Annotated in this window: 106 protein-coding genes and 2 riboswitches (1 of these 108 running past the window's edge); of the genes, 72 read left to right on the top strand and 34 right to left on the bottom strand. The window is 68.9% G+C overall.

Features of this window, described 5'->3' with window-relative positions:
• The 7 genes from M9979_RS10025 to M9979_RS09995 form a co-directional block, all read right to left on the bottom strand.
• A protein-coding gene (locus M9979_RS10025) for a type II secretion system F family protein (RefSeq protein ID WP_254289219.1) crosses the window boundary here: on the bottom strand, window positions 1-784 show its 5' portion. It extends 197 nt beyond the left edge of the window; only the first 784 of its 981 coding nucleotides appear in the window; the start codon lies at window positions 782-784; its stop codon lies off the left edge, out of view.
• A 20-nt stretch (window positions 785-804) separates the two neighbouring features.
• A complete protein-coding gene (locus M9979_RS10020) occupies window positions 805-1,779 on the bottom strand; it encodes a type II secretion system F family protein (protein WP_254289218.1) in 975 nt (324 codons plus the stop codon).
• A 28-nt stretch (window positions 1,780-1,807) separates the two neighbouring features.
• The gene (locus tag M9979_RS10015) at window positions 1,808-3,085 is read right to left on the bottom strand and encodes a CpaE/TadZ family protein (RefSeq protein ID WP_254289217.1); all 1,278 of its coding nucleotides are present in this window, start codon (window positions 3,083-3,085) and stop codon (window positions 1,808-1,810) included.
• Window position 3,086: 1 nt separating this feature from the next.
• On the bottom strand, window positions 3,087-3,725 hold the full coding sequence (locus M9979_RS10010; protein WP_254289216.1) for a CpaD family pilus assembly protein: 639 nt from the start codon (window positions 3,723-3,725) through the stop codon (window positions 3,087-3,089).
• Window positions 3,726-3,751: 26 nt separating this feature from the next.
• Window positions 3,752-5,347, bottom strand: coding sequence for a type II and III secretion system protein family protein (locus M9979_RS10005; RefSeq protein WP_254289215.1), 1,596 nt, complete (start codon window positions 5,345-5,347; stop codon window positions 3,752-3,754).
• Between the two features lies 1 nt (window position 5,348).
• Complete coding sequence (gene cpaB / locus M9979_RS10000; RefSeq protein WP_254289214.1) at window positions 5,349-6,389, bottom strand: Flp pilus assembly protein CpaB; 1,041 nt, start codon at window positions 6,387-6,389, stop codon at window positions 5,349-5,351.
• Window positions 6,390-6,452: 63 nt separating this feature from the next.
• Complete coding sequence (locus M9979_RS09995; RefSeq protein WP_254289213.1) at window positions 6,453-6,926, bottom strand: A24 family peptidase; 474 nt, start codon at window positions 6,924-6,926, stop codon at window positions 6,453-6,455.
• Window positions 6,927-6,979: 53 nt separating this feature from the next.
• On the opposite strand from M9979_RS09995, the gene M9979_RS09990 reads away from it, so the two are divergent.
• The 3 genes from M9979_RS09990 to M9979_RS09980 all read left to right on the top strand — a co-directional run bounded on the left by M9979_RS09990 (window position 6,980) and on the right by M9979_RS09980 (window position 9,426).
• The gene (locus M9979_RS09990) at window positions 6,980-7,912 is read left to right on the top strand and encodes an alpha/beta fold hydrolase (RefSeq protein WP_254289212.1); all 933 of its coding nucleotides are present in this window, start codon (window positions 6,980-6,982) and stop codon (window positions 7,910-7,912) included.
• Entirely contained in the window at window positions 7,909-8,988 is a 1,080-nt protein-coding gene (locus M9979_RS09985) for an NAD(P)/FAD-dependent oxidoreductase (protein WP_254289211.1), read from the top strand. The genes M9979_RS09990 and M9979_RS09985 overlap by 4 nt, the downstream gene beginning before the upstream one ends.
• A 264-nt stretch (window positions 8,989-9,252) precedes the next feature.
• Window positions 9,253-9,426 carry a YegP family protein gene (locus tag M9979_RS09980; RefSeq protein WP_254289210.1) on the top strand — a complete coding sequence of 58 codons (174 nt, stop codon included), beginning with the start codon at window positions 9,253-9,255 and terminating at the stop codon, window positions 9,424-9,426.
• Between the two features lie 206 nt (window positions 9,427-9,632).
• Here M9979_RS09980 and rnhA read toward each other — a convergent pair whose 3' ends face one another.
• The 3 genes from rnhA to ispH all read right to left on the bottom strand — a co-directional run bounded on the left by rnhA (window position 9,633) and on the right by ispH (window position 12,187).
• Window positions 9,633-10,091, bottom strand: coding sequence for a ribonuclease HI (gene rnhA, locus M9979_RS09975; RefSeq protein WP_254289209.1), 459 nt, complete (start codon window positions 10,089-10,091; stop codon window positions 9,633-9,635).
• Window positions 10,088-11,041, bottom strand: coding sequence for a homoserine kinase (gene thrB / locus M9979_RS09970; RefSeq protein WP_254289208.1), 954 nt, complete (start codon window positions 11,039-11,041; stop codon window positions 10,088-10,090). The genes rnhA and thrB overlap by 4 nt, the downstream gene beginning before the upstream one ends.
• A 162-nt stretch (window positions 11,042-11,203) precedes the next feature.
• Window positions 11,204-12,187 (bottom strand): 4-hydroxy-3-methylbut-2-enyl diphosphate reductase, encoded by a 984-nt coding sequence (gene ispH / locus M9979_RS09965; RefSeq protein WP_254289207.1) that lies wholly within the window; start codon window positions 12,185-12,187, stop codon window positions 11,204-11,206.
• Between the two features lie 196 nt (window positions 12,188-12,383).
• Between ispH and M9979_RS09960 the strand changes: the two genes are divergently transcribed.
• The 8 genes from M9979_RS09960 to M9979_RS09925 all read left to right on the top strand — a co-directional run bounded on the left by M9979_RS09960 (window position 12,384) and on the right by M9979_RS09925 (window position 19,369).
• Window positions 12,384-13,019, top strand: coding sequence for a hypothetical protein (locus M9979_RS09960; protein ID WP_254289206.1), 636 nt, complete (start codon window positions 12,384-12,386; stop codon window positions 13,017-13,019).
• Window positions 13,019-13,339 (top strand): hypothetical protein, encoded by a 321-nt coding sequence (locus M9979_RS09955; protein ID WP_254289205.1) that lies wholly within the window; start codon window positions 13,019-13,021, stop codon window positions 13,337-13,339. Before M9979_RS09960 ends, M9979_RS09955 begins: the two co-directional genes overlap by 1 nt.
• A gap of 24 nt (window positions 13,340-13,363) precedes the next feature.
• Window positions 13,364-13,696, top strand: a complete 333-nt coding sequence (locus M9979_RS09950) for a hypothetical protein (protein WP_254289204.1) — start codon at window positions 13,364-13,366, stop codon at window positions 13,694-13,696.
• An 84-nt stretch (window positions 13,697-13,780) separates the two neighbouring features.
• A riboswitch (glycine riboswitch) is annotated at window positions 13,781-13,872 on the top strand.
• Window positions 13,873-13,974: riboswitch (glycine riboswitch) on the top strand.
• A gap of 57 nt (window positions 13,975-14,031) precedes the next feature.
• Complete coding sequence (gene gcvT / locus M9979_RS09945) at window positions 14,032-15,240, top strand: glycine cleavage system aminomethyltransferase GcvT (protein ID WP_254289203.1); 1,209 nt, start codon at window positions 14,032-14,034, stop codon at window positions 15,238-15,240.
• The gene (gene gcvH, locus M9979_RS09940) at window positions 15,240-15,611 is read left to right on the top strand and encodes a glycine cleavage system protein GcvH (protein ID WP_254289202.1); all 372 of its coding nucleotides are present in this window, start codon (window positions 15,240-15,242) and stop codon (window positions 15,609-15,611) included. The genes gcvT and gcvH overlap by 1 nt, the downstream gene beginning before the upstream one ends.
• A 147-nt stretch (window positions 15,612-15,758) precedes the next feature.
• A complete protein-coding gene (gene gcvPA, locus M9979_RS09935; protein WP_254289201.1) occupies window positions 15,759-17,117 on the top strand; it encodes an aminomethyl-transferring glycine dehydrogenase subunit GcvPA in 1,359 nt (452 codons plus the stop codon).
• Window positions 17,114-18,688, top strand: a complete 1,575-nt coding sequence (gcvPB, locus tag M9979_RS09930) for an aminomethyl-transferring glycine dehydrogenase subunit GcvPB (protein WP_254289200.1) — start codon at window positions 17,114-17,116, stop codon at window positions 18,686-18,688. The genes gcvPA and gcvPB overlap by 4 nt, the downstream gene beginning before the upstream one ends.
• 171 nt (window positions 18,689-18,859) lie before the next feature.
• Entirely contained in the window at window positions 18,860-19,369 is a 510-nt protein-coding gene (locus M9979_RS09925; RefSeq protein ID WP_254289199.1) for a CcdC protein domain-containing protein, read from the top strand.
• On the opposite strand, the gene M9979_RS09920 is transcribed toward M9979_RS09925, so the two are convergent.
• The gene (locus M9979_RS09920; RefSeq protein ID WP_254289198.1) at window positions 19,366-20,268 is read right to left on the bottom strand and encodes a DMT family transporter; all 903 of its coding nucleotides are present in this window, start codon (window positions 20,266-20,268) and stop codon (window positions 19,366-19,368) included. The genes M9979_RS09925 and M9979_RS09920 overlap by 4 nt on opposite strands.
• Window positions 20,269-20,549: 281 nt before the next feature.
• Here M9979_RS09920 and M9979_RS09915 point away from each other — a divergent pair, with 281 nt between their 5' ends.
• From M9979_RS09915 to M9979_RS09905, 3 genes are all read left to right on the top strand, one after another.
• Complete coding sequence (locus tag M9979_RS09915) at window positions 20,550-22,079, top strand: aminoacyl--tRNA ligase-related protein (protein WP_254289197.1); 1,530 nt, start codon at window positions 20,550-20,552, stop codon at window positions 22,077-22,079.
• Between the two features lie 31 nt (window positions 22,080-22,110).
• Window positions 22,111-22,641: an adenine phosphoribosyltransferase gene (locus tag M9979_RS09910; protein WP_254289196.1), complete on the top strand. Its 531-nt coding sequence runs from the start codon at window positions 22,111-22,113 to the stop codon at window positions 22,639-22,641.
• Between the two features lie 457 nt (window positions 22,642-23,098).
• Window positions 23,099-23,749 (top strand): hypothetical protein, encoded by a 651-nt coding sequence (locus M9979_RS09905; RefSeq protein ID WP_254289195.1) that lies wholly within the window; start codon window positions 23,099-23,101, stop codon window positions 23,747-23,749.
• A 153-nt stretch (window positions 23,750-23,902) separates the two neighbouring features.
• Here the strand turns inward: M9979_RS09905 and M9979_RS09900 are convergent, their stop codons facing one another.
• From M9979_RS09900 to ychF, 3 genes are all read right to left on the bottom strand, one after another.
• Complete coding sequence (locus M9979_RS09900) at window positions 23,903-24,349, bottom strand: MaoC family dehydratase (RefSeq protein ID WP_254289194.1); 447 nt, start codon at window positions 24,347-24,349, stop codon at window positions 23,903-23,905.
• Between the two features lie 11 nt (window positions 24,350-24,360).
• Window positions 24,361-25,677 carry an alkaline phosphatase family protein gene (locus M9979_RS09895; protein WP_254289193.1) on the bottom strand — a complete coding sequence of 439 codons (1,317 nt, stop codon included), beginning with the start codon at window positions 25,675-25,677 and terminating at the stop codon, window positions 24,361-24,363.
• 348 nt (window positions 25,678-26,025) lie between these two features.
• On the bottom strand, window positions 26,026-27,126 hold the full coding sequence (gene ychF, locus M9979_RS09890; RefSeq protein WP_254289192.1) for a redox-regulated ATPase YchF: 1,101 nt from the start codon (window positions 27,124-27,126) through the stop codon (window positions 26,026-26,028).
• Between the two features lie 234 nt (window positions 27,127-27,360).
• Between ychF and M9979_RS09885 the strand changes: the two genes are divergently transcribed.
• Together M9979_RS09885 and M9979_RS09880 are read left to right on the top strand one after the other, a co-directional pair.
• The gene (locus M9979_RS09885; RefSeq protein WP_254289191.1) at window positions 27,361-27,990 is read left to right on the top strand and encodes a hypothetical protein; all 630 of its coding nucleotides are present in this window, start codon (window positions 27,361-27,363) and stop codon (window positions 27,988-27,990) included.
• A gap of 58 nt (window positions 27,991-28,048) precedes the next feature.
• Window positions 28,049-28,678, top strand: coding sequence for a trimeric intracellular cation channel family protein (locus tag M9979_RS09880; RefSeq protein WP_254289190.1), 630 nt, complete (start codon window positions 28,049-28,051; stop codon window positions 28,676-28,678).
• 16 nt (window positions 28,679-28,694) lie between these two features.
• Here the strand turns inward: M9979_RS09880 and M9979_RS09875 are convergent, their stop codons facing one another.
• The 4 genes from M9979_RS09875 to sppA form a co-directional block, all read right to left on the bottom strand.
• Window positions 28,695-28,967 carry a hypothetical protein gene (locus tag M9979_RS09875; RefSeq protein WP_254289189.1) on the bottom strand — a complete coding sequence of 91 codons (273 nt, stop codon included), beginning with the start codon at window positions 28,965-28,967 and terminating at the stop codon, window positions 28,695-28,697.
• Window positions 28,968-29,034: 67 nt separating this feature from the next.
• Entirely contained in the window at window positions 29,035-29,400 is a 366-nt protein-coding gene (locus tag M9979_RS09870; RefSeq protein ID WP_254289188.1) for an energy transducer TonB, read from the bottom strand.
• 150 nt (window positions 29,401-29,550) lie between these two features.
• On the bottom strand, window positions 29,551-30,111 hold the full coding sequence (locus M9979_RS09865; RefSeq protein WP_254289187.1) for a GNAT family N-acetyltransferase: 561 nt from the start codon (window positions 30,109-30,111) through the stop codon (window positions 29,551-29,553).
• Window positions 30,108-31,994: a signal peptide peptidase SppA gene (sppA, locus tag M9979_RS09860; RefSeq protein ID WP_254289186.1), complete on the bottom strand. Its 1,887-nt coding sequence runs from the start codon at window positions 31,992-31,994 to the stop codon at window positions 30,108-30,110. Before sppA ends, M9979_RS09865 begins: the two co-directional genes overlap by 4 nt.
• A 196-nt stretch (window positions 31,995-32,190) precedes the next feature.
• Between sppA and M9979_RS09855 the strand changes: the two genes are divergently transcribed.
• The 9 genes from M9979_RS09855 (at window position 32,191) to M9979_RS09815 (ending at window position 40,253) form a co-directional block, all read left to right on the top strand.
• Window positions 32,191-34,185 (top strand): alpha/beta hydrolase family protein, encoded by a 1,995-nt coding sequence (locus M9979_RS09855; RefSeq protein ID WP_254289185.1) that lies wholly within the window; start codon window positions 32,191-32,193, stop codon window positions 34,183-34,185.
• A 175-nt stretch (window positions 34,186-34,360) separates the two neighbouring features.
• Entirely contained in the window at window positions 34,361-34,648 is a 288-nt protein-coding gene (groES, locus tag M9979_RS09850) for a co-chaperone GroES (RefSeq protein WP_038661992.1), read from the top strand.
• 50 nt (window positions 34,649-34,698) lie between these two features.
• Entirely contained in the window at window positions 34,699-36,342 is a 1,644-nt protein-coding gene (groL, locus tag M9979_RS09845; protein ID WP_254289184.1) for a chaperonin GroEL, read from the top strand.
• A 295-nt stretch (window positions 36,343-36,637) separates the two neighbouring features.
• Entirely contained in the window at window positions 36,638-37,237 is a 600-nt protein-coding gene (locus tag M9979_RS09840; RefSeq protein ID WP_254289183.1) for a DUF2589 domain-containing protein, read from the top strand.
• A 3-nt stretch (window positions 37,238-37,240) separates the two neighbouring features.
• Window positions 37,241-38,038: a DUF2589 domain-containing protein gene (locus tag M9979_RS09835; RefSeq protein WP_254289182.1), complete on the top strand. Its 798-nt coding sequence runs from the start codon at window positions 37,241-37,243 to the stop codon at window positions 38,036-38,038.
• A gap of 10 nt (window positions 38,039-38,048) precedes the next feature.
• Window positions 38,049-38,303 (top strand): hypothetical protein, encoded by a 255-nt coding sequence (locus tag M9979_RS09830; protein WP_254289181.1) that lies wholly within the window; start codon window positions 38,049-38,051, stop codon window positions 38,301-38,303.
• Window positions 38,288-38,617 (top strand): hypothetical protein, encoded by a 330-nt coding sequence (locus M9979_RS09825; RefSeq protein WP_254289180.1) that lies wholly within the window; start codon window positions 38,288-38,290, stop codon window positions 38,615-38,617. The genes M9979_RS09830 and M9979_RS09825 overlap by 16 nt, the downstream gene beginning before the upstream one ends.
• On the top strand, window positions 38,614-39,594 hold the full coding sequence (locus tag M9979_RS09820) for a zinc metalloprotease (RefSeq protein ID WP_254289179.1): 981 nt from the start codon (window positions 38,614-38,616) through the stop codon (window positions 39,592-39,594). The genes M9979_RS09825 and M9979_RS09820 overlap by 4 nt, the downstream gene beginning before the upstream one ends.
• Before the next feature lie 158 nt (window positions 39,595-39,752).
• Complete coding sequence (locus M9979_RS09815; protein WP_254289178.1) at window positions 39,753-40,253, top strand: DUF3429 domain-containing protein; 501 nt, start codon at window positions 39,753-39,755, stop codon at window positions 40,251-40,253.
• Between the two features lie 7 nt (window positions 40,254-40,260).
• Here M9979_RS09815 and M9979_RS09810 read toward each other — a convergent pair whose 3' ends face one another.
• Complete coding sequence (locus tag M9979_RS09810; RefSeq protein WP_277998493.1) at window positions 40,261-41,304, bottom strand: mannose-1-phosphate guanylyltransferase/mannose-6-phosphate isomerase; 1,044 nt, start codon at window positions 41,302-41,304, stop codon at window positions 40,261-40,263.
• Between the two features lie 173 nt (window positions 41,305-41,477).
• Between M9979_RS09810 and M9979_RS09805 the strand changes: the two genes are divergently transcribed.
• The 5 genes from M9979_RS09805 to M9979_RS09785 are packed head-to-tail and all read left to right on the top strand — an operon-like array spanning window position 41,478 to window position 49,087.
• A complete protein-coding gene (locus tag M9979_RS09805; RefSeq protein ID WP_254289177.1) occupies window positions 41,478-42,866 on the top strand; it encodes a TIGR03013 family XrtA/PEP-CTERM system glycosyltransferase in 1,389 nt (462 codons plus the stop codon).
• Between the two features lie 4 nt (window positions 42,867-42,870).
• A complete protein-coding gene (gene prsK, locus M9979_RS09800; protein WP_254289176.1) occupies window positions 42,871-44,904 on the top strand; it encodes an XrtA/PEP-CTERM system histidine kinase PrsK in 2,034 nt (677 codons plus the stop codon).
• Window positions 44,901-46,256 (top strand): PEP-CTERM-box response regulator transcription factor, encoded by a 1,356-nt coding sequence (gene prsR / locus M9979_RS09795; RefSeq protein WP_254289175.1) that lies wholly within the window; start codon window positions 44,901-44,903, stop codon window positions 46,254-46,256. The genes prsK and prsR overlap by 4 nt, the downstream gene beginning before the upstream one ends.
• Window positions 46,249-48,240, top strand: coding sequence for a tetratricopeptide repeat protein (locus tag M9979_RS09790; protein WP_254289174.1), 1,992 nt, complete (start codon window positions 46,249-46,251; stop codon window positions 48,238-48,240). The genes prsR and M9979_RS09790 overlap by 8 nt, the downstream gene beginning before the upstream one ends.
• A 40-nt stretch (window positions 48,241-48,280) precedes the next feature.
• The gene (locus tag M9979_RS09785) at window positions 48,281-49,087 is read left to right on the top strand and encodes an ATP-binding protein (protein WP_254289173.1); all 807 of its coding nucleotides are present in this window, start codon (window positions 48,281-48,283) and stop codon (window positions 49,085-49,087) included.
• A gap of 177 nt (window positions 49,088-49,264) precedes the next feature.
• Here M9979_RS09785 and M9979_RS09780 read toward each other — a convergent pair whose 3' ends face one another.
• Entirely contained in the window at window positions 49,265-51,040 is a 1,776-nt protein-coding gene (locus M9979_RS09780) for an ABC-F family ATP-binding cassette domain-containing protein (protein ID WP_254289172.1), read from the bottom strand.
• Between the two features lie 123 nt (window positions 51,041-51,163).
• On the opposite strand from M9979_RS09780, the gene M9979_RS09775 reads away from it, so the two are divergent.
• The 3 genes from M9979_RS09775 to M9979_RS09765 are packed head-to-tail and all read left to right on the top strand — an operon-like array spanning window position 51,164 to window position 53,540.
• Window positions 51,164-51,466: a hypothetical protein gene (locus M9979_RS09775; RefSeq protein ID WP_254289171.1), complete on the top strand. Its 303-nt coding sequence runs from the start codon at window positions 51,164-51,166 to the stop codon at window positions 51,464-51,466.
• Window positions 51,467-51,475: 9 nt separating this feature from the next.
• Window positions 51,476-52,141, top strand: coding sequence for a response regulator transcription factor (locus M9979_RS09770; protein ID WP_254289170.1), 666 nt, complete (start codon window positions 51,476-51,478; stop codon window positions 52,139-52,141).
• A 10-nt stretch (window positions 52,142-52,151) separates the two neighbouring features.
• A complete protein-coding gene (locus M9979_RS09765) occupies window positions 52,152-53,540 on the top strand; it encodes a sensor histidine kinase (RefSeq protein WP_254289169.1) in 1,389 nt (462 codons plus the stop codon).
• A gap of 176 nt (window positions 53,541-53,716) precedes the next feature.
• Here M9979_RS09765 and M9979_RS09760 read toward each other — a convergent pair whose 3' ends face one another.
• A complete protein-coding gene (locus tag M9979_RS09760; RefSeq protein ID WP_254289168.1) occupies window positions 53,717-54,715 on the bottom strand; it encodes an LLM class flavin-dependent oxidoreductase in 999 nt (332 codons plus the stop codon).
• A gap of 119 nt (window positions 54,716-54,834) precedes the next feature.
• On the opposite strand from M9979_RS09760, the gene M9979_RS09755 reads away from it, so the two are divergent.
• The 5 genes from M9979_RS09755 (at window position 54,835) to M9979_RS09735 (ending at window position 59,846) form a co-directional block, all read left to right on the top strand.
• Window positions 54,835-55,500: a pyrimidine 5'-nucleotidase gene (locus M9979_RS09755; protein ID WP_254289167.1), complete on the top strand. Its 666-nt coding sequence runs from the start codon at window positions 54,835-54,837 to the stop codon at window positions 55,498-55,500.
• Complete coding sequence (dapD, locus tag M9979_RS09750) at window positions 55,497-56,324, top strand: 2,3,4,5-tetrahydropyridine-2,6-dicarboxylate N-succinyltransferase (RefSeq protein ID WP_254289166.1); 828 nt, start codon at window positions 55,497-55,499, stop codon at window positions 56,322-56,324. The genes M9979_RS09755 and dapD overlap by 4 nt, the downstream gene beginning before the upstream one ends.
• A gap of 143 nt (window positions 56,325-56,467) precedes the next feature.
• Window positions 56,468-57,898 carry a carbohydrate porin gene (locus tag M9979_RS09745; protein WP_254289165.1) on the top strand — a complete coding sequence of 477 codons (1,431 nt, stop codon included), beginning with the start codon at window positions 56,468-56,470 and terminating at the stop codon, window positions 57,896-57,898.
• A gap of 89 nt (window positions 57,899-57,987) precedes the next feature.
• The gene (glpX, locus tag M9979_RS09740; protein ID WP_254289164.1) at window positions 57,988-58,950 is read left to right on the top strand and encodes a class II fructose-bisphosphatase; all 963 of its coding nucleotides are present in this window, start codon (window positions 57,988-57,990) and stop codon (window positions 58,948-58,950) included.
• 191 nt (window positions 58,951-59,141) lie between these two features.
• Entirely contained in the window at window positions 59,142-59,846 is a 705-nt protein-coding gene (locus tag M9979_RS09735) for a CPBP family intramembrane glutamic endopeptidase (protein ID WP_254289270.1), read from the top strand.
• A gap of 98 nt (window positions 59,847-59,944) precedes the next feature.
• Here the strand turns inward: M9979_RS09735 and M9979_RS09730 are convergent, their stop codons facing one another.
• Both M9979_RS09730 and M9979_RS09725 read right to left on the bottom strand, forming a co-directional pair.
• Window positions 59,945-60,706, bottom strand: coding sequence for an ABC transporter permease (locus M9979_RS09730; RefSeq protein ID WP_254289163.1), 762 nt, complete (start codon window positions 60,704-60,706; stop codon window positions 59,945-59,947).
• Complete coding sequence (locus tag M9979_RS09725) at window positions 60,703-61,632, bottom strand: ABC transporter ATP-binding protein (RefSeq protein ID WP_254289162.1); 930 nt, start codon at window positions 61,630-61,632, stop codon at window positions 60,703-60,705. Before M9979_RS09725 ends, M9979_RS09730 begins: the two co-directional genes overlap by 4 nt.
• Window positions 61,633-61,767: 135 nt before the next feature.
• Between M9979_RS09725 and M9979_RS09720 the strand changes: the two genes are divergently transcribed.
• From M9979_RS09720 to M9979_RS09710, 3 genes are read left to right on the top strand one after another with little or no spacing between them, the layout of a single operon-like run.
• Window positions 61,768-62,340: a TadE/TadG family type IV pilus assembly protein gene (locus M9979_RS09720; RefSeq protein WP_254289161.1), complete on the top strand. Its 573-nt coding sequence runs from the start codon at window positions 61,768-61,770 to the stop codon at window positions 62,338-62,340.
• Window positions 62,340-62,873 (top strand): TadE/TadG family type IV pilus assembly protein, encoded by a 534-nt coding sequence (locus tag M9979_RS09715; protein ID WP_254289269.1) that lies wholly within the window; start codon window positions 62,340-62,342, stop codon window positions 62,871-62,873. The genes M9979_RS09720 and M9979_RS09715 overlap by 1 nt, the downstream gene beginning before the upstream one ends.
• On the top strand, window positions 62,873-64,198 hold the full coding sequence (locus M9979_RS09710; RefSeq protein ID WP_254289160.1) for a TadE/TadG family type IV pilus assembly protein: 1,326 nt from the start codon (window positions 62,873-62,875) through the stop codon (window positions 64,196-64,198). Before M9979_RS09715 ends, M9979_RS09710 begins: the two co-directional genes overlap by 1 nt.
• Before the next feature lie 187 nt (window positions 64,199-64,385).
• On the opposite strand, the gene M9979_RS09705 is transcribed toward M9979_RS09710, so the two are convergent.
• On the bottom strand, window positions 64,386-65,099 hold the full coding sequence (locus M9979_RS09705) for a DsbA family protein (protein WP_254289159.1): 714 nt from the start codon (window positions 65,097-65,099) through the stop codon (window positions 64,386-64,388).
• Entirely contained in the window at window positions 65,096-66,448 is a 1,353-nt protein-coding gene (locus M9979_RS09700) for a M48 family metalloprotease (protein WP_254289158.1), read from the bottom strand. The genes M9979_RS09705 and M9979_RS09700 overlap by 4 nt, the downstream gene beginning before the upstream one ends.
• A 339-nt stretch (window positions 66,449-66,787) precedes the next feature.
• On the opposite strand from M9979_RS09700, the gene M9979_RS09695 reads away from it, so the two are divergent.
• The 3 genes from M9979_RS09695 to M9979_RS09685 all read left to right on the top strand — a co-directional run bounded on the left by M9979_RS09695 (window position 66,788) and on the right by M9979_RS09685 (window position 71,275).
• Window positions 66,788-69,307: a penicillin-binding protein 1A gene (locus M9979_RS09695; RefSeq protein WP_254289157.1), complete on the top strand. Its 2,520-nt coding sequence runs from the start codon at window positions 66,788-66,790 to the stop codon at window positions 69,305-69,307.
• A gap of 115 nt (window positions 69,308-69,422) precedes the next feature.
• A complete protein-coding gene (prfB, locus tag M9979_RS09690; protein WP_254289156.1) occupies window positions 69,423-70,550 on the top strand; it encodes a peptide chain release factor 2 in 1,128 nt (375 codons plus the stop codon).
• On the top strand, window positions 70,547-71,275 hold the full coding sequence (locus M9979_RS09685; protein WP_422921874.1) for a class I SAM-dependent methyltransferase: 729 nt from the start codon (window positions 70,547-70,549) through the stop codon (window positions 71,273-71,275). Before prfB ends, M9979_RS09685 begins: the two co-directional genes overlap by 4 nt.
• A 288-nt stretch (window positions 71,276-71,563) precedes the next feature.
• Here M9979_RS09685 and M9979_RS09680 read toward each other — a convergent pair whose 3' ends face one another.
• A complete protein-coding gene (locus M9979_RS09680) occupies window positions 71,564-72,052 on the bottom strand; it encodes a JAB domain-containing protein (protein ID WP_254289155.1) in 489 nt (162 codons plus the stop codon).
• On the opposite strand from M9979_RS09680, the gene M9979_RS09675 reads away from it, so the two are divergent.
• The 7 genes from M9979_RS09675 (at window position 72,051) to M9979_RS09645 (ending at window position 78,286) form a co-directional block, all read left to right on the top strand.
• Window positions 72,051-72,845, top strand: coding sequence for a thymidylate synthase (locus tag M9979_RS09675; protein ID WP_254289154.1), 795 nt, complete (start codon window positions 72,051-72,053; stop codon window positions 72,843-72,845). The two genes, M9979_RS09680 and M9979_RS09675, sit on opposite strands and share 2 nt — an antisense overlap.
• On the top strand, window positions 72,842-73,309 hold the full coding sequence (locus M9979_RS09670; protein WP_254289153.1) for a dihydrofolate reductase: 468 nt from the start codon (window positions 72,842-72,844) through the stop codon (window positions 73,307-73,309). The genes M9979_RS09675 and M9979_RS09670 overlap by 4 nt, the downstream gene beginning before the upstream one ends.
• A 150-nt stretch (window positions 73,310-73,459) precedes the next feature.
• Window positions 73,460-73,597, top strand: coding sequence for a hypothetical protein (locus M9979_RS09665; protein WP_340689061.1), 138 nt, complete (start codon window positions 73,460-73,462; stop codon window positions 73,595-73,597).
• Between the two features lie 10 nt (window positions 73,598-73,607).
• On the top strand, window positions 73,608-74,534 hold the full coding sequence (locus M9979_RS09660) for a bifunctional riboflavin kinase/FAD synthetase (RefSeq protein WP_254289152.1): 927 nt from the start codon (window positions 73,608-73,610) through the stop codon (window positions 74,532-74,534).
• A gap of 57 nt (window positions 74,535-74,591) precedes the next feature.
• The gene (gene ileS, locus M9979_RS09655; RefSeq protein ID WP_254289151.1) at window positions 74,592-77,378 is read left to right on the top strand and encodes an isoleucine--tRNA ligase; all 2,787 of its coding nucleotides are present in this window, start codon (window positions 74,592-74,594) and stop codon (window positions 77,376-77,378) included.
• Window positions 77,371-77,880 (top strand): signal peptidase II, encoded by a 510-nt coding sequence (gene lspA, locus M9979_RS09650; protein ID WP_254289150.1) that lies wholly within the window; start codon window positions 77,371-77,373, stop codon window positions 77,878-77,880. Before ileS ends, lspA begins: the two co-directional genes overlap by 8 nt.
• Window positions 77,873-78,286 (top strand): DUF3035 domain-containing protein, encoded by a 414-nt coding sequence (locus M9979_RS09645; RefSeq protein WP_254289149.1) that lies wholly within the window; start codon window positions 77,873-77,875, stop codon window positions 78,284-78,286. Before lspA ends, M9979_RS09645 begins: the two co-directional genes overlap by 8 nt.
• Window positions 78,287-78,435: 149 nt before the next feature.
• On the opposite strand, the gene metC is transcribed toward M9979_RS09645, so the two are convergent.
• From metC to M9979_RS09630, 3 genes are all read right to left on the bottom strand, one after another.
• Complete coding sequence (metC, locus tag M9979_RS09640; protein ID WP_254289148.1) at window positions 78,436-79,638, bottom strand: cystathionine beta-lyase; 1,203 nt, start codon at window positions 79,636-79,638, stop codon at window positions 78,436-78,438.
• Window positions 79,628-80,491, bottom strand: coding sequence for a 3-mercaptopyruvate sulfurtransferase (sseA, locus tag M9979_RS09635; protein WP_254289147.1), 864 nt, complete (start codon window positions 80,489-80,491; stop codon window positions 79,628-79,630). Before sseA ends, metC begins: the two co-directional genes overlap by 11 nt.
• 65 nt (window positions 80,492-80,556) lie before the next feature.
• Window positions 80,557-82,101, bottom strand: coding sequence for a cryptochrome/photolyase family protein (locus tag M9979_RS09630; RefSeq protein ID WP_254289146.1), 1,545 nt, complete (start codon window positions 82,099-82,101; stop codon window positions 80,557-80,559).
• Window positions 82,102-82,130: 29 nt separating this feature from the next.
• Here M9979_RS09630 and queF point away from each other — a divergent pair, with 29 nt between their 5' ends.
• The 3 genes from queF (at window position 82,131) to M9979_RS09615 (ending at window position 86,309) form a co-directional block, all read left to right on the top strand.
• Window positions 82,131-82,577 (top strand): preQ(1) synthase, encoded by a 447-nt coding sequence (queF, locus tag M9979_RS09625; protein ID WP_254289145.1) that lies wholly within the window; start codon window positions 82,131-82,133, stop codon window positions 82,575-82,577.
• Window positions 82,578-82,699: 122 nt separating this feature from the next.
• Window positions 82,700-84,973 (top strand): glycosyltransferase family 4 protein, encoded by a 2,274-nt coding sequence (locus tag M9979_RS09620; RefSeq protein WP_254289144.1) that lies wholly within the window; start codon window positions 82,700-82,702, stop codon window positions 84,971-84,973.
• A 55-nt stretch (window positions 84,974-85,028) separates the two neighbouring features.
• The gene (locus M9979_RS09615) at window positions 85,029-86,309 is read left to right on the top strand and encodes a glycoside hydrolase family 130 protein (protein WP_254289143.1); all 1,281 of its coding nucleotides are present in this window, start codon (window positions 85,029-85,031) and stop codon (window positions 86,307-86,309) included.
• A gap of 279 nt (window positions 86,310-86,588) precedes the next feature.
• Here the strand turns inward: M9979_RS09615 and trhO are convergent, their stop codons facing one another.
• Window positions 86,589-87,515, bottom strand: a complete 927-nt coding sequence (gene trhO / locus M9979_RS09610; RefSeq protein WP_254289142.1) for an oxygen-dependent tRNA uridine(34) hydroxylase TrhO — start codon at window positions 87,513-87,515, stop codon at window positions 86,589-86,591.
• A 79-nt stretch (window positions 87,516-87,594) separates the two neighbouring features.
• On the opposite strand from trhO, the gene M9979_RS09605 reads away from it, so the two are divergent.
• From M9979_RS09605 to M9979_RS09575, 7 genes are all read left to right on the top strand, one after another.
• Complete coding sequence (locus tag M9979_RS09605) at window positions 87,595-89,919, top strand: ribonuclease R family protein (RefSeq protein WP_254289141.1); 2,325 nt, start codon at window positions 87,595-87,597, stop codon at window positions 89,917-89,919.
• Complete coding sequence (locus M9979_RS09600) at window positions 89,916-90,242, top strand: hypothetical protein (protein WP_254289140.1); 327 nt, start codon at window positions 89,916-89,918, stop codon at window positions 90,240-90,242. Before M9979_RS09605 ends, M9979_RS09600 begins: the two co-directional genes overlap by 4 nt.
• Window positions 90,243-90,516: 274 nt before the next feature.
• On the top strand, window positions 90,517-90,669 hold the full coding sequence (locus M9979_RS09595) for a hypothetical protein (protein ID WP_254289139.1): 153 nt from the start codon (window positions 90,517-90,519) through the stop codon (window positions 90,667-90,669).
• Entirely contained in the window at window positions 90,662-92,029 is a 1,368-nt protein-coding gene (locus M9979_RS09590) for a DUF5935 domain-containing protein (protein ID WP_254289138.1), read from the top strand. The genes M9979_RS09595 and M9979_RS09590 overlap by 8 nt, the downstream gene beginning before the upstream one ends.
• Before the next feature lie 396 nt (window positions 92,030-92,425).
• The gene (locus M9979_RS09585) at window positions 92,426-93,502 is read left to right on the top strand and encodes an acyltransferase family protein (protein WP_254289137.1); all 1,077 of its coding nucleotides are present in this window, start codon (window positions 92,426-92,428) and stop codon (window positions 93,500-93,502) included.
• Between the two features lie 62 nt (window positions 93,503-93,564).
• The gene (locus tag M9979_RS09580) at window positions 93,565-94,581 is read left to right on the top strand and encodes a DNA topoisomerase IB (RefSeq protein ID WP_254289136.1); all 1,017 of its coding nucleotides are present in this window, start codon (window positions 93,565-93,567) and stop codon (window positions 94,579-94,581) included.
• An 11-nt stretch (window positions 94,582-94,592) separates the two neighbouring features.
• Window positions 94,593-95,771: a mechanosensitive ion channel family protein gene (locus tag M9979_RS09575; protein WP_254289135.1), complete on the top strand. Its 1,179-nt coding sequence runs from the start codon at window positions 94,593-94,595 to the stop codon at window positions 95,769-95,771.
• A gap of 6 nt (window positions 95,772-95,777) precedes the next feature.
• Here M9979_RS09575 and M9979_RS09570 read toward each other — a convergent pair whose 3' ends face one another.
• Window positions 95,778-96,596, bottom strand: a complete 819-nt coding sequence (locus M9979_RS09570) for a DUF4329 domain-containing protein (RefSeq protein WP_254289134.1) — start codon at window positions 96,594-96,596, stop codon at window positions 95,778-95,780.
• A 259-nt stretch (window positions 96,597-96,855) separates the two neighbouring features.
• Between M9979_RS09570 and M9979_RS09565 the strand changes: the two genes are divergently transcribed.
• The 3 genes from M9979_RS09565 to M9979_RS09555 all read left to right on the top strand — a co-directional run bounded on the left by M9979_RS09565 (window position 96,856) and on the right by M9979_RS09555 (window position 99,422).
• On the top strand, window positions 96,856-97,314 hold the full coding sequence (locus M9979_RS09565) for a MaoC family dehydratase (RefSeq protein WP_254289133.1): 459 nt from the start codon (window positions 96,856-96,858) through the stop codon (window positions 97,312-97,314).
• A gap of 58 nt (window positions 97,315-97,372) precedes the next feature.
• Window positions 97,373-98,554, top strand: a complete 1,182-nt coding sequence (locus M9979_RS09560; RefSeq protein ID WP_254289132.1) for an acetyl-CoA C-acyltransferase — start codon at window positions 97,373-97,375, stop codon at window positions 98,552-98,554.
• 385 nt (window positions 98,555-98,939) lie between these two features.
• Window positions 98,940-99,422, top strand: coding sequence for a pyridoxamine 5'-phosphate oxidase family protein (locus M9979_RS09555; RefSeq protein WP_254289131.1), 483 nt, complete (start codon window positions 98,940-98,942; stop codon window positions 99,420-99,422).
• A 77-nt stretch (window positions 99,423-99,499) separates the two neighbouring features.
• On the opposite strand, the gene M9979_RS09550 is transcribed toward M9979_RS09555, so the two are convergent.
• Entirely contained in the window at window positions 99,500-100,717 is a 1,218-nt protein-coding gene (locus tag M9979_RS09550; protein ID WP_254289130.1) for a polyhydroxyalkanoate depolymerase, read from the bottom strand.
• 153 nt (window positions 100,718-100,870) lie between these two features.
• Here M9979_RS09550 and M9979_RS09545 point away from each other — a divergent pair, with 153 nt between their 5' ends.
• The 5 genes from M9979_RS09545 to M9979_RS09525 all read left to right on the top strand — a co-directional run bounded on the left by M9979_RS09545 (window position 100,871) and on the right by M9979_RS09525 (window position 108,073).
• A complete protein-coding gene (locus tag M9979_RS09545) occupies window positions 100,871-102,640 on the top strand; it encodes an ABC transporter transmembrane domain-containing protein (RefSeq protein WP_254289129.1) in 1,770 nt (589 codons plus the stop codon).
• Between the two features lie 330 nt (window positions 102,641-102,970).
• Window positions 102,971-104,119, top strand: coding sequence for a saccharopine dehydrogenase family protein (locus M9979_RS09540; protein ID WP_254289128.1), 1,149 nt, complete (start codon window positions 102,971-102,973; stop codon window positions 104,117-104,119).
• A gap of 381 nt (window positions 104,120-104,500) precedes the next feature.
• Entirely contained in the window at window positions 104,501-105,736 is a 1,236-nt protein-coding gene (locus M9979_RS09535) for a TIGR04063 family PEP-CTERM/XrtA system glycosyltransferase (protein WP_254289127.1), read from the top strand.
• On the top strand, window positions 105,709-106,413 hold the full coding sequence (locus M9979_RS09530; RefSeq protein ID WP_254289126.1) for a hypothetical protein: 705 nt from the start codon (window positions 105,709-105,711) through the stop codon (window positions 106,411-106,413). Before M9979_RS09535 ends, M9979_RS09530 begins: the two co-directional genes overlap by 28 nt.
• Window positions 106,414-106,516: 103 nt before the next feature.
• On the top strand, window positions 106,517-108,073 hold the full coding sequence (locus M9979_RS09525) for a spinster family MFS transporter (RefSeq protein ID WP_254289125.1): 1,557 nt from the start codon (window positions 106,517-106,519) through the stop codon (window positions 108,071-108,073).
• A 254-nt stretch (window positions 108,074-108,327) separates the two neighbouring features.
• Here the strand turns inward: M9979_RS09525 and M9979_RS09520 are convergent, their stop codons facing one another.
• Window positions 108,328-108,864: a superoxide dismutase family protein gene (locus M9979_RS09520; protein ID WP_254289124.1), complete on the bottom strand. Its 537-nt coding sequence runs from the start codon at window positions 108,862-108,864 to the stop codon at window positions 108,328-108,330.
• 22 nt (window positions 108,865-108,886) lie between these two features.
• A complete protein-coding gene (thpR, locus tag M9979_RS09515; RefSeq protein WP_254289123.1) occupies window positions 108,887-109,453 on the bottom strand; it encodes an RNA 2',3'-cyclic phosphodiesterase in 567 nt (188 codons plus the stop codon).
• A 129-nt stretch (window positions 109,454-109,582) separates the two neighbouring features.
• On the opposite strand from thpR, the gene M9979_RS09510 reads away from it, so the two are divergent.
• The 3 genes from M9979_RS09510 (at window position 109,583) to M9979_RS09500 (ending at window position 111,542) form a co-directional block, all read left to right on the top strand.
• Window positions 109,583-110,335: a Bax inhibitor-1/YccA family protein gene (locus M9979_RS09510; RefSeq protein WP_254289122.1), complete on the top strand. Its 753-nt coding sequence runs from the start codon at window positions 109,583-109,585 to the stop codon at window positions 110,333-110,335.
• An 83-nt stretch (window positions 110,336-110,418) separates the two neighbouring features.
• Window positions 110,419-111,198, top strand: a complete 780-nt coding sequence (locus M9979_RS09505) for a transglutaminase-like domain-containing protein (protein WP_254289121.1) — start codon at window positions 110,419-110,421, stop codon at window positions 111,196-111,198.
• Window positions 111,199-111,266: 68 nt separating this feature from the next.
• The gene (locus tag M9979_RS09500) at window positions 111,267-111,542 is read left to right on the top strand and encodes a hypothetical protein (protein WP_254289120.1); all 276 of its coding nucleotides are present in this window, start codon (window positions 111,267-111,269) and stop codon (window positions 111,540-111,542) included.
• The last annotated feature ends 288 nt before the right edge of the window (window positions 111,543-111,830 follow it).

Below are 111,830 nucleotides of genomic sequence, written 5' to 3'. Positions count from 1 at the left end.
CGGTCTGGATCATCGTCGTGACGACGCCCTTCACCGCGTCGAGATCGACGCGGGTCGAGAGGTTCTCGAACGCCTGGCGCCGTTCGGTGAGGAAGCCCAGCTCGATCGCGGTCAGCGTGAATTCGTCGCCGAGTTCGGGATAGGCGCGGCCCAGTTCCTTCGCCACGCGGTGGAAGGCGGCATCGACGGTGAGGCCGGCTTCGGCGCAGATCACCAGCAGGTCGAGCGCATCGGGCAGGCCCTTGCGGATCGCGTCCGAGCGCTTGGTGATCTTGTTCTTGAGGAAGATGTCGGGCGTCTTGTAGGCGAGGATGAAGGTGATCGCGACGAGGCCGTAGCGTTTCAGCGGCGACCAGGTCGGGAAATAATCCATCCCGTAGACGACGAGCACCATCAGCCCGCCGAACACGATCGGCAGCGCCAGCCGGCCGAAGATCACCGCGACCGCCCAGTCCTTCGACCGGATGCCGGCGCGCATCAGCTTGACCTGCGCCTCCTTGACCTGGCTGTCCTGCAGCACCTTCAGCGACGACAGCAGGCTGCGCATGCGGTCGGTGGTGTCGTTGCGCTGGATCAGCTTGGCACGGCGCTTGGTCGAGGCGGTGATGCCCGCCTTCAGCTGTTCGCGGCGGTCGTTGAGCGCTTTCACGCGCTTGCTCATCGGATCGCTGACCGTGGTGGCCGCGTAGATCGCGAGCATCACCGCGAAGGCGGCGACGCCCGACAGGATCGTCGCGACCCACAGGACGTCGATCCCCATCAGTGTCGGTCCGGAAGGCTGCATGTCGTCTATCCGTTCCCGCGTCAGATTTCGAAGCTGACCATCTTGGCCATGATGAACACGCCGATCCCCATCCACAGCAATCCGCCAAGGCCGGTGATGATGAGGCGTGGATCGACGAAGAAGTTCTGCATGTATTTGTTGTTGATGACCCAGATCATGCCGAAGACGATGAAGGGCAGCGAGCCGACGATATAGGCCGATGCCTTCGATTCGGACGACATCGCCTTGATCTTCAGCTTCATCTGGCCGCGCTGGCGCAGCACCGTCGCGAGGTTGGCGAGCGTTTCGGCGAGGTTGCCGCCGGTTTCGCGCTGGATCGCGATGGTGATGACGAAGAACTGGAATTCGGGCGTGCCCAACCGGTCGGCGGTGTCCTGCAGCGCCGAATCCATCGACTTGCCGATCTTCATCTTGTCGGACACCATGCGGAATTCCTCGCCGACCGGGCCCTCCACCTCGCTGCCGACGATGCCGATCGTCTCGGTGACCGGAAGACCCGAGCGCAGGCCGCGGACGAGCAGCTCGATCGCGTCGGGGAATTTGGTGGTGAACTTGGTGACGCGGCGCTTGATGAAGAAGCCGACGAGCCAGTGCGGCAGGCCGGCGCCGACGGTCAGGCCGAACAGCAGCGCGAGCAGGATCGGCGCGCCCTTCAGCCACAGCAGCGCGGCGACGACGACGACCAGCCCGGCGCTGACCATGCCGTATTTGCCGACGGTCCAGTCCTTGCCGGTCATCGCGAGGCGCTTGGCGAGCTGCGCCGGATTGGGCAGCAGCCGGCCGAAGGCGACGTCGGTCCTGGTCTGCGCGCGGCCCGCGGTGATGCGGCGCATCTGCGCCTCGGCGACGATGCCGCCGTCGCCATGGCGTTCGCGCATCGCGGCGATGCGGCGGGTCTGCGCGCGCTGCGGCGACGGCCCGGCGAGCGCGAACAGCACCAGCCCGAGCACGGCGGCGCCGCCGATGCCGATCATCAAAAGGGGGAACAGATCCATCGCGCCGCGTCGCCTTTACGCTCTGGGGTTATTTCTTGGCGCGCTTGGACAGCAGCGACGAGAAGCCGCCGATCAGCGACTTGCCCTTCGCCTTGCCGGCATCGTCGCCGTCCTTGCCCGCGATCAGTTCCTCGCCGGCGCCCAGCACGTGGCGGGTGAGCGCGAGGATCGGCGCGACCGTCTTGGAATTCTTGCCCGCCTCGGCGAGCGGCTTGCCGAGCTTCGCCGCCTGCGCGACCAGTTTCTGGTCGAAGGGGATGACGAACTCGACCTTGCGTTCGATCGAGCTTTCGAAATCCTTGCGGCTGATCTCGAGTTGGCCGGCGGCATGGACGCGGTTGGCGACGAGCGTGACGTGCGTCTGCGGCGCGTTGGTCTTGAGCCAGGACAGGATGCGGATCGTGTCGCGGGCCGCCGCCAGCGTCAGTTCGGTGACGATCACCGCCGCCTGGATGTCGCTGATGAGGTGCGGGTGCTGGACCAGCATGCCGCGCGGCAGGTCGACGACGGTCGCCTCGAACGCGGCGCGCATCTCTTCCTGCAGCTGGTAGAAGGCGGCGCCGTCGGTCATCAGCGGCGCGTTGATCGGCGCCTCGGCGGACAAGACGGCGAGGTTCTCGGTCGCCTTCACCATCGCGCGTTCGATGAACAGCCCGTCGATGCGGCTGGGATTCTCGATCGCGTCGGTGAGGCCGCGGCCGGGCTCGAGGTCGAGCGTCAGCGCGCCGGTGCCGAAATGCACGTCGAGGTCGAGCAGCGCGGTCGAGCGCTTCTCACGCTCGCTGGTCAGCCAGGCGAGCGAGGTCGCGATCGTCGACGCGCCGACGCCGCCGCGCGTGCCGATCACCGCGATCGCGCAATGCGGCCGATCGACGCTCGCCTCGACATGCTTGGGCGCGTTGAGCATCGTCTGCGCGTGGCCGAACGCCTCACGCAGCGCATCGGGGTTCAGCGGTTTGAGCAGATAATCCTGGATGCCGCTGGCGACGAGGTCGCGGTACAGGCGCACGTCGTTGACCTGACCCGCGGCGATGACCACCGTGCCGGGTTCGCACACTTCGGCGAGCGCGTTGATGTCGTTCAGCGGATCGCCCGATTCGGCGAGGTCGACGAACAGGATCTGCGGGCTGGCCGACACCGACAGCGACTGGACGGCGTTGCGCAGGCCGCCCTTGTAGACCTTGTCGACCGACCAGCCGAGATCGCCGGCGACCGGGCGCAGCGTTTCCGCCGTCGCCTCGTCGCAGACATAGGCGGCGAAGGGGTCGCGATGACCGACGCCGGCGGGTTTCCACGGAGCGTTCATATCAATTGGCTCCCTTGGCGCTGACCTGTTCCAGCGCCGCCGCGCCGGTCGCCGGCTTCTTGCGATAGGCCTCGATCGCCTTGGTGGTCAGCGCAGGATCGGTGATCGGATCGTGATCGACACCGCGCACCAGATCGGCGGGGCGTGCGATCATCGCGGCGAGGTTGGTGTTGACCGCGCAGCCGTAGTTGGACGAGGTGCTGCCTTCGAATTCGTGGCTGCTGTCGCGGCTCCAGTCGGGGCAGCCGGGGACGCTGGCGTGCATCCGGCTGACGACGATGCGCAGCGTGCCGGGGGTGACCGGCGCCGGCGTGACCGGCCGGTCGTCGGACAGCAGCAGGCCGTAGCTCGCGACCACCGCGGCGATCTGGTCGCGCGCCGCCGGCGGCGCATCGCCCGCCTCGTCGATCGCGACGCGATCGCCGTAGCCGAGGTGCATCGCGGTCATCCAGCCCCCCAGACGCCGGCTTTCGCCCGGCGCGAGCCGGCCGCCGGCGGTGGCGAGGTCGAGCGCGAAGTCACGCTGCGCGACCACCGGCTGGTGCACCGATTCGAGGCCGCGGTTGTCCGTGCCCATGCACCCGCCGAGCAGCAGGGCGGGCGCGGCGAGCGCGGCGAGGAGGATCGAACGCTGGGTCATCGCAACCATGTCCTTGACGCAAGCCATCAGTTGGAGAAGCCGGGGGCGGGCAGCGCCCCCTTCTTCTTCGCGGTGGAACGGGTGTCCGCGGCGACCGGCGGGTCGCGGCGCGGCAGGGCGGGCACCGGTGCGGCGGCGCCGATCGTCGGCATCGGGGCAGGGCCGCCGGGGATCATCGTCGGCACCGGGCGCGGGCCGTTGCCGCCGCTGCCCAGCTCGCCGAGCAGGATGCGGCTGGCGTCGTCGGGCGCGCGATAGCCGTCGTGCGGCAGCGCGATCTGCGACGGGCTGTTCACCGGCTTCACCAGATACGGCGTGATGATGATGACCAGCTCGGTCTCGTTGCGCTGGAAGCCGTTCGAACGGAACAGCGACCCGATGATCGGCAGGTCGCCGAGGAACGGCGTCTTCTGGATGTTGTTGTTGTGGCTGTTCTGCAGCAGGCCGCCGATCATCATCGACTGGCCCGAGCCGAGCTCCAGCGTCGTCTCCGCGCGGCGGCTGGTGATGCCGGGGACGCGCGTGCCGTTGAGCTGGACGGCGTTCGAATAGTCGAGCTGCGACACTTCGGGGCGGACGCGCAGCGAGATGCGGCCGTCCGACAGCACCGTCGGCGTATAGGCGAGGCTGACGCCATACTGCTTGTACTCGACCGACACGGCGCCGAGGCCCTGCGCGATCGGGATCGGGATCTCGCCGCCGGCGAGGAAGGTCGCGGTCTCGCCCGACAGCGCGGTGAGATTGGGGTTGGCGAGCGTCGTCACCTGACCCGTCGTCTCGCCGAGGTCGATCGCGCTGAGCAGGTTGACGCCGAGCAGCTTGCCGGCGAGCGCGATCGTGCTGCCCGCGGCGCCGGTGGCGAGGCTGGTCGTTCCGGCGGATGCGGTCGTCGTGTTGACGAACAGCCCGCCGCCCGGCGCGTATTGCGCCGCGCCGCGACCCTGGCCGATGCCGAACTGGAACCCGCCCGAATTGTCGAACGACTGGAGGTTGACGCCGACGTTCTTGATGAAGCTGCGGCTGACCTCCGCGACGCGGACCTGCAGGTTGACCTGCAGCGGCGTCGCGGTGCGCAGGCGCGAGAGGACCTTGATGCCGTCGCCGACATAGGCCTGGACCAGCCGTTCGGCCTCGGCGGCGTCGCCCGGGCCGGCGACGGTGCCGGTCAGCAGGACGAGGCCGTTCATCGGCGTCGCGGTCAGCTGCGCATCGGGCATCGCGAGGCTGAGCATCGCACCGATCGAATCGATGTTCTGGCCGACGCGGACGGTGGTCGCATAGACGACCGCGCCGCTCTTGCCGGTGGCGGAGATCGTCGTCTCGCCGGTCTTCTTGCCGTAGATGTACAGCTGCGTCGGCGAGCGGACCTGCACGTCGGCGATCGTCTCGTCGGCGACGAAGATGTCGGTCATCGGCCGCGCCAGCGTCACCAGCCGGCCGCGGCCGGTGTTGACCTGCACCATCGACGACGTCGCCACGCTGGTGCCGCCGCGTGCGGCGACGGTGGTGCGGGCGTCGGCCATGCCGCCGGTCACCGTCGCGGCGAGCGCGATGGCGAGCGGCACGCCGAGCGGCTTGCGCCCCGGCGCGTGGCGCGCCGCGAGAGACACGAGGTCACGCATCTTAATTCTTCCCCCCGACCGGAACGATCGTCACGTTGTTGCCGCGCGCGATGCGCACGACGGGTCCCTGGATGGCGGGGGCTGCCCCGCCGATGCCGCCCGCGGCGGCTGCGCCGGCGACCGGCACGCCCTGTACGCTCTGGGTGCCGCCCTTGGGCGGCACCGTGCTGCGCTGGAAGCGCGACACGTCGGCGCCGGTGGCGAAGCTGGAGCTGCCGGTCTGCGGCTGCGTCGCGACGCGCACCATCATCGCCTTTTCGGCCTTCGGATCGCCGTCGGGCATCTTCACCGCGCCGCTGGCGATCGCCTCTTCCAGTTCGCTCGAATTGTCGGCGAGCGCGCGCAGCGACAGCGACAGTTCGCCGATCGTGCGGGCGACCGCGACCTGCTCGGCCATCTTGGGCGTCGCTTCCAGCGTGACGGTCGAGAAGCTGCTGACCTTGGTCTTGCCATCCTCGCCGACGACGTTGTCGGTGCGCTGGTCGGTGGCGAGCACGCGGACGTTGCGCATGATCGTTTCGGACACCTTGAGCGGCTGGCCGTCGCCGCCGCCCGCGACCGTCTGCGTCAGGACGAGGTCGATGCGGTCGCCCGGAAAGACGAACCCTGCGACCGCAGCCTGGTTGGAGACGCTGACGGTGACCGCGCGCATGCCCGGCCCCAGCGCGGCGGCGAGGAAGCCGCGGTCGCCGGGCGAGACGAGCGCGCCCCTGGTGACCGGCTGGCCCGCGGTGATCGCGTTGCGCACCACGGTGCCCTGCAGTTTGGTGAGGTCGGTGCCCGTCTTCAGATAATAGGCGCCGTCGACCAGCTCCTTGGGCCACGGCTGGAACTTCAGCGCGGTCGCATCCAGGATGGTGCCGATCGGCAGCGCACGGGTGGCGACCAGCACTTCGGGGCCGGTGGCCGCGGGTGCGGTCGGCTGGCCCATCGCCGCGGCCTGCGGCGCGGCCGAGCCCATGATGAGCGTGCGGGCGAAGAATGCCGTGATGCCGGCCACGAACAACGCGCCCACCAGCAAAACGATCTTGCGACTATCCATGTCTCATCGGGCCTTTCAGCGCACCGGTGGTTGATCCGGTGGTAATCGTTGGGGGCGAACTGGTTAAAATCCGGTTCGTGGCAGCGTGGCGGGGAGCGCGAGCAGCGCGGCGGCGGCGATGGCGACGCCATAGGGGACCTCGACCTGACCGATTCGCCGTTGCCAGCGCCGCTCGATCATCATCGCGATCGTGATCGCACCGCCCAGCACCGACATGACCATCAGCATGTCGAGCAGGCTGCCGAGCGGCAGCCACAGCGCGAGCGCGGCGATCATCTTGACGTCGCCGCCGCCCATCCAGCCGGCGGCGAATGCGCCGAGGAAGACCGCGAAGACGATCGCCGCGATGCCCAGCTGGATACCGACGTCGCCCCAGCCCAAACCCAGCGCCCACCACCACAGCGGCGCGAGCAGCGCGATCGCGGCGTTCTTGGCATTGGCGATCTCGCGCGTGCGCGCATCCTCGATGCCCGCCATCACCAGCAGCGCACCCAGCATGACGACCAGCGCCGGAATCGGAAGATTGTGCCACCCCATCGGGCAGAACAGGTAGACGCGATGGCTTGCGAAACCGTAACCACGCGCCGACGATGATCGATCCGCTCACTTTGCGCCGCGAGCCGGCGGCCGATTCCCGCCTGTCGGAATGGCGTGCGCCCGATGGCTGGCGGCACCGCCGCTTCGACTGGCCGCACCCCGATCCGCGTGGCCGCATCCTCGTCCAGGGCGGGCGCGCCGACATCATCGAAAAGTTCTACGAGACCATCGCGCATCTGCACGACGCCGGCTGGTCGGTGACCGCGTTCGACTGGCGCGGACAGGGTGGATCGGGGCGGCTGGCGGCGGACCCGCATGTCGGCCATGCGGCGAGTTTCGATCCCTGGGTCGCCGACCTTGGCGATTTCTGGCGCGGATGGCGGGACGAGGGGCCGGGGCCCGCGATGCTGCTCGCGCATTCGATGGGCGCGCATCTGGCGCTGCGCGCGCTGCTCGACGGCGGGATCGATCCGGCCGCGATGGTGCTGGTCGCGCCGATGATCGGCATCCGCTCGCCGGTCGGGACGGGGGCGGGCACCCGCGTCGCGCGGCTGATGACCCGGCTCGGCGATCCGGCGCGGCCGGCGTGGAAAGTGCGCAGCGACGCGAAGTCCGCCGGGCATCGCCAGCAGTTGCTGACCCATTCGGTCGAACGCTACGCCGACGAAGCCTATTGGTACGACCGCGATCCGTCGCTGCGGCTGGGGCCGCCGAGCTGGGCGTGGGTGCTGGAAGCGTTCGTGTCGGGCGCGCGGCTGGAGCGCGACTCGCGGCTCGGCGGCGTTACGACGCCTATCCTGATGCTGGTCGCTGAGGCCGACGGGCTGGTCGATCCCGCCGCGGCGCTGCGGCTGGCGGGCAAGTTGCCGAACGTCGAACTGGTGCGATTCGGCGCCGAGGCGGCGCACGAGCTGCTGCGCGAGGACGATGCGGTGCGCACCCGCGCCTATGCGGCGATCGACGCTTTTCTGGAGGCGCGGACATGATCCACGATATCGCCATCGTCGGCGGGGGAATCGCCGGCGCCAGCCTCGCCGCGGCGATCGGCACGCGGGCGCGGGTACTGCTGCTCGAGGCGGAGGAGCAGCCGGGGTATCACGCGACCGGGCGCTCGGCGGCCTTCTGGTCGGAAACCTATGGCGGGCCGGGCATCCAGCCGCTGACCAGCGCGTCGGAAGCGGCGTTGCGCGAGGGCGGTGTCCTCGCGCCGCTGGGGTCGCTGCATATCGGGCGGGCGGAGGATGCGGGGCGGATCGACGCCTTCCTCGCCGCGTTCGCGGGCACCGCGGTGCCGCTGGCGCGCGTCGATCCGGCGGAGCATATCCCCGGGCTGCGTCCCGAATGGACGCTCGGCGTGCAGGAGCCGAGCTGCGCCTATATCGACGTCGCCGCGCTGCATGCGTCGTATCTGGCGACGGTGCGGCGCAGCGGCGGTACGATCGCGACGCGCGCCGGGCTCACCGCGGCGAGCCGGTCTGACGGCGTGTGGACGATCGAGACCGAATCGGGCGTCCACCATGCGCGCGTGCTGGTCGATGCCGCGGGCGCGTGGGCCGATATGGTGGCGGTGCGCGCCGGCGCGGCGCCGCTCGGCATCCAGCCCTATCGCCGCACCATCGCGCAGCTGCGCACCGATCCGCCCGCACCTGCCGCGATGCCGCACGTCGCCGACATCGCCGGACGCTTCTACTTCAAGCCCGAACCCGGCGGGCGGCTGTGGCTCAGCCCGCACGACGAGACGCCGGTCGATCCGTACGATGCGGCGCCGGAAGAGATCGACGTCGCGATCGCGATCGACCGGTTCGAGGGCGTGGTCGACTGGCGCGTCGCCGCGGTCGAGCGCAGCTGGGCGGGCCTGCGCAGCTTCGCGCCGGATCGCTTGCCGGTATATGGTTTCGACCGATACGTGCCGGGGTTCTTCTGGTGCGCGGGCCAGGGCGGCTTCGGTATCCAGACCGCGCCTGCGGGGGCGGCGGTGGCGGCGAGCGTGTTGCTGGGGGAATCGCTGCCGCCGGGGTTCGAGCGGATCGACGTGGAGCGGTACAGCCCGGCGCGCTTCTAACTCCTCCCCATGCCGGGCATCGAATGCCAAGGTTCCTTCGTCACCCCGGACGTGTTCCGGGGTCCACTCCGCGGCGAGGCGAACGATCTGAGGCGCGAACATACGCCCGCGGCCCGGTGGACCCCGGAACACGTCCGGGGTGACGACGGGCTTGGGAAACCGCCGCGCGACCCGATCGTCGGATGCGATGCCCCCGTTCCGCGGAGGATTGCACGGCGCGCGGCACATGTTACCCTCCCGCGACCATCCGAAGGGGAGGCTGTCATGGCGCACAAATTCGTGATCGAGAAGAACAAGGCCGGCGACTTCGTCGCCAAGTTCAAGCACAACAGCGAGCTGATCTGGTGGACCGAGGGCTATGAAAGCCGCGCCTCCGCACGCAACGCGATCGCCTCGATCCTGAAGAACGGACCCGGCGCGGAGGTCGAGGAGGAATAGGGCTTGGGTCGATTACCCCGACTCGTTCGCCGGTCGAAGGGCCTGTCAGCTCAGGAACCGTCGCTTGTGGCGCGCAGGGCTTCGACAGGCTCAGCCCGAACGGATTTCGGTTTGTCCTGCTGATTGAATACCACAGTTCGTGCTGAGCCTGTCGAAGCACAGGTGAGTCTCAAAGCCCTTCGATAGTGAGCAGGTTATGTCCTGCCTCACGCCGCCTTGCGCGCCGCCGCCAGCGCGGCGTCGCTCGCCAGTCTGTCGACGCGTTCGTTGTCGGCGTTGCCGGCGTGGCCCTTGACCCAGATCCATTCGATCTCGTGGCGCTGCGTCTCGGCGAACAGCGCCTGCCACAATTCGGCGTTCTTGACCGGCTTCTTGTCGGCGGTGCGCCAGCCGTTCTTGCGCCAGCCGTGGATCCAGCGGGTCAGGCCGTCCATCACGTATTTGCTGTCGGTCGACAGCTTGATCCGGCACGGCCGCGTCAGCACGCGCAGCGCCTCGATCGCCGCGGTCAGCTCCATGCGGTTGTTGGTGGTCAGCGCCTCGCCGCCCGACAGTTCCTTTTCATGGCTGCCGAAGCGGAGCAGCGCCCCCCAGCCACCGGGGCCGGGGTTGCCTTTGCACGCGCCGTCGGTGGCGATCTCCACCAATTGCGGGGTATCGGTCATGCGAAAGCCTCCGGATGCGCATCGTACCAGTCGAGCCGGCGAAGATAGGCGAGCGGGTCCTTGCGTGTCACCAGCGCATCGGCGGGGGTGTTGAGCCAGTCCCACGCGCGGGTCAGCAGGAAGCGGATGCAGGCGCCCTTCGCCAGCACCGGCAGCGCGGCGCGCTCGGCGGCGGACAGGCCGAATGCCGCGTCGTAACCGGCAAGCAGCGCCGATCCGACGCCCTCCAGCGGCACGCCGAGCGGATCGAACGCCCAGGACGTGTGCATCACCGCGACGTCATAGGCGCGGATATCGCGGCAGGCGAAGTAGAAGTCGATGAGGCCGGTGACGGCATCGCCGAGCATCAGCACGTTGTCGGGGAACAGGTCGGCGTGGATGACGCTGACCGGCAGATCGTGCGGCCACGCCGCCTCGACCGCCGCCAGCGCGCCATCGACCCGCGCGAACAGCCCCGGCGCAATGCCGTCGAGGTCGCGGCCGCAGCGGTCCAGCAACGGCCGCCAGTCGGCGACGCCGAGGCTGTTGGCACGGCTGCCTGCGAAATCGGCGACCGCGCCGTGCAGCCGGCCGAGCGCCGCGCCCGCGGTTGCGGCATGCTGCGGTGTCGGGCGCGTCACCGAGATGCCGGTAAGGAAGCGGATCAGGCAGGCGGGGCGCCCCTCCAGCGTCTGGATCGCCTGCCCATCGCGGTCGCGGATCGCCGGCGGCACCGGCAGGCCGCGGGCCGCGCAATGGTCGAGCAGGTCGAGGAAGAAGGGCAGGTCGCCCGCATCGACGCGGCGCTCGTACAGCGTCAGGATGAAGCGCGCGGTGTCGGTATCGACGAGATAATTGCTGTTCTCGACCCCCTCCGCGATGCCCTTGGCGGAGACGAGCTCGCCGACGCCGTCGTAGCGGCGCAGGAACGCGGACAGCGCCTCGGCGGACACCTGCGTATAGACGGCCATGGTTTCCCCCCTCCTTACTCTACGTCTTCGTCACCCCGGACGTGTTCCGGGGTCCACTCCGCGGCTTGGCGGTCGGCAGGAGCCTCTATCCGTCCGCCTGCGGATGGGTGGACCCCGGAACACGTCCGGGGTGACGGGTCGTTCTGTGGAAACGTGGTCGACCTATGCCGCCGCGTCCAGCCCGCGCGGCAGCTTGAACGCGATCGTTTCGCGCGTCGTTTCTTCCTCTCGCTCGCTGACGTCGAAGCGCGTCGACAGCAGATCGACCAGCTCGCGCACCAGCAGTTCGGGCGCCGACGCGCCCGCGGTGATGCCGAGCGTGCCGACACCGTCGAGGAACCCCCAGTCGAGATCGTCTGCGCGCTGGATCAGCCGCGCCGGAATCCCCTCGCGCTCCGCGACCTCGACGAGGCGTACCGAGTTGGACGAATTGGGCGCGCCGATCACCAGCATCGCGTCGCACGCCGCGGCGATCGCCTTGACCGCCGCCTGCCGGTTCGACGTCGCGTAGCAGATGTCCTCGCCGCGCGGCGGCAGCATGTTGGGGAAACGGCGCTGCAGCACCGCGACCACCGCGGCGGTATCGTCGACCGACAGCGTCGTCTGCGTCAGGAAGGCGAGGTTGTCGGGATCGGCGGGCGCGAACACCTCCGCATCCGCGGCGGTCTCGATCAGCGACATCGCACCGGCGGGGACCTGTCCGAAGGTGCCGACGACCTCCGGGTGGCCGGCATGACCGATGAAGACGATGTGGCGGCCGGCGGCGACCAGCCGTTCGGCCTGGCGATGGACCTTCGACACCAGGGGACAGGTCGCGTCGAGATAGTCGAGCCCGCGGTTCTGCGCCGCCGCCGGCACCGACTTGGGTACGCCATGCGCGGAGAAGACCACCGGCGCGCCGTCGGGCACCTGGTCCAATTCCTCGACGAACACCGCGCCCTTCGCCTTCAGCGTATCGACGACGAACTTGTTGTGGACGATCTCGTGCCGGACATAGACGGGGGCGCCGTGCTTTTCGATCGCGAGCTCGACGATGCGGATCGCGCGGTCGACGCCGGCGCAAAAGCCGCGCGGCGCGGCGATCAGCAGGTCGAGCGGCAGCCTGGCGGCGCTGGCGGGAAGGGCTGCGTTCGGAAGAGAAGCCATGGGGACGCGCTTTACGCGATTGCCCCGCCGTGCGGAAGCACGCGATTGCCCCGCCGTGCGGAAGCACGCGATTGCCCCATCGTGCGGAAGCACGCGATTGCTTGCACGCGCGAAAGGCGGTTCCTATGGTGCCGCCCGCACCGCCGGCTCGTCCCGGCGTGGCATCGTTGCCCGTTCGACAAAGGTACGCGTCCCCGTGAAAACCCCGCTTCTCGGCCTGTCCGCCCTCGCGCTGCTCCTCTCCGGATGCGCCGGCAAGGGCGAGATCGTGGAGGGCGGCATCACCGCCGTGCGCTCCGCCTGTCCGACCGTCGGCGTCGCCGCCGGCACCGGCGACCTGACGGTGTTCGATCCCGTGACCAGCCAGGACGCGAGTGCGATCGACGTCGTCGCGACGATGACCAACGTGCGCGGCGCGTGCAACGACGCGGGCGACCAGATCGCCACCAGCGTCACCTTCGACGTGCTCGCCCGCCGCACCCGCACCGACGCGGCCCGCGACGTGAGCCTGCCCTATTACATCGCGATCGTCCGCGGCGGCACCGCGGTGACCGCCAAGCGCAAGGGCGAGATCGTCGTCCACTTCGACGCCGGTCAGGCACGCGGCCAGGCGAGCGGCACCGCCTCCACCCAGATCGCGCGCTCCGCCGCGACGCTGCCCGACGAGGTGCGCGAACAGCTGACCCGCAAGCGCAAGGCCGGCGACGAGGATGCCGCGACCGATCCCCTGACCCGGCCCGAGGTACGCTCCGCGGTGTTGCGCGCGAGCTTCGAGGCGCTGGTCGGGTTCCAGCTGACCGATGCGCAGTTGAAGTATAACGCGCAGCGCTAGTGAGCGGTGATGCGGAGGCGAGGCGGGCGGATTATGTCGCTGCGGTGCACGCCTTGCGCGACGAGATTGCGCCGCTCCATGATGCGGGATGGTCCGAGGAAGCGATCGCGCGTCATCTCGTCGCGCGGCGCAACGCCTTGAAACAGGATGCCCGTGCCGGCGATCCGGAGGAGATCGTGGCACTCATGGCAGCGCGCAACCTGCGCAAATACGGCGATCCTGTTGGCCCCGGCGCAGACTGGTTCTTCGCCAAATACGGCAATTGGGCGGCTGTCATCCAGGCAGCCTTTCGCACGGCGGACTTGAGTAAAGGTTTGTGAAGGAGCATATGGGACATTGGGACCATGGAACTGCTGTCGCTTCCTGACGCTCGCTTGAGCCTCGAATTCACCGAAGACGAGATGCCGATGGTCGTCTCCGGCTTGCGGTTGGTGGCGCGCCGGTTCCGCAAGCCGATGCAGGTGACGTCGAAACAGGCGACCACCCATCGCGTGTTGCATGTCGGTGGCGCGCGGTTCATCCTGATGACGGAAGACGGCGATCCTGCGCTTCTGTCGACATCCGCCCATGGCGACGCCATGTTGCGTGCGGTGGTGGACACGGTGCGTTCGGTGCGCACGCGCGAGAAGGTCCGGGGCGCTTCGCACGCCGCTCCACTGCGGGAACATGCCTGTTAGAGGTCGCTGACTGCGCCGCTTTCCCGATTGACTAACCCCCATCACGCCGCCACAGCTTGACCCGTCGATGCCGGGCGACCGGCATGGGCGCGCGCGGGAGAGAGCCCCTCCGCAAGGGGGCCGCCGAAGGAGCAACCACCCCGGAATCTCTCAGGCAAACGGACCGCGCGCCGCCTCATCGACACTCTGGAAAGCGTTCCTTTGAGGAGCCACCGAAGGGGTAAGCCGGGCGACCCGCCCGGTCAAAGCTCTCAGGTCACCGTGACAGAGGGGGTATGACGGATCGGATGCGGCGCTGCGCCGTCTTCGGTCACGTACCTTTTTGGAGACGGTCGATGAGCGAGACGCTGCCAGATACTTTGCCCGACCCGCTCGACGGCGTCGATGAGGGCGACGAACCCGCGATCCAGCACCTGCCGCTCGACGCCTGGCACCGCGCCCGCGGCGGCCGGATGGTGCCGTTCGCGGGATACGAGATGCCCGTCCAGTACGAAGGCATCATGGCCGAGCATCTGTGGGTGCGCGAATCGGCGGGGCTGTTCGACGTCAGCCACATGGGTCAGGTCGGCCTGACCGGCGACGGACTCGATGCCGCCGGCATCGCGCGCGCGCTCGAGGCGGTGCTGCCGGGCGACATCGCCGGGCTGGCGCCGACGAAGATCCGCTATTCGCTGCTGCTCAACGACGAGGGCGGCATCCTCGACGATTTGATGGTGACGACGCTGCCTGCGGAGGGCGCGCATCCGTTCGGCGAGGCGAGCCATTACGTCGTCGTCAACGGCGCGACCAAGTACGACGATCTCGCCTATCTGCTCGACGTGCTGCCCGATGCGGTCACGCTCAACCTGATGGAGGATCAGGCGCTGCTGGCGGTGCAGGGGCCGAAGGCGGTCGAGGCGGTCGCGCGGCTGGTGCCGGGTGTCGAGCGACTCGTGTTCATGACCGCAGGCGCGTTCGCGTGGAACGGCCATGCGCTGTGGATCAGCCGTTCGGGTTATACCGGCGAGGACGGCGTCGAGATGTCGGTGCCTTCCGAAGTCGCCGCGGCCTTCGCCGACGCGCTGTGCGACCAGCCCGAGATCAAGCCGATCGGCCTCGGCGCGCGCGATTCGCTGCGGCTCGAGGCGGGCTTGCCGCTCTACGGCCACGACCTCGATCCCGAGACGACGCCGGTGATGGCCGACCTCGGCTTCGCGCTGTCCAAGCGCCGCCACGAGGCCGGCGACTTCGCCGGCGCCGCGCGCATCCTCGCCGAGCGCGCCGATGGTCCTGCGGTCAAGCGCGTCGGCCTGTCGGTCGAGGGGCGCCAGCCGGTGCGCGAGGGCGCCAGCGTCGTCGATGCGGACGGCGCGGTGATCGGCCGCGTCACCAGCGGCGGCTTCGCGCCCAGCGTCGGCGCGCCGATCGCGATGGCCTATATCCCCGCCGATCTGGCGAGCGTCGGCACCACGGTGCGCCTCGTCCAGCGCGGCAAGATCCACACCGGCACCGTCACCGCGATGCCGTTCGTTCCCCACCGCTACGTCCGCGCAGGAGGCAAGTGATGAGCCGTTACTTTACCGAAGATCACGAATGGGTCGACGTCGATGGCGATATCGGCACCGTCGGTATTTCCGAATATGCGCAAGGCCAGCTGGGCGACATCGTGTTCGTCGACGTGCCCGAGGACGGCAAGGCCCTGTCGAAGGGCGACGAGGCCGCGGTGGTCGAATCGGTCAAGGCGGCCTCGGACGTCTATTCGCCGGTGTCGGGCAATGTCCTCGAGGGCAATACCGCGCTCGCCGACGATCCGAGCCTCGTCAATTCGGACGCGGAAGGCGAGGGCTGGTTCTTCAAGATCACGCTCAGCGATCCGTCCGAGCTCGAGACGCTGATGGACGAGACCGCCTACGAAGCGTTCGTCGCGAAGCTGTGACCCGCAAAGCCCCCTCCCCACCGGGGAGGGGGTTGGGGGAGGGGAGCGTGCTCGCCTGACGGCAAACGCCGCGCGAGCGACTCTCCGTAATCCCCGGACGCGCCCCTCCCCCAACCCCTCCCCGTCGGGGAGGGGAGAAAGACCGCCATGCGCTACCTGCCGCTTACCCAGCCCGATCGCGACGCCATGCTCGAGGTCATCGGTGCCGCCAGTATCGACGATCTGTTCGTCGACGTGCCCGAGGCCGCGCGCCTGTCGGGGGCGATCCACGGCCTGCCCAACCACGCCTCCGAGCTCGCCGTCGAGCGGCACATGACCGCGCTCGCTCGCCAGAATACGGTCGCGGGCGAGGTGCCGTTCTTCCTCGGCGCGGGCGCGTACCGCCATCACGTGCCGGCCAGCGTCGATCACCTGATCCAGCGCGGCGAGTTCCTGACCGCCTATACGCCGTATCAGCCCGAGATCGCGCAGGGCACGCTGCAGATGCTGTTCGAGTTCCAGACGCAGGTCGCGCGCCTGCTCGGCACCGACGTCGCCAATGCCTCGATGTACGACGGCTCGACCGCCTGCTGGGAAGCGATCGGCATGGCGCGGCGGATCACGCGCAAGAGCAAGGCGATCCTGTCGGGCGGGCTCCACCCGCATTACGTCAGCGTCGCGAAGACGATGGCGAAGTACACCGGCGACACGCTGGAAACCGCGACGCCGCAGCTGACCGCCGACACCGATATCGACACGCTGATCGCGAGCATCGATGCCGAGACGTCCTGCGTCGTCGTCCAGTATCCCGACATCCTCGGTCGCATCGCCGACCTGACGCCGCTCGCCGACGCCTGCCACGCGCACAAGGCGCTGCTGATCGCGGTCGTCACCGAGCCGGTGGCGCTGGGCGCGATCCGCTCGCCCGGTGAGATGGACGCGGATATCGTCGTCGGCGAGGGCCAGTCGATTGGCGTCGGGCTGCAGTTCGGCGGGCCGTACGTCGGGTTGATGGGCTGCAAGGAGAAGTACATCCGCCAGATGCCCGGCCGCTTCTGCGGCGAGACGGTGGACGCCAACGGCAAGCGCGGCTTCGTGCTGACGCTGTCGACGCGCGAACAGCATATCCGCCGCGAAAAGGCGACGTCGAACATCTGCACCAACTCGGGGCTGTGTGCGCTCGCCTTCTCGATCCACATGACGCTGCTGGGTGAGGCTGGCCTGCGCCGGCTGGCGGGGATCAACCATGCCGGCGCCTGCCGTGCGGCCGACCGGCTGGCGCAGGTGCCGGGCGTCGAGCTGGTGACGCAGAGCTTCTTCAACGAATTCACGCTGAAGCTGCCGACCGAAGCGCGCCCCGTCGTCCGCACGCTCGCCGATCGCGGCATCCTGGCGGGCGTATCGCTCGGCCGGCTCTACCCGGATGAGGCGGGCCTCGCCAACGGCCTGATCGTCGCGGTGACCGAGACGACGACCGCGGAGGACGTCGAAACCCTTGCCGCCGCACTCGAGGAGGTTTTGGCATGAGCATCAACCAGAGCGGCTGGCGCCCCAAGATGACCGCCGCCAACGGCAACGACGCCGCCCCCACCTTCACCGGCAACAGGGCGCTGATGCTGGAGGAAGCGCTGATCTTCGAGATCGGCGATACCAGCACGACCGGCGTCGATTTCGCCGAGGGCGACGTTGCGGGATCGCGGCTGGGCGACCTGTCGCGCAAGGCGCCGATCGGGCTCGCTGGCCTGTCGGAGCCGGAGACGATCCGCCACTACACCCGCCTCAGCCGGCAGAATTACGCGATCGACCTCGGCCTGTTCCCGCTGGGTTCGTGCACGATGAAGCACAATCCGCGGCTCAACGAGAAGGTCGCGCGGCTGCCCGGCTTCGCCGACGTCCATCCGCTCCAGCCGGTCGATACCGTGCAGGGCGCGCTCGGCGTCATCAACGAACTCGCGGTCTGGCTCATCGAGCTGACCGGCATGCACGGCGTCGCGATGAGCCCCAAGGCGGGTGCGCATGGCGAGCTGTGCGGCATCCTGTGCATCAAGGCGGCGCTGGAGAAGCGCGGCGAGGGGCATCGCAAGGTCGTGCTCGTCCCGGAAAGCGCGCACGGCACCAACCCCGCCACCGCTGCCTTCGCGGGCTTCATGGTGGAGGACATCCCCGCGACCGCCGACGGCCGCGTCGATACCGATGCGCTGAAAGCGCGGCTGGGGCCGGACGTCGCCGCGGTGATGATTACCAACCCCAACACCTGCGGCCTGTTCGAGCGCGACCTGAAGGCGATCAGCGACGCGGTGCATGACGCGGGCGGCTACGTCTATTGCGACGGCGCCAATTTCAACGCGATCGTCGGGCGGGTCCGTCCCGGCGACCTCGGCGTCGATGCGATGCACATTAACCTGCACAAGACCTTCTCGACCCCGCACGGCGGCGGCGGGCCGGGGTCGGGGCCGGTGGTGCTGTCGGAGGCATTGAGCCCGTTCGGCCCGCTCCCCTTCACCGCGCGGATGGCCGACGGCCATATCCAGCTGATCGAGGAAGAGACCGCGGGCGACGACCATCCCGACACGTTCGGGCGGATGACCGCCTTCCACGGTCAGATGGGCATGTTCACGCGGGCGCTGACCTATATCCTCAGCCACGGTGCCGACGGCCTGCGCCAGGTCGCCGAGGATGCGGTGCTCAACGCCAATTACGTGCTGCGCAGCCTGGAGGGCACGCTCGACGCGCCGTTCGCCGCCTCGGGTCCGTGCATGCACGAGGCGATCTTCAGCGACGCCAACCTCGCCGAGGGCTTCTCGACACTGGACGTCGCCAAGGGGCTGATCGACGAGGGCTTCCACCCGATGACGGTCTATTTCCCGCTCGTCGTCCATGGCGCGATGCTGGTCGAACCGACCGAGACCGAATCGAAGGCGGCGCTCGACCAGTTCATCGGCGCGCTGCGCAGCGTCGCGGAGCGCGCGAAGGCGGGCGACACGGCGCTCAAATCCGCCCCGCACTTCGCGCCCCGTGCGCGGCTCGACGAGACGCTGGCGGCGCGCAAGCCGGTGCTGGTATGGAAGGAACCGCCGCTGGCGCAGGCGGCGGAATAAAGGGCACCGTCACCCCGGACGTGTTCCGGGCGTGAGCCTCTCGCCCTCCGCCCCGCCGCGGAGTGGACCCCGGAACACGTCCGGGGTGACGGAGGAAGTGGCGCGAGGGCGTACCTCTTCCGTAACGCATCCGCCGCCGCTACCCTCGCCAAAAGGGCAGGGGGTACAAACATGCACACACAGCAGCCGGGCGGGTGGATCAGCTATGCGATCCCGCTCGTCGTCGTGGCGGTGGTGATGGCGATCCGCTGGCGGCGGATGAGCCGGGTGCGGCCGCTCAAGCTCGAACGGCTGTGGATCCTGCCCGCGGTGTATGCGGTGGTGATCGGCTTCACTTTCTCGCGCTTTCCGCCGCACGGGGCGGGCTGGGCGTTCTGCCTCGTGGCGCTGGCGCTCGGCGGCGCGCTCGGGTGGCAGCGCGGCAAGATGATGCGGATCACGCTCGATCCCGAAACGCATGACCTGGGGCAGACCTCGTCGCCCGCGGCGCTGCTGTTCATCGTGCTGCTGGTCGTCGTGCGCAGCGGCGCGCGCGGCGCGATGAGCTATGGCGGCGGCGGGTTCGACCCGATGGCTGTCACCGACGTGCTGATGGCGCTGGCGCTCGGCCTGTTCACCGCGCAGCGGCTGGAAATGTACCTGCGGGGCAAGCGCATGCTGGCGGCGGCGCGGGCGGCCTAGGCCACGTCGTCCGCGCTCGCGACCAGCGTGTCCGTCCGCCGCCGCACCGCCTCGCGCCAGACGATGACGAGGCCGCTGGCGACGATGACCGGCGCGCCGATCCACGTCGCCGCGGCGGGCAGCGTCCCGAACACCAGCCAGCCGAGCGCGGTCGCCCACAACAGGCTGGAATAGTCCATCGGCACCACCACCGACACCGGCCCGAGCCGCAGCGAATTGGTCATCGCGATCTGCGCGCAGCCGCCGAGCAGGCCCACCGCGGCGAGACACGCCCAGCCGAAGACGCCATGCCCGCGCGCGATCGGCACGTAGAACAGCGACAACGGCACCAGCGACAGGACGGAGAACCAGAAGACCGTCGTCAGCGCGCCTTCCGTCCGCCCGATCTGGCGCAGCAGGATCGTGACGCACGCCGTCCCCAACGCGCCGGCGAGCGCGAATCCGGTGCCGGTCAGCGAGCCGTGGGCGCCGCCCGGCTGGGCGACGATCAGCACCCCGACGAACCCCGTGATCACCGCCCCCCAGCGCCACGCGCCCGTCGGTTCGCGCAGGATCGCCGCGCCGAGGATCGTGGTGATCAGCGGCACGGTGAAGCCGATCGTCGTCGCCTCGGCGAGCGGCAGCGCGACGATGCCGTTGAACGTCATCGTCATCGCGCTGAGCCCCACCGCCATCCGCAGGACATGCGCGGGCAAGCGCTGCGTCGCGACCGAACGCAGGCCGGGACCGCTCAGGATCACCCCCGATACCAATACCGCCGCGCCGAACTGGCGAAAGAACAGGATCTCGACGACGCTCGCCCCCGCCTGTTCGGCGAGCTTGATGCACGCGTTCATCAGGGCGAAGAACACGACCGACAGCAGGCGCAGGCCGATCGCGGGCAGGATACGGTCGTTCATCCGCGGGGGCTTAGCGGCAACGGGTGGGGGCGGGTAGGGTTGGCTCGAACGATTGCACAACCGACCGCGCGCCCAACATCCTCCGTCACCCCGGACTTGTTCCGGGGTCCACCGGTGGGCGGGCGTATCGCTTCGAGCAGATGCCGTTCGCCTCGCCGCGGAGTGGACCCCGGAACAAGTCCGGGGTGACGGTGGGATGGGAGGATCGCCTTGCGAGCCAATCAGGCGATAGGCGCCCTTGCGGGGGTGACGAGTATTCGTCTGACGGATAAAGGCCCCCCATGAAGCACGCTCTCCCCGTCACCCGCGACGCCGATTTCGCCGCCTGGTATCAATCCGTCATCGCCGAAGCCGACCTCGCCGAGGAATCGGGCGTGCGCGGGTGCATGGTCATCCGGCCGTGGGGCTATGGCATCTGGGAGCGGATCCAGCGGCTGCTCGACGACCGGATCAAGGCGACCGGCCATGAAAACTGCTATTTCCCGCTGTTCATCCCCTTGTCCTATTTCGAGAAGGAGGCCGAGCACGTCGAGGGCTTCGCCAAGGAGATGGCGGTGGTCACGCACCACCGGCTGATCCCCGACGGCAAGGGCGGGCTGATGCCCGATCCGGCCGCCAGGCTGGAGGAGCCGCTGGTCGTCCGCCCGACGTCGGAGACGGTGATCGGCACCGCGTTCGCGCGCTGGGTCCAGTCGTGGCGCGACCTGCCCGTGCTCATCAACCAATGGGCCAACGTGGTGCGGTGGGAGATGCGCACGCGCATGTTCCTGCGCACCAGCGAGTTCCTGTGGCAGGAGGGGCATACCGCGCACGCCACCGCCAACGAGGCGCGCGAGGAAACGCGCAAGATGCTCGAGGTCTATCGCAGCTTCGCCGAGGACTGCCTCGCGCTCCCCGTCGTGGCGGGCGAGAAGCCGGAGAACGAGCGCTTCCCCGGCGCGGTCGCGACCTACAGCATCGAGGCGATGATGCAGGACGGCAAGGCGCTGCAGGCGGGCACCAGCCACTTCCTCGGCACCAATTTCGCCTACGCGCAGGACATCAAGTTCCAGAACAAGGAGGGCGTGTTCGAGCTCGCCAACACCACCAGCTGGGGGGTGAGCACGCGGATGATCGGCGGCGTCATCATGGTGCACGGCGACGACGACGGGCTGCGCGTGCCGCCGCGGATCGCGCCGTGGCAGATCGTCATCGTGCCGATGCTGCGCGACACGCCCGAGGACGAGGCGCTGATCGCCTATGCCAAGGACATCCAGTCGAACCTCGCCGGCCTGTCGGCGCTCGGCGAACCGGTGCGGGCGCTGCTCGACCTCAAGCCCGCCAAGGCGGCGACCAAGCGCTGGGGCTGGGTCAAGAAGGGCGCGCCGATCGTCGTCGAGATCGGCGGTCGCGATATGGCCGGCGGCGCCGTCTCGGTGATCCGCCGCGACCGATTGTATCGCGAGGACGGCAAGCTCGACAGCCAGGTGATGCCGCGCGGCGATTTCGAGGCGGATGCGCCAGCGCTGCTCGCCGCGATCCAGCAGGCGCTGCACGCGGAGGCGAGCGCACGGCTGAAGGCGGGAATCGTGCCGGCTGCCGACTTCGCCGCGGTCGAGGTGCATTTCGCGGAGGGGGTGAAGAACCCCGGCTGGGTCGAGGTGCAATGGGCGCGGCCGACGGGCGCGGCGCTCGACGCGGTGGTCGAGCGGCTGAAGGCGCTCAAGCTGACGATCCGCAACGCGCCGGGGGATCAGGCGGCGGCGGACGGGGCCTGCGTGTTCACCGGCGAACCCGCGGTCGAACGCGTGCTGCTCGCGCGCGCCTATTGACCGCAGGCGAGGGGCACGCGACGGCAGCGGCATGAACGACGACCTCAAGGCGCTGATCCGCACCATCCCGGACTTCCCCAGGCCCGGCATCCAGTTCCGCGACATCACGACGCTGCTGCTCGACCCCGCCGGCCTCGCCGCGACGGTCGAGCGGATGGTCGCGGCGACGCAAGGTCCCGTCGACCTCGTCGCGGGGATCGAGGCGCGCGGTTTCCTGTTCGCCGCGGCGCTGGCGGTGCCGCTCAAGGCAGGCGTGCTGCTGATCCGCAAGGACGGCAAATTGCCCGGCGCGACGATCGCCGAGGATTATGCGCTGGAATACGGCCAGGACCGGATCGCGATGCATGAGGATGCGCTGGTGCCGGGGCAGCGCGTGCTGCTGGTCGACGACCTGATCGCCACCGGCGGCACCGCCCGCGCCGCGATCCGCCTGTTGCGCAAGGCGGGCGCCGACGTGAGCCAGGCGCAGTTCGTCATCGACCTGCCCGATCTGGGCGGTGCGGATGCGCTGCGCGGGGATGGCGTGCGCGTCGATGCGCTGTTCGATTTCGCGGGGCATTGAGGGATTGGCTTGTTATTTGCCAACCGCGTAGCCGTGGTCATCCTCACCCTTCGCCGCCTTCGGCGTCTTTTCCCTCTCCCGCCGGGAGAGGGAGGGAGCGGCGCAGCCGCGGAAGGGTGAGGGTGAGGGTGAACGGGCGGCAGCGAAACATCCGCCGCTCCCCTCCCGTTCGCCCCGAGCCTGTCGAAGGGCAGGTGAGGCTCATCGTACTTCGACAGGCTCAGCACGAACGGATTGCGTAGCGCAACGCTTGTCGGGTTCGCAGAGGATTGGGGAAACACCCGCCCACGCACCCGCCCTCCGACAGTCTCAGGGCGAACGGGTGGCTGGGGGCATCCTCGTCCCCCCAACCCGCTCATCCGTCATTCAGCGGGAACCTGCGACGATCCGCCCTCGTTGAACGACGATCGGCGCGTCCTTGCCTCATGCTCGCGCCCCTCGATGACGGGAGAGCATCATGTTTTTCAAGCGGTTGGCCCTGGCGGGCCTGATCTTCGGTGCCGGCATCGGCACGGCGGCGTGTACCGACGGCTATGGCTATAGCGGCGTCGCGGTCGGTTATGGCGGCGGCGGCTATTACGACGGCGGCTATGGCTATGCCGATCCGTACGGCGGCTATGGCTATGGCGCCAATCCGGGCTATTTCGGCTGGTACGGCGACTATTATTATCCGGGCACCGGCATCTACGTCTACGACCAGTATCGCCGCCCCTATCGCTGGAACGACGGCCAGCGCCGCTATTGGGAAGGGCGCCGCAACACATGGCGCGGCGACCGCAATTTCCGCAACGACTGGAACGGCTTCGACCGCGGCCGCGGCGACGGCATCCGCGGCAACGGCGTTCCCGGCCAGCGCTGGGACGGCAATCGTGGCAACGGCGTCCCGGGGCAGCGGTGGGACGGCAATCGCGGCGACCGCACGCCGGGCTATCGCAACGACGGCCCGCGCGGGGATCGCGGCAACTGGCGCGGCAATCGTCAGAACTTTTCCGGCCAGCCCCGCGGCGATACGCCGCGCGCGGTGACGCCGGGCGGGGGCCAGCCGCGCGGCTGGGGCGGCAATCGCGGCGGCGGGCGTCGCGACGGTGGCGGACGCGATCGCCGCTGATTGGGGCCGCCGCGCCCTTAGGGGTAGAAGCGGTCCCCCCAAACCATCCGTCACCCCGGACCACTTGCCCGCGAGCGCAGGACAAGAGGCTCTAGCCGTTCGCCTCGCCGCGGAGTGGACCCCGGAACAAGTCCGGGGTGACGGGGGCATTGCTTAGCGTTCGCGCGTCGCGATCAGCCCGTTCGACACGAAGGTCATCACCATCACGTCGTCCTGGTTGAACACCGCCATCCGGCTCTTGATGATCCCCATCTCGGGCCGGCTGGCGGAGCGGCGCGTCTCCAGCACTTCGGTCTCGCAGCGCAGGCGATCGCCGGGATAGACCGGCTTCAGCCAACGCAGTTCGTCGATTCCCGGCGAGCCCAGGCTGGCCTGCGCGTGCACCTTCATATGCGCGACCAGCATCGCCATCGTCATCGCACAGGTATGCCAGCCGCTCGCCGACAGCCGCCCAAAATAGGTCCCCGCCGCGGCCTCGTCGGACAGATGGAAGGGCTGCGGATCGTATTGCCCGGCAAAGGCGACCACCTCGTCGCGCGTCACCGCATAATCGCCGAAGCTGGCCTTCGACCCGACCTCGATATCCTCGAAATACTGCACCCGCCGCTCTCCTATCGGTTCAGCACCTGTCTAAACGGCGCATCGTCGCCGTCCAGCCCGACACCCGCGGGCAGGCCGATCAGGTCGCGCAGCAGCGGGTTGATCGCGACATTGTCGAAGCTCGCCAGCCGCTTGCCGGCCGCGAACGCCGGCCCGTTGGCGACGAACAGCGCCGCCATGTCGGGCGACCGGTTGTCGTAGCCGTGCGCACCGCCGTGGAACGGCCCGGTCGCCGCCGATTTGAGGATCAGCCAGCCCGTCTCGGCGAGGCAGAAATAGGGCGGGATGCGGGGGTTGGTGCCGTAGCGAAAGCGCGCCGGCACCTCGCCCTTCCGCCAGCACGTCATATGCCGATGCGGCTTGAGCAGTTGCGCCTCCAGCGCCGCTTCATGGCCTGCGACCGGGAAAAGCATCGCATAGGGTCCTCTTTCGGACAGCAGCCGAAAGTCCCCGGGATCCGCAATGCGGTCAAGCGCGATGGTCCGCGTGCTGTCGGTCGCCGCCATGCCATGGTCGGCGACGATCACCAGATTAGCGGGCTGGTGCAGCGCACGCAGCCCCTCGACCAGCCGGCCGATCTGAACGTCGACCGCGGCAACCGCCTGCGTCGTCTCGGCCGCCTGCGGGCCGTTGGCATGGCCTGCGCTGTCGACCGTGTCGAAATAGAGCGTGACGAAACGCGGCCGCGTCGCCGCCGGGCGGCGCATCCAGTCGATCACCGCATCGACGCGTTGTGCGCCGGTCACCGCCTGGTTGAACTGCTGCCAGTCCTCGGGCCGCGTCGCATTGGCGACCGCGCCATGGCTGTCGGGCAGCAATGTCCCGCCCCAGCCGACGTTGGCGCCCGGCCAGAACATCGTCGCGGTGTGCACGCCCGCCTTTTCGGCGGTCACCCAGATCGGCTCGGCGGCGTTCCACCAGAAGGGATCGTCGCTGCTCATCGTGAAGGTCTCGCCGGGGCGGGCAGGGTCCTCCATCTTGTTGCCGACGATGCCGTGATGATCGGGCACCTTGCCGGTCACCAGCGTCCAGTGGTTGGGGAAAGTGATCGATGGAAACGCCGGCCGCATCGCCGCCGACACGCCGCCGGCGGCAAGCGCGTTGAGGTTGGGCGTCACGCCGCGGTCGAGATAATCGGGGCGGAAGCCGTCGATCGAGACGAGGATGGTGATCGGCGCGGCGGCGGTCGTCGCGGAGGGCGGCGGGGGAAACGCGACGTTGCCGCTCGCCGGCGCCGGCTGCGTCGCCGGCGACAGCGCCGGCGGCGTGTAGGGCAGCGCGCAGCCGGCGAGCGACAGCGCGAGCAGGCCGAGGGGGATCAGTCTCACGAAGCGTTCGTCCCGAACCGTGGAGGGCGACTTCGCCTTACGCGGGACAGGGGTGCTGCGACAAGGCGGCGCGTGCCGCGACGCCGCCAGCCAATCGTTCGTGCTGAGCCTGTCGAAGCACAGGTGAGACTCAGGGCCCTTCGACAGGCTCAGGGCGAACGGGGAAGAAGCGGATGAGCTTTCCAAAACTCCTCCGTCACCCCGGACTTGTTCCGGGGTCCACTCCGCGGCGAGGCGCGGGCCAAGCGGTTCCAGGCCTGCGCGTGCGGCACGGTGGACCCCGGAACAAGTCCGGGGTGACGGTGTATGTGGGGTGGGCGATGGCCATCCACCACCGCCGCCGCCAGGTCACACGTTGAAGCGGAACAGCATCACGTCGCCGTCGTGGACGACATACTCCTTGCCTTCGGCGCGCAGCTTGCCGGTGTCGCGGGCGCCGGCTTCGCCCTTGCAGGCGACGTAATCGTCGTAGGCGATCGTCTCGGCGCGGATGAAGCCGCGTTCGAAATCGGTGTGGATCTCGCCCGCCGCCTGCGGGGCCTTCGCGCCGGCATGGACGGTCCAGGCGCGCGCCTCCTTCGGCCCGACGGTGAAGAAGGTCAGCAGGTGTAGCAACTTGTACCCGGCGGTGATGACACGGGCGAGGCCGGTTTCCTCCAGCCCCAGCTCGGACAGGAATTCGCCGCGGTCCTCGGCGGGCATCGTCGCGATCTCCGCCTCGATCGCGGCGGAGACGACGACCGCCTCGGCGCCCTCGGCCTTGGCTTTCTCGAACACCTTCGCCGACAGCGCATTGCCGTTCGCTGCGTCGCCTTCGTCGACGTTGCAAACGTACAGCACCGGCTTGGCGGTGATGAGCTGCGCGCCGGCGAACACGCGCGCCTCCTCGGCATCCTTGGGGACCGTCAGCCGCGCCGGCTTGCCCTCGCGCAGCAGCTCCAGCGCCTGCCCCAGCACGGAGGCGCCGATCTTCGCCTCCTTGTCGCCCTGCTGCCCCTTCTTGACGAGATTGGGGACGCGCTTCTCGAGGCTTTCGAGGTCGGACAGCATCAGCTCGGTCTCGACCGTCTCGGCATCGGCGATCGGATCGACCTTGCCCTCGACATGCGTCACGTCGCCGTCGGTGAAACAGCGCAGCACGTGGACGATCGCATCCACTTCCCGGATGTTGCCGAGGAACTGGTTGCCAAGTCCCTCGCCCTTCGACGCGCCGCGCACCAGCCCGGCGATGTCGACGAAGGCGAGCTGCGTCTCGATGATCTTCGCCGACCCGGCGATCGCGGCGAGCTGGTTCAGCCGTGGATCTGGGACCGCGACGTTGCCGACGTTGGGCTCGATCGTGCAGAACGGATAATTGGCCGCCTGCGCCGCCGCCGTCTCGGTCAGCGCGTTGAAAAGGGTGGACTTGCCGACGTTCGGCAGGCCCACGATGCCGCAGCGGAAACCCATGGCCTGTGCTCTGTTCTGCAAAAGGGGATGAAGGCCGCGGCCTTAGCGGCGCATGGGGGAATTGACCAGCGGTTCCCGCGGCCACTCGGTTCGGCGACGGAATCCACCGCGTCGCCGCAAGCAGCCGCGCGGCCGCTGTGTCGCGTCGGTGCGCGCGACGTCTAGTCCCATGCAGCGGTCAGCGCCATGGGGATGGCGCATGCAGGGGCGGCCGCTGCCACGGGGGAAAGACGCATGCGTCGGTTGGGGCAGGTCGTGGCGGTTCTGGCAACGGGAATGGCGGGGGCGGCCCATGCGCAGGTCGCGGTGCCGACGCCGGAACTGCCCGCCTTCACCACGCCGTCGCGGGCGCCGCTGGCGATGACGCTCGCGCCGGTGGCGATGGGTGGATCGGTCGAACGCTCGACGCGGCTGACCAACCGGCTGCGGCTGCGGGTGACGCTGGAATCGGCGGCGTCGGGCGCGGGCGCGGGCGCGCGCGACCGGGTCCATTCGCGGCTGATCGGGCAGATGGTCGATTTCTTCCCGGCGGGCGACCACGGCTTCCACCTGTCGGCAGGCACGCGGCTGTTCAATCCGGGCGCGCCCGGTGCGGCGGAGGTGGCGGCGCGCGGCCTGCTGCCCAGCCAGCGGCGGCTCAACATCCCCGGTCTCAAGACGACGATGCGCCGCGCGCCCGCGCTGACCCTCGGCTACACCGACCGGATCGACGCCGACACCAGCCTGGGGTTCGAGGTCGGCGCGATGCAGGGCCGCGCGTACAACGACGCCGCCGACGTCGCCCGCCAGACCCGCCTCGCACGCAACGCGATCGGCCGCCCGATCAACCCGGTGGTCAATCTGGTGATCGGCCACCGATTCTAAATCTCCGCCGCCGCGGCGCGGCTTGTGTGCGGCGCCGGCTCGGCTAGGCGGGGCGGCGATGCTCACCCCGACCACCCTGCTGCCCGCCTTCGCCCCGTGGTTCGACGTCGCCGGCCTCGCCGTGTTCGCCGCCTCGGGCGCGCTCGCCGCCGCGAAGCGGGGGCAGACCGCGGTGACGCTCGCCTTTTTCGCGCTGGTCACCGGCGTCGGTGGCGGCACGGTGCGCGACCTCTTGATCGACGCGCCGGTGTTCTGGGTGCACGATCCGCGCGCCGCGGCGGTGTGCCTGACGATGGCGGCGGTGATCTGGACGACGCCGGTGCGCTGGTGGCGCGACAGCGCGCTCGCCTGGTTCGACGCGGTCGGCCTCGCCGCCTATGCGGTGTACGGCGCGGCCAAGGCGATCGGCTACGGCGTACCGCCGCTGCCCGCCGCGCTGATGGGCGTGGTGACCGCCTGCGTCGGCGGCATCATCCGCGACGTGCTGGCCGGCGAACCGTCGATCCTGATGCGCCCCGAACTGTACGTCACCGCCGCGGCGCTGGCCTCGGCGCTGTACGTGGCGCTGGGGCTGGTCGGGCTGACCGGCGCCCCCGCCGCGATCATCGCTGCGCTGGCGGGTTTCTCGCTACGGGCGGCGGCGATCCGCTGGCATCTGGCGCTGCCCGCGTATCGCGGCGAGACTTGACGGGCGGCGGGCGGCCTTAGCGTTCGCGTTGCAATCGCTGAACACGTGGGTGAAGAAGCGATGCGGCGAAAACTGCGATTCCCAGAAGGTACCCGGTACCGCGCAATGCGAGGAATGTTTCCGGCTCTGATCCGGCATGCCCCCCAAAACTGCCGATGGCAAAGCCAATGGCCAGAAACAGACCGGCGTACCGCGCCTGGCTTGCCGATCCGATACGTCCGGCGAGGAATCGACCCAGCAATCCATACAATATGACATTACCGGCGGCGACCGCGATCGCTAAAGCCATGACAGCCCCTCACATCTGATCGCACATTCCGTAACTGGCCGTAAGGCTACGTGCAATCGCGGGTGTCTTAGTGGTTTGCCTGATCTACCGATGGCGTCGGCGCAATCGTCTGACGAGGAATTTGCCAGCGCAACGAGCCAGCAAAGGTCGATACAATTGGCTTGCCGTTCGTGCCGACAGCAGGCTTGAAGCGGGCCGTTTGTCTCAATTGTGCGCAAGTCTGTTGGTCGAGGTCAACAAAGCTGCTCGTACGCGTCACATGGCATCCCATGACTTTGCCATCCTTCGCAACTTTGACTTCATAGCCCACCGCCCCTTCACGACCGGCGAGCAGCGCAGCCGGAGGATATCTCAGCTGCGCCGAGATCAGTTGAGCCGAGGCCGGCGCACCCAGAACACCCAGCGCTATGACTGCCTTACGCAACCAGTGCATTGCAACTCTCCCCAAGCCTGTCCGCGTTTCGATCATCGAATGAGCGGTGGGCAACGGACATGCGCTCACCGTAGCGAGAGGTGAAAGTCCGCATCGAACGAGCGTACTGAGATGACGTCCATCCTGATGCAGGCGAACTTATCCCAACCCTCACCCCCGCACCACCCCAATCTCCGCGAACCGCTTCGGCTCCGCCGGCGGGCTCGCGGCATCCGCCAGCTCGCACTGCCAGTACCCCACGTCGATCCACTGGCCCTGCTTGTAGCCGATCTCGCGGAACACGCCGGCGCGGCGGAAGCCTACGGATTCATGCAGCGCGATCGACTGGTTGTTGGGCAGCGCGATCCGCCCGATCCCCTGCGTGAAGCCCTGCGCGCGCAGCGTGTCGATCAGCGCCTCGTACAGCAGCCGGCCGACGCCTTGCCGCTGCGCGACGTCGGCGACGTAGATCGTCGTTTCCACGGCCCAGCGATACGCCTCGCGCTCCGAAAAGCGCGTCGCATAGGCATAGCCGAGCACGCCGCCCGTCTCCGCACCATTGGTCGCGACGATCCACGGATAGAGACCCGCCGACGCCGCCATCCGCGTGCGCATCGCGCGCGCGTCGGGCGCCTCGGTCTCGAACGACACCGTCCCGGCGAGGACGTGCGGCGCATAGATCGCCGCGATCGCGCCCGCGTCCTCGGGCGTCGCCGCGCGCAGCCCGATCATCGCGCGAACCCCACGCGCGCGAGGATCAGGTCGAGCAGCCGCGCGTCCGACCCCGCGCTTTCGCTCGGCCCCAGCCCGCCGCATTCCAGGCAGCGCGCCTGCACCGATCCCGCCATCGCCAGCCGCTTCACGTCGCCCAGCGCCTGCGCGAGCAGCCCGCGCCGCTCCGCCGCGATCCGCGCGAACACGTCGCCGCCGCCGCTGGCGTCATCGTCGTCCCTGCGCTCCGCGAAGGCGGCGGCGAACTGCGCGGCGACGCCGGGCTCCTTCTCCAGATATTCGGCATGGACCTTGGCGGGGTCGAGCTTCGCGCGCTTCGCCGCCTCGTGTATCGCGTCCTGCAGCCCGCCGAACCGGTCGACCAGCTTCAGCTGGCGCGCGGTGCCGCCGTCCCACACGCGCCCCTGCGCGATTGCGTCGACCCGCTCCGGCGTCATCCGCCGCGACGCCGCGACACGCGCGAGGAACTGGCGATAGCCGTTCTCGATCCCCGCCTGCAGGATCGTGTCGAGCTGCGGCGTGGTGCCGGCGAACACGTCGGGCTGGCCCGACAGCGGCGTCGCCTTCACCCCGTCGGTGGTCACGCCGATCTTGGCGAGCGTCTTCTCGAAGGTCGGGATGATGCCGAAGATGCCGATCGACCCGGTGATCGTCGAGGGTTCGGCGAAGATCACGTCGCCCGGCGTCGACACCCAGTATCCGCCCGACGCGGCGAGTCCGCCCATCGACACGACGATCGGCAGCCCCTTCTTCTTCGCCTCCAGGATGGCGAGGCGGATGCGCTCCGACGCCAGCACCGATCCCCCCGGCGAATCGACGCGCACGACCAGCGCTTTCAGGTCCTTCTTGGCGAGGCCGTTCAGGATAAGCTTGGCGATCGTGTCGCCGTGCGCGGTGCCCGGCCCGCCCTCGCCATCGACGATGTCGCCGGCGATGGTCACGACGCCGATGCCGTCGCCCGTCCGCGGCAGCGGGTTCGCCGCGACCCAGGCGTCATAGCCGATGCGCGCGAAATTGCCGACCGGCTTCTTCGCGTCGCTGCCGACGATTGTCGCGACGCGCTGGCCGAAGGCGGTGCGGTCGCCGAGCGTATCGACGATCCCCGCCGCCTTGTTGGCCTCCGCGATATTGCCGTTGGCGGCGACGATCAGCCGGTCGGGGCTGGCGAGGAATTGTGCGAGCTGCGCGCGTGGCCGAGCCTTGGCGATCGCCTCGCGCCACTGGCCGAAGATCGCGCCGAGCAGCTGCTGCGACGCCTCGCGCGCCTCCGGGCTCTGGTCGGCGCGCGTGTAGGGCTCGACGAAGCTCTTGAACTTGCCGACGCGATAGACGTGCGTGGTGACGCCGAGCTTGTCGATCAGTCCCTTGTAATACAGCTGGCTGCCGCCCGGCCCCATGAAGATCGTGCCGCCCAGCGGATGCACCCACACTTCGCTGGCATTGGCGGCGAGGCGATAGCCCGCATCGGTATAGGCGGTGGCATAGGCGAGCACCGGCTTCTTGGTATCGCGGAAGCGGCGGATCGCCTCGGCGACCTCGTTCAGCGTCGCGGGATAGCCACCGGCGAAGCTGTCGAGGTCGAGCACCAGCGCCTTCACCCGGTCGTCGGTACGCGCGGTATCGATCGCGCGCAGCACGTCGCGCGCGCGATACTGGCGCGGCCCCGCATCCCCCGACAGCGCGGCGAACGGCGCCTGCTCCTCGGGTTGTTCGACGATCGTGCCGTTGAGGTCGAGCACCAGCGCCCCCGGCGTCACCGGCTTGCTCCCCGGTCGCGCGTTGAGCGCGGCGAACAGCAGCCCGAAGAACAACAGCATCGCGATCAGGACCAACCCGTCCTTGATCGCCACCAGCAGCTTCCATGCGCCCCGAACCAGCTTCACGCGATGCTCCTTCAATTCCGCCCCAGCGGTAGAGGAGGGAAGGGCGGGGTGCAACGGTCCGTGTTAGGGGGGTAAGACGCGATGGCGTTTGTCGGACGGGATGACCGACATCCGATGGCAATCGGGTACGAAGCAGGTTTGAAAAATGCAGCGGAGGCATCGTAAGACTTCGGGCAGTTTCGAAGGGGGGTAAACCATGCGTAAAGTCATCATGCTGGCCGCGATCGCGGCGGCGACCGGAACGGCGACCGCGGCGGCGGGGCAGAAGGCCGACGATGCCGCCCGTGCCTTCGGCGCGCGCGAGGACGTGCGGCAGATCAGCATCTCGCCCGATGGCAATCGCATCGCGATGGTGCGCGCTGCGCCCGGCGCGGGCAGCGCCCTGGTCGTCGTCGATCTGACCGCGGATAGGACGCCCAGGACGATCCTGACGTCCACCGGGCGTCCCGACCAGCTCGTCTCGTGCAACTGGTCCACCTCGACGCGGCTCGTCTGCAACATCGCCACGCTGCTGACCCAGAATGCCATGCGCCTCGGTTTCAGCCGCGTGCTGACGCTCAATGCCGACGGCAGCGACATGAGGCAGCTGACCGGCGAGACGCAGAACCGGATCGGCGGCGCGGCGCAATTCGGCGGCAGCGTCATCGACCTGCTCGGCGACGAAGGGGCCGGCGGCGCCGTCTTGATGACGCGCTCCTTCGGCCAGCAGATGACCACCGGCACGATGCTGGCGTCGACCGCGACCGGCCTCGGCGTCGAACGCGTCGATACGACCAACCTGCGTCGCCAGCAGGTCGAGCGCCCCAGCGCGCATGCCAGCGAATATATCACCGACGGCCACGGCACGGTGCGCGTCATGGGCGTGATGCGGGCATCGGACAGCGGCATGCTGGAAGGCCGCACGACCTATCTCTATCGCAAGCCCGGCGACCGCGCGTGGCTGCCCTTGTCCGTCGTCACGTCGACGAGCGGCGTCGATAGCGGCTTCGATCCCTGGGCGGTCGATCGCGATCTCAACGCGGCCTATGGCTTCGACACGCTCAACGGCCGCAACGCCCTGTTCCGCGTGGCGCTCGACGGCAGTCTGAAGCGCGAACTGGTGCTCGACAACCCCAACGTCGATGTCGATTCGCTCGTCACCATCGGCCGGCAGCATCGGGTCGTGGGGGCGAGCTTCGCCACCGACAAGCGCCAGACGGTCATCTTCGATCCGCCGCTGAAGGCACTGGCCGCCTCGCTCAGCAAGGCGCTGCCGCACCAGCCGATCGTCAGCATCGTCGATGCCAGCGCCGACGAACAGAAACTCGTGCTCTTCGCCGGCAGCGACGTCGATCCCGGGCGGTTCTATCTGTTCGACCGGCCCAACAAGAAACTGGCCGAACTGCTGCCCGTCCGGCCGCAGCTCGCCCGGCAGACGCTGGCACCCGTCAAGCCGATCACGTTCAAGGCGGCCGACGGGACGACGATCCCCGCCTATCTGACGCTGCCCGCCGGCAGCAGCGGAAAAGGGCTGCCCGCGATCGTGCTGCCCCACGGCGGCCCCGGCGCCCGCGACGAATGGGGCTTCGACTGGCTACCGCAATTCTTCGCCAGCCGTGGTTATGCGGTGCTGCAGCCGAACTTCCGCGGCTCGACCGGTTACGGATCGGCGTGGTTCCAGAAGAACGGCTTCCAGTCGTGGCGGGTCGCGATCGGCGACGTCAACGATGCGGGCCGCTATCTGCTGTCATCCGGAATCGCCGCGCCGGACACGCTCGGCATCGTCGGCTGGTCCTATGGCGGCTATGCCGCGCTGCAATCCGCCGTGCTCGATCCGGACCTGTTTCGCGCCATCGTCGCGGTGGCGCCGGTCACCGATCTCGAAACCCTGCGCGGCGAACATCGCGATTTCACCGACGCCGGCCTGGTCGATGCGTTCATCGGCCACGGCGCGCATGTCCGGGAAGGATCGCCTGCCCAGAACCCCGGCCGCATCAAGGCGCCGGTGCTGATGTTCCACGGCGACCTCGACCAGAATGTCGGCATCGGTGAATCGCGACTGATGGCGAGCCGGCTGCGCGGTGCGGGCAAGAAAGTGGAACTGGTCGAATACAAGGGGCTGACGCACCAGCTCGACGATTCCGACGTCCGCGCCGACATGCTGGGCAAGAGCGATGCGTTCCTGCGTGCGGCGTTCGGCCTGGGCAACTGACGGCGGCGGGAAGCGCGCGCGCGGCGCAGGGCGATCGGGCGGACGACTTTCTCGAACAGCTCGTCCGCCGCGGCCCTTGACGATCCTCGGAACGCGGCACATATCGCCGCCGTTGGCACTCGCAGATCGTGAGTGCCAGAATTCTGTAACACTGACTGTAAAGAGGGACTTCGCAATGACTTTTCGTCCGTTGCATGACCGCGTCCTCGTGAAGCGCGTCGAGGCCGAGGAAAAGACGGCTGGCGGGATCATCATCCCCGACACCGCCAAGGAAAAGCCTCAGGAGGGCGAGGTCGTCGCCGTCGGCACCGGCACCCGCGCCGAGAACGGCACGATCACTCCGCTCGACGTCAAGGCCGGCGACAAGATCCTGTTCGGCAAATGGTCGGGCACCGAGGTCAAGGTCGACGGCGAAGACCTGCTCATCATGAAGGAATCGGACATCCTCGGCATCGTCGGCTGAGCGATCCGTCTTCCTGATTCTCCCACATATTTTCTGAAAGGGTAGCCACCATGGCAGCCAAGGACGTAAAATTCGGCCGCGACGCGCGTGAGCGCATCCTCCGCGGCGTCGACATCCTCGCCGATGCGGTGAAGGTGACGCTTGGGCCGAAGGGCCGCAACGTCGTGATCGACAAGAGCTTCGGCGCACCGCGCATCACCAAGGACGGCGTCACCGTCGCCAAGGAGATCGAGCTCAAGGACAAGTTCGAGAACATGGGCGCGCAGATGGTGCGCGAAGTGGCCTCGAAGACCAACGACATCGCCGGCGACGGCACGACCACCGCGACCGTGCTGGCGCAGGCGATCGTCCGCGAGGGCATGAAGTCGGTCGCGGCCGGCATGAACCCGATGGACCTCAAGCGCGGCATCGACATCGCCGTCCTGAAGGTCGTCGAGGACATCAAGGCGCGTTCGAAGCCCGTCTCGGGTTCGGCGGAAGTCGCGCAGGTCGGCATCATCTCGGCCAACGGCGACCGTGAAGTCGGCGAGAAGATCGCGGAAGCGATGGAAAAGGTCGGCAAGGAAGGCGTCATCACCGTCGAGGAAGCGAAGGGTCTCGATTTCGAGCTCGACGTCGTCGAGGGCATGCAGTTCGACCGTGGCTACCTGAGCCCGTACTTCATCACCAATCCGGAGAAGATGACGGTCGAGCTGAACGATCCGTACATCCTGATCCACGAGAAGAAGCTGTCGAACCTGCAGGCGATGCTCCCGATCCTGGAAGCCGTCGTCCAGTCGGGTCGCCCGCTGCTCATCATCGCCGAGGACATCGAGGGCGAGGCGCTCGCCACGCTCGTCGTCAACAAGCTGCGCGGCGGCCTCAAGGTCGCAGCGGTCAAGGCGCCCGGCTTCGGCGATCGTCGCAAGGCGATGCTCGAGGACATCGCGATCCTGACCAAGGGCGAGATGATCTCGGAAGACCTCGGCATCAAGCTCGAGAACGTGACCGTCGGCATGCTCGGCACCGCCAAGCGCGTCACGATCGACAAGGACAACACCACCATCATCGACGGTGCGGGTGAAGCCGATTCGATCAAGGGCCGCACCGAGGCGATCCGTGCGCAGATCGAGAACACCACCAGCGACTACGACCGCGAGAAGCTCCAGGAGCGTCTCGCCAAGCTCGCCGGCGGCGTCGCGGTCATCAAGGTCGGTGGTTCGACCGAGGTCGAGGTCAAGGAGCGCAAGGACCGCGTCGACGACGCGCTGCACGCGACCCGCGCTGCGGTCGAAGAAGGCATCGTCCCCGGAGGCGGCACCGCGCTGCTGTACGCGACCAAGGCTCTCGAGGGCGTCAACGGCGTCAACGACGACCAGACCCGCGGCGTGGACATCGTCCGCAAGTCGCTGACGGCTCTGGTTCGCCAGATCGCGCAGAACGCCGGCCATGACGGCGCCGTCGTGTCGGGCAAGCTGCTCGACCAGTCGGACACGTCGTTCGGCTTCAACGCGTCGACCGACACGTACGAGAACCTGGTGACCGCCGGCGTGATCGACCCGACCAAGGTCGTCCGCACCGCGCTGCAGAACGCCGCTTCGGTGGCCGGCCTGCTCATCACCACCGAAGCGACCGTGTCGGAGCTGCCGGAAGACAAGGCCCCGTCGATGCCCGGCGGTGGCGGCATGGGCGGCATGGGCGGCATGGACTTCTGATTTTGGACCGGGGCAGACACAGCCTGCCCCGGACACAAAATCAGAACGGCCAGCGTGCTGGCGGCCGCGCCGCCAGACACGTCTGACGTCCAGCAGCGGCTTTGCCGCTGCCCTCTATTTCTACCAAATGTGAAAAGGCCGACGGAGCATCCCTCCGCCGGCCTTTTTTCAATCCCCGATCCTCCGCATCGGAGCCAACACCCCTGACCCCGCGCCGCTTTGGTGCCATCTGCGTTAACCCTGCCACGCCGTTTCGCGCATGATCGCCCCACCACGACGGGGAGGCGATGCGACGATGACCGGAAAGATCGGCCTGCACGACCTCGTCGGCTCGGTCGCCTCGGCGATCGTCGAGGCGCAGGGGATGGTGGAAAACGCCTTCCTCGCGCTGGTCCGCCGCCGCTTCGATGCGGACGGTCGCCCCTATGGCCTGCACATCCGCATGCCCCGCGGCCCCGGCGCGGTGCCCGATCACGAGGACATGAGTGTGCCGCTGCTGGCGCTGGTCGAAAGCCGGTTGCTGGCGATCGATTCGATGCGCATCGACCTCGACGTCGAACTGGGCGGGCTGGACGATCTGCACGCCCCCGCCGATCCGCTGACGCTCCACATCGGTGCGCCGATCGACGTCCCCGCCATCCCCTCGCTCGACCATCCCGCCGCGGCGCGCGCGCCGACCGCCGCGGCGGCGCCCGCCGCCGATGGCGACCCCAAACGGGCGCTCAGCGTCGGCGTCGGCAACCGCACCGATCCGGCCGGCCCGACCGCGCGGCTGTCGATCAAGGTCAAGGCCAGTCCGCCGAGCGAGACGCTGCTGCGCCTCCTCACCCAGCTCAACAAACTGACGACGCCGGGCGTGCCGGTGGTCGCCGATCCCACCAGCCAAGGAGACTAAGCGATGCCGATCAATATGGGTGACCAGTTCCGCGGCCTGCCGATGGGCGACCTGATCGGTGGACCGCTGATGGCGGCCTGCGACGCGCAGGTGCGCCTCGCCAATGCCACCGCGCAGTTCATCCAGCAGATCGGCTTCGTGCCGCGCGATCCGCCGGCGGGCAACACCGACACGATCGTCTTCGATCCCGCCAAGTTCGACACGCGCAACGTCGCCTTCAAGTTCAACCGGCCCAAGGCGGGCGCGGTCGCCGACGCCAGCGGCAACATCCCGAGCGAGACGGTCGAGCTCGACGTGCCGCTGCTCGCGATCGTCAAGGTGCCCGCGCTTGGCATCGACACGGTCGACATCACCTTCGACATGGAGGTCAAGAACTCCGAACGGTCGAGCGAGACCGAGGAGAAGAAGGGATCGTTCGCCGCCGACGCCAGCGTCGGCTGGGGGCCGTTCAGCCTGAAGGTCCATGTCGAAGGCTCGGTCGCGACGCACAAGGAGAATACCCGCCAGACCGACCAGTCGGCGAAATACCACGTCCAGGTCCGCGCCACCGACAAGGGGATGCCGGAGGGGCTCGCCCGCGTGCTCGACATGATGAATTCGGCGATCGCGCCCAAGACGATCTCCGACGCCGCCGCGCCCGAAAAGGGGTCGCAGACCGGCCCGGCGCGCGCCGGCACGGTGATCGAGAACCCGCCGCAGCGCGCCGGCGCGACCGTCGCCGCGGGTAGCGGCGGCGGCGAACAGACCGGCACGCTGCGGATGGACGACGGCCACGCCTATGACGTCAAGCTGAAGAGCTGACGCCGGTTCCGTGACGACCGACCTGTCGGACATCGCCTTCGTCAAGCGGATCGCCATCGGCGGTGCGGGCGGGATGGTGACGACGCAGGACGTCGAGGCGGCGGTGGCGATGCTCAACCGCTGCCTCACCGAATTCCCGAAGGGGCGGGTGATCGCGATCGAACATACGCCGTGCGTGCAGGAGGATTCGCACGGCAGCCATGTCTTTCGCCTGATCTCCTACCACATCGGCTTTCCACGGCGGCCGTCGTGGCTGGACGAATGATCCGGCTGGGCGACGTCGCGGCGGGGATGCTCGCCGCGGTGCCGTCGGGGGCCGGAACGGTGCGGCTGCGGCTCGTCATCCCGATGCTGGCGCGGGTGGTGCCGGAGGGGGCGGCGTTGTGGGCGACGATCCTGCATGCCCGCGCGCCATCACGCACCGGCTGGCTCGCGCGGTTGCGGCGGATGCGCCGTCGCAGCGCCGGCTGGGCGCCGGTCGCGATCGAACTGCACTGGACCCGCGCCGGCATCGTCGCCCGCACCGATGGCCGCCGCATCGCCGTGTTTCCCGTCACGCAAGGAGGACTTCCGTCATGAGCGAACCCGCCGACGCCCCGCCGATTGCCTGCACGCCCAAGCGGGTGAAGCCCGAACTGTTCGTCGCCGCCGCGCAGAATGCGACCGCGATCAACCCCCACAACCACCCCGGACTCGACCCGCATGTCGTGACCGAGGGCGGCGGCCCGCCAAGCCGGGCGCAGATCGCGGTGCTGACCTCGAAATACTGGGGGCCGCGCGGCGTCGACCTGACCGTCGGCTTCCTCGACCAGACCAGCCGGTCGTTCCGCGACACGGTGCTGCGCCACATGAACGCCTGGGCGAACGATCCGCGCCCCGGCGTCGCGCAGGCCAATATCCGCTTCCGCGAGACGGGCGGCACCGCCGACGTCCGCATCGCCACCCAGCCGGGCGACGGCCATTGGTCGTATATCGGCACCGACATCCGCATGATCCACGATACGACGCAGCCGACGATGAACCTCGACGGTTTCTCGGCCGCGACGAGCGAGGCCGAATTCTGCCGCGTCGTCCGGCACGAGACCGGCCACACGATCGGCTGCCCGCACGAACATATGCGTGCCGAGCTGATCGCGCAGATCGACGTCCCCGCCGCGATCGCCTTCTACGCCGAGAACCAGGGCTGGTCGGAGGATCAGACCCGTGCGCAGGTGCTCACCCCGCTGGAGGCGGGATCGCTGCTCGGCACCGACCGGCCCGATGCGCGCTCGATCATGTGCTACCAGATCCCCGGCACGCTGACCAAGGACCACCAGCCGATCCTGGGCGGCACCGACATCGACGTCAGCGACTACGACTTCATCGCACGCACCTATCCGCGTCCGGTGCTGCTCGCCGCGACGGCGCCGCTCGCCGCCGCCGCGGCGGCGCGGCGCGAGCGCAAGGAGGCCTGCCCGGATTGCATCGTCGTCGAACTGCCCGGCGACATCGACGTCCGCATCCCGCCCGACGCGACGCAGGCACACATCCGCCATGTGCTGAAGGCGCTGGATTGACCTGGAGCGTGTAACCTCACGCTCCGTTCGCCCTGAGCCTGTCGAAGGGCCTTGAGACTCACCTGTGCTTCGACAGGCTCAGCACGAACAGGCGGGTTTAAAGTCGTTGAGTTCTCATAAGCGACGTCCGCGCGCCATCGGTCACGGCGAGCGGCGCCATGCTGCAACCCGGTGCCGTTCCGCTCGTTGCCGCCGGCATGAACCACGATGCGACCCGTCCCGACATTCCCGCCGATGGTGCGATCCTCGGCTATGGCCCGATGCTGCCGCTGGTCGCCGGGGGAATCGCCGCATGGGTGCTGCCGCCGCCGTGGCCGTTCTGGGCGGTGCAGCTCGGCATCCTGTGGGGTGCGCTGATCCTCGCCTTCATCGCCGGGGTGCGGCGCGGGTTCGGCTTCGGCTATGCGGCGGCGTCGAAGCCGGCAGCGATCGGGGCGAGCGTCGCCTATTTCACGCTCGCCGGCCTCGCGCTCGTCATCGGCCGGCCGTCGGCGGCGTTGTTGCCCTTGCTGATCGGCTACGTGCTGGCGGCGCTGCTCGACCGGCGGGCGGCGCTGGCCGGCAACGCGCCGGCCTATTTCGCGACGCTCAGGCCCCGCCAGCTGCTGCTCGGTGCGGCGGGGCTGGCGGCACTGTTCGCGCGGGCGGTCGGCGGCTGACCCGCGGTCAGTCGCGGTCCTTCATCGCCTCGATCAGCTTCTTGACCTCCTGGCTGCGCCCGCGCGGCAGGATGAGGACGTCGTTGCCGCTCGCCACCACGATCAGGTCGCTGACCCCGACGACCGAGACGCGGATGCCATCGGTGCGGATCAGGCAGTCGCGCGTGTCGATCGCCAGCACTTCGCCGCGGTGCGCGTTGCCGCTGGTGTCGCGCTCGCTGATCGCATGCAGCGCGTCCCAGCTGCCGACGTCGCTCCAGCCCATCGCCACGGGCACCACCGCGACGCGCTCGGCACGCTCCATCACTGCATAGTCGATCGAATCGGACGGCGACGCGCCGAAGGCGATTGCGTCGGGGTGGATGCGCGTGCCCTCGCGCCGCGCATCGCGCATCGCATCCTGCGTCGCGGTCAGCATCGCCGGGGCATGCGCCGCCAGCGCGCCGAGGAACATATCGGCACGGAACAGGAAGATGCCGCCGTTCCAGGCATGGTCGCCCGACGCCAGCATCGCCTCCGCCTTGTCGCGCGGCGGCTTTTCGACGAAGCGCGCGACGCGGTGGACGCCGGCGCTCAGTTCCTCGCCGATCCTGATCCAGCCATAGCCGGTTTCGGGCGCGTCGGGCGCGATGCCGAACGTCACGAGCCAGCCGTCCGCGACCAGCGGCATCGCCGCCTCGATCGCGGCGTGGAAGGCGGCGACGTCGGCGATGACGTGGTCGGACGGCATCACCAGCAGCGCGTCCTCCGGCTGCGCGGCGAGCGCGGCAAGCGCGATCGCCGGCGCGGTGTTGCGCGCGACCGGTTCCAGGATCACCGCCTGCGGCGCGGTACCAACCGCGGCGAGCTGCTCGCCGATATGATCGGCGTGGCGGGCGTTGGCGACGACGATCGGCGCGGCGAACGCCTCGCCATGCGCGCGCTGGGCGGTCAGCTGCAGCATCGTCTCCTCGGCGGTCAGCGCGAGCAGCTGCTTGGGCATTTCGGGCCGCGACATCGGCCACAGGCGGGTGCCGGATCCTCCGGAAAGGATCACAGGTACGATCGTCATGACGGGGGACATACTCCTTGGACGCGGCCTTCTGGCACAAAGGACACGGCAGCGAAACGACCAAGACGCGGGGCTTGTTCAGGCTTTCTTTGCTTTTTTCTGCGAACTGCCGGATCAGCCTGTCGGAAAAGCTTACAGGCCGGCGTCAAGGAAACGCCGGGGAGACGCCGGGAATGATCCGCCTGTTCAAGCATTACGTGCCGCATGCCGTGCTGCTGCTCGGTCTGGTCGACGCCCTGCTGCTGATCGCGGCGGCGGAGCTCGGCTGGGTGATCCGCGCTCACCAGATCGGCATGACCGTCGAGCCGATCGTCAACCGGCTGCCGCAGCTGCTCGCCTTCGCCTTTGCGTTGCAGATCGCGCTGATCGCGGTGGGTGCCTATGGCGTCGCCTCGTTCCTGTCGCTGCGCTTCGCCGCCGCGCGGCTGGTGGTGGCGATCCTGCTCGGCGTCGCGTTCCTGTCGATCCTGTTCTTCCTCGTCCCGCCGCTTGCGCTGTGGCGATCGAACCTTGCTTACGCGACGCTGATCGCGGCGGTCTCGCTGGTGCTGGTGCGTGCGCTGCTCGGCCGGATGCTGGGCGGCGACATGTTCAAGCGGCGGATCGTCGTGCTCGGCGCAGGCCACCGTGCCGCGCGCATCCGCGATCTCGCCGGCCAGCCCGGCGCCAACGTCGTCATCGCCGGCTTCGTCGCGATGGGCGAGGCGGACGGAATCGTCGCCGATGCGATCCCGCGCGACCGGATCGCCAACCTCGCCGCGCACGTCGTCGACGCGCATGCGACCGAGGTCGTGCTGGCGCTGGAGGAACGGCGCAACGCGCTGCCGCTGAAGGATCTGCTGCGCGTGCGCACCACCGGCGTGTCGGTCAGCGAAATCTCGACCTTCCTCGAGCGCGAGACGGGGCGGATCGACCTCAATTCGGTGAGTCCGTCGTGGCTGATCTTCTCCGATGGCTTCGCCTCCGGCCGCATGCTGTCGAGCGTGTTCAAGCGCGCGTTCGACGTCGTCGCCAGCCTGTTGCTGTTGGTGCTGACGCTGCCCGTGATCCTCGTTACCGCGGTCGCGATCAAGCTCGAATCGCAAGGGCCCGCCTTCTACCGCCAGCGCCGCGTCGGCCTGTACAACCAGCGCTTCGACATCCTGAAGCTGCGCTCGATGCGGCAGGATGCCGAGGTCGCGGGGCAGGCGGTGTGGGCGGAGAAGGACGATCCGCGCATCACCCGCATCGGCCGCTTCATCCGCAAGGTACGCATCGACGAACTGCCGCAGACCTGGTCGGTGCTGAAGGGCGAGATGAGCTTCGTCGGCCCGCGCCCCGAACGCCCGCAGTTCGTCGAGCAGCTTGAGGAGCATCTGCCGTTCTATGCCGAGCGGCACATGGTGAAGCCGGGCATCACCGGCTGGGCGCAGATCAACTATCCTTATGGCGCGTCGATCGAGGATGCGCGCCACAAGCTCGAATACGATTTGTATTACGCCAAGAACTATTCGCCCTTCCTCGACCTGCTGATCCTGCTCCAGACGCTGCGCGTCGTGCTGTGGCCGTCGGGCGCGCGCTGAGGCCATGCCGACGCTGATCCTGTGGGGCCATGCGCTTGCCGCGCTGGGCTTCGGCGCGCTCGCGCTCGGCTGGCTGCAGCGCTCGCGGCACGAGGCGGTGCGGCTGCCGCTCGCCGCGGCGCTGATCGTCACCGCGTTATGGGCCTTGGCGGTAGCGGGGATCGGCGCCGACGACATCGTGCCGCGCGTCGCCGAATCGCTGCGCAATCTCCTGTGGCTCGGCGTGATGCTGGCGGTGGTGCGCCGCGGCCGTACCGGCAGCGCGCCGCTCTATGCGGTCTATGCCGCGGCGGCGACGATCACCGTCTTCGCGACCGTGCTGGCGCTGACCGAAACCCTGCCGCTCGGCCCCGAGGCGCAGCAGGTCGTCGGCAACGTGCGGCTGATCGCGCGGATGCTGGCGGCGGTCGCCGGGCTGGTGCTGATCCATCACCTGGCCGTCGCACCGCGGGCGCAGGGGCGGATCGTTCTGCTCGCCGGGGCGATCGCGATCATGTGGGGCGGCGACCTGTTCGCCGCTGCGCTGCGCTGGAGCCTCGGCGGACGCCCGCTCGGCATCCTCGCGGTGCGCGGCTTCGCGATGACCGGGGCGGCGGTGCTGCTCGCGCTCGCGGTGCGGCGCGGCGAGCGCGGGCTGGCGGTGTCGCACGGCATCGCGCTCCGGCTGTTCTCGGTCGCTGCGGTCGTCGTCTACGCGGGTTTCACCATCCTGCTGACCCAGGTCGCGGCGCGCTACGCCGGCGACACCGCGCGCATCGTCCAGACCGCGATCGTACTTGGCGCGACCACCGCCCTGATGACCCTGATGTCGACGCCGTGGTTGCGCGCTTGGGCGAAGGTGAAGGTCGCCAAGCATTTCTTCCGCCACCGCTACGATTATCGCGCCGAATGGCAGCGCTTCACCGCGACGCTGGGCACGCCGGTCGATTTGGGGGGCGAAGGGGTCGACCCGCTCGACCGCCGCATCGTCCGCGCGATCGCCGACCTGACCGGATCGCCCGCCGGGCTGTTGCTCGTGCCCGAGGGCGATGGCCTGGGTCCCGGCACCGCTTGGTATTGGTCCGACGCCGGCACCGCGGGCGCCGACCTCGTCGCGCATCTTGCCGCGAGCACCCGCATCGTCGAGCTCGACCAGGTCCGCCGCGGCGAGGCGCCGGCGGACGAGGCCGCGACGATCCCGCGCTGGATGTGCGACCGATCCGACGCCTGGGCGCTGGTGCCGCTGATCCACGGCGCCAGCCTGATCGGCGCGATCCTGCTCGCCCGCCCGCCGATCGACCGCGCGCTCGACTGGGAGGACCTCGACCTGCTCCGCGTCGCCGGTCGACAGGCGGCGAGCTACCTCGCCGAGGATCGCGCGCACGCCGCACTCGCCGATGCGGCGCGGTTCGATGAGTTCAACCGCCGCTTCGCGTTCATCATCCACGACGTCAAGAATCTGGTCAGCGGCCTTACGCTGGTGGCGCGCAACGCCGAACGCCACGCCGACAACCCCGCGTTCCGCGCCGATATGGTCGAAACCCTGAAGGACTCCGCTGCCCGCATGAATGCGCTGCTCGCCCGCCTGTCGCAGCATCACCGCACCGTTCCCGAGGCGGTGCAGACGGTCGACGTCGCCGCGCTGGCGCTGCGCCTCGCCGCGTCGCGCCGTGCGCAGCACGAGGTCCGCGTGACCGGCGAGGGCGTCGCGCGCGCGCAGCCGGGGCGGCTCGAACAATTGCTCGGCCATCTGCTCCAGAATGCGGTCGAGGCGTCGCCCGCCGATGCGCCGATCGAGCTGGTCGTCGGCGCCGCGGACGGGCGCATCCACATCGACGTGATCGACCACGGCTGCGGGATGAGCGCCGCCTTCGTCCGCGACCAGCTGTTCCGCCCCTTCGCCTCGTCGAAGGCGGACGGCTTCGGCCTCGGCGCCTATGAGGCGCGCGAGCTCGCCACCGCGATGGGCGGCGCGCTGGAGGTGACGAGCCGTCAGGGCGAGGGCACGCGCTTCCGCGTCCTGCTGCCGCGCGCCGATGCGGTGGAGCGGGCGGCATGACCGACAAGCCCGTCCTGCTGATCGTCGAGGACGACCTCGCGCTCCAGCGCCAGTTGCGCTGGGCGTACGAGGGATACGAGATCGTCGTCGCCGCCACCCGCGGCGAGGCGATCGAGGCGCTGCGCCTTCACGAACCCGCGGTGGTGACGCTCGACCTCGGCCTGCCGCCCGATCCCGACGGCACGCGCGAAGGCTTCGCGACGCTCGCCGAGATCCTGGCGCTGAAACCCGATACCAAGGTGATCGTCGCGTCGGGCCATGGCGCCCGCGAAAGCGCGCGGGATGCGATCGCGCTAGGGGCATGGGATTTCTACGCCAAGCCGATCGACATCGATGCGCTCGGCCTGATCGTCGCGCGCGCCTTCCACGTCCATGCGCTGGAGGCGGAGAACCGTCGGCTCGCCGCGCGCGAGACGGCGGGGGCGGGGTTCGGCGGTCTGCTTTATGCCTCGGACGAGATGGCCAAGGTCGTCCGCACGATCGAGCGCGTCGCGCCCGCCGACGTGTCGGTCATGCTGCTCGGCGCGTCCGGCACGGGCAAGGAACTGCTCGCCCGCGGCCTCCACGACGCCTCGTCGCGCCGCCGCGGCGAATGCGTCGCGATCAACTGCGCCGCCATCCCCGAGACGTTGCTCGAAAGCGAGCTGTTCGGGCATGAAAAGGGCGCGTTCACCGGCGCGGTGAAGACGACGCCGGGCAAGATCGAACAGGCGGCGGGCGGCACCCTGTTCCTCGACGAGATCGGCGACGTGCCGCTGCCGTTGCAGGTCAAGCTGCTCCGCTTCCTGCAGGAACGCGTCATCGAACGGATCGGCGGGCGCAAGGCGATCCCCGTCGACACCCGCATCGTCTGCGCGACTCACCAGAATCTAGAGGCGATGGTCGCCGAGGGGCGTTTCCGCGAGGACCTCTATTACCGCCTCGCCGAGATCGTCGTGCGCATCCCGGCGCTCGCCGAGCGGCCAGGCGACGCCAGCCTGCTCGCCCGCGCCTTCGTCCGCCGCCATGCCGCGGCGATGAAGGTGGGCGTCACCGGTCTTGCTCCCGACGCGCTCGCGGCGATCGACGCCTGGGGCTGGCCGGGCAACGTCCGCGAGCTGGAGAACCGGATCAAGCGCGCGGTCATCATGGCCGATGGCAAGCTGGTCACCGCCGCCGACCTCGACCTCGGCGGCGACGTCGCGGACACGCTGCCGCTCAACCTGCGCAGCGCGCGCGAGGTCGCCGACCGCCGCGCGATCCGCCAGGCGCTGGCACGCGCCGAGGGCAATATCTCGGGCGCGTCGCGGCTGCTCGGGGTCAGCCGGCCGACGCTGTACGATCTGCTCAAGAGCTACGATCTGCATGGCTGATTCGCCCTATCCGATGCTGCGCCGGCGTCGCCGTCGCTGGCCGCGGCTGCGCGTGCGGCTGACCCGGACGCATCGCATCGCGCTCGGCGTGCTCGCCGTCGTCGGCCTCGCGCTCGCAGCCTATGCGCTGCGTCCCGCACCGCGCGTCGATCCGGTCAAGGCACTCGCCGACGCGCGCACCGCCTATCGCATCGGCAATTACAGCGCGGCCCGCACCCACGCGCTCGCCGCATTGGGCGCCGCGCCGGGCTCGCAGGAAGCGATGCTGCTGCTCGCGCGCAGCTATGTCCGGCTGGGCGACGGCACCGCCGCGGAAGGGGCGTTGAGCCGCGCGCGCGCGCTGCGCCTGCCGCCCGCCGCGCTCGCCGGACTGCGCGCGCAGGCGCGGCTGTTGCAGGGCGACCTGCAGGGCGCGATCGACCTCGCCGCCACCGCGCCCGCCGACGACGGCGAGGCGTTGCGCGCCCGCGCCCGGGGCATCGCGTTGCAGGGCGATGGCGGTACGGCGACGCAGTTGCTCGACGGCTGGATCGCCGCGCATCCGCGCGATGCGGGGGCGTGGAGCGACCTAGGTCGCGTCCGCCTGACCGCGGGAGAGATCGGCGGCGCCACCGATGCCGCCGCGCGCGCCGCGCGCCTCGCGCCCGGCGATCCCGTGCCGCTGACCTTGCAGGCGGAGATCGTCCGCACCCGCTACGGCCTCGTCGCCGCGCTGCCGTGGTTCGCCGCGGCGTTGCAGCGCGATGCCTATTACCACCCCGCGCTGATCGAACAGGCCGCGACGCTCGGCGACATGGGCCGCAATGCCGCGATGCTCGCCGCGACGCGCAAGGCGCTGGCGGCGAGACCGGGCAGCCCGCAGGCGCTGTACCTGCAGGCGGTGCTCGCCGCGCGTGCGGGCAAGCCCGACCTCGCGCGCGACCTGCTCCAGCGCGCCGGTCCCGGCATCGCCGGCCTGCCCGGCGCGATGCTGCTCGGCGGTGCGCTCGATGACGGCCGCGGCCAGTACGAACGCGCGATCGACCGCTGGCGCCAGCTGGCGGCCGCGCAGCCGATGAACGTCACGCTGCGCCGCCTGCTCGCCGCCGTGCTGTTGCGCTCGGGCGATGCGCAGGGCGCGCTCGACCAGCTGCGCGCGCTCGCAATGCGTGCCGATGCCGACGCCTATACGCTGACGCTCGCGGCCCGCGCTGCCGAGGCGACCGGTGACCGCGCGGGTGCCGCGCAGTTGCTCGACCGCGCCGCCGGTGGCGCGCGCGGCGGCGCAACGGCCTTCGCCAGCGACGACAGCGTCGCGACCTTGCAGGCCGATGCGGGGGACGATCCCGGCGATCCCAACGCGCTGCTCGCGTTGATCCGCGCGCAGTTGACCGCGGGCGATACCGCCGGCGCCGTCGCCCGCGCGCGGGGCCTCGCCGCCGCCAGCCCCGGCGCGCCCGCGGCGCAGCTGGTGCTCGGCGATGCGCTCGCCGCGGCGGGGCAGTTCGCCGACGCGGCGCCGGTCTATGCGCGCGCCGCCAGCCTGGCCTTCGACGAACCGACGATGCTGCGGCTGGTCGATGCCTGGGGCCGCGCAAACCGCCCGCGCGAGGCGGCGGCCGCGCTGTCGCTCTACCTCCAGCAGAACCCGCAGAGCCTGGCCGGTCGCCGTATCCTCGGCCATTGGCAGGTGACCAGCGGCGACGCCGATGCCGGAATCGAGACGCTGGAGGGCGTGCGCCGCATCGCCGGCAACCGCGACGCCGCGCTGCTCGCCGACCTCGCCCGCGCCTATGCGGCGAGCGACGACGGTGCGGTCGCGCGTCGCTACGCCCGCGCCGCTTATGCGCTGTCGCCGATGAACGCGGGCGTGTGCGATGCCTATGCGATCGCGCTCGCCGCCGATGGCGATCTCGGTGGCGCGCGCCAGCTCGCTGCCAAGGCGGTGGCGCTCGCTCCCGGCGACCCGCTCATCGCCGCGCACGCGCGCCAGATCGCGCGCTGATCGCTTGCGCCGCGGGCGTCGGCCGGTCATGACGCGCGGCATGACCGACCCTCTGGAGCGTATCGCCGCGGCGCTCGATCGCCTCGCCCCGCCGCCGCCGGCGAGCGACGATGCGACCGCGCACCCCGCCTATGTCTGGCGCGACGGCGCTCTGATCGCTGCGCGCGCCTTCGCACCGCTGCCGCTCGACCTGCTGATCCGCGTCGACAAGCAGAAGGCGGCATTGGGCGAGAACCTTCGCCGGCTCGCCGCCGGCTCGGCGGCGCAGGACGTGCTGTTGTGGGGCGCGCGCGGCACCGGCAAGTCGGCGCTGGTCAAGGCGGCGATCGGCGCGGTGCAGGGGGAGGGCGGGGATGTGGCGCTGGTCGAGGTGACCGCGCTCGACGCGCTGCCGCGGCTGTTCGCGGCGCTGGCGCCGGTGCCGCGCGCGTTCGCGCTGTTCCTCGACGACCTCGGCTTCGACGCGCCCGCGGAGGCGCGAATCCTGCGTTCGCTGCTCGAAGGCGGTGCGGAGGCTCGGCCGGGCAACGTCCGGTTGCTGGTGACCGCCAACCGCCGCCACCTGGTGCCGCGCGACATCGAGGAGCAGAGCAGCGCGATCAACCCGCGCGACAGTATCGACGACCAGCTGGCGCTGGCGGATCGCTTCGGCTTGAGCCTCGGTTTCCACGCGCTCGACCAGGACGGCTATTGCGCGATCGTCGCGGGGTATGCGGCGCGGTTCGACCTGCCGTTCGATGCGGCGGAGGCGATCAACTGGGCGACGCGGCGCGGCAGCCGTTCGGGGCGCGTGGCGTGGCAGTATGTGACCGAGCTGGCCGGAAGGGCGGGGAGGAGTCTGGGCTGACCTGTCGCCCTCACACCCCCCTTCGTCCTCAAACTCCTTCAGTCATCCCGGCGAATGCCGGGACCCATGGAGGGGATGAAACCTGCGTCAGTATCCGGCCATCAGCCACGCGCATCCATGGGTCCCGGCGTTCGCCGGGATGACAAGAGGGGGGATGCCGGGGGAGGAGGAAAGCCTTTATCCCAACCCCTCGACCTGCTCCGCCAGCTCCAGCCAGCGCATCTCCGCCGCGTCCTTCTCCGCCCGCGCCGCGTCGATCGCGGCGGTCAGCGCCGCGAACCGCTTGGGATCACGCACGTACAGCGCCGGGTCCGCCAGCAACGCCTCGTCGCGCGCGATCGCCTTATCGATCGCCTCGATCCGCGCCGGCAGCTGGTCGTAGTCGCGCTGGTCCTTGTAGGTGAGCTTCGTCCGCGCCTGCGCCGGGGGAGGGGGCGCCGCCTTGGCCGCCGCCTTCTTCGCGCCCGCCACCGGCTTGCGCTGCCGTTCCCAATCCTCGTAGCCGCCGGCGACGACGTCGACCGTCCCCGACCCGTCGAGCCCCAAAGTCACGGTCACCGTCCGGTCGAGGAAGTCGCGATCGTGGCTGACGATCAGCACCGTGCCGCCGTAATCGGCGATCACCTCCTGCAGCAGGTCGAGCGTTTCGAGGTCGAGGTCGTTGGTCGGCTCGTCGAGCACGAGCAGGTTCGATTCGCGCGCGAATTCCCGCGCCAGCAGCAGCCGCGACCGTTCGCCGCCCGACAGCGTCCCCACCTTCGCCTCCGCCAGCGAAGGATCGAACAGGAACTCCTTGAGATAGCCGTGGATGTGCTTCCTCACCCCCAGCACGTCGATCCAGTCGCCACCGTCGGCGAGCACTTCGCGCACCGTCTTGGTCGGCGCCATCAGGCTGCGCTGCTGGTCGATGACGATGCCGTCCAAGGTCTTGGCCAGCTTCACCTCGCCCTCATCGGGCGCGAGCTCGCCGGTCAGCAGCTTGAGCAGCGTCGTCTTGCCCGCCCCGTTGCGCCCGACGATGCCGATCCGGTCGCCGCGCGTCACCCGCAGGTTGAGGTCGCGGATGATCGTGCGCTCGCCATACGATTTGGTCGCGTGCTTGACGTCGATCACCACCTTGGTCTTCGAATCGTCCGACGCGGTGGCGAGGTTCGCCGCCCCCTGCGGCCCCATCATCGCCGCGCGTTCGGCGCGCATGTCCTTCAGCTTGGCGAGCCGCCCCTGGTTGCGCCGCCGCCGCCCGGTGACGCCGCGTTGCAGCCAATGCTCCTCGATCTTCAGCTTGGCATCGAGCCGCTGCGCGTTGCGCTCCTCCTCGGCGTACACCTGTTCGGTCCACGCCTCGAACCCGCCGAAGCCGATCTCGGCGCGGCGGATCGAGCCGCGGTCCATCCACAGCGTCTGCCTGGTCAGCCGGGTGAGGAAGGTGCGATCGTGGCTGATGACGACGAACGCGCCGCGGAAGCGACCCAGCCATTCCTCCAGCCAGTCGATCGCGGCGATGTCGAGATGGTTGGTCGGCTCGTCGAGCAGCAGCACGTCGGGGTCCTGCGCCAGCGCGCGGACGATCGCCGCCCGCCGCCGCTCGCCGCCGCTCGCCGAGGCGGACTCGCGCGACAGGTCGATGCCGAGCTGGTCGGCGATCGCGTCGGCCTCGTGCGCCGCGGGCGCATCGTCGCCGCCGAGCACGTAATCGGCGAGCGTCGCGCAGCCGGCAAGGCTCGGCTCCTGTTCCAGCAGCACGACGCGCGTCCCCGGCACGATCACGCGGCGCCCCTCGTCGCTGTCGATCAGCCCGCCGATCAATTTGAGCAGCGTCGTCTTGCCTGCCCCGTTGCGTCCGATCAGCGCCAGCCGGTCGCGCGCGCCGATATGGATGTCGAGGTGGCGGAACAGCCAGCCGTGGCCCTGGATAACGCCAAGGTCTTCGTACGCAAGGATAGGGGCAGCCATGGCCGGCGCAGGTAGGGCGTGGGCGTCGTCCCGGCAAGCACGGGTGGAACGGATCGCCGCCTGAACGCTTTGCGCGTCCGTCATTCACAGGGTGTTCAATGGCTTCCGCCTATGCCAGTCGTCATGAAGATGGTTCCGCCCTTCCTGCTCCTCGCCACGCTGTCGGCGCCGCTCGTGGCGCAGGCACCCGATCAGCGCCGCAGCGATCAGGAGCGCGCCTATGATGCGCGCCGCCGCGGCGAGGTGCTGTCGCCGCGCGCGATCGAGGGGCGCGTGCTGCCGACGATGAAGGGCTACGAATATCTCGGCTTCGACCTCGATTTCGGGACTGCGGTTTACACGCTCAAATTCATGCGCGATGGCGTCGTCGTCTGGGTCGACGTCGACGGGCGCTCCGGCCAGATCATCGGCCGCACCGGTAAATAAGGGGATCACATGCGCGTTCTGATCGTCGAGGACGAGCCGAATCTCGGCCAGCAGCTCAAGAACACGCTGGAAGGCGCGGGCTATGCCATCGACCTCGCCACCGATGGCGAGGAGGGGCATTTCCTGGGCTCGACCGAGAATTACGACGCGATCGTCCTCGACCTCGGCCTGCCGGAGATCGACGGGCTGACCGTGCTCGATCGCTGGCGGAAGGAGGGCAAGGTGATGCCCGTCCTCGTGCTGACCGCGCGCGACAGCTGGTCGGACAAGGTGGCGGGGCTCGACGCGGGCGCAGACGATTACGTCGCCAAGCCGTTCCAGACCGAGGAGCTGATCGCCCGCCTGCGCGCGCTGATCCGCCGCGCGTCGGGCAATGCCTCGTCCGAACTGACCGCCGGCGACGTCCGTCTCGACACGCGTTCGGGCAAGGTCACCCGCGCCGGCGAGCCGGTGAAACTGACCGCGCAGGAATACAAGCTCTTGAGCTATCTGCTCCACCACAAGGGCAAGGTGGTCAGCCGCACCGAGCTGATCGAACATATCTACGACCAGGATTTCGATCGCGATTCGAACACGATCGAGGTGTTCGTGACGCGGATCCGCAAGAAGCTGGGCCAGGACGTCATCACCACGATCCGCGGGCTTGGCTACAGCCTCGAAGACCCCGACGCCTGACGTCGCGCCGATGGACACGCCGTTAGCCGAAGCGCCGCCGCGATCCCGGGCGAAGACCACGGGGTCGCTGTCGCGGCGGATGATCCTGATCGCGGCGGCGTGGATCGGGCTGCTGCTGTTCGGTGGCGGCTTCGCGCTCGACCGGGTGCTGGCGAGCGCGGTGACGCGCAACTTCGACGACCAGCTGCAATATGTTCTGCGTTCGCTGATCGCGTCGGCGGCGATCGATTCGGCGGGCGAGGTCCTGTTCAGCCGCGATGCCGCCGCCGACCAGCGGTTCATCGAGCCCAATTCGGGCCTCTACTGGCAGGTGTCGGCGCCCGGCCGCCCGGTGACGGATGCCTTCCCCTCGCGATCGTTATGGGACCGGCGGCTCGCGTTCGGCGGCGTCCACGACGACCGCAGCGTCCACGTCTACAACAGCAATCAGTTCGCCGACGAGAAACTGCGCATCGTCGAGCGCGACGCGCAGATCCCGGGTTCCAAGATCCACTGGCGCTTCCAGGTCGCGCAGAGCCGCAGCGGCCTCGACGCGCAGATCGCGGTGTTGCGCCGGACATTGATCCGCAGCTTCGTGCTGCTCGGCCTCGGCCTCGTCGTCCTCGCCTGGTTGCAGACGCTCTACGGTCTGTGGCCGCTGCGCCGGGTGCGCGAGGAGATCGCGCGGATGCGCGCCGGCCGGTCGAACCGCGTCGACAGCGCGATGCCCGACGAGGTCGCGCCGATGGTCGAGGAACTGAACGCGCTGATCGAGCATAACGAGCGACAGGCGGAGGAAGCGCGGCGCCACGCCGGCAACCTCGCACATGCGCTGAAGACGCCGCTGACCGTCATCATGAACGCCGCTACCGCGCAGGCCGACGACCTCGCCGACACGGTGATCCGCGAGGCGCGGACGATGCGGCGGCAGGTCGACCATCACCTCGCCCGCGCCCGCGCCGTCGGCCGCCGCGGCTCCGCGCACAGCCGCGCGCCGGTCTGGCCCAGTCTCGAATCGGTCGAGCGCGCCGTCGCCCGGCTCTACCGCCACGTCCGCATCGACGTCGACGGGCCGAAGGACCTGCAGGTCCATGTCGAGCGCCAGGACCTCGACGAGATGCTCGGCAACCTGATCGAGAATGCCGCCAAATACGGCGGCGGCAGCGTGTTCGTCACCGTGTCCGGCCAGTCGGGCTTCGTCGAACTGATGGTCGAGGACGACGGGTTGGGCATCCCCGAGGAAGACCGCATCCGCATCTTCGACCGCGGTGTCCGGCTGGATACCGGCAAGCCGGGCACCGGGCTGGGGCTGGCGATCGTCCGCGACGTCGCGGAGATCTACGGCGGCACGGTGAGCTTGGAAGAGAGCGAAGACCTTGGCGGTTTGCTGGTGCGGCTAAGGCTGCCGGCGGCGAACTGATTCTGCCGGACGGTAGTCTCCATTCCCTCGTCACCCCGGACTTGTTCCGGGGTCCACTGCTCGGCAGGCGTGAAGGCAGAGCCTCTTGTCTGGCGCCCGCGGCCCGGTGGACCCCGGAACAAGTCCGGGGTGACGAGGGCTTTTGGACACCCGGTCGGTCCATGCCGGACGGGCGCTCACGCCGCGACGGTCAGCCCGCTCATCACCTCCGCCGTGATCGCCAGCGACCGCTTGCGCGCGTCATGGTCGTAGATCGCGCTCGCGACCATCACCTCGTCGACGTCGGTGCGTTCGATGAACGCCGCGGTCTGGCGTGCGACCGTCGCGGGCGACCCCACCGCCGAACATTGCAGCACATGGTCGAGGATCGCCGCCCCCTGCGCGCCCAGGCTCGCGCGATAGCCGGCGACGGGCGGCGGCATCTGGCGCGGGTTGCCGGTGCGCAGCGCGACGAACGATTGCTGTTGCGAACTCGCCAGCAGTTCCGCTTCCTCGTCGGTGTCGGCGGCGAAGACGTTGAAGCCCGCCATCGCATAGGGCCGGTCGAGCTGCTTCGACGGACGGAAGTCGCGGCGATAGATCGCCAGCGCGGCATCCAGCGCATCGGGCGCGAAATGCGAGGCGAAGGCGTAGGGCAGGCCCAGCGCCGCGGCGAGCTGCGCGCCGAAGGTGCTCGATCCCAGGATCCACAACGGCACGTTCGCGCCCGCGCCCGGCGTCGCCGCGATCCCTGTTTGGCCGTCGTCGGCGAAATAGCTCTGCAGCTCCATCACGTCCTGCGGGAAGGCGTTGGCATCGGTCTCCAGCGTCCGTCGCATCGCCCGCGCGACGCGCTGGTCCGATCCCGGCGCGCGGCCCAAACCCAGATCGATGCGCCCCGGAAACAGCGCGTCGAGCGTGCCGAACTGTTCGGCGATCACCAGCGGCGCATGGTTGGGCAGCATGATTCCGCCCGCGCCGACGCGGATGGTCCGGGTCGCGGCGGCGACATGGCCGATGACCACCGCGGTCGCCGCGCTGGCGATGCCGCGCATGCCGTGATGCTCGGCGACCCAATAGCGCTGGAAGCCCAGCGTTTCGGCATGCCGCGCGAGATCGGCGGCGTTCGCGAGGCTTTGCGCCACGGTGCCGCCCTCGACGACGGGCACCAGGTCGAGCAGGGAATAGCGTGTCATGCCATGGAAGATGGGGACCGGGCGGTGCGCCCGCAATCATAGCTCCGCTTGGGCCACCCCAAGTGAAAGCCCGGCGGCGTCGCTTGTGCCCGCCGCCGCCGCCGCCTAGACGCCGCCGCATGCTCGCCGCGCTCGCCCATATCGACACGTGGATCTTCGATCTCGACAACACGCTGTACCCGGCGCGCGCCAATCTGTTCGCGCGGATCGACCATCGCATGACCGATTATGTCGCGCGCCGGCTCGGCCTGCCGTGGGACGAGGCGCGGGTGGTGCAGAAGGGCTATTTCCACCGCCACGGCACGACGCTGACCGGGCTGATGGCCGACCACGGCGTCGATCCGCACGAGTTCCTGGCGGAGGTCCACGACGTCGAGATGGACGTGCTGGAACAGGATGCGCCGCTCGCCGCCGCGATCGCGCAGCTACCAGGGCGTAAATTGGTCTTCACCAACGGTGACAAGCCCTATGCGCTGCGCGTGCTCGACCGATTGGGCCTCGGCGAGAGCTTCGAGGCGGTGCACGACATCCACGCGATGGACCTCGTCCCCAAGCCGCACGCCTCGGCCTATGCCGGCCTGTGCGCCGCCTTCGGGATCGAGCCGACCCGCGCGATCTTCTTCGAGGACATGGCGCGCAACCTGACCCCGGCCAAGGCGATCGGCATGACCACCGTCTGGATCGACAACGGGTCCGAACAGGGCCCCGAGGTCGAGCGCGCGCATATCGATTTCACCGTCCACGACCTCGCGCCGTGGCTGCAGCATATCATGGAGGCATCATGAGCCAGGACTTGGCCACCGTCATCGATTCGGCCTGGGACGATCGCGCGTCGCTGGGCTTCGACACCGGCGGCGAGGTGCGCAGCGCGGTCGATCGCGCGCTGGCGCTGCTCGACGCGGGCGAGGCGCGCGTCGCCGAGCCCGACGGCAATGGCGGCTGGCGCGTCAACCAGTGGCTCAAGAAGGCGGTGCTCTTGAGCTTCCGCCTCAACGACAATGCGCTGATCGACAACGGCCCGGGCGCCGGCCACTGGTTCGACAAGGTGCCGTCGAAGTTTTCGGGCTGGAGCGAGGCGGAGTTCCGCGCCGCGGGCTTCCGCGCGGTCCCCGGCAGCGTCGTGCGCCGCGGCGCCTATGTCGCGCCCGGTGCGATCCTGATGCCGAGCTTCGTCAACATCGGCGCCTATGTCGGCGAGGGGACGATGGTCGACACGTGGGCGACGGTCGGCTCCTGCGCGCAGATCGGCAGGAACGTCCATCTGTCGGGCGGCGCCGGCATCGGCGGCGTGCTCGAGCCGCTGCAGGCCGATCCGGTCATCATCGGCGACGGCGCGTTCATCGGCGCGCGCTCCGAGGTTGCCGAGGGCGTCCGCGTCGGCGAGGGCGCGGTGCTGTCGATGGGCGTCTACCTCGGCGCCTCGACCAAGATCATCGACCGCGCCACCGGCGAGGTCTTCAAGGGCGAGGTGCCGCCGTACGCGGTCGTCGTTCCCGGCTCGACCGGCGGCGGCGAAGGCAAGCCCGGTCTCTATTGCGCGGTGATCGTCAAGCGCGTCGACGCGCAGACGCGCAGCAAGACCAGCATCAACGACCTGCTGCGCGACTGAGGTCACGGAGATCGTCATCCCGGCTTTCGCCGGGATGACGGATCTGATCGATCGCTGGGAGTAGAGCACCAGCGAACCATTTCGCCTCCGAACCGTTATCGCAAACCCAGCGGCGTGGGCCGCGCTGCAATGCACGGGTTTCGATGACGTCACGCTCCCTCCGCGCCGCTGCGGCCGGTCTTGCCTTCGCCCTGACCGCCCCGGCGGCGCAGGCGCAACAGGTCGATGTCGGCGCCCCCGCCCCGCCGCCCGACACGGCGGAGGCGGCGCCCGACAGCAGCCAGGGCGATACCCAGCGCCGTCCGCGCACGCCGATCGCCCGGGCGCGTGACACCTCGCCCTCGGCATTGATCGGCGACACGCAGAGCACGCCGCCCGCCGGCCTGATCGGCGACTGGCAGAAGATTCGCACCCGGCTGGGGGAACGCGGCATCGGCGTCACCGCGCGCTATGCCTCGGAGAGTGGCTACAACGTCGCCGGTGGGACCCGGAAGCTGTTCCGCGAGACGGGACAGCTCGACGCGGGCGTGCTGCTCGACCTCGATAAGCTCGTCGGCCTGACCGGTGGCGCGTTCCAGGCGACGGTGACGTGGCGGCGCGGGCGCAACCTGACCGCTGACGCCGGTATCGACGCGCTGCAGCAGGTGCAGGAGGTCTATGGCCGCGGCCAGACCGTGCGCGTCACGCAATTGTGGTACGAACAGCGCCTCGGCCCCGCGGTCGAGGTCAAGCTGGGGCGGACCAATCCGGGCGAGGACTTCGCGGTCTTCTCCTGCCACTTCATGAACCTCAGCTTCTGCGGCGCGCAGCCGGGCAATCTGGTCGGCGACTACTGGCAGAACTGGCCGATCGGCCAATGGGGCGCGCGGGTGCGCGTCGATCTGCCGCGCGACCTGTACGTCGCCGGGGGCGTGTACGAGATCAACCCGCGCAACCTCGACAACGGCTTCTTCATCGCACGCTTCAAGGGCGCGACCGGCGTGTTGATCCCGGTCGAGCTGGGCTGGACGCGCGGCGGCGAGGGCAATGGCGGCAACGTCGGGTCGTACAAGGTCGGCGGCTGGATCGGCACCGCCGACGGCGACGACGTGCTGCTCGACGGCACCCGCCGGCCGAGCGTCGTCACCGGCCTGTCGCCGTTGCAGCACAGCAGCCGCTACGGCGTCTACGCGACGATGCAGCAGCAGCTGACCGGCACGGCCAAGGACGGCAAGGCGCTGACCGGCCTGTCGATGTACGCCAACGTCACGCAGGCGGATCGCGCCACGTCGGTGACCGACAACCAGGTCGCGCTGGGCCTTTTCTACAAGGGGCTGGTGCCTGCGGTGCCGGGCGACGTGCTCGGGCTGGGCGTCGCGCGGACCAACGTCAACGGCCGTGCCGCCACCGCCGACCGGCTGGTGCCCGGCACGCCCGTCCGCCACGCCGAATATGCCGCGGAGGTCTATTACAGCATCCACCCCGCCGACTGGCTGGAGCTGCGCCCCAACCTCCAGTACATCCACCACCCCGGCGGCATCCGCGAGGCGGCCGACGTCGGCGTGCTCGGCATGAAGGCGGCGATCACGCTGTAAGAGCCTGTCGTAAAAGCCTGTTTGAAAACTCGACAAGCCGCCGCGGCGCGCCTATCCCGCCGTTGTACACGTTAAACAGAGGTATCCGCATGTCCGACGCCAGCACGCTCCTCGACCGCGTCCTCGTCCTCGAGATGGTGCGCGTCACCGAAGCGGCGGCGATCTCCGCCTCGAAGCTGACCGGCCGCGGCGACGAGAAAGCGGCCGATGCCGCCGCGGTCGAGGCGATGCGCGAAGCGCTCAACGAGCTCGACATCGACGGCACCGTGGTGATCGGCGAGGGCGAGCGCGACGAGGCGCCGATGCTGTTCATCGGCGAGAAGGTCGGCACCGGCAACGGCCCGGCGATCGACATCGCGCTCGATCCGCTGGAGGGCACGACGATCTGCGCCAAGGCGGGGCCGAACAGCCTCGCGGTGCTGGCGATCGCCGAGAAGGGCGGCCTGCTCAACGCGCCCGACGTCTATATGGACAAGATCGCGGTCGGCCCCGGCCTGCCCGCGGGCGTCATCGACCTCGACAAGACGCCGACCGAGAACGTGACCGCGATCGCCGCCGCCAAGGGCGTCGCGCCAGCCGACATCATCGCGTGCGTCCTCGATCGCCCGCGGCACGAGGCGCTGATCGCCGAGCTGCGTGGGCTCGGCTGCGGCGTGATGCTGATCGGCGACGGCGACGTCGCCGGCGTGATCGCGACCGCCGATCCCGACACGACGATCGACGTCTACATGGGTTCGGGCGGCGCGCCCGAGGGCGTGCTCGCCTGCGCCGCGCTGCGCTGCGTCGGCGGGCAGTTCAAGGGCCGGCTGCTGTTCCGCAACGACGACGAGCGCGCCCGCGCGCGCAAATGGGGCATCACCGAGCTCGACAAGCAGTACGACCTCGAGGAACTGGCCAAGGGCGACTGCATCTTCGCCGCGACCGGCGTCACCGACGGATCGCTGCTGGAGGGCGTCAAGCGCCGCAAGGGCAAGATGACCACCGAGAGCGTCGTGATGCGTGCCTCGACCGGCACGGTGCGCTGGGTCAAGGGCGAGCACCGCACGGCTTGAGGTCGGGGGCGGGCGTCCGCGGGTAAGGGCAACACGCGGCGTGTTTGGGCGGACACCTGTCCAGCAATTCCCCGTCACCCCGGACTTGTTCCGGGGTCCACTCCGCGGCGAGGCGAACGGCGCGATGCTCCAGTCCCTCGCTTGCGGCCCGGTGGACCCCGGAACAAGTCCGGGGTGACGAAGTGCTCTGGATGCTCGTCGCCTTCCTCCTCATCCTGACCCTCGCCTATCAGGCGGCCTTGCTTTGGCGCGGACGGTTGCTCGCCCCGTTACGGATCGGCTTCGATGCGCGACACCTGCGCTGGGCCTCCTCATTGTGTCTCGGCTACGGCCTACCGGCGCTGCTCGGCCTGCTGGCGATCGGGCGGCTGGACGGCATTCTTCATCTGCCGCCCGAATTCCTGCCGCTCGCCTGGTTCGCCGGGGTGCCGCCCGGGTCGATCGGCCCGGACATCGTTGTGATCGGCCTCGTCGCCGGCAGCGCGCTCGGCCTGGCGCTGACGTGGTGGCGGGCGCGGCGGGGCAGGGCGCCTTGGACCGCGGGGGACGTGCGCACGATCATGCCGACCAGCGATGCCGACCTGTGGCCGGCCACTGTCCTCGCGGTGTCGGCGGGGGTGGCGGAGGAGCTGTTCTACCGCCTCTGGCTGCCGCTGATCGTCGCGCTGGCGACGGGCTCGGGGACCGCCGGTCTCATCGTCGGCACGCTCTGCTTCGCGCTGATGCACCGCTATCAGGGCTGGGCGGGCGTCGCCGCCAATACCGTCGGCGGCGGGTTGCTCGCGGCGCTCTACCTCGGCAGCGGCGCGCTATGGCTGCCGATCGCGGTGCATGCGCTGGTCGACCTCAACGCGCTGGTGCTGCGCCCGGCGTTCAGCGCGCGGCTGCGTCGGTAGCACTTCCCCCATCCGGTCATGCTGAGCTTGTCGAAGCAGGGTGAGACTCACCTGCCCTTCGACAGGCTCAGGGCGAACGGTTGTAGTAGGTCCCGAGCCTAGTTCTTCAGCCGCCAGCCGCTCTTGAAGATCCACGCGATGACCGCGAGGCAGGCGACGAGGAAGCCCAATGTCACCCCCAGGCTGATCGCGATGTCGACGTCGCCCTTGCCGAAGAAGCTCCAGCGGAAGCCGCTGACGAGGTAGACGACCGGGTTGAACAGGCTGACCGTCCGCCACGCGGGCGGCAGCATGTCGATCGAATAGAAGCTGCCGCCCAGAAACGTCAGTGGCGTTATCAATAGCATAGGCACGAAGTTCAGCTGTTCGAAGCTCTTCGCCCAGATGCCGAGGATGAAGCCGAACAGGCTGAACGCAACCGCGGTGAGCAGCAGGAAGGCGATCATCGCGCCCGGATGCAGCACCCGGATCGGCACGAAGAACGCGGAGGTCGCGAGGATGATCGCGCCCAGCACCACCGACTTGGTCGCCGCCGCGCCGACGAAGCCCAGCACCATCTCCATCGCAGAGACGGGCGCGGAGAGCAGTTCGAAGATCGTGCCGGTGAATTTGGGGAAATAGATGCCGATCGAGGCATTGCCGACGCTCTGCGTCAGCAGGCTGAGCATGATGAGGCCGGGGACGATGAAGCTGCCGTAGCCGACACCGTCCACCGTCTGCATGCGGCTGCCGATCGCGCCGCCGAAGACGATGAAATACAGGCTGGTGGTCAGCACCGGCCCGACGAGGCTCTGCCAGAGCGTGCGCAGCGAGCGCGCCATTTCGAAGCGATAGATCGCCCAGATGCCGTGGAGGTTCATGCCCGCTCCCCCACCAGATCGACGAAAATGTCCTCGAGGCTCGACTTGGAGGTCTCGAGGTCGGTGAAGGCGATATGGCGTTCGGCGAGTTCGCGCAGCAGCGCGGGGATGCCGTTCTGCTCCTCGGTCGCGTCGAAGACGTAGCGCAGCGTCCGGCCGTCGTTGGCGAGGTTCAGCTGCCAGCGCTCCAGCCCCTCGGGCACCGCATCGAGCGGCTCGACCAACGCGAGGTCGAGCTCGCGCTTGCCGAGCTTCTTCATCAGCGCCGCCTTTTCCTCGACGAGGAGTAGCTTACCCTGGTTGATGACGCCGATGCGGTCGGCCATCTCCTCGGCCTCCTCGATATAATGCGTCGTCAGGATGATCGTGGTGCCGCGCTCGCGCAGCTTGTGGACGAGCTTCCACATGTCGCGGCGCAGCGCGACGTCGACGCCGGCGGTGGGTTCGTCGAGGAACAGCACCTCGGGTTCGTGCGCCAGCGCCTTGGCGATCAGCACGCGGCGCTTCATGCCGCCGGACAATTCCATGATCTTGGCGTCGCGCTTGTCCCACAGTGACAGGTCGCGCAGCACCTGTTCGATATAGGCGCTGTGCCCTGATCGCCCGAACAGCCGGCGCGAGAAGGTGACGGTGGCGAGCACGGTTTCGAACATGTCGACCGACAGTTCCTGCGGCACCAGCCCGATCAGCCGTCGCGCCGCCTTGTAGTCGGTGAGCGCGTCGTGACCGGCGACCTGAATCGTGCCGGTCGAGGGCGTGACGATGCCGCAGATGATGCTGATCAGCGTCGTCTTGCCGGCGCCGTTGGGGCCGAGCAGCGCGAAGATCTCGCCCTTCCCGATTTCGAGGTCGACGTCGTGCAGCGCGGTGAAGCCGCCCTTGTAGGTCTTCGACACGCCGGCGACGGCGAGGATCGGGTCTGGCATGCGGGTCCCCCTGAAGCCGCACAGATAGGGCGGCGACGGCAGGCGTTAAACCCCCGCGCGCGTCCCCGCCGGACAGCGGTTTGCGAATCCTTAAGGAAGCCCCTGTACGCCGGCCGGGTCGATATGGATGTTCCGATGACCCGCCGCCTGCCGCCCCGTCCGTTAGCATCGGCATCCGCCCGCATCGCGGGCGATGCGCGTGGCGCGGTGCTGGTCGAATTCGCGATTGTCGCGGTGCCGTTCATCGCGCTGATGCTGGCGATCATCCAGACGAGCCTGATCTACTTCGCGCAGGAAACGCTGGAGACGACGGTCGAGGCCGCCTCGCGCAGCATCGTCACCGGCAAGCGCCAGGCGGCGGATGCGGCCGGCAAGGTCGCCGGGATGACGCAGGCGCAGCTCGCCGAACGGTTCCGCAGGGCGGGGTGCACGTCGATGCCCGCCTTCCTGTCGTGTTCGCGATTGTACGTCGAGGTCAAGAACGCCGGCAACTGGAACGACACCCCGACGGCGCTGACGTTCGATGCGAACGGCAAGATCTCCAACACCTTCGCCTACGACCTCGGCAGCCAGGGGTCGGTCGTCGTCGTGCGCTTCATGTATCTGTGGCCGCTCCAGGGCGCGCCGCTGTTCAACCTCAGCAACGCTCCCTCCGGCCAGCGGGTGCTGTTCGCGACCTCCGTCGCCAAATCGGAAGCCTATTCGTGATGCGGCGGCGCGGACTGATCGCGGACGAAAAGGGGCTGGCGCTGGTCGAGTTCGCGCTCGTCCTGCCGTTCATGCTGATCCTCTACCTCGGCAGCGTCCAGTTGCAGGACGGCATTTCCTGCAACCGCAAGGTGACGATCGCCACCCGCGCGCTCGCCGATCTGATCGCGCAGAACACCACCGGCTCGCTGACCAAGGCGGAGATCGATTCCAGCCTGGCCGCGATCCCGCAGGTGATGCGGCCCTATTCGGCGACTCCGGCGGTCTTTCGCGTGACGCAGGTCGGCACCGACCTGACGCTGAAGACCACGGTGCAATGGAGCCGGGCGCGCAACGGCACCGCCTATGCCACGGGCAGCGTCGTCAATATTCCGGCGGCGATGAAGATACCCGGCACCTATTTCCTGCTCGCCGAGGTCAACTACGCCTACAAGCCGCCGTCCAATTTCGGCTTCATCGGCGCGCTCGCGCTGCGCGACTCGCTGTACATGCTGCCGCGCAATTCCAACAAGATCGACTGCACGGATTGCTGATGCGCATGCTCCACGCCCTGATCGCCACGCTGCGCGCCGCCAGGCGGGATGTCCGCGGCAACGTGCTGATGCTGTTCGGTTTCGCCGTGCCGCCGATGACCTTCGCGGTCGGCATGGGCATCGATTACGCGCGCGCGATGAAATCGCAGACCAAGCTCAACGCGATCGCCGATGCGGCTGCGCTGGTCGCGGTCAGCAAGACGGTGATGACGCTGCCCGACGCGGCGGCGGCGACCTATGCGCTCCAGATGTTCCAGATCCAGGCGGCGGCGGTGCTCGGCCCCGGGCAGGTGCAGATCACCAGCCTGACCGCGACCGCGCCGACCGATTCCAACGGCCGCCGCACCGCCACGGTCAAATATACCGGCACCTCGGGCAATGCCTTCGCGCGGATCCTGGGGATGGGGTCGCTCAATATCGGCGGCACCTCGGTCACCACCAACGCGACCGCGCCCGACATCGATTTCTACATGCTGCTCGACGTTTCGGGCTCGATGGCGCTGCCGACGACGACCGCGGGCCTCAAGAAGGTGGCGGACAGCAACAACAAGAGCTGCCAGTTCGCCTGCCATTCGACCAACGACCTGAAGGGCACCGACGCGACCGGCAAGCAGACCGATCTGTACGGCGTCGCCAAATCCTATGGCCTGACGCTGCGCATCGATGAGGAAGGCACGGCGGTGTCGCAGCTGACCGCCGATGCCAGCAGCACGTCGAGCAAGAACGGTGCCGACTATCGGATCGCCATCTCGACCTTCCGCGGCAAGGGCGGGTTCAACACGATCCAGTCGCTGACCGCGAACATGACCACCGCATCGACCAAGACCACCGCGCTTACCCCGTCGCTCTATTACACCAACGGCTGCCCCACCTCGGCGTGCAAGAGTACCGAGGTCGGCTACAACGACCAGGACACCGGCAGCAGCGACGCGTTCGACCAGATGAACACGCTGATCCCCACGCCGGGATCGGGATTGAAGGGCGGCGCGCCGCAGGCGGTGATGTTCATCATCACCGACGGGATGCGCGACGAATCGCGGCCCGGCGGTCGGCCGGAGGTGGCGATCGATACCGCCAAATGCACGACGCTCAAGAACCGCGGCATCCGGATCGCGGTGCTCTACACCGAATATCTGCCGCAATCGCTGGCCAACGACAGCTGGTCGCAGACCAATGTCGCGCCCTATCTGAACACCGTCGAACCCGCGCTCCAGGCCTGCGCATCGAGCGGCCTGTACACCAAGGTGTCGACCGATCAGGACATCTATACCGCGCTCGATGCGCTGTTCCAGAATGCGGTGGCGACGGCGCGCATCACGAACTGACCGGGGAGCGCTTGGGGCGCCCCCATGCCCTTCGTCACCCCGGACGTGTTCCGGGGTCCACCGGCCCGCGGGCGTATCGCTCTCGTTACCGTCCGTCCGCCTCGCCGCAGAGTGGACCCCGGAACAAGTCCGGGGTGACGGAGAAAATGGGGCGGCGTTCGCCCTTCCCTCAAAAAGGGCCCGCGCCCTATCTCCCCCGCGCCGCCGCGATCGCTTTCTCGATCTCCTCGATCGGCAGCGCGCCGGACAGGATACGGTCGCCGACGACCCAGCTGGGGGTGCCGTTCATGCCGAGCTTGGCGGCTATCCCCATGTTCTTCGCGATCTCGCCATCGATCGTCGCGCTGTCGACCGCGGCGAGGCTGACGCCCGCCTTGGCCGCGGCGCCCTGAATCGAAGCATCGCTGACCGGGCCCGCCGCATAAAGCGCTTCGTGGAAGCCGCCGAATTTCCCCTGCTGTGCGGCCGCCAGGCTGGCGCGTGCCGCGGTACGGCTGGTGTCGGACAGGATCGGCAGGTCGCGGTAGACGATGCGCAGGTTGGGATCGCGCTTCAGCAGGTCGGCGATCAGCGGCAGCGACGCGCGGCAATAGCCGCAATTATAGTCGAAATATTCGACCAAAGTGACGTCGCCCCTGGGATTGCCCGCCCAGGCGCTGCCGAACGGCGTCAGGATCGCATCGCGGTTGGCGGCGACCGCCTGTCCCGATTGCTGGTCCTGCAGTTTCTGCATCGCCTGCGGGATCAGCTCGGGGTGGGCGAGGACGTAATCATGGACGACGCGCTCGATCCGCGCCTGGTCGGGACCGTGGGGGGAGGCGAAGCGGTCGTAGCTCCAGACGGCGCCGGCACCGATCACGGCGCCGAGACTCGCGATCAGCGGCAGGGTGTAGCGGCTCACTTTTTCTTATACTTCTTGGGGTTGTCGTCCATGTCGTTCTGGGCGGCCATCGCAATGTCCTGTGCGCGGATCCAGTCCGGCGTGTTGGCGGGGATGTTGGCGAGCGCATAGCGCGCGCTCTGCGCGGCGGTGCGGTGGTCGCCGGTCATGCTCGCGCGCTCGGCGGTGGCGAGCGCGGCGCGGGGCGTGTCGCCGGTCAGTTCGTAGGCGGTGCCGAGCTGATACCAGGCGAAGGGATTCTCGTCGTCGCGGCCGACCGCGACGCGCAGCACCCTGATCGCCTCGGGATAATGCGCCTTGTCCTCGGTCGCGATCAGCGCGTGGCCGAAGGTCGTGGCGATCAGCGGGTTGTTGCGCGACCCTTCCGTCGCGGCGCGCAGCGGCGCAATCGCGTCGGTGGGCCGCCCCGCCTCGAGCAGGATCTGGCCGCGCACCTCCTGGAAATAGGGGTCGGCGGGATCGGCCTTGATGAGCGCGAGCGATTCGGCATCGGCCTTGTCGGGATAGCCCGCCTTGTGGAACGCATAGGCGCGGGCATAATGCGCGTAGATGCTGGTATCCGTCTCGGGATAGTCCGTCATCGTCCGCTCGGGCGTCATGACATAGCCCTCCAGCTTCGCCTTCACGCGGCGGAAGCGTTCCTCCAGCGCCGCATCGGGGGCCTTGTTCCACGCGGGCGAGGCCTGCAGGTCGGCGGACAGATGCGCGATGCGTTCGCCCGACAGCGGGTGCGTCTGCATGAACGGATCGATATTCTCGACGCCGTAGCGATATTCCTGCTGCTGGAGCACCTTGAAGAAGCTCAGCATGCCCTTGCCGGTCACCCCGGCGGTGGTGAGGAAACGCGCGCCGGCGGCGTCGGCGGCGGATTCCTGCGTACGGCTGAACGACAGATATTTGGCCATGCCGGCGGACTGGCCGAGCGCCATCAGCCCCGCGCCCGCCTCGCCCGCACCCGCCGCCACCGCGGCGAGGCCGAGCACCATCGACAACAGCGTGATGTGCATCGCCGGCTTGATGCCGTTGTCGGCGAGGACGACGTGGCCATCGGCGATATGGCCGAGTTCGTGCGCGATGACGCCCTGCACCTGGTTGGCGTTGGCCGCCGCCTGGAGCAGCCCGGAATGGACGTAGACGGTCTGCCCGCCGGCGACGAAGGCGTTGATCGAATCGTCGTTGATGAGCACGACCTTGACGTCGCGGGGGCTGAGGCCGGCGGCCTTGACCAGCGGCACCGACATGTCGGCGAACATCGCCTCGGTCTCGGCATCGCGCAGGATCGATTGCGCGTAGGCCGGTTGCGCGAGAAGCAGCGTCGCGGCGGCGGCGGTGAGGACGAGGCGTTTCATGGGCGGGGACGGGTCTCGGCAGGCACGGCGCGCAGCATAGGGGCGGGCGGGGGCGAGGTCACGGCGAAACGTCGGGATGGCATGGGCGAGGGGTAGGTGCGCGCGGCTGAACGGCGGGTGAGTGGGGTGACCCCGACCCACCACCTCCGTCACCCCGGACTTGTTCCGGGGTCCACCGGGCCGCAAGCGTCACGCTCACCCTTCCAGCCTTGCGCCTCGCCGCAGAGTGGATCCCGGAACAAGTCCGGGATGACGAAGGAATTGGGAAAGGGCGGTACACCCCCATTCCCCCAAGGCTGGCAACGCCCCGCGAACCTGCTACACGCTGGCCGCAGTATCATGGCGTCCGAAGCTCCCCGCACCACCCGATTCACCGTCTTCCGCGAGCGCGGCGGCGTGCGCGGATTCGCGCGCCGCGCGTGGGGTCGCTGGTGGGTCAAGGGGCTGGCGATCCTCGCGCTTCTCGCCGCCATCGCCTATGGCGTGTTGTGGGTGACGATCCTGCGCGCGCTGCCCTCGGTCGACCAGCTGCGCACCTACGAACCGCCGCTCCCCACCAACGTGCGCGGCATCGACGGGACGCCGATCCAGTCCTACGCCCGCGAACGGCGCGTCGAGTTGAGCTTCGCCGAATATCCGCCGTTGCTGGTGCGCGCCTTCCTCGCCGCGGAGGACAAGACCTTCTTCGAGCATCACGGCGTCGATTATCCCGGCCTCGGCGGTGCGGTGATCGATTATGCGCGCAAGTTCGGCACCGGCCGGCGTGCCAAGGGCGGATCGACGATCACGCAGCAGGTCGCCAAGAACCTGCTGATCGGCAACGAATATTCCCCGACGCGCAAGCTCAAGGAGGCGATCCTCGCCTATAAGATCGAGGACACGCTGACCAAGCCGCAGATCCTGGAGCTGTACCTCAACCAGATCGCGCTGGGGCGGAACGCGTTCGGGGTCGAGGCGGCGAGCCATGCCTATTTCGACAAGGAACTGGACGAGCTCGACCTCGCGCAGCTCGCCTATCTGGCGATCCTGCCCAAGGGGCCGTCGAACTACGATCCGGTGCGCCACGCCGACAAGGCGATGACGCGGCGCAACTACGTGCTCGGCGAAATGCTGAGGAACGGCTTCATCAACCAGGCGCAGCATGACGCGGCGGTGGCCGAGCCGCTCGGCACGATCCTGCGCCGCACGCCGAAATACGAGCGCGTCGGCGGTTATTTCGTCGAAGAGGTGCGCCGCCAGCTGATCGACAAGTTCGGCGAGAGCGACCGCGACGGGCCGTACAGCGTCTATTCGGGCGGGTTGTGGGTGCGCACCAGCCTCGACACGCGGTTGCAGGACCTCGCCGCGCAGGCGCTACGCGACGGCCTGCTGCGCTACGACCGCGGGCGCGGCTGGGCGGGGCCGATCCGGCACGTCGAACTGGACGATGCCGACAGCTGGCTGCAGCCGCTGCTCAACACCAACATCGGGCTCGATTACAGCGACTGGCGCGCCGGCATCGTGATCGCACGGGATGGCGACGCCTGGGTATTGGGCTTCGCCGACGGCAAGACAGGGCGCCTGCCGCGCTGGGCGGCGCAGATGCCCGTCCGCGGCAAGGGCGGCACCAGCTTCGCGGCGATCAAGGCGGGCGACATCATCGCGGTGGCGCCGGAGGGCGACGATTACGCGCTGCGCTCGATCCCCAAGGTGTCGGGCGGCTTCGTCGTCGAGGAGCCGGCGACCGGCCGCGTGCTCGCGATGCAGGGCGGCTTCGACAGCCGGTTGCAGGCGTTCAACCGCGCGACGCAGGCGCTGCGCCAGCCCGGATCGACGATCAAGCCGATCGTCTATTCCGCCGCGCTGGAAAACGGCATGACCCCCGCCTCGATCATCGTCGACGGGCCGTTCTGCGTCTATCAGGGCGCGCGGCTGGGGCAGAAATGCTTCCGCAACTTCGGCAACATGCGCGCGGCGGGTCCGCATACGATGCGCTGGGGCATCGAACAGTCGCGCAACCTGATGACCGTCCGCGCCGCCGCGACCACAGGGATGCCCAAGGTGGTCGACGTGATGAAGCGGATGGGGGTCGGCGAATACCAGCCCTATCTCGCCAATGCGCTCGGCGCGGGCGTCACCACCGTCAGCCGCATGGTCAACGCCTATGCGACGCTCGCCAACAACGGCCGCGCGCATGCCCCCACGCTGATCGACTTCGTCCAGGACCGCCATGGCAAGGTCATCCTGCCGGAGAAGTGGCGCGCCTGCGACGGCTGCAATGCGAAGGACTGGAACGGCCAGGCGATGCCGCGCCCCGGCGACCGCACGCGGCAGGTGATCGATGCGATGACCGCCTACCAGATGGTTCACATCACCGAAGGCGTCATCCAGCGCGGCACCGCGACGGTGCTGCGCGATCTCGACCGGCCGATGTTCGGCAAGACCGGCACCACCACCGGCCCGACCGACGTCTGGTTCGTCGGCGGCACGCCGCAGTTCATCGGTGGCCTCTACGTCGGTTACGACAGCCCGACCAACCTCGGCGGCTATGCGCAGGGCGGCACCTTTGCAGCGCCGATCTTCAAGGAGTTTGCGGTCAAGGCCTATGAGGGGCTGGAGAAGCTGCCGTTCCGTGCGCCCGCCGGCATCCGCATGGTTCGCATCGACCGCGCCAGCGGCCGGCCGGTCTACGGCACCTTCCCGACCGACACCGATCCCAAGGCGGGCGTGATCTGGGAAGCGTTCAAGCCGCAGAGCGAGCCGCGCCGCGCGATCCGTCGCGGCCCGGCCCCGGTGGCAGCGGCGACCGCCGCGCCGGCTCGCGCCACCAACACCCAGCGCGACAGCGATTTCTTGCAAAGGGAAGGCGGAATCTACTAGCGAACATTATGTTCGTCATCCCGGCGAAAGCCGGGATTTCCTCGTGAGGCATCCCGATGTTGCACGAGATCCCGGCGTTGCCGGGATGACAGTTTTTGGTTTTTGGAGAGTTCCCATGCGCGCCGAAGCGCAATCCCACGTCGATCGTATCAAGGAGGCCCTGGCATTGCTGCGCCGGTTCCTCGACTGGGATCGTGCGCTCCGCCGTCTCGACGAGCTCAACGCGCGCGTCGAGGACCAGGCGCTGTGGAACGATCCCAAGGCCGCGCAGGAGGTGATGCGCGAGCGCCGCCGTCTCGACGAGGCGATCGGCGCGACGCGCGCGATCCAGTCCGAGATGGACGACACGGTCGAACTGATCGAGATGGCCGAGGCGGAGGGCGACACCGCGATGGAGCTGGACGGCGTCGAGGCGCTGGCCGCGCTCGCCGCGCGCGCGGACCACGACAAGATCCAGGCGCTGCTCGCCGGCGAGGCCGACGCCAACGACACCTATATCGAGATCAACTCGGGCGCCGGCGGCACCGAGAGCCAGGACTGGGCGGGCATGCTGCAGCGCATGTACACGCGCTGGGCCGAACGCCGCGGCATGAAGGTCGAGCTGATCGACTATCACGCCGGCGAACAGGCGGGGATCAAGTCGGCGACGCTGCTGGTCAAGGGCGAGAACGCCTATGGCTATGCCAAGACCGAGAGCGGCGTCCATCGGCTGGTCCGCATCAGCCCGTACGACAGCGCCGCGCGCCGCCACACCAGCTTCTCCAGCGTCTGGGTCTATCCGGTGATCGACGACAATATCGTCGTCGATTACAACGAGAGCGACCTGCGCATCGACACGTACCGCGCGTCCGGCGCGGGCGGGCAGCACATCAACACGACCGATTCGGCGGTGCGCATCACGCATATCCCGACCGGCATCGTCGTCCAGTGCCAGAACCAGCGGTCGCAGCACAAGAACAAGGCGGAAGCGTACAACCAGCTGCGCGCGCGCCTGTATGAGCGCGAACTGGCGATCCGCGAGCAGGCGGCGAATGCCGAGAACGCCACCAAGACCGATATCGGCTGGGGGCATCAGATCCGGTCGTACGTGCTGCAGCCGTACCAGCTGGTGAAGGACCTGCGCACCGGCACGACCTCGACCGCACCGGGCGACGTGCTCGATGGCGCGCTCGACCCATTCATGGCGGCGGCGCTGTCGCAGCGCGTGACCGGCGAAAAGGTCGAGGTGGAGGACGTCGATTGATCCGCGTTCCGGTCCTGATCGCGCTTGCCGGTGCCGGGCTGTGCCTCGGCCTGACCGCGTGCGACGGGTCCAAACCGCTCATCAAGCGTGACGAAAAGCGGGTCGCCTTTCCCGCCGCCGACCGGCCGGTCGCGCATATCGTCTCGTCGCGCTGGTCGAACGAGGAAGCGCGCGACCGGCTGAACGAGGCGGGCGAGGTGATGGACAAGGCCGGCATCGCGCGTGGCATGACCGTCGCCGACATCGGCGCGGGCGAGGGCTATTACACCATCCGTCTCGCGCAACGCGTCGGCAAGGCGGGGCGCGTGCTGGCCGAGGATATCGTCGCCGGCGTCCGCGACACGCTCGCCGAACGCGTCGCACGCGAGGATCTGGAGAACGTCTCGGTACGCCTGGGCGCGCCCGCCGACCCCAAGCTGCCCGACGCCAGCTTCGACCGCGTGCTGATGGTCCATATGTACCACGAGATCGAACAGCCCTACGAATTCCTCTGGCGCCTGCGCCCATCGCTCAAGCCCGACGGGCTGGTGGTGGTGGTCGACGCCAACCGCCAGACGCAGAACCACGGCACCCCGCCCGCGCTGCTGAAATGCGAGTTCGCGGCGGTCGGTTATGCGCAGGTGGCGATGACCGAGATGCCCTCGGCGGGCGGCTATATGGCGACCTTCCGCGCGGTCGGGCCACGGCCGGAGCCGGAGGCGATCAAGCCCTGCGTGTTGGGGTAGGGACGGGGTTTTCGCGCGAAGACGCGAAGGCGCTGCGGCCGGGGAAGCGGCAGCCTTTCCTTCCCACCGGCGAGACGGTTGCCATGGCAGGACGAGAGGCTGCGCCGCGCGCGACATCTTCGCGTCTTCGCGTCTTCGCGCGAAACAGCCTTCTTCTTTGCTTCCTCCCCGGCGAAGGCCGGGGCCCAGTTGCGATGCTGGTCGTTGGCTGATGCTGCGCTCTATCAAACTCGCTCCCGCAACTGGGGCCCGGCCTTCGCCGGGGAAGGACGCGTGGCGAACGCCCGCCTACAGCAACCCGGCTTCGCGCAGGCTCGTGACCTCCCGACCCGTGACGATCAGATGGTCCACCAGCATCATGTCGAGCGCCCCCGCCACCTGCGCCAGCGCGCGCGTATAGGCGATGTCGCCGGCACTCGGCCGGGCGCACCCGCTCGGATGGCCATGCGCAAGGATCAGCGCAATCGCATCGAGGCGGAACGCTTCGGCGACGATCGCCCGCAGCGGCGGGGCGACCGCGGCGGCCGAACCAGCGAAGTCGAGACGGCCGAGAAACCTCCATTGCGGATCAAGATACAGCACCGCCGCACGCTCGACCTCCCCATTCGCCAGGTCGGCGACCAGCGCGGCGGCGGCGCGCGCGTCGGTGATCGGGGCGAGGGGAAGGGCGGCCGCTATGTCGCACCCTTGCGCCGCGGACGTGCCGGTGCACCGCCGACCGCGTCCGTTTCGGCGCCACGCTTGGCGACTCGGGCGACACGCGGTACGCGGCGACATGCGCCAATATCTCGACCTCATGGACCGCGTGCTGACTCATGGCGCCGAGCAGATGGACCGGACGGGCACCGGCACGCTCTCCGTCTTCGGCGCGCAGATGCGCTTCGATCTCGCGCAGGGCTTTCCCGTGCTGACCACCAAGAAACTGCACCTGCGCTCGATCATCATCGAGCTGCTGTGGTTCCTGCGCGGCGATACCAACGTGCGCTGGCTGCAGGACCAGCGCGTGAGTATCTGGGACGAATGGGCGGACGATCAGGGCGACCTCGGCCCCGTCTACGGCAAGCAATGGCGCGACTGGGAGACGGCGGACGGCCGCCACATCGACCAGATCAGCGAGCTGATCGAGCAGATCAGGACGCAGCCCGCCTCGCGCCGCCAGATCGTGTCGGCGTGGAACCCGGGCGACCTGCACGCGATGGCGTTGGCGCCGTGCCACTGCCTGTTCCAGACGCATGTCGCCAACGGCAAGCTGTCGCTGCAATTGTACCAGCGATCGGCGGACATCTTTCTTGGCGTGCCGTTCAATATCGCCAGCTATGCGCTGCTGACCCACATGCTGGCACAGCAATGCGGGCTGGCGGTCGGCGAGTTCGTCTGGACCGGCGGCGACTGCCACCTCTATTCCAACCATCTCGAGCAGGCGCGCACCCAGCTGACCCGCGATCCCGGCCCGCTACCGCGGCTGGAGATCGTCCGCACGCCGCCGGCGATCGACGCCTACGCATATGAGGATTTCGTCCTGCACGATTACGTCGCGCAGCCGCATATCAAGGCGCCGGTGGCGATATGATCGTCTTCCACCTCGCGCGGGCCGACAATGGCGTGATCGGGCGCGACGGGCGATTGCCGTGGCGGCTGCCCGCCGACCTGAAGCGGTTCAAGGCGCAGACGATGGGCCGGCCGATGCTGATGGGTCGCAAGACGTTCGAAAGCTTCCCCGCGCCCTTGCCGGGCCGGCGGCACATCGTGCTGACGCGCGACCCCGCCTGGTCGGCGGCGGGCGCGGAGGTGGCGCACACGCCCGAAGCGGCGCTCGCGCTGGCGGGGGAGGACGTCGCGGTGATCGGCGGCGCCGAGGTCTTCGCGCTGTTCCTGCCCCGTGCCGACCGGATCGAGCTGACCGAGGTGCACGTCGCGGCGCAGGGGGATGCGATCGTGCCGGCGTTCGCCGGGTGGCGCGAGACGGCACGCGAGGACTTCCTGGCGGAGGGCGAGCGGCCGGCGTACAGTTTCGTGACGTTGGTGCGGGGGTAAGCTCACTGCACATCCCACGTCACCCCGGACGTGTTCCGGGGTCCACTCCGCGGCGAGGCGCACGGCTTGAGGGGTGAGCGTGGGCGTGCGGCACGGTGGACCCCGGAACACGTCCGGGGTGACGGGGGGTGGTGCTGAAACACCAGCCAGTTGGTCGGGATCACGCAGGCGCTACTCGATCGCGGCTTCAAACCCGACGAGGTCGGCAAGGTGTTGGGCGGCAACATGCTGCGGCTGCTGCGCGCCGGCCTGTCACCGATGGTTGCCCCGGCGCTGCGCCAGCCCTAAGGCGCGGACGATGGAGCGGCTGGACGGCGGCTCGGCGGTGCCGCCAGCCTTGGCCGGCGGGATCGTCGCGCTCGGCAATTTCGATGGCTTTCACCTCGGGCACCAGGCGGTGGTCGGGCGTGCCGTCGCGCGCGCGCGCGCCGAGGGGCGGCCGGCGCTGGTTGCGACGTTCGATCCACATCCGGTGCGGCATTTCCGGCCCGATACGCCGCCGTTCCGGCTGACGACGCTCGACCAGCGTGCCGCGCTGTTCGCGGCGGCGGGGGTGGATGCGATGGTCGTCTTCCACTTCGACGGCGATCTCGCCGCGCTGTCGGCGGAGGCGTTCATCGCCGGGCGGCTGCACGCGAACCTGCAGGTGGCCGGCGTGGTGACCGGCGCGGATTTCACCTTCGGCAAGGGCAAGAGCGGCGACGTCGCGATGCTCGCCGCGCGAGGGGCGGCGCACGGCTTCACCGCGGAGACGGTCGGCGCGGTGACGCTGGATGGCGAACCGGTCTCGTCGAGCCGCATTCGCGCGGCTCTGCGCGCTGGCGACCCGCGTGGTGCGGCGCGACTGTTGACCCGGCCGTTCGCGATAGAAGGCGCGGTGCAGCATGGCGACAAGCTGGGCCGCACGATCGGCTATCCGACCGCCAATCTCGACATGGGCAAATATCTGCGTCCCGCTTATGGCATCTATGCGGTGACCGGGCGGCTGGCGGACGGGCGCGTGCTCAAGGGCGCGGCGAACCTCGGCATCCGGCCGACGTTCGATCCGCCCAAGGAATTGCTCGAACCCTATTTCTTCGATTTCGCGGGCGACCTGTACGGCCAGGGAATCGAGGTCGCGCTGATCGACTATCTGCGGCCCGAAGCGAAGTTCGATCGGCTTGACGCGCTGACCGCGCAGATGGAGGCGGATTGCGCGCGCGCGCGGGCGTTGCTCGATGGTTAACCCGTGTCGTTTATGCGCTTTGTCGAATGCGACACTCACGATAAGACCCCAGCCCTTATGACCGACGCTCCCGACACGCCGAAGGACTGGCGCGACACCGTCTTCCTGCCGAAGACCGATTTTCCGATGAAGGCGGGCCTCGCCGCCAAGGAGCCGGCGATCCTCGAACGCTGGGCGACGATCGGCGTCTACGACCGGCTGCGCGAACAGCGCGCCGGGCGCGAACGGTTCATCCTCCACGATGGCCCGCCCTATGCCAATGGCGACATCCACATGGGCCATGCGATGAACAAGGTGCTGAAGGACATCATCGTCCGCAGCCAGTCGCTGATGGGCAAGGATGCGCCCTATGTTCCCGGCTGGGACTGCCACGGCCTGCCGATCGAGTGGAAGGTCGAGGAGGCGTATCGGGCGAAGAAGCAGAACAAGGACGAGGTGCCGGTTGCGCAGTTCCGCGCCGAATGCCGCGCCTATGCCGACCGCTGGGTCGGCGTGCAGCGCGAACAGTTCCAGCGGCTGGGGGTGATGGGCGACTGGGCCGATCCGTACCTGACGATGAACTACGACGCCGAGGCGACGATCGTCGGCGAATTGCTAAAGTTCGCCGAGTCCGGCCAGCTCTATCGCGGCGCCAAGCCCGTCATGTGGTCGCCGGTCGAGAAGACCGCGCTGGCCGAGGCGGAGGTCGAGTATGAGGACATCGTCTCGACCCAGATCGACGTCGGGTTCGAGATCGCGACCGCGCCGGAAGCCGACATCCTCGTCGGCGCGACCGCGGTGATCTGGACGACGACGCCATGGACGATTCCCGTCAACCAGGCGCTCGCCTACAATCCGGCGCTCGACTACGTGCTGTTCGGCTGTGGCGGCCGGCGGTTCCTCGTCGAGGAAAACCTGATGGGCGCGTTCATGAAGCGCACCGGCCTCAAGATGGAGGAGTTCGTCGCGCTGGTGAAGGGCGCCGCGCTGGAAGGCGCGACCGCCAAGCATCCGATGCACGCGCTGGGCGGGTTCTTCGCCAAGCCGCGCCCGTTCCTGCCGGGCGAGTTCGTCACCCGCGACGCGGGCACCGGCCTCGTCCACATGGCGCCCGACCATGGCGAGGACGACTTCCTGCTGTGCAAGGCGCACGGGATCGACCCCGTGTTCGCGGTCGACGGCGCCGGCATGTACCGCGCCGACTGGGGCTGGCTCGGCGGACAGGGCAGCGTCATCAACAAGAAGTTCGTCGCCAGCGACGGGCCGATCTGCACCGACCTGCGCGAGGCGGGCGCCCTGCTGTCGGCGAGCGACGATTTCGCGCACAGCTATCCGCATTCGTGGCGGTCGAAGGCGAAGGTGATCTTCCGCGCCACCCCGCAATGGTTCATCCCGATGGACCGCGCGATCCTCGCCGACGGCGAGGGGACGGCGAGCAACGGCGCGACGCTGCGCGAGACCGCCTTGGATGCGATCGAGCACACGCGCTGGGTGCCCGAGCGCAGCCGCAACCGCATCCGTTCGATGGTGGAAGGGCGCCCCGACTGGGTCATCAGCCGCCAGCGTGCCTGGGGCGTGCCGATCGCGCTCTACGTCAACCGCTTGAGCGGGGAGTATCTTAACGACCCCGCGGTCAACGCGCGGATCATCGCCGCCTTCCGCGACGGCGGCGCCGACGCATGGTTCACCGCCGACCATCAGGCGCTGCTCGGTCCCGATTACGATCTCGCCGATTACGAGCCGCAGAACGACATCCTCGACGTCTGGTTCGACAGCGGCTCGACCCACGTCTTCACCGTCGAAGCGCGCTATGGCGCCGACGTCCGCGCGAACCTGTACCTCGAAGGCAGCGACCAGCATCGCGGCTGGTTCCAGTCGTCGTTGCTCGAAAGCTGCGGCACGCGCGGCCGCGCGCCCTATGACGCGGTCCTGACCCACGGCTTCGCGCTCGACGGGCAGGGGCGCAAGATGTCGAAGAGCCTCGGCAACGTCGTCGATCCGCTGAAGGTGATCGGCGAGAGCGGCGCCGACATATTGCGCATGTGGGTCGCCTCGACCGACTATTTCGACGACGTGCGCATCGGCAAGGAGGTGCTCGGCACGGCATCCGACGGCTATCGCAAGCTGCGCAACACCTTCCGCTACCTGCTCGGCGCGCTCGACGGGTTCGACGAGAGCGAGCGGGTCGAGGTGGAGGCGATGCCCGAGCTGGAGCGCTACGTGCTCACCCTGCTCGGCCAGCTCGACATGGACCTGCGCGAGGCGGCGGACGGCTATGAGCTCAACCGTTATCTGCGGCGCCTGACCGACTTCGCCAACGAGGATCTGTCGGCGTTCTTCTTCGATATCCGCAAGGATTCGCTCTATTGCGATGCGGCGACCGATCCGAAGCGGCGCGCCTACCGGACGGTGCTCGACACGCTGTTCCATGCGCTCGTCCGTTACGCCGCGCCGATCCTGTGCTTCACCGCCGAGGAAGTGTGGCAGGCGCGTTTCCCGAGCGCGGACGGATCGGTGCATTTCCTCGAATGGCCCGAACTACCGGCGCTGCCCGGCGACGAGCCGCTCAGCACCGACTGGGCCGACGTCCGCCGCCTGCGCACGACGGTGACCGAGGCGATCGAGCCGCTGCGCCGCGAGAAGACGGTGCGATCGAGTCTGGAGGCGGAGGTGACCGTCCCCGAACTGCCGCTGTCGGCGGCGGCACTGGCCGAGACGTTCATCGTGGCGAAGGTCGGGCAGGGCGAGGAGGTGGCGGTAACGCGCACCGATTACCTCAAGTGCGGGCGCTGCTGGCGCCACTTGCCCGAGGTGAGCGCGGACGGTGACCTGTGCGCGCGTTGCGAGGCCGTGGTGCATGCGTAAGCTGCCGACCGCGGGCCTCGTCACCGCCGCGCTACTCTTCCTCGCCGATCAGGCATCGAAGTTCGCGATCACCGACGTGCTGAAACTCGACGAGCTGACCGCGGAGCGGACGATCACGTCCTTCTTCAACCTGCGCTTCGTCGCCAACCACGGCATCTCGCTGGGGCTGCTTCACGCCGACAGCAACACGATGCGCTGGGCGCTGGTGGCGATGACCGGGGCGATCGCGGTGGCGGTCGCGGTGTGGATGACACGCGAGCCCAACCGCGCCGACCGGATCGCGCTGGGTGCGATCCTCGGCGGTGCGCTCGGCAATATCGTCGACCGCGTGCGCTTCGGCTATGTCGTCGATTTCGCCGACCTGCACTTCGGCGACTGGCGGCCGTTCCTCGTCTTCAACGTCGCCGATGCGGCGATCACCCTTGGCGTGCTGGTGCTGCTTGTCCGCGCGCTCCTGATGCGCGACAAGCGCGATGTTTCCTCGGAGAATCCCCATGCGTAAGTCAGTTCCGATTCTCGCCGGCCTCGCCTGCGTCCTCCTCCTCTCGGGCTGCGGCAAGCGCGGCTACGATCGTGCGCGTCCCGACGAATTCGCCGTCGCGCGCCAGGCGCCGCTGGTGATCCCGCCCGATTATGCGCTGGTGCCGCCGCAGCCGGGTGCGGCGCGCCCGCAGGACAATGCCAATACCGCGCAGACGCTCGACGCGCTGTTCGGCGGCAACACGCAGCGCAGCGCCGCGGAGAACGGCGTCGTCAACCAGGCCGGCGGCGATACGGCGGACGCCGGCATCCGTTCGTCGGTCGGCGACCCCGCGACCAACGTCGTCGACAAGGGCGCGACGACGCGCGACATCGTCGCGGCACCGGAAGGTGACGGGCAGGACGCGAAGGCGTCGGCGACGAAGTAGGCCCCATCCGCACGCTACCCGTCACCCCGGACTTGTTCCGGGGGCCACCGGGCCGCAAGCGTGCAGCAAGAGGCTCTAGCCGTTTGCCTCGCCGCGGCGTGGACCCCGGAACGAGTCCGGGGTGACGTAATATTTGGGGCAGCGGTAGCCTACAATGCCGCCCTGAACGCCGCCAGCCCGTGCTCCAGATCGGCGATCAGGTCGCCGGCGTCCTCCAGCCCGATCTGCAGGCGGACCAGCGGCCCGGCATAGTCGCGCGGCGCGGCGGTGCGGATGCGCGCCGGGTCGGCGGGGATGGCGAGGCTCTCGAACCCGCCCCAGCTGTAGCCGATGCCGAACAGGTCGAGGCTGTCGATCAGCGCCGCCCGCGCGCGCTCGTCGCCGCCGTTGAGGACGAACGAGAACAGCCCGCTCGATCCCTTGAAGTCGCGCGCCCAATATTCGTGGCCGGGGCAGGAGGGCAGCGCCGGGTGCAGCACCTGCGCTACCTCGGGCCGCGCCGCGAGCCAGCGCGCGATCTCGAGCGCGCTCGCCTGATGCTGCGCCAGCCGCACCGCCATCGTGCGCAGGCCCCGGCTGCCCAGCCAGCTGTCGTCGGGGGAGGCGACCTGCCCCAATTGGAAGCTCATATCGCGCAACCGCGCGAAATGCCCGGGCGCGGCGGTGACCGAGCCCAGCATCGCGTCGCTATGCCCGACGACGTACTTTGTCGCGGCGAGGATGGTGAGGTCGATGCCCTTCTCGATCGCCGGAAAGAACAGCGGCGTCGCCCAGGTGTTGTCGAGCAGCGTCGTCAGCCCTTGGCGCTTGGCGACCGCGACGATTGCCGGCACGTCCTGCACCTCGAAGGTCAGGCTGCCCGGGCTTTCGAGGAAGATCGCCCTGGTATTCGGGCCGACCAGATCGGCGATGCCGGCACCGATCAGCGGATCGTAGAAGCGCGTCGTGATGCCGAAGCGCTTGAGCAACTGCATCGCCTGCCCGCGGGTGGGGTCGTAGGCGCTGTCGACCAGCAGCAGTTCGTCGCCCGGCGACAGCACCGACAGCAGCGCCGCCGCGATCGCCGCGACGCCCGAAGGGTAGAGGAAGGTCGCCTCCGCCCCCGGCTCGAGGCTCGTCAGCGCGTCGGCGAGGCTCCATTGCGTCGGCGTGCCGCGGCGGCCGTAATAGAGCCGATGGTGCGTGTCGCGCCCGGCATTGGCGCGCAGATCGGCGATGCTGTCGTAGAGGACCGTCGACGCGCGCCATACCGGCGGGTTGACGATCCCCTGCGTCCATTCCGGACGCCGGCCGGCCTGGACGACGCGGGTGGCGTCGCCCAGAACGCGGTCGGTCTTGGTGTCACGCGTCAACGGTTTCCCTGGCTCCCATGGCCTTGGGCGTCGAGCGATCCGCTCCCCATTCCGACCAGCTGCCATCATAGATCGGCATGGCCTTGCCGACCAGATGCGCGCCGAACGCGAGCACCGCGGCGGTGATCCCCGAGCCGCATGTCGCGACCATCGGCCGGTCGAGATCGACGCCGGCGGTGGCGAAGGCCTCGCGCAACGCCTCGCCCTGCTTCCAAGTGCCGTCGGCGTTGAACAGCGTCCCCTGCGGCAGGTTGTGCGAGCCCGGGATATGGCCGGCATGCGTCGCGGGGCGCGGATCGGGCTCCTCGCCGGTGAAGCGCGCGGCCGAGCGGGCGTCGACCACCTGTTCGGCGCCGCTGTCGACATTGGCCTTCATCTGGTCGAGCGTGCGCACGTTCTTGGCATCCGCCCAGACGGTGAAGTGGCGGTGGCGCAATTGCTCCTTGCCGCTCGTCGTCTCGCGGCCCTCGGCCTGCCATTTGGCGAAACCGCCATCGAGGATCGCGACGTCGTGCGCGCCGAAGGTGCGCAGCATCCACCATGCGCGCGCCGCGGTGTGATGCGGCGAATTGTCGTAGAGCACGATGCGGCTGCCGTCGCCGAGGCCCAGGCTCTGCATGCGGCTGGCGAATTTCTCCGCCGACGGCAGCATCATCGGCAGGTCGCTGTCGGTATCGCGCAGATCGCCGAGGTTCATGAACACCGCGCCCGGAATGTGCGCCGCCTCATATTCGGCCGCCGCGTCGCGGGGCGCCTCGCCGGGGAAATTGGCGAAATAGGTGGCATCGACGATCCTGAGATCGCTCGCGCCGAGTTCCCCGGCCAGCCATTCGGTCGTCACCAACGCGTCCATCACTCTCTCCATTCACGTTTGCACGTTTACGCTCGGGCTACGCTGGGGAGGAGTGCCCGGCATCCTCAATAGGCAGATTCGGACTCGTTGTCGAGGCTTTGCAAGAAAATTTCAGATTGATGCCGTGTTTCGTCCTGAGATTGCGCAGATTGCCTGTTCCACGTACGATATGGCATGCGAAGCCGGGGATTGTCGCCCAGCCTGTCCGCGTGCCGCGCCAGGAAATCCCAATAGAGCGCATTGAACGGACACGCGTCCGGTCCGATCCGCTGCTTCACGTCATAGCGGCAATGCCCGCAATAGTCGCTCATCCGATCGATGTACGCGCCCGACGAGATGTACGGTTTCGAACCGAGCAGGCCGCCGTCGCCGAACTGGCTCATGCCGAGCGTATTGGGCAGCTCGACCCATTCATAGGCGTCGATATAGACTTCGAGATACCAGCGATGCACCTCGGCCGGGTCGGCGCCGATCAGCAATGCGAAATTGCCCGTCACCATCAGCCGCTGGATGTGATGCGCGTGCGCCGTCCCGAGCGTCTGGCCGATCGCTTCCTTGAGGCAGTACATGTCGGTGTCGCCGGTCCAGTACCAGCCGGGCAGCTTGCGGTGGTGATCGAGGAAGTTGCGCGTGACGTAGTCCGGCCCTTCGCGCCAGTAGATGCCGCGCATGTACTCCCGCCAGCCGATGATCTGGCGGATATAGCCCTCGACCGAATTGAGCGGGGCACGGCCGGCGCGATATTCCGCCTCAGCGCGGCGGCACAGGTCGAGCGGATCGAGCAGCCCCGAATTGATGTAGGGCGACAGGATCGAATGCCACAGATGGCGCTCGCCGGTCAGCATCGCATCCTCGTAATCGCCGAACTGCGGCAACGCCTTTTCGAAGAAATAGGCCGCCTGCTTCTCGGCGTCCGCCGCGGTCACCGCATAGGCGAAGTCGTCGAGGCTGCCGGGGTGATCCGCGAAGCGCTCGGCGACCAGCGCTAGCACTTGCTCCGTCACCGCATCGGGCGCGAAGGCGTGCGGGCGCGGCATGAACAGGTCGTTCTTGGCCGGCTTGCGATTCTCCTTGTCGAAATTCCAGCGATCCCCGACGGGTTTGGTGCCGTCCATCAGCAGCCCGGTCTTGCGGCGCATGACGCGATAGAAGAACTCCATCGTCAGCTGGTTGCGGTCCTTCGCCCAGGCGTCGAACTCGGCATGGTCGCAGAGGAAGCGGTCGTCGCTGCGGATCTCGACGGGCAGGCCGAACAGCGTCTCCCAGCTGTCGATCATCGCGACGACGCGCCACTCGCCCGCCTCGGTGACGACGATCCGCTCGGGCGCGTGGCGCTGGACGGCGCGGGCGATCTCGCCGGTGAAGCTGCCGCTATTGTCGGGATCGTCGAGGTGGACGTAATCGACGGTCCAGCCCGCCGCCGCCAGCGCCGCGGCGTGGTGGCGCATCGCCGACAGGATATAGGCGATCTTCTGCTTGTGGTGACGGACGTAGGTCGTCTCGTCGCCGACCTCCATCATCAGCACGACCGTGTCGGCGGGATCGGCGTCGCGCAGCGAGGAGAGCGTGGGGGTCAGCTGATCGCCGAGCACCGGAACGAGCGTTTTCATATCGGGGTCGACGTCCTACATGGCGGGGCATGACCCCAAAGCATCTCGGCCAGACCAGCCAGCTGCCCGCTTCTCCCGAAGAGGCGGTGCTCGATTATGTTCCCAACCCGCGCGTCGGCACGACCTATCTGGTGCGGTTCGCGGTGCCCGAATTCACCTCGCTGTGCCCGGTCACCGGCCAGCCCGATTTCGCGCATCTCGTCATCGATTATGCGCCAGGCGAGACGATCGTCGAATCGAAGTCGCTGAAGCTCTTCCTCGGCGCGTTCCGCAACCATGCGGGCTTCCACGAGGATTGCACCGTCGGCATCGGCCAGCGGCTGTTCGACGAGATGCGCCCTCAGTGGCTGCGCATCGGCGGCTATTGGTATCCGCGCGGCGGCATTCCGATCGACGTCTTCTGGCAGTCCGGCCCGCCGCCCGCCGACCTGTGGCTGCCCGATCAGGGCGTGCCACCGTACCGCGGACGCGGTTGATCCAGATCAGCGCATTCGGCCTGGGTGCAGTGCAACAACTCTGCAACCTTTTGATCGATCAGCCGTTCATCGCCCCGCAAGGTTGTGGTTCGTCCACAATGTTGCATCAGCGAGGGAACGGCATGGCAACGACGGCGGCGAGCGGCGACGCGATCAGGCATCTGGCGATGATCGGCAATTTCCTGCCCCGCCAGTGCGGCCTTGCGACCTTCACCACCGATGTGTGGCAGGCGATGCGCGATCGCTTCCCCGACGTCACCGTCGACGTCTATGCGATGGACGACCATCCCGGCCGTTACGCCTATCCCCCCGCGGTGACCGGCAGCATCCCGCAGCACGAGCTGTCCGCCTATCTGGCGACCGCGCGCACGATCGAGGCGAGCGGCGCGCAGGCGATCTGGGTCCAGCACGAATATGGCATCTACGGCGGCCCGGCGGGCGAGCATCTGCTCGCGCTGCTCGATCGCACGACGCTGCCCGTGATCGTGACGCTGCACACCGTGCTCGAAAAGCCCAATGCCGACGAGCGCCGCGTGCTTGAAGGTCTGCTGCGCCGCGCCGCCAAGGTGGTGGTGATGGCCGAGCGCGGCCGCGACATCTTGCGCCGCGTCTATGGCGCCAACCCGCGCCAGATCGCGATGATCCCGCACGGCGTCCCCGACCGCCCGTTCGTCGATCCCGAGACGCTGAAGCCGCGCTTCGGCTGGCAGGGGCGCGACGTCGTCCTGACCTTCGGCCTGCTCGCGCCCGGCAAGGGGATCGAGACGATCATCGAGGCGCTGCCCGCGATCGCCGAGCGTCACCCCAACCTGCTCTACGTCGTGCTCGGCGCGACCCACCCCAATCTCGTCGCGCACGAGGGCGAGGCCTATCGCGACCGGCTGAAGGCGCTCGCCGAGGAACAGGGCGTCGGCGGCAACATCGCCTTCGTCGATGCCTTCCTCGAACATGACGAGCTGATCGACTACCTCCAGGCCGCGGACATCTACGCGACGCCCTATCTCAACCCGGCGCAGATCACCTCGGGCACGCTGTCCTATGCGGTCGGCGTCGGCAAGGCGGTGGTCTCGACACCGTACGTCCATGCGACCGAGATCCTCGCCGACGGCCATGGCGTCTTGGTCGATTTCCGCGACGCCGCCGCCTTCGCGCGCGAGATCGACCGGCTGCTGTCGAGCACCCGCGATCGCACCCGGCTGGCGCAGCGCGCCTACGACCGCGGCCGCACGATGATCTGGCCGCGCCTCGCCGAGGCGGCGCTGCACGAGACCGAGGTCGCCGTCGCCGCCCGCCCTAGGAGGCTGACGCAGGCGCCGCAGGCGATCCGCGCGCTCGCGCCCAATTTCGCCGCGGTCGAGCGGATGAGCGATGCCACCGGCATGCTGCAGCATTCGATCTATTCGGTGCCCGACCGCCGCCACGGCTATTGCATCGACGACAATGCCCGCGCGCTGATGTTCGTCACCGCGATGGACGATATCGATCCGGTCGCGCGCGACAAATGGACGACGATCTACGCATCCTTCGTCCAGTATGCGTGGAACCCCGACGAGCGGCGCTTCCGCAACTTCATGAACTTCGACCGGACGTGGTGCGAGGACGTGGGGTCGGAGGATTCGAACGGCCGCGCGGTCTGGGCGCTGGGCGTCGTCGCGCGCGATGCCCGCGATCCCAAGCACCGCGACTGGGCGCGCGCGATGTTCGACGCAACCGCCAGCTGCGCGCTCGACCTCGGCTCGCTGCGTGCGCAATCGTTCGCGATGCTCGGCGCGGCGGCGATGCTGGAGGCGTCGCCGGGGCATGAGCTCGCGCGCTCGATCCTCGTCCGCTTCCCCGACGATCACCTCGCGCTGCTTGCCGCGGCGCGTCGGCCCGAATGGGAATGGTTCGAGATCGTGCTCGCCTACGACAACGCCCGCCTGCCACAGGCGCTGATCGTCGCCGGCCAGGCGCTGGGCCGCGACGATCTGGTGACCTGCGGGCTGGAGACGCTCGACTGGATCGTCGCCAAGCAGACCTCGCCCGAAGGCCGCTTCCGCGCGGTGGGGACGGAGAGCTTCGGCCGCCCCTATGCCGATCCGCTGCAGTTCGACCAGCAGCCGCTCGAGGCGCAGGCGACCGTCGATGCCTGCATCTCCGCCTGGGACGCGACCGCCGACCCGCGCTGGGTGGCGGAAGCGGAGCGTGCCTATGGCTGGTATCTCGGTCACAACGACCTCGACCTGCCGCTCGCCAGCCCCGCGGACGGCGGCTGTTTCGACGGGCTGATGCCGACCGGGCTCAACCGCAACCAGGGCGCGGAGTCGATTTTGGCGCTGCAACTGGCCAGTTGTGCGATTTCGGGGCTTTCAAAGGCGACCCAAGGCGTGGCAGGGACCTCGCGCGTCGTCGCCTGATCCTTCGGGCGGCGGCGGCGTATACACCGATCGGACGGCGAGGCTGCGAACCGCGATGGACCTGTTCACCCACGGCCTGCGCCTGCACGCCGATCCGTCGCGCGTCGTCGTGCGGCCGTTCCACATCGCCTGGGGCGGAAAGGGCGGCGCGCCCAACCGTACCGAACGGCTGGTCGGCGAAGTGCTCGCCATGTCGAACGGCGAGGCGCGCGAACAGCTGGAGGCGGTGCTCAAGGATTTCGAGGCGCGCCACTGGCAGACGCGCCGCGTGTTCATGACCCGCTACGACGAGATCGCGGAGCTGCTCGGCCTCGACGGCGGTGAGATCGGCGACGAGAAGCGCCAGCTGATCGGCGCCTATTTCTGCCACGAATACAGCTATGCCGCCGCCGCGCTGATGAACCCCAGCGCGGTGCCGCATTTCGACCAGACCGGCATGCCCGAGGGATCGATGCGCATCCTGATGAGCCTGCGTTCGGTGGGGGAGGGGCACATCAGCTCGGTCGCCTTCCGCGAAGGCATCATCACCAGCGCCAACGAACTCAAGCTCGCGCCCGAACCGCCCTTCGCCACCGCGGCGGACGTCGTCGGCGGCGAAGAGGAGATGCCGGCCGGCCCGGTCACCGTCTGGCGCCACCGCGATTCGACGCTGTCGGGCACGGTGATCTTCCCGATCACGCAGGCGCAGTCGAAGGGGCTGGAGGACCTGCGCATCGTCCATTTCCGGCATGAGGACGGCAGTTACGAATGGATCGGCACCTACACCGCCTATAACGGCTCGGTGATTCAGTCCGAACTGATGCGCACGCGCGATTTCCGCAGCTTCGACCTCGTGCCGATGTCGGGGTCCGCGGCGCGCAACAAGGGCATGGGCCTATTCCCGCGCAAGGTCGGCGGCCAGTATATGATGATCGGCCGGCAGGACGGCGAGAACCTGTTCCTGCTCAAGTCGGACCGCCTCGAACATTGGGACGAGGGCGAAAAGATCCTCGCGCCGTTGTATCCATGGGAGCTGGTGCAGATCGGCAATTGCGGCCCGCCGATCGAACTCGACGAAGGCTGGCTGCTGCTGACCCACGGCGTCGGCGCGATGCGCAAATATTCGATCGGCGCGGCGCTGCTCGACAAGGAAGATCCGTCGAAGGTGATCGGCCGCACCCGCGAACCGATCCTCGCCGCGAAGGACCAGGACCGCGAGGGCTACGTCCCCAACGTCGTCTACAGCTGCGGCGCGATCCGCCACGGCGACACGCTGTTCCTGCCGTACGGCATCGCCGACAGTTCGGTCGGCTTTGCCTTCGTCAAGATCACGGAACTGCTCGCCGCGATGGTTTGAGGGGGTGGGACGACGGTCGATGGTGACCCGCGTCGTGAGACGCGTGCCATGGCCACATATCGGTCGTCACCCCGGACTTGTTCCGGGGTCCACGGCGCCGCAGGCCTATCGCTCCAGCATCATTCCGTTCGCCTCGCCGCGGAGTGGACCCCGGAACAAGTCCGGGGTGACGAGGGATGGGGGCAACCGTCATCCAACCCGTTCGTGCTGGGCCTGTCGAAGCACAGATGGGTCTCACGCCCCCGGAGACTATCGCATCAGCCCGCCGAACACCGCCCGTCACGCATCCCCATACCGCCGCCCGACATGCGCCTCCCCCCGCGCCTCGGCGAGCAGCGCCTGCCGATGCCGCTCGGCATAACGCGCGCGATCCTCATCCCCACGCGCAGCGTAACACCGCGGACAACGCACCCCCTCCTCGTACAGTGCCGACGCCCGATCCTCCGGCGACACCGGCATCCGGCACGCCCGGCACAGCGCATGCGTGCCAGGAGCCAGGCCATGCCCCACCGCCACCCGCTCGTCGAAGACGAAGCATTCGCCCTGCCAGCGGCTCGCCTCCGCCGGCACCTCCTCCAGATATTTGAGGACGCCGCCCTTGAGGTGGAAGACGTCCTCGACCCCTTCCGCCTTCAGGAACGCGGTCGCCTTTTCGCAGCGGATGCCGCCGGTGCAGAACATCGCGACGCGCTTGCTGCCGTCGAGCAGCTCTGTGCGATGCTCCCGAAACCACGCCGGAAATTCGCGGAACGTCCGCGTCGCCGGATCGACCGCCCCGGCGAATGTGCCGACCGCCACCTCGTAATCGTTGCGCGTGTCGATCAACACCGTATCGGGATCGGCGATCAGCGCGTTCCACTCGGCAGGTTCGACGTAATGGCCGGTGTCGAGCGGATCGATCGCGGGCTCCCCCATCGTCACGATCTCGCGCTTCAGTCGCACCTTGGTGCGGTGGAACGGCATCGTGTCCGCACGCGCCTCCTTGACGTCGAGCGCGGCACAGCCGGGCAGGCCGCGGATATGCGCCAGCACCGCGTCCATCCCCGCATCCGGCCCGGCGATCGTGCCGTTGATCCCCTCGGGCGCCAGCAGCAGCGTGCCGCGCACGCCGGCCGCCTCGCACGCGCTCAGCAACGGCGCCTGCAACGCGGCGGGATCGGGGAAGGGGGTGAAGCGATAGAGCGCACAAACGCGGATCGGCGGCATCGCCGCGCTGTAGCGCCTCGGACGTGCCCACGCAAAGATCGCGCATGACGTAGGGGGCCGCAGTCCCTATCTCTCGTCCGTGCCAAAACCTAAACCCAAGCCCGGCCTGCCGACGCAGGCGCAGATCCTCGACTTCATCGCGAATTCCGATGTCCCTGCCGGCAAGCGCGAGATCGCCAAGGCGTTCGGCCTCACCGCGCAGGAAAAGATCGCGCTGAAGGCGCTGCTCAAGGACATGGCCGACGAGGGGCTGATCGACAGCGCCCCCGGCCGCGCCTTCCACAAGATGGGTGGCCTGCCCAAGGTCACGGTGCTGCGCATCGCCGATGTCGACGACGGCGGCAACGTCTGGGCGGTGCCCGACCGCTGGGAAGCCGACACGCCCGTGCCGCGGCTGCGCGTGCGCGAACGCAAGCGCGGCGCGCTCGGCATCGGCGAACGCGTCCTCGCGCGCACCGAGGAAGCCGGCAACGGCTGGATCGCGCATCCGATGAAGGTGCTGGCCAAGGCGTCCGAGCAGGTGCTGGGGGTGCTCCGCCGCGACGGGGAGCGCTTCTGGCTGACCGGCGTCGAGAAGAAGGACCGCCGCGAATTCGCCGTCTCCGATACCGGCGGCGCCGAGGCCGGCGACCTCGTGATGGCGGAAATGACCGGCCGGCCGCCGCGCATCACCGTCCGCGTCGTCCAGCGCTTGGGCGACCCGTTCGCGCCGCGCAGCTTCTCGCTGATCGCGATCCATAAGCTCGGCATCCCCGACGTGTTCTCTGGCGACACGCTCGACGAGGCCGAACGCGTGTCGCAGCTGCCTTTGGGGGACGATCGCGAGGACCTCACCCACCTGCCGATCGTCGCGATCGACCCCGCCGACGCGCGCGACCACGACGACGCCGTCTGGGCCGCGCCGCACGAGGACGGCGGCTGGCAGGCGGTCGTCGCGATCGCCGACGTCAGCTTCTACGTCCGCCCGGGGTCGGAGATCGACCGCGAGGCGCGCCGCCGCGGCAATTCGGTCTATTTTCCCGACCGCGTCGTGCCGATGCTGCCCGAAATCCTGTCCGCCGAAGTCTGTTCGCTGAAGGAAGGCGAGGACCGCGCCGCGCTCGTCTGTCACCTGCGCATCGGCAAGAGCGGCACGCTCGACAGCTGGCGCTTCACCCGCGCCCGCGTGCGGATCGCCGCGAACCTCGCGTACGAGGATGCGCAGGCGATTGCCGACACATTCCTCCCCGGCACGGGGAGGGGGACCAGCGAAGCTGGTGGAGGGGGGGCGCCACCAGCGCCACCGCCCGAGGATGCCCCCCTCCACCATCCTGCGGATGGTCCCCCTCCCCGTGCCGGGGAGGAATTGACGGAGACTCTGCGTCACCTCTGGGCCTGCTGGCACGCGCTCGCCAAAGCCCGCAACGCGCGCGAGCCGCTCGACCTCGACCTGCCCGAACGCCGCGTCGTGCTCGACGAGACCGGCCGGATCATGTCGGTCGCGCCGCGCGAGCGGCTCGACGCGCACCGGCTGATCGAGGATTACATGATCGCCGCCAACGTCGCCGCCGCCAAGGCGCTGGAGGCGAAAAAGGCGCCCGTCATGTACCGCGTCCACGAAACACCCAGCCGCGAGAAGCTTGCCGCGCTCAAGGATTATCTCGAGACGTTCGACGTGCCCTTCGCGCTGGGACAGGTGATCCGCCCGGCGACGTTCAACCACGTCCTCACCCGCATCGGCGACGCCGACTTCCGTCCGCAGGTGATGGAGCAGATCCTGCGTACCCAGACGCAGGCCTTTTACGCCCCCGCCAACCACGGCCATTTCGGCCTGTCGCTGGGATCGTACGCGCACTTCACCTCGCCGATCCGCCGCTACGCCGACCTCGTCGTCCACCGCGCGCTGGTCGGCGCGTGCGGGCTGGGGGAGGGTGGCCTAACCAGGGCGGACGCGGAGGCGATGGAGCAGATCGGCACGACGATCAGCGGCCTCGAACGCCGCGCGATGGAGGCGGAGCGCGACACGATCGACCGCTACGTCGCCGCCTTCCTGTCGGAGAAGGTCGGCGAGACGCTGTCGGCGCGGATCACCGGCGTACAGAATTACGGCTTCTTCGCCACGGTCGAGGGGATCGGCGGCGACGGGCTGATGCCCGTTCGCGACCTCGGCGGCGAATATTTCCGGTTCGACGAGGCGGCGCGCAAGCTGGTCGGCGAACAGACCGGCGAGGAATATGCGCTCGGCCAGCGCATCGACCTGCGTCTGGCCGAGGCGAATCCGGTGTCGGGGGTGCTCCGCTTCGAACTGCCCGGCGGCAAGGGTGCGGCGCCGGGCCCGCGCGATCTCGGCAAGGGCCGCAAGGACCGCGTCATCAAGCATCGTGGCCGCCCCGCCAACATCCGCCACAACGGCAAGCGGCGATGACCGGCCGGCTGGAGCGTGTCGAGCGGGGCACGGTGCGCGACCGCTACCTCGTCCACGGCACAATCGCGCCGCGCTTCGTCGAGGCGCATGCGGTGACGCCCGACGATGCCGTCGCCTTCACCCCCGCCGACGCGCGCGAGGCGAAGGCATTCGCTGCGATGATCGCCGACGGATCGATCCGCATGCCGGCGCAGGGGCGGTTCTGGTTCGACATGGACGCCTACGAAGCCGCCGCCGCGGCCCGCCGGGCGAAGCGGGTGCCGGTGATGGTGATCGTGGCGCTGCTGGTCGCGGTCGTCGCGGTGCTGTTCTACCGGGGGTGACGAAGTTCGCGCGGAGACGGCGTCTCTGGCTCTTTTCGTTGCAACCCTTCCGACCGTTCGCCCTGAGCCTGTCGAAGGGCAGGTGAGTCTCAATGTGCTTCGACAGGCTCAGCACGAACGGATTACCCAGGATCATCGCATGCCAGTGAACATGCGAGGCGCTTCGCGCCGGGCGCGACACCTTCGCGTCTTTGCGTCTTCGCGCCCCCTCACTTAACGCCGCATCAACCCCTCCCGCCCTAAGCCTCTTTCTCATGGGAAAGGAGGCGCGGCCATGATCGACAATCTCTCGCTGGCGCTCACCCATGGGCTGATGCTGCTCGCCGCGTGGCTGCTGCTCAAGCGCACCGATCTCGACTCCGAACGCCCGCCGCCGCGCCACTGGGGTGCGCGCAAGGGCCCGCCGGAGCCGCCGCCCGGTGCGTGACCTCGTTTTCGTCGCCTTCCTCGCCGCGTTTTTTGGGATGGGCTTCCGGCGCCCGTTCCTGCTGGTGCTCGCCTATGTCTATATCGACATCGTCTCGCCGCAGCGGCTGACCTACCTCCTGCTTAACGCGGTGCCGATCTCGCTGATCGCGGTGGCGCTCGCGGTCGGCGGCTGGCTGCTGATGGACGACAAGGCGGACAGCCGCTTTTCGCCCCGACAGGGTCTCATCATCGCGCTGCTCCTCTATTGCTGGGGCACGACGATGGGCGCCGATTTCCCGCTCGATGCGAAGGACAAATGGGACTGGGTGTGGAAATGCCTCGCCTTCGCCGCCTTCCTGCCGCTTACCCTGCGCACCAAGCTCAGGATCGAAGCGCTGCTGCTGTTCATGATCCTGTCGGCGGGCACGATCATCATCGTCGGCGGGATCAAGACCGCGGCGGGCGGCGGCGGCTATGGCCAGCTCGACCTGATGGTGAACAACAATTCGGGGCTGTACGAAGGCTCGACCATCTCCACCGTCGCGATCGCGATCGTGCCGCTGATCGCGTGGTTCATGCGCTGGGGCACGATCTTCCCGCCCGACTGGAAGGTGAAGGGCTTCTGCCTGTGCCTGATCTTCGCCTGCCTGCTGATCCCGATCGGCACGTCGACGCGCACCGGCACGCTCTGCACCGTGCTCGTCGTGCTGCTGTCGCTGCGTAACGCCAAGCGCAAGGTCCTGTACGTCTCGCTGATCGCCGCCGCGGGCCTCGTCGCGATCCCGTTCCTGCCGGCGAGCTTCACCGACCGGATGAGCACGATCAAGAGCCACGACGCCGACGAATCCGCCTCGACGCGGCTCGCGGTGTGGCAATGGACGATGGATTACGCCAAGGCGCACCCCTTCGGCGGCGGGTTCGAGGCGTATCGCGGCAACCACATCCGCTATGCGATCAAGAAGACCGTCGGCGCCGACGGCAGCGTCGGTCCCGCCCCCGCGATCACCGACCAGGCGGTGATCGACAAGGCGCGCGGCTATCACAGCGCCTATTTCGAGATGCTCGGCGAACAGGGCTATATGGGCCTCGCCCTGTGGCTGGCGATCAGCCTGATCGGCCTGTTCCGCATGGAGGTGCTGCGCCGCCGCTACCGCGATCCCGACGGCGAGTTCGGCTGGGCGGGACCGCTCGCGGCGGCGCTGCAGACCGCGCACCTCGTCTACCTGCTCGGCGCGGCGTTCATCGCGATCGCGTTCCAGCCCTTCGTCTACATGCTGATCGGCGCGCAGATCGGGCTGGATTCGTATCTCGCGCGCAGGCGGTCGGAGACGGCGAAGGCGCCGATGCGCGCGCCGCGGGGGCAGGCGGTGGCGGTGTGACGTCAGGTGGCCACCGCACATCCTCCGTCACCCCGGACTCGTTCCGGGGTCCATCGTCCCGCGTCACTAGCGACCGATGGGCGCGCTGCCCGGTGGATGCCGGAACGAGTCCGGCATGACGGGGGAGGGGGGACGAGCGTCGCGCGCCGCCACCGGCGAACTCCGCGCGCTCACCGCTGATCGGCGCGCAGATCGGACTGGATTGGTATCTGGCGCGGCGGCGGTCGGAAACCGCGACGGCGCCGATGCGCGCGCTGCGGGGGCAAGCGGTGGCGGTGTGAGGTCAGGTGGCCGCCACACATCCTCCGTCACCCCGGACGTGTTCCGGGGTCCACTGTGCCGTGTCACCAGCGACCGATGGGCGCGCTGCCCGGTGGATGCCGGAACGAGTCCGGTATGACGGGGGAGGGGAGGCAAGCGTCGCACGCCACCACCGGCGAACTCCGCGCGCTCACCAGCGTCCGCGGGATCGCGGCGTGGCTGGTCGTCCTCTACCATATCCGCGGCAGCATCGCCGGCCTGCCCACCGCGGCAGAAGCGCTGTTCGCCAAGGGCTATCTCGCGGTCGACTTCTTCTTCCTGCTGTCAGGGTTCGTCATCTGGCTGGCCTGGCACGAACGCCTGCGCGACCCGGCCGCGATTCCGCGCTTCCTGCAAAAGCGGATCGCTCGCATCTGGCCGTTGCACGCCGTCATGCTCGCCGCCGCGGTCGCGCTAGCGCTGCTGCTCCGCGCCACCGGCCGCGACGATCCCGCCTTCCCCTTCGCCGAACTGCCGCTGCATGCGCTGCTCGTCCAGAACTGGGGCTTCACCCGCGACCTCCGCTGGAACGACCCCGCCTGGTCGATCAGCTGCGAACTCGCCGCCTATCTGCTCGTGCCCTTGCTCGTCCTCGCGATCGACTGGCGCCGCCTGCCGACCGCGCTGCTCGTCGCCGGCGCCGCCGCGATCCTGTTTGCGCTCCACATCGCGATGAACGGCGCGCCCATGCTCGGCGCCGACATCCCGCGCTATGGCCTGATCCGCTGCTGCGCCGAATTCGCCACCGGCACGATCCTCGCCGCGCTGTTCCTGCGCCGCCCGCCGGTCGCCGCGCCAGTGGTGCTCGCGGTCCTCGCCATCGTCGGCTGGACGCTCGGCATGCCCGAGACGCTCGCCGCCCCCGTCACCTTCGCCGCCACGCTGCTCGCGCTCGCCCGCACCGCCGGCGCCACGCACCACCCGCTCGAAGGCCGCACGCTCCATTATCTCGGTGAGATCAGCTACGCGACCTATCTGTCGCACTTCCTGCTGTGGAAGGCGTTCAAGCTCGCGCTCGTCCATGACGCCGCGGTATCGTCGGCGCTGGTGGCGCTCTACCTCGCATTGGTGCTGGCGGCATCGGTCCTGCTCTACCACCGTGTCGAGCGCCCGGCACAGGCATGGCTCAACCGCCGCCCCGCCGCCCGCCCGCACACGCTCCCCGCCGAATAGCGCCACGGGAACACACCCCGCCGCCCGCGCATTTCCCTGTCCTTGCACCAAGGGAGAAAGGCGTGGCCGCGCGACTGGTCTATTGCGACGATTCGAAACCGGGCATCACCCGCAAGAAGGTACGCAACGGCTGGGCCTATTACCGCGCCGACGGCGACCGCATCACCGACCGCGACGAGATCGACCGCCTCAACGCCGTCGGCCTGCCGCCCGCCTATCGCGACGCCTGGTTCTGCCCGAAGGCCAACGGCCATATCCAGGCGATCGGCTGGGACGAGAAGGGCCGCAAGCAATACCGCTATCACGCCGACTTCCGCGAGGCGCAGGAGGCGGCGAAGTATGAGAAATGCGCCGATTTCGGCCATTGCCTGCCCAAGATCCGCGCCCGCGTCGCCGACGATCTCGCCTCGCGCGGCCTCGCCAAGGATCGCGCGATCGCCGCGGTCGTCCGCCTGCTCGACATCGGCCATATCCGCGTCGGCAACGAAGCCTATGCGGAGGCGAACCAGAGCTACGGCGCGACCACGCTACGCAAGCGCCACGGCAGCGTGCGCGGCAACACGCTCAAGCTGCGCTACAAGGGCAAATCGGGCAAGACGCGCGACCTCACCATCACCGACAAGCGCCTCGCCGCGACGGTGAAGAAGATGCAGGACCTCGACGACCAGCACCTCTTCGCCTGGGTCGACGATGACGGCGAGGCGCATCCCGTCACCTCGTCCGACGTCAACGATTACATCAAGCGCGCGACCGGCAGCGATTTCACCGCCAAGCATTTCCGCACCTGGGGCGCCAGCGTCACTGCGTTCGAGGCGCTGGCGGGGGCGCAGGCCGACCTCAGCCTCAAGGCGCTGCTCGAACCCGTCGTCGAACGGCTCGGCAACACGCCGGCGATCGCGCGCAAGAGCTACGTCCACCCCGCGCTGATCGCCTTGGTCAAGAAGGGGCAGGGCGCCTTCCGCAAGGCGCTGCGCCTGCCGCGCTCCGCCCGCTACCTCAGCCGCGAGGAACGCGGCCTGATCGCCTTCCTCGAAGCCGGCACGCCCGCATCGCTTCCCGCGATGAAGGTCGCCGCCTGAAGAGAGTTTCGATGTCCACGACCAATACTACCGCCGCCAAGGCGCCGATCTTTGATGCCGACGATGTCCAGGGGCAGGTGCAGGACCTGTACGTCGCCAGCGAGGTCTGGCTGCACACCCACTGGCTGCAGATCCTCATCGCCTTCGCCACCGGCGCGGTGATCGTCGTCGCGCTGCACGGGCTGCGCAAGCTCGGCGAGCGATTGTGCGGCAAGCATATCGCCGGCGGTACGCCGCTGCGCCGCGGCTGGGGCATGATCGTCGGCCGCGCGGTCACCCGCACCAGCAATTTCTTCATCGTCATGCTCGCCGCCAAGCTCGTCGTCGGTTACGCCGGCGCGCCGAGCCAGGTCGCGACGACGGTCAATTTCCTGTGGACCGTCGCCTCGGTGTTCCAGGCGGCGATCTGGGCGCGCGAGCTGATCCTCGGCGCGATCGAGCACCGCACCAGCAGCGAACATTACAGCGGCGAGGCGCTGCTGTCGGCGATGGGCCTCATCCGCCTGCTCGTCACCGTCGCGCTGTTCGCGGTCGCGCTGGTCGTCGTGCTCGACAATCTCGGCGTCAACGTCACCGGCCTGATCGCCGGCCTCGGCGTCGGCGGCATCGCGATCGGCCTCGCCGCGCAGGGAATCTTCGGCGACCTGTTCGCCGCACTCGCGATCATCTTCGACCGCCCATTCCGCCGCGGCGACAAGATCAGCTACGGCACCACCAGCGGCGTCATCGAATCGATCGGCCTGAAGAGCACGCGCATCCGCGCCTTCACCGGCGAGCTGCGCGTCATCAGCAACAAGCAATTGCTCGACAAGGAGATCCAGAACACCAGCGTGCGCGACCATATCCGCATCCAGTTCACGATCGGCGCGGCCTACGAAACGCCGCCCGACACGCTCGCCCGCATCCCTGCGATGCTGAGGGAGATCGCCGAGGGCGAGGGCGGCAAGGTCGCGCGCTCCAGCTTCGAAAGCTTCGGCGCCTCCAGCCTTGATTTCGTCCTCCAGTTCGACATTCCCGGCGACGACTGGGCGACCGCGCACCCGATGCGCGACCGCGTCATGGTCAGCATCATGACCCGCTTCGCCGCGGAAGGGATCGTCATCCCCTATCCGACGCAGACCACCTACACCGCCGCGCCCGACGGCACGCTGGTCATGCCCTATGCGGTGGCCGACAGACCGGCGTCGTGACCGGCGCTATTGCGCGGGCGGTGCGGCCATCGGCGTGATCGCGTCGCTCGCCACCTTCCACCGCCTGCCATCGGGCGTGCTCACGAACACCGGCATCCGCAGGCTGTACGATGCGAAGACGTGCATCTCGGTCGGCACCGGATCGAGCAGATGATTGACGACGAAGCCGACTGGCTTGGCTCCAGGCGGCAAGCTGGGCAGATCGACCGTTCGGCAGGATTTGTCATAGGGTCGGGTCGACAGCACCGTGCCGTCGGCGGCGACCACGACGCGGTAATTGCCGCCCATCACGTAGCGGCGGGCATCCTGTTGCGCGGTCAGCAGATAGACGACCGCCGGCCCGCCCGATCGCGGCGGCAGCACCACCGTGTTGAACGGAACCGGCGTGCAGGGCCGGTAACCCAGCGTCACCGCCGTCTTCGCCGCGGTCGTGCGCGCGGCGGCCAGCATCGCCTGGGTGGGCGTGAGCGGCACGGGCGTCGCCAGCCGCTCGCTGCTCACCACCTTCAGATCGCGAACGTCGGCGGTGAAGAACGCTCGCGCCTCCGCCGCCGCGCCCCGGTAATAGGTGACGCGCAGCGTCTTGCCGTCGACGATCTCGACGACATAGCCGCCGACGCTGCCGAGCTGGTCCTTCGGCACCTGCGCGGTCAACGCATCCGAACTGACCCATGCCGCGCGATCGAGCGCATAGACCAGCCGGCCGAGGCTCGCCGATTGCGCCAGCCGCTGCGCCTCGGTCGGCGCCGTAGCCGCCGGTGGGGGTGCCGCGGGTGCCTGTTGGGCGATCGCTGCCGACAGCGTGAGGATGGTCAGGGCGGACATCGAACATTCTCCCGTTTGCGCCCGTGTCGCCGGTTCGCCCGACGACGGCAAGACGGGGGTTGCGGGACGCGCACTTTTATCGCCCGTGGCGATCGTCCACAGGTTTTAGAAGATCGGGTCCGCCGTGATCACCACCCTACACGGCGGTTTGAGCCGACAAATCGCTCCCGTTGCCGTCGTCGTTCCAGTTTTCGGTCGGTCGGGTCTTGCGAACAGCGGCATCTCGCGCCTAGAGGGTGGCGAACCTGCGGAGGGCTGCATGACGACCGTCACCGTCGACGAGATGAAGGCAAGGATCGGCACCGAGACCGTCTCCGACTGGGTCGAGGTGACGCAGGCCATGATCGACCGCTTCGCCGAGGCGACGGGGGATCACCAGTTCATCCACGTCGATCCCGTCGCCGCCGCGGCGACGCCGTTCGGCGGCACGATCGCGCACGGCTTCCTCACGCTGTCGCTGATGCCGCTGCTGGCGTCGAAGGTCCCCGACGCACCCCGGCTGGAGGGCGTGCGGATGGGGGTCAATTACGGCGGCAACAAGGTCCGCTTCCTCACCCCCGTGCGTTCGGGCAGCCGCGTCCGCGGCCGCTTCACGCTCACCGCATTCGACGAAAAGCGTCCCGGCCAGTTCCAGCAGACGACCGAATTCACCGTCGAGATCGAAGGCCAGGACAAGCCCGCGCTGATCGCCGAATGGATCAGCCAAGCCTTTGTATAATAACGATATCTAGTTTTCACCGTCACGCATCCATGCGTGAAGTCAGGGAAGTTTGCCCATGCGCTCCGCCGTCATCGTCTCCACCGCCCGCACCCCCATCGGCCGCGCCTATCGCGGCGCCTTCAACAACACCACGCCCCAGGCGCTCGCCGGCCACGCCATCGAGCACGCCGTCAAGCGCGCCGGGATCGACGGCGCCGAGGTCGAGGACGTCGTCTTCGGCGCGGCGCTCCAGCAGGGGCATCAGGCCGGCAACATCGCGCGCCAGGCAGCGCTGATGGCGGGCCTGCCGACCTCGGTCTCGGGCATGTCGCTCGACCGCCAGTGCGCCAGCGGCCTGATGGCGATCGCCACCGCCGCCAAGCAGATCGTCGTCGACGGCATGGACGTCGCGATCGGCGGCGGCGTCGAGAGCATCAGCATGGTCCAGACCCCGCAGATGCGCGTCGGCGTCGACAAGACTCTCATCGCGATGCACGGCGACATCTACATGCCGATGCTCCAGACCGCCGAGACGGTCGCCAAGCGCTACGGTATCGGCCGCGATGCACAGGACGCCTATGGCCTCCAGTCGCAGCAGCGCACCGCCGCCGCGCAGGCCGCGGGCAAGTTCGACGACGAGATCGTCGCACTCTCGGCGACGATGAACGTCATCGACAAGGCGACCAAAGAGGTCAGCACCAAGGACGTGACCCTCTCGAAGGACGAGGGCAACCGCGCCGACACCACGCTGGAAGGCTTGCAGGCGTTGCAGCCCGTCGTCGGCCCCGACGGCGTCATCACCGCCGGTAATGCCAGCCAGCTGTCCGACGGCGCCGCGGCGTCGGTGCTGATGGAGGAAAGCGTCGCCGCGGCGAAGGGCCTGACCCCGCTCGGCCGCTACGTCGGCATGGCGGTGGCGGGCACCAAGCCCGACGAGATGGGAATCGGCCCGGTCTTCGCGATCCCGAAGCTGCTCGAAAAGAACGGCCTCACGATGAACGACATCGGCCTGTGGGAACTCAACGAAGCCTTCGCGGTGCAGGTCCTCTATTGCCGCGACACGCTCGGCATCCCCGACGAGCTGCTGAACGTCAATGGCGGCGCGATCTCGATCGGCCACCCCTACGGCATGTCCGGCGCCCGCATGACCGGCCACGCGCTGATCGAAGGCAAGCGCCGCGGCGCGAAGTACGTTGTCGTGACGATGTGCGTCGGCGGCGGCATGGGCGCCGCGGGGTTGTTCGAAGTTATGAGTTGAAATTTATCCCCTCGGACGATATTTAGATTACGGCGATTGCATACGCGCCTTTCTCGAGCCCCGATCGCTGCAACGGTCGGGGCTCAATGCGTTTGGGGTTCGAGCTGCAACCCGAACCCCGCCCGGCGCCTTATTTCGGACGCGCCACTTCGATGATCTTCAGGATCAAGGTCCCGAAGGCGAAGAGCGTGCCCAAGATCAGGCACAGTTCGGCAAGATGCATACGCTTACCTTTCTCGGATGACGGCAGGATCGCCGCCGAGGAGACGTATGCTGATCGCAGGACAAACCGGCAATGCCTCGCTCTTGTAGAGAGCCCCTCTACAAGAGCGCAACCAACCCCGGCCGCACTCGTTCTCCCGGCACATAGGACAGGAGATGACGCATGGCCGATCACGACAGCCCGCAGGAGGTTGCCGCCAAATTCCTCGACAAGTTGAAGAGCAGCCCGTTCGTAATGATCGGGCTGAACGACGGCGAGCATTCCGAGCCGATGACCGCGCAGATCGACGACGATCAACCCAACACGCTGTTCTTCTTCGCCGGCAAGGACAACCGCATCGCCGCCGGCGGCGACGCGATGGCGCAGTTCGTCGGCAAGGGGCATGACTTCTTCGCCTGCCTGGCCGGCAATGTAACCCGGGACGATGATCGTGCGCAGATCGACAAGCTTTGGAACAACCAGGTCGAGGCGTGGTTTCCGGGCGGCAAGGCCGATCCCAACCTGACGCTGCTGCGCTTCGACATCGACAGCGCCGAGCTTTGGGAAACTGATATCTCGGTCGGCGGTCGCCTCAAGATGCTGTTCGGCGGCACGATCCGCGGCGAGGAATCGGGTAGCCACGCGGTGGTCGGCTCGGTCGCCTGATACGAAAAGGGGCGGCCCGCAGCCGCCCCTTTCCAAACCCATCGAGAGCGGCTCCCACCGGGGCCGCTCTCGTCGTATCAGGCGTGCGTCGCCATCCATTCCTCGACGACCGGCGCGACCTGATTGCGCCATTTCGAACCGTTGAAGATGCCGTAATGGCCCGCGCCCTCCGCCATCAGATAGCGCTTCTTGTCGTCGGCGAGGTTGGTCGCCAGGGTCAGCGCCGCCTTCGTCTGGCCGAGGCCCGAAATGTCGTCGCGCTCGCCCTCGATCGCCAGCACCGCGACGTCCGTGATCGCGCCCGGATCGACGGGACGCCCGCGGTGCATCATCGTGCCACGCGGCAGCGCATGCGTCTGGAAGACCAGATCCACCGTTTGCAAGTAGAATTCCGCGGTCATGTCGCAGACCGAGCGATATTCCTCGTAGAAGCCCTTGGTCGCGTCGGCGCTTTCGCCGTCGCCCTGGACGAGATGCTTGAACATCTCCCAATGGCTCATCATGTGGTTGCCGAGGTTCATCGACATGAAACCGGCGAGCTGCAGGAAGCCGGGGTATACCTTGCGGCCCGCGCCGGGGTACATCATCGGCACCGTCACGACGACATTCTGCTCGAACCACGCATGCGGCCGTTCGGTCGCCAGCGTGTTGACCGCGGTCGGCGCCTCGCGCGTGTCGATCGGGCCGCCCATCATGGTCAGCGTCCGCGGCCGGCACGGATTCCGGTCGGCGCTCATCAGCGCGGTCGCGGCATAGCAGGGCACCGACGGCTGGCAGACCGCGAGCATGTGCGCGCCCGGCCCGATCTCTTCCATGAAGGCGATCAGATAATCGATATAATCGTCGAGGTCGAAGCGGCCGTCGCTGAGCGGCACCAGCTTCGCATCGCGCCAGTCGGTGATGTACACTTCGGCAGACGGGAGCATCCGCTCGACCGTGCCGCGCAGCAGCGTGGCGTAATGGCCCGACATCGGCGCGACGATCAGCAATTTGGGGCTGCCTTCGATGCCCTCGCGGCGGAAGCGCTTCAGCTGGCCGAACGGCTTCTGCAGCACGATCTCTTCGGTGACCGCGACCTCGCGCCCGTCGATCACGGTGTGCGTCAGCCCGAACGCGGGCTTGCCGCGCGTCGCCGAGGCATGCGCGAACACTTCGAGCGCGGAGCTGACCACCGAACCGCCGCCGACATAGGACCAGGGGTTGGCGGGGTTGCGCATCCAGTCGGCGCCGAAGGTCGCTATCGCGCTCGCTCCGTTGAGCATCGAGCGTTGCATCTCATAGGCATCGTACAGCATGATCGTGTTATCGCCCAAATAGGTTGCCGTATACGTAACGTCATTTGCGGCATGTTCAATCGGCCTGAACGCCCGAGACGCGCGATCGGCGCCGAACCGGGGCACCGCGCGCGCCGTTGAGCCCGTGCCCCCCGGCTGCTAGGCGCTGGCGCGATGGCCCAATCTCCCGTTTCCAGCAATCGCCGGCTCGGCGACCTCCGCCTCGTATGGGATCGGGTGCTGTGTTATCCGCGCCATCTCGCGATCGCGCTCGCCGCGCTCGCCACCACCTCGGCGGCGACGATCGGGATCCCCTATGGCTTCAAGCGGGTCATCGATCGCGGCTTCGCGCCGGGGGGCGAAGGATCGGTCGCCTCGTCGTTCCATTACCTGCTGATGATCGTCGCGGTGCTGGCGGTGGCGACCGCGATCCGCTTCTATTTCGTGTCCTGGCTCGGCGAACGCGTCGTCGCAGACATCCGCACGACGGTGCAGGCGCATCTGCTCGGCCTGACGCCGCGCTTCTTCGAGGAAAATCGCCCATCGGAGATCGCGTCGCGCCTGACGTCTGACACGTCGCTGATCGAGACCGTCGTCGGCAGCACGGTCAGCATCGCGCTGCGCAACATGTTCACCGGCGTCGGCGGCATGATCTATCTGTTCGCGCTGTCGCCCAAGCTGGCGGGCATGCTGCTGCTCGGCATCCCGCTGATCATCCTGCCGGTGACGATCCTCGGCCGGCGCATCCGCAACCTGTCACGCACCTCGCAGGATCGCGTCGCCGACGTCGGCTCGCTGGTCACCGAGACGCTGGGCGCGATGAAGATCGTCCAGGCATTCGGTCAGGAACCCCGCGAGGCGCGGCGCTTCACCGCGGCGGTCGACGCGACCTTCGCCGCGGCGAAGCGCCGGATCGGCCTGCGCGCGGTGATGACCGCGATCATGATCTTCCTGATCTTCGGATCGATCACGCTGGTGCTGTGGGAGGGCGCGACCGACGTCGCTGCGGGGCGGATCAGCGGTGGTGCGATCGCCGCCTTCGTCCTGACCGGCGGTATCGTCGCGGGCGCGTTCGGCGCGCTGACCGAAGTCTATGGCGACCTGTTGCGCGGTGCGGGCGCGGCGAGCCGCCTCGCCGAACTGCTCGCCGAACAGCCGGAGATCACGCGTCCGCCCGCGCCGATCCCGCTGCCGGTGCCGGTGAACGGTGCGCTCGCGTTCGAGAACGTGCGCTTCCACTATCCGACCCGGCCCGAGGTCGCCGCGCTCGACGATTTCACGCTGAGCGTCCGCCCCGGCGAGACGGTGGCGGTGGTCGGCCCCTCGGGCGCGGGCAAGTCGACGCTGTTCCAGCTCGCCGAGCGTTTCTACGACCCCGCCGCGGGGCGGATCCTGCTCGACGGTGTCGACCTCACCGAGGCGGACCCGGCGGCGATCCGCGCGCAGATCGCGATGGTGCCGCAGGATACGGTGATCTTCGGCGCCAGCGCGCGCGACAATCTGCGCTACGGCCATTGGGAGGCAAGCGACGACGAACTCTGGGCGGCGGCGGAGGCGGCCAATGCCGCCGACTTCCTGCGCGCGCTGCCGCAGGGGCTCGACACCAATCTGGGCGAGGGCGGCGCGCGGCTGTCGGGCGGCCAGCGCCAGCGCGTGACGATCGCGCGCGCGCTGCTGCGTGACGCCCCGATCCTGCTGCTCGACGAGGCGACGAGCGCGCTCGACGCGGAAAGCGAACGGCTGGTGCAGCAGGCGCTCGAACGGCTGATGGAGAACCGCACGACGCTGGTCATCGCGCACCGGCTGGCGACCGTCCGCGCGGCGGAGCGGATCATCGTGATGGACGAAGGGCGGATCGTCGAATCGGGAACGCATGTCAGCCTGATCGGGCAGGGCGGGCTGTATGCGCGGCTGGCGCGGTTGCAGTTCAGCGAGGCGGCGTAGGGGGGCAGGTCTTCCCTTTCCACCGTCATCCCCGCGGAGGCGGGGATCCATAATCACTGTGGTTCGGGATGGAGCCGTGACGGCAGCCAGTATGGATCCCCGCCTTCGCGGGGATGACGGACATAGAAGAAGGGGCCCCCCTTCTTTCGTCATCCCGGCGAAAGCCGGGACCCGTGGACACGCACCCGTGGTGAGGGTGCGCGCCGCCGCCCATTCACCGCTTCCATGGGTCCCGGCGTGCGCCGGGATGACGGTGGGGGGCCATGGAGGCGTCTTGATCCCGCCCGCCCCAAGGCGCATGACGCAAACGTCAAGCAACGGGAGATGGCAATGCGCGACTATGACATCATCGTCTATGGCGCGACCGGCTTCACCGGGCGGCTGGTCGCCGAATATCTGAGCCAGCAAGGCGTCACCCGCTGGGCGATGGCCGGGCGCAGCGGGGCGAAGCTGGAGGAGGTGCGCGATCTGATTGGTGCGCCGGCCGATACGCCGCTGATCGTCGCCGATGCGGACAATCCCGGTTCGCTGAAGGCTATGGCAGAATCGACGGCGGTCGTGCTGACCACCGTCGGCCCGTATCAGCTGTACGGCGCGCCGCTGGTCGCCGCCTGCGTCGCGGCGGGCACCGCCTATGTCGACCTGTGCGGCGAGCCCGCCTGGATGCGTCACATGATCGACGCACATCAGGCCGAGGCGCAGCGCACCGGCGCGCGGATCGTCTTTTCCTGCGGGTTCGATTCGATCCCCTTCGACCTCGGCGTGCTGACCTTGCAGGAATGCGCGCGGGCCAAATACGGCCATCCCGCGCCGCGGGTGAAGGGCCGGGTGCGCAGCATGAAGGGCGGCTTTTCGGGCGGGACCGCCGCCAGCCTGAAGGCGACGCTCGCCGCGGCGGCGCGCGATCCGTCGATCTTCGGGCTGCTCGCCAGTCCGTTCGCGCTGACCCCGGGGTTCAATGGTCCGCACCAGCCGACCGGGCTGCTCCCCGAATTCGACGCGACGCTCAACACCTGGGTCGCGCCGTTCATCATGGCGGCGATCAACACCAAGAACGTCCACCGCACCAACTTCCTGCTCGACCACCGCTACGGCAAGGATTTCGTCTACGACGAGATGATGGTCGCCGGCCTGGGCGAGATGGGCAAGGCGGCGGCGGAGGCGATCGCCAAGCTCAATCCGCTCGCCAGCGACAAGGGGCCCAAGCCCGGCGAGGGGCCGAGCAAGGAGGAGCGCGACAGCGGCCATTACGACCTGCTGTTCGTCGGGCTGATGCCGGACGGCGCGCGTTTCGACGCGGTGGTGACGGGGGATCGCGACCCCGGTTACGGATCGACGTCGAAGATGATCGCCGAGACCGCGCGCTGCCTGCTCGAGACCGGGGGCGCGGGCGGTATCTGGACCCCCGGCGCGCTGCTCGGCACGACGTTGCGCGACCGGTTGCAGGACAAGGCGGGGCTGACCTTCACCGCCGGCTGAGCGCTCGCGTCCATCGACTGGTCGAGCTCGCCGTCCCAAGTCACCCGTCACCCCGGACGTGTTCCGGGGTCCACTCCGCGGCAAGGCGAAGGGTGTCGAGGGAGGCTTTACGCCTGCGGCCCGGTGGACCCCGGAACAAGTCCGGGGTGACGAGGGATGTGAGGCGGAGTCTTCTCCCGCCTGACGACACGAAAAGCGGCAACCCCTCGCAGGATCGCCGCCTCTTCCATCACGCCGGAACGCTCACCCCTTGCGGGCGCGCTCGGTATCTTCGCCATAGCCCGACGACGGCGCCGGGTCGTGGGTGTGCACCGGCTGCGTCGACGAGGGTGGATCGTGCGGTTGACGCGGCGTTAAGCGGCGGCGTGGCAGGGGTGCGGCATGCGCATCCTCCACGTCCTCGACCACGGACTGCCGTTGCAGAGCGGCTATACCTTCCGCACCCGCGCGATCCTGAAGGCGCAGGAGCAGCGCGGCTGGCAGGTCGCCGCGGTCACCGGCCCGCGGCACGGGCCCGCGGCGGATGCGGTCGAATCGGTCGACGGCCTGACCTTCCACCGGACCCGTGCCGGTCTGAAACCGGGCGTGCTGGGGGAGATCGCCGGCATCGCCTCTTTCGCGCGGCGCATCGACGCGGCGGTCGAATCGTTCCGGCCGGATATCCTCCACGCCCATTCGCCGGTGCTCGACGCGCTCGCGGCGTATCGCGTGGCGCGGCGGCGCGGGCTGCCGCTGGTCTACGAGATCCGTGCCTTCTGGGAGGATGCTGCGGTCGGCAACGGCACCGGTACGCAAGGATCGGCGCGCTATCGCGCGACGCGCGCGCTGGAGACCTGGGCGGTGCATCGCGCCGATGCGGTGGCGGTGATCTGCGAAGGGCTGCGCGGTGATTTGATCGCGCGCGGCGTCGCGGCGGACAAGATCGTCGTGTCGCCCAATGGCGTCGACCTGACGCTGTTCGGCGAACCGGTGGCGCGCGACGACGGGCTCGCGCGCGAACTGGGGCTGGCGGATGCCGAGACGATCGGCTTCATCGGCAGCTTCTACGATTACGAGGGGCTCGACGACCTGATCGCGGCGATGCCGGCGCTGGTCGCGGCGCGGCCCAAGGCACGGCTGCTGCTGGTCGGCGGCGGGCCGATGGAGGCGGCGCTGCGCGCGCAGGCGGCGGCATCGCCCGCGGCCGATGCGATCCGTTTCGTCGGGCGCGTACCGCATACCGAGGTCGAGCGTTATTATGCGCTGGTCGACGTGCTCGCCTATCCGCGCAAGCACATGCGGCTGACCGATCTGGTCACGCCGTTGAAGCCGCTCGAGGCGATGGCGCAGGGCAAGTTGGTCGCCGCCTCCGACGTCGGTGGGCATCGCGAGCTGATCCGCGATGGGGATACGGGGACGCTGTTCCGCCCCGACGATCCCGCCGCGATCGCGACGGCGCTTGCCGGCCTGCTCGCCGATCGCAGCGGATGGGATGCGCGCCGGGCGCGGGCGCGCGCATTCGTCGAGGCCGAGCGTAACTGGTCGTCAAACATTGGTCGTTACGAACCGATTTACCAGCGGCTGATGGCGGCCGCGACAGTGGATGGATCATGGCAGCGTTCTCCCGCCCGAGTTTGAACCTTCCCGATTTCGCAGCGTCGGGGCTGACCCGCTGGATCGCGCCCGCAGGCGGCGCGCTGGCCGGGCTGGCGGTCGCTGCCCTGTTCCTGCTGCTGCCCGATACGGTGCTGGAGGATTGGGTATGGCGTAGCGGCCTGCCGTCGCTGGTCGCGGCGGCGGAACCGCCGCTCGGCACCACCGCGCGCGCGGTGCTGACGCTCGCCGGCGGCGGGCTCGCCGCGGCGGTCGTCTGGTCGGCGCTGTTCCTGCTGTTCGGCCCGGGCGGGTTGCTCACGCCCAAGGCGGTCGCCGTCGAGGGCGTGCCGGTGCTCCGCCGCGCCGACGCGCATCCCGACGCTCCCGCGCGCCGTCCGCTGTCCGCCGCCGACCTCGGCGTGCCGACACCGCCGGAAGACGTGGCGCCGGTCGCGCCGCCGCCGCCGCCGGTGGTGCAGGCGATCCCGGTCGACCTCGACCTGCCGCTCGCCGCCTTCCACCCCGGCGCGCTGCCTGACGTGCCGCGCGAACCCGTCCGCCCGGTCGCGCCGCTGCGCCCGCCGGTCGCGCTGGTCGAGGGCGAGCGTATCGCCACCGTGCAGCTGCCCCGCTCGCCCGCCGAATCGACCACCGCGCCGTCGATCGAGGCATTGCTCAAGCGCCTCGAACAAAGCGCACGACGACCGCTGCGCGCCTGAGCGGACGCGCCCCGGCAAAACTTTAGAATATCGGGTATCGCTTTTCGGCTTATCGCCGCATCGACCGTCTGTTAGCCTCCGGCAAAACCGAACGGAGAGGTCGATGGCTATTCCCCCAGCGGAGGCGCAGCAGGCGCCACGTTACGCCTGGTACGTGCTCGGCATCCTGTTCCTCGTCTACGTGCTCAACTTCATCGACCGGCAGGTGATCTCGATCCTGGCGGAGGACATCAAGCGCGATCTCAAGCTCAAGGACGAGGATCTGGGGTTCCTGTACGGCACCGCGTTCGGGGTGTTCTACGCGCTGTTCGGCATCCCGCTCGGGCGGCTGGCGGACAGCTGGCATCGCGTGCGGCTGATGACGGTCGGGCTGGCGCTGTGGTCGACGATGACCGCGCTGTCGGGTTTCTCGCGCACCGGCGGCCAGCTGGCGATGGCGCGGATCGGCGTCGGGGTGGGGGAGGCGACGGCGAGCCCTGCGGCCTATTCGCTGATCTCAGACTATTTCCCCAAGCGGCTGCGCGCGACGGCGCTGTCGATCTATTCGGCGGGCCTCTACGTCGGCGGCGGCGTGTCGCTGTTCATCGGCGGGCTGATCGTCCAGGGCTGGAACCGTACCTGGCCGGGCGGCGGCCCGCTGGGGCTGGTCGGGTGGCAGGCGGCGTTCCTCGCGGTCGGGCTGCCCGGCCTGATCGTCGCGATCTGGGTGGCGACGCTCCGCGAGCCGATCCGCGGGATGGTCGAGGGGCTGCCCGAACCCGCGAAGCACCCCGCGCCGTTCCGCGCCTTCTTCGAGGAATTGCTGACGATCATCCCGCCGCTGACGCTGATCGGCGCGGCGCGCGGCGGCACGCGGGCGTTGATGATCAACCTGACCGGCCTCGCCGCGGTGGTGGCGGTGGTCGCGTTGCTGATCGGGCTCGGCGAACCCAAGCCGCAATGGCTGGCGGTGGGCACGGGCGTCTATGCGGTGTTTTCCTGGGCGTGCGCGCTGAAGCGGCGCGACCCGCCGACCTTCGCTTTGATCGTCGGCACGCCGGCGTTCCTGTGCACGGTGGTCGCTTATGGGCTCAATTCGTTCCTGAGCTATGCGTCGAGCTTCTGGGCGGCGCCCTATGTGTTGCGCGAACTGGGCGAGACGCCGGCGCGGGCGGGATTGCTGCTGGGGAGCAGCGGCGCACTCGCCGGGTTCCTCGGGCTGACGATCGGTGGCGTCGTCGCCGACCGGTTGCGGCGCAGCGATCCCGCCGGGCGGCTGATCGTCGTGATCTTCGGCGCGACCGTGCCGGTGCCGTTCCTGATCGGCGCGTTCACCGCGAGCAGCGTCTGGGTCTTCTATCCGTGCCTGTTCCTCGCCGGCCTCACCGCCAGCTGCGCGCTGGGATCGGCGGCGGCGACGACGCAGGACCTCGTGCTGCCGCGGATGCGCGGCACCGCGACCGCGACCTTCTTCATCGGCACGACGCTGATGGGGCTGGCGATGGGCCCGTATCTGGCCGGGCGCATCTCGACGCTGTCGGGCAGCCTGTCGGTGGGCATGCTGTCGCTGCTGGTGGCGATGCCGATCACGCTGGGCTGCGCGATCGCGGCGTACAAGCTGGTTCCTGCGGCCGAAGCTACGCGTGAAGCGCGAGCGCGGGCGGCGGGGGAAGTGATGTAGGGCAGGGGCGCTCCAACCCTCCATTCGTGCTGAGCCTGTCGAAGCACATTGAGACTCATCTGCCCTTCGACAGGCTCAGGGCGAACGGCGGGGAGGGTGCGCGCCTCCCCACCTACACCGTCATCCCCGCGGAGGCGGGGATCCATACTGGCTGACCTTGCGGCGCCATCGCGCGACCGGCGACTATGGATCCCCGCCTCCGCGGGGATGACGAAGGTTTTCGGGGGGATGATGCCGAGGCTCTTGGCCCGCGCTTACGCCGCGGCGAAGACGCCGCAGGCGATGCGGCCGCCGCTGTTGCCGGAGGGGTCGGTCATCAGGTCGTCCGGCCCGGCGTGGACGACGATCGCCGCGCCGTCCGCGTCGAGCAGGCCGGCCAGCGTCGCGCCCGGCACCGTCACGCCCAGCGTGCCGCGGCCGTCGGTGCCGATGGTCAGATTGGGCAGGTCGCCCTCGTGCGGGCCCTGTGGGTTCATGCTGCCGTGCTTCATCGTCGTCGGGTTCCAATGGCCGCCCGCGGTGGTGAACTCGGGCGCGTCGCAGCGGCCGGTGGTGTGGATGTGCGCGCCGTGCGTGCCGGCGGGCAGGCCCTTGACGTCGAGCGTGTAGCGCAGGCCGCCCGCCACCTCGGTCACCGTCGCGCGCCCGGCATCGGCGCCGGTGCCGGTCTTGAGCAGCGCGGTCGCGCGCGCGCCGCCGGCCAGCGGGCTGCCGGTCGCGACCGCATCCTGCTGGGTACAGGCGCCGAGCGCCAGCGTCGACAGGCCGGCGAGGACGAGGATTGCACGCATCGAAAGTCTCCCTTTGGTTTTCCTACGAACCCGGCGCACACGTCGCGGGTTCCAGCGGCCAGCGCGCGACCGGTTCATAGGCGGCGCCACCGTGCCCCAGATGGCTCTGGTAGAGCATCAGATGCGGCAGCGTGAAGGCGGGGCCGGCAAGACCCGCATGCACCGCCAGCCACCCGTCGATCTCCGGCGCGAGTCCCGCACTACGCGGCAACCGCGCGAGCGTGACATGCGGCAGATAGGCGCGCCGCTCGGGCGGCAGGCCGGCGCGGACGCACGTCTGTTCGACCTTGCGGGCGAGGTGGTGCAGCGCATCCGCCGGGGCGAGGCCCGCCCACAATGTATCGGTTCGCCCCTGCCGCGTGAAGCGGCCGACACCGGCGATGCGCACCACCGGCGCCGGCGCGTGGATGCTCGCCAGCGCGGCGGCGACGTCCTCCGCCTGCGGTCGTTCGACCTCGCCGATGAAGCGCAACGTGCAGTGCAGCTGCGCATCGTCCTGCCAGCGCGCCGCGGGCACGCCGCCCATCACGGCGGTCAGCGCGGCGCGGATCGCGGGCGGCGGGCGCAGGGCGACGAACAGGCGCATCAACCGCGGGCCCTTTGTAATGTTCTGTTGCTTCGTCGCGCCATTCTATCCGGTTTCGCTTGAAAAGGGACCGCACGGGGCCGATATTTCGACATAGCCGGCACTCGGGTCGGCAAAGGAGTTTGGGATACCATGGCTAACTGGTCTGACCCCCGGCCGAGCGCCGCGCCGTTCGGGGCTTCGCGCACCGATACCGCGCGCAGCGGTGCCTACGACGCGGGTCTGCGCTCGTACATGCTGTCGGTCTACAATTACATGGGGTCTGGCGTGCTGCTGACCGGCATCGTCGCGCTGCTGTTCGCGTCGAGCGGTGCGGTGGGTGCGCTGGTCGGCCCGGGCGGACGCACGAACATGCTCGGCTTCATCGTCGCGCTGTCGCCGCTGGCGATCGTGTTCGCGATGAGCTTCGGCCAGAACCGGATGAAGACCTCGACGCTGCAGCTGCTCTTCTGGGCGTTCGCGGTGCTGATGGGCGTTTCGCTGTCGACGATCTTCCTAGTCTATAGCGGCACGTCGATCGCCGGCGCGTTCTTCGCCACCGCGGCGGGCTTCGCGGGGCTCAGCCTTTACGGCTACACGACCAAGCGCGACCTGTCGGCGTTCGGCACCTTCCTGATCGTCGGCCTCGTCGGGCTGATCGTCGCCAGCCTCATCAACCTGTTCCTGCAGTCGGGGATCATGAGCCTGGTCATCAGCGCGGTCGGCGTGCTGATCTTCGCGGGCCTCACCGCCTACGACACGCAGCGCACCAAGAGCCTGTATTTCCAGGTCGCGGGTACGGACATGGTCGGCAAGGCCGTCATCATGTCGGCGCTGTCGCTCTACCTCGACTTCATCAACATGTTCCTGTTCGTGCTTCGCCTGTTCGGGTCGCAGCGTAACTAAGTCCGCACCCGGACGTTGACAGGATCGGGAGCCCGGTGGCCGATGCCGCCGGGCTCTTTCTTTTGCCCAAAGGACCTGATCCCATGCGGCTCGAAATCGCCGTCGACCTCGATTACGCCATCGTCGGCCCGCCGACCGACGTGCTGCTGCAGATCGAGGCGGCGGCGATGCCCGACCAGCGCATCGAGTCGGAGGCGCTGACGATCTGGAGCGATTCGCCCATCGCCGCGGTCGCGGGCGAGGACGGCATCGGCCAGCGCTGCTGGATCCGCGCCGACAACTGGCTGAAGGCGGAATATCGCGCGGTCGTCGAGGTGAACCGCACGATCGTCGATCTCGCACCGCTCGCGCCGACGCCGGTGCGCGATCTCGCCGGCGGGCTGGTGCCCTATCTGCTGCCCAGCCGCTATTGCCAGTCGGATCGGCTGGAAGGCTTCGTCCGCCGCGAATTCGCCGGGCTGGAGGGCGGGGCGCTCGCCGCGGCGCTGGCCGCCTGGGTGGCGGATTCGCTCGAATATCGCTCGAACAGCAGCAGCGGCGAGACGACCGCGCTCGACACCTTCGCCAGCCGGTCTGGCGTGTGCCGTGACTATGCGCATCTGCTCGTCGCGCTGGCGCGTGCGGGCGAGATCCCGGCGCGCTGCGTCGCGGGCTATGCGCCCGGCGTCGAACCGCCCGATTTCCACGCGGTGGCGGAACTGTGGCTCGATGGCGCATGGCGGCTGGTCGATGCGACCGGCATGGCGCCCGCCGACACGATCGCGCGCATCTGCGTCGGCCGCGATGCCACCGATATCGCGTTCATGACCGTCTTCGGCATGGCGAATTTCGTGCATCAGAGCGTCCGCGTCACGCGGCTTTGACCCGAAGGGAAGAGGAACGGAAACGATCGGGCAATCGTTCTGCCCCTGTAATCACAGGAGGGTGTCATATGACCGGTATCGACGAAAAGGCGCTGGACAGCCTGTCGGTCGCGCCGAGCGACGAGAGCGAGGGCCGCGATCCGCGTCAGGACGCGGGCCAGGACAAGTCGATCAACAAGCGCCTGGAAAAGAACCCGGAAAGCAGCGACGCGCGGCTCGACGCCGGGCTCGACCAGTCGATGGACGCGAGCGATCCGCCCTCGTCGACGCAGCCGGTGCACAGCCACGATCCGGCGCCGTCGTCGGGCTACGACGAAGAGGCCGAGCGCGCCCGCAAGGGGTGAGCGTTCCGACCGGATGAAGGAGACGGCGATCCTGCGAAGGGTCGCCGTTTTTTTTGTCGTCAAGTGCGGGCGAACCTCCCCCACCACCCTCCGTCACCCCGGACTTGTTCCGGGGTCCACTCCGCGGCGAGGCGGAGGGTGTCGAGGAGGGGCCAAACGCTTGCAGCCCGGTGGACCCCGGAACAAGTCCGGGGTTGTCTCTGAGGATTGTGGTTTAAGCTGATGCGGCTGGCGAGCGCGCTGCGGGGTAACGGCCCCGCAGCGCGTGGCGTCACGGCTCCCGTTCCG

This window comes from Sphingomonas liriopis, from assembly GCF_024211255.1.
GTDB classification, from domain to species: Bacteria; Pseudomonadota; Alphaproteobacteria; order Sphingomonadales; family Sphingomonadaceae; genus Sphingomonas; species Sphingomonas liriopis.
The sequence above is the reverse complement of the archived record's forward strand: the minus strand, read 5'-3'. Positions and strand labels throughout refer to the sequence as shown.

Bases quoted from the DNA above. Each gene is read 5' to 3' on its own strand.
- M9979_RS09645 (WP_254289149.1), top strand. From the start codon at position 77,873: ATGCGTAAGTCAGTTCCGATTCTCGCCGGCCTCGCCTGCGTCCTCCTC.
- prsR (WP_254289175.1), top strand. From the start codon at position 44,901: ATGACCGACAAGCCCGTCCTGCTGATCGTCGAGGACGACCTCGCGCTC.
- M9979_RS09840 (WP_254289183.1), top strand. From the start codon at position 36,638: ATGACCGGAAAGATCGGCCTGCACGACCTCGTCGGCTCGGTCGCCTCG.
- M9979_RS09710 (WP_254289160.1), top strand. From the start codon at position 62,873: ATGCGCATGCTCCACGCCCTGATCGCCACGCTGCGCGCCGCCAGGCGG.
- M9979_RS09660 (WP_254289152.1), top strand. From the start codon at position 73,608: ATGGAGCGGCTGGACGGCGGCTCGGCGGTGCCGCCAGCCTTGGCCGGC.
- M9979_RS09995 (WP_254289213.1), bottom strand. From the start codon at position 6,926: ATGGGGTGGCACAATCTTCCGATTCCGGCGCTGGTCGTCATGCTGGGT.
- M9979_RS09885 (WP_254289191.1), top strand. From the start codon at position 27,361: ATGCGTCGGTTGGGGCAGGTCGTGGCGGTTCTGGCAACGGGAATGGCG.
- gcvPA (WP_254289201.1), top strand. From the start codon at position 15,759: ATGCGCTACCTGCCGCTTACCCAGCCCGATCGCGACGCCATGCTCGAG.
- ychF (WP_254289192.1), bottom strand. From the start codon at position 27,126: ATGGGTTTCCGCTGCGGCATCGTGGGCCTGCCGAACGTCGGCAAGTCC.
- M9979_RS09835 (WP_254289182.1), top strand. From the start codon at position 37,241: ATGCCGATCAATATGGGTGACCAGTTCCGCGGCCTGCCGATGGGCGAC.
- M9979_RS09540 (WP_254289128.1), top strand. From the start codon at position 102,971: ATGCGCGACTATGACATCATCGTCTATGGCGCGACCGGCTTCACCGGG.
- M9979_RS09720 (WP_254289161.1), top strand. From the start codon at position 61,768: ATGACCCGCCGCCTGCCGCCCCGTCCGTTAGCATCGGCATCCGCCCGC.
- cpaB (WP_254289214.1), bottom strand. From the start codon at position 6,389: ATGGATAGTCGCAAGATCGTTTTGCTGGTGGGCGCGTTGTTCGTGGCC.
- prsK (WP_254289176.1), top strand. From the start codon at position 42,871: ATGCCGACGCTGATCCTGTGGGGCCATGCGCTTGCCGCGCTGGGCTTC.
- M9979_RS09615 (WP_254289143.1), top strand. From the start codon at position 85,029: ATGGACCTGTTCACCCACGGCCTGCGCCTGCACGCCGATCCGTCGCGC.
- M9979_RS09990 (WP_254289212.1), top strand. From the start codon at position 6,980: ATGATCGATCCGCTCACTTTGCGCCGCGAGCCGGCGGCCGATTCCCGC.
- trhO (WP_254289142.1), bottom strand. From the start codon at position 87,515: ATGCCGCCGATCCGCGTTTGTGCGCTCTATCGCTTCACCCCCTTCCCC.
- M9979_RS10010 (WP_254289216.1), bottom strand. From the start codon at position 3,725: ATGACCCAGCGTTCGATCCTCCTCGCCGCGCTCGCCGCGCCCGCCCTG.
- M9979_RS10005 (WP_254289215.1), bottom strand. From the start codon at position 5,347: ATGCGTGACCTCGTGTCTCTCGCGGCGCGCCACGCGCCGGGGCGCAAG.
- M9979_RS09745 (WP_254289165.1), top strand. From the start codon at position 56,468: ATGACGTCACGCTCCCTCCGCGCCGCTGCGGCCGGTCTTGCCTTCGCC.
- M9979_RS09920 (WP_254289198.1), bottom strand. From the start codon at position 20,268: ATGAACGACCGTATCCTGCCCGCGATCGGCCTGCGCCTGCTGTCGGTC.
- M9979_RS09670 (WP_254289153.1), top strand. From the start codon at position 72,842: ATGATCGTCTTCCACCTCGCGCGGGCCGACAATGGCGTGATCGGGCGC.
- M9979_RS09680 (WP_254289155.1), bottom strand. From the start codon at position 72,052: ATGTCGCCGCGTACCGCGTGTCGCCCGAGTCGCCAAGCGTGGCGCCGA.
- M9979_RS09535 (WP_254289127.1), top strand. From the start codon at position 104,501: ATGCGCATCCTCCACGTCCTCGACCACGGACTGCCGTTGCAGAGCGGC.
- M9979_RS09510 (WP_254289122.1), top strand. From the start codon at position 109,583: ATGGCTAACTGGTCTGACCCCCGGCCGAGCGCCGCGCCGTTCGGGGCT.
- ispH (WP_254289207.1), bottom strand. From the start codon at position 12,187: ATGGCTTCTCTTCCGAACGCAGCCCTTCCCGCCAGCGCCGCCAGGCTG.
- M9979_RS09500 (WP_254289120.1), top strand. From the start codon at position 111,267: ATGACCGGTATCGACGAAAAGGCGCTGGACAGCCTGTCGGTCGCGCCG.
- M9979_RS09560 (WP_254289132.1), top strand. From the start codon at position 97,373: ATGCGCTCCGCCGTCATCGTCTCCACCGCCCGCACCCCCATCGGCCGC.
- M9979_RS09675 (WP_254289154.1), top strand. From the start codon at position 72,051: ATGCGCCAATATCTCGACCTCATGGACCGCGTGCTGACTCATGGCGCC.
- M9979_RS09600 (WP_254289140.1), top strand. From the start codon at position 89,916: ATGACCGGCCGGCTGGAGCGTGTCGAGCGGGGCACGGTGCGCGACCGC.
- M9979_RS09765 (WP_254289169.1), top strand. From the start codon at position 52,152: ATGGACACGCCGTTAGCCGAAGCGCCGCCGCGATCCCGGGCGAAGACC.
- M9979_RS09870 (WP_254289188.1), bottom strand. From the start codon at position 29,400: ATGCACTGGTTGCGTAAGGCAGTCATAGCGCTGGGTGTTCTGGGTGCG.
- M9979_RS09585 (WP_254289137.1), top strand. From the start codon at position 92,426: ATGACGGGGGAGGGGAGGCAAGCGTCGCACGCCACCACCGGCGAACTC.
- gcvPB (WP_254289200.1), top strand. From the start codon at position 17,114: ATGAGCATCAACCAGAGCGGCTGGCGCCCCAAGATGACCGCCGCCAAC.
- M9979_RS09595 (WP_254289139.1), top strand. From the start codon at position 90,517: ATGATCGACAATCTCTCGCTGGCGCTCACCCATGGGCTGATGCTGCTC.
- gcvT (WP_254289203.1), top strand. From the start codon at position 14,032: ATGAGCGAGACGCTGCCAGATACTTTGCCCGACCCGCTCGACGGCGTC.
- M9979_RS09855 (WP_254289185.1), top strand. From the start codon at position 32,191: ATGCGTAAAGTCATCATGCTGGCCGCGATCGCGGCGGCGACCGGAACG.
- M9979_RS09760 (WP_254289168.1), bottom strand. From the start codon at position 54,715: ATGACACGCTATTCCCTGCTCGACCTGGTGCCCGTCGTCGAGGGCGGC.
- M9979_RS09575 (WP_254289135.1), top strand. From the start codon at position 94,593: ATGTCCACGACCAATACTACCGCCGCCAAGGCGCCGATCTTTGATGCC.
- thrB (WP_254289208.1), bottom strand. From the start codon at position 11,041: ATGGCCGTCTATACGCAGGTGTCCGCCGAGGCGCTGTCCGCGTTCCTG.
- M9979_RS09805 (WP_254289177.1), top strand. From the start codon at position 41,478: ATGATCCGCCTGTTCAAGCATTACGTGCCGCATGCCGTGCTGCTGCTC.
- M9979_RS09915 (WP_254289197.1), top strand. From the start codon at position 20,550: ATGAAGCACGCTCTCCCCGTCACCCGCGACGCCGATTTCGCCGCCTGG.
- groL (WP_254289184.1), top strand. From the start codon at position 34,699: ATGGCAGCCAAGGACGTAAAATTCGGCCGCGACGCGCGTGAGCGCATC.
- M9979_RS09555 (WP_254289131.1), top strand. From the start codon at position 98,940: ATGGCCGATCACGACAGCCCGCAGGAGGTTGCCGCCAAATTCCTCGAC.
- rnhA (WP_254289209.1), bottom strand. From the start codon at position 10,091: ATGACCGATACCCCGCAATTGGTGGAGATCGCCACCGACGGCGCGTGC.
- M9979_RS09980 (WP_254289210.1), top strand. From the start codon at position 9,253: ATGGCGCACAAATTCGTGATCGAGAAGAACAAGGCCGGCGACTTCGTC.
- M9979_RS09525 (WP_254289125.1), top strand. From the start codon at position 106,517: ATGGCTATTCCCCCAGCGGAGGCGCAGCAGGCGCCACGTTACGCCTGG.
- M9979_RS09505 (WP_254289121.1), top strand. From the start codon at position 110,419: ATGCGGCTCGAAATCGCCGTCGACCTCGATTACGCCATCGTCGGCCCG.
- M9979_RS09735 (WP_254289270.1), top strand. From the start codon at position 59,142: ATGCTCGTCGCCTTCCTCCTCATCCTGACCCTCGCCTATCAGGCGGCC.
- M9979_RS09950 (WP_254289204.1), top strand. From the start codon at position 13,364: ATGGAACTGCTGTCGCTTCCTGACGCTCGCTTGAGCCTCGAATTCACC.
- M9979_RS09715 (WP_254289269.1), top strand. From the start codon at position 62,340: ATGCGGCGGCGCGGACTGATCGCGGACGAAAAGGGGCTGGCGCTGGTC.
- M9979_RS09925 (WP_254289199.1), top strand. From the start codon at position 18,860: ATGCACACACAGCAGCCGGGCGGGTGGATCAGCTATGCGATCCCGCTC.
- prfB (WP_254289156.1), top strand. From the start codon at position 69,423: ATGCGCGCCGAAGCGCAATCCCACGTCGATCGTATCAAGGAGGCCCTG.
- M9979_RS09820 (WP_254289179.1), top strand. From the start codon at position 38,614: ATGAGCGAACCCGCCGACGCCCCGCCGATTGCCTGCACGCCCAAGCGG.
- M9979_RS09985 (WP_254289211.1), top strand. From the start codon at position 7,909: ATGATCCACGATATCGCCATCGTCGGCGGGGGAATCGCCGGCGCCAGC.
- M9979_RS09775 (WP_254289171.1), top strand. From the start codon at position 51,164: ATGAAGATGGTTCCGCCCTTCCTGCTCCTCGCCACGCTGTCGGCGCCG.
- M9979_RS09875 (WP_254289189.1), bottom strand. From the start codon at position 28,967: ATGGCTTTAGCGATCGCGGTCGCCGCCGGTAATGTCATATTGTATGGA.
- M9979_RS09630 (WP_254289146.1), bottom strand. From the start codon at position 82,101: ATGAAAACGCTCGTTCCGGTGCTCGGCGATCAGCTGACCCCCACGCTC.
- M9979_RS09770 (WP_254289170.1), top strand. From the start codon at position 51,476: ATGCGCGTTCTGATCGTCGAGGACGAGCCGAATCTCGGCCAGCAGCTC.
- sseA (WP_254289147.1), bottom strand. From the start codon at position 80,491: ATGGACGCGTTGGTGACGACCGAATGGCTGGCCGGGGAACTCGGCGCG.
- M9979_RS09700 (WP_254289158.1), bottom strand. From the start codon at position 66,448: ATGAAACGCCTCGTCCTCACCGCCGCCGCCGCGACGCTGCTTCTCGCG.
- M9979_RS09570 (WP_254289134.1), bottom strand. From the start codon at position 96,596: ATGTCCGCCCTGACCATCCTCACGCTGTCGGCAGCGATCGCCCAACAG.
- M9979_RS09520 (WP_254289124.1), bottom strand. From the start codon at position 108,864: ATGCGTGCAATCCTCGTCCTCGCCGGCCTGTCGACGCTGGCGCTCGGC.
- M9979_RS09755 (WP_254289167.1), top strand. From the start codon at position 54,835: ATGCTCGCCGCGCTCGCCCATATCGACACGTGGATCTTCGATCTCGAC.
- M9979_RS09910 (WP_254289196.1), top strand. From the start codon at position 22,111: ATGAACGACGACCTCAAGGCGCTGATCCGCACCATCCCGGACTTCCCC.
- M9979_RS09545 (WP_254289129.1), top strand. From the start codon at position 100,871: ATGGCCCAATCTCCCGTTTCCAGCAATCGCCGGCTCGGCGACCTCCGC.
- M9979_RS09620 (WP_254289144.1), top strand. From the start codon at position 82,700: ATGGCAACGACGGCGGCGAGCGGCGACGCGATCAGGCATCTGGCGATG.
- M9979_RS09695 (WP_254289157.1), top strand. From the start codon at position 66,788: ATGGCGTCCGAAGCTCCCCGCACCACCCGATTCACCGTCTTCCGCGAG.
- glpX (WP_254289164.1), top strand. From the start codon at position 57,988: ATGTCCGACGCCAGCACGCTCCTCGACCGCGTCCTCGTCCTCGAGATG.
- M9979_RS09815 (WP_254289178.1), top strand. From the start codon at position 39,753: ATGCTGCAACCCGGTGCCGTTCCGCTCGTTGCCGCCGGCATGAACCAC.
- gcvH (WP_254289202.1), top strand. From the start codon at position 15,240: ATGAGCCGTTACTTTACCGAAGATCACGAATGGGTCGACGTCGATGGC.
- M9979_RS09905 (WP_254289195.1), top strand. From the start codon at position 23,099: ATGTTTTTCAAGCGGTTGGCCCTGGCGGGCCTGATCTTCGGTGCCGGC.
- M9979_RS09780 (WP_254289172.1), bottom strand. From the start codon at position 51,040: ATGGCTGCCCCTATCCTTGCGTACGAAGACCTTGGCGTTATCCAGGGC.
- M9979_RS09730 (WP_254289163.1), bottom strand. From the start codon at position 60,706: ATGAACCTCCACGGCATCTGGGCGATCTATCGCTTCGAAATGGCGCGC.
- M9979_RS10015 (WP_254289217.1), bottom strand. From the start codon at position 3,085: ATGAACGCTCCGTGGAAACCCGCCGGCGTCGGTCATCGCGACCCCTTC.
- groES (WP_038661992.1), top strand. From the start codon at position 34,361: ATGACTTTTCGTCCGTTGCATGACCGCGTCCTCGTGAAGCGCGTCGAG.
- M9979_RS09810 (WP_277998493.1), bottom strand. From the start codon at position 41,304: ATGACGATCGTACCTGTGATCCTTTCCGGAGGATCCGGCACCCGCCTG.
- lspA (WP_254289150.1), top strand. From the start codon at position 77,371: ATGCGTAAGCTGCCGACCGCGGGCCTCGTCACCGCCGCGCTACTCTTC.
- M9979_RS09880 (WP_254289190.1), top strand. From the start codon at position 28,049: ATGCTCACCCCGACCACCCTGCTGCCCGCCTTCGCCCCGTGGTTCGAC.
- M9979_RS09790 (WP_254289174.1), top strand. From the start codon at position 46,249: ATGGCTGATTCGCCCTATCCGATGCTGCGCCGGCGTCGCCGTCGCTGG.
- M9979_RS10020 (WP_254289218.1), bottom strand. From the start codon at position 1,779: ATGGATCTGTTCCCCCTTTTGATGATCGGCATCGGCGGCGCCGCCGTG.
- queF (WP_254289145.1), top strand. From the start codon at position 82,131: ATGACCCCAAAGCATCTCGGCCAGACCAGCCAGCTGCCCGCTTCTCCC.
- M9979_RS09550 (WP_254289130.1), bottom strand. From the start codon at position 100,717: ATGCTGTACGATGCCTATGAGATGCAACGCTCGATGCTCAACGGAGCG.
- M9979_RS09565 (WP_254289133.1), top strand. From the start codon at position 96,856: ATGACGACCGTCACCGTCGACGAGATGAAGGCAAGGATCGGCACCGAG.
- M9979_RS09785 (WP_254289173.1), top strand. From the start codon at position 48,281: ATGACCGACCCTCTGGAGCGTATCGCCGCGGCGCTCGATCGCCTCGCC.
- M9979_RS09725 (WP_254289162.1), bottom strand. From the start codon at position 61,632: ATGCCAGACCCGATCCTCGCCGTCGCCGGCGTGTCGAAGACCTACAAG.
- M9979_RS09530 (WP_254289126.1), top strand. From the start codon at position 105,709: ATGGCAGCGTTCTCCCGCCCGAGTTTGAACCTTCCCGATTTCGCAGCG.
- ileS (WP_254289151.1), top strand. From the start codon at position 74,592: ATGACCGACGCTCCCGACACGCCGAAGGACTGGCGCGACACCGTCTTC.
- M9979_RS09865 (WP_254289187.1), bottom strand. From the start codon at position 30,111: ATGATCGGGCTGCGCGCGGCGACGCCCGAGGACGCGGGCGCGATCGCG.
- dapD (WP_254289166.1), top strand. From the start codon at position 55,497: ATGAGCCAGGACTTGGCCACCGTCATCGATTCGGCCTGGGACGATCGC.